Source organism: Pseudomonas sp. YuFO20 (genome assembly GCF_035064975.1).
GTDB classification, from domain to species: domain Bacteria; phylum Pseudomonadota; class Gammaproteobacteria; order Pseudomonadales; family Pseudomonadaceae; genus Aquipseudomonas; species Aquipseudomonas putida_AE.
This window is the reverse complement of the sequence record NZ_JAXDEO010000005.1, coordinates 57,672-164,350: the sequence shown is the minus strand read 5'-3', so window position 1 is coordinate 164,350 and position 106,679 is coordinate 57,672. Positions and strand designations below refer to the sequence as shown.

The 106,679-nt window shown below is 60.3% G+C and carries 93 protein-coding genes, 2 tRNA genes and 1 pseudogene (1 of these 96 only partly in view); 54 read left to right on the top strand and 42 right to left on the bottom strand.

Features of this window, described 5'->3' with window-relative positions:
- The coding region (locus SOP85_RS04745; RefSeq protein WP_323626226.1) for a 3-hydroxyacyl-CoA dehydrogenase at window positions 1-1,080 on the top strand (1,080 nt) is incomplete at its 5' end.
- A gap of 147 nt (window positions 1,081-1,227) precedes the next feature.
- A complete protein-coding gene (locus SOP85_RS04740; RefSeq protein WP_323606541.1) occupies window positions 1,228-1,647 on the top strand; it encodes an acyl-CoA thioesterase in 420 nt (139 codons plus the stop codon).
- Between the two features lie 70 nt (window positions 1,648-1,717).
- Here the strand turns inward: SOP85_RS04740 and SOP85_RS04735 are convergent, their stop codons facing one another.
- From SOP85_RS04735 to SOP85_RS04720, 4 genes are all read right to left on the bottom strand, one after another.
- Entirely contained in the window at window positions 1,718-2,215 is a 498-nt protein-coding gene (locus tag SOP85_RS04735) for a glycine zipper domain-containing protein (RefSeq protein WP_274075098.1), read from the bottom strand.
- Window positions 2,216-2,570: 355 nt separating this feature from the next.
- Window positions 2,571-4,919 carry an FdhF/YdeP family oxidoreductase gene (locus SOP85_RS04730; RefSeq protein ID WP_323626225.1) on the bottom strand — a complete coding sequence of 783 codons (2,349 nt, stop codon included), beginning with the start codon at window positions 4,917-4,919 and terminating at the stop codon, window positions 2,571-2,573.
- The gene (gene fdhD, locus SOP85_RS04725; protein ID WP_274075100.1) at window positions 4,916-5,755 is read right to left on the bottom strand and encodes a formate dehydrogenase accessory sulfurtransferase FdhD; all 840 of its coding nucleotides are present in this window, start codon (window positions 5,753-5,755) and stop codon (window positions 4,916-4,918) included. The genes SOP85_RS04730 and fdhD overlap by 4 nt, the downstream gene beginning before the upstream one ends.
- Before the next feature lie 92 nt (window positions 5,756-5,847).
- Window positions 5,848-6,735 carry a LysR family transcriptional regulator gene (locus SOP85_RS04720; RefSeq protein ID WP_323626224.1) on the bottom strand — a complete coding sequence of 296 codons (888 nt, stop codon included), beginning with the start codon at window positions 6,733-6,735 and terminating at the stop codon, window positions 5,848-5,850.
- A gap of 128 nt (window positions 6,736-6,863) precedes the next feature.
- Here SOP85_RS04720 and lysM point away from each other — a divergent pair, with 128 nt between their 5' ends.
- A complete protein-coding gene (lysM, locus tag SOP85_RS04715) occupies window positions 6,864-7,313 on the top strand; it encodes a peptidoglycan-binding protein LysM (protein WP_274075102.1) in 450 nt (149 codons plus the stop codon).
- Window positions 7,314-7,413: 100 nt separating this feature from the next.
- On the opposite strand, the gene yrfG is transcribed toward lysM, so the two are convergent.
- The gene (gene yrfG, locus SOP85_RS04710; RefSeq protein ID WP_274075103.1) at window positions 7,414-8,076 is read right to left on the bottom strand and encodes a GMP/IMP nucleotidase; all 663 of its coding nucleotides are present in this window, start codon (window positions 8,074-8,076) and stop codon (window positions 7,414-7,416) included.
- A gap of 90 nt (window positions 8,077-8,166) precedes the next feature.
- On the opposite strand from yrfG, the gene nudE reads away from it, so the two are divergent.
- Window positions 8,167-8,733 (top strand): ADP compounds hydrolase NudE, encoded by a 567-nt coding sequence (gene nudE, locus SOP85_RS04705; RefSeq protein WP_274075104.1) that lies wholly within the window; start codon window positions 8,167-8,169, stop codon window positions 8,731-8,733.
- Window positions 8,730-9,557 (top strand): 3'(2'),5'-bisphosphate nucleotidase CysQ, encoded by an 828-nt coding sequence (gene cysQ / locus SOP85_RS04700; protein WP_323626223.1) that lies wholly within the window; start codon window positions 8,730-8,732, stop codon window positions 9,555-9,557. Before nudE ends, cysQ begins: the two co-directional genes overlap by 4 nt.
- Before the next feature lie 67 nt (window positions 9,558-9,624).
- On the opposite strand, the gene SOP85_RS04695 is transcribed toward cysQ, so the two are convergent.
- From SOP85_RS04695 to rfbC, 4 genes are all read right to left on the bottom strand, one after another.
- Window positions 9,625-10,080, bottom strand: a complete 456-nt coding sequence (locus SOP85_RS04695) for a YiiD C-terminal domain-containing protein (protein ID WP_274075106.1) — start codon at window positions 10,078-10,080, stop codon at window positions 9,625-9,627.
- Window positions 10,081-10,120: 40 nt separating this feature from the next.
- Window positions 10,121-11,515 carry a sigma-54-dependent transcriptional regulator gene (locus tag SOP85_RS04690; protein ID WP_323626222.1) on the bottom strand — a complete coding sequence of 465 codons (1,395 nt, stop codon included), beginning with the start codon at window positions 11,513-11,515 and terminating at the stop codon, window positions 10,121-10,123.
- The gene (locus SOP85_RS04685; protein ID WP_323626221.1) at window positions 11,512-13,320 is read right to left on the bottom strand and encodes a sensor histidine kinase; all 1,809 of its coding nucleotides are present in this window, start codon (window positions 13,318-13,320) and stop codon (window positions 11,512-11,514) included. The genes SOP85_RS04690 and SOP85_RS04685 overlap by 4 nt, the downstream gene beginning before the upstream one ends.
- An 82-nt stretch (window positions 13,321-13,402) precedes the next feature.
- On the bottom strand, window positions 13,403-13,951 hold the full coding sequence (gene rfbC, locus SOP85_RS04680; protein ID WP_274075109.1) for a dTDP-4-dehydrorhamnose 3,5-epimerase: 549 nt from the start codon (window positions 13,949-13,951) through the stop codon (window positions 13,403-13,405).
- A 186-nt stretch (window positions 13,952-14,137) separates the two neighbouring features.
- On the opposite strand from rfbC, the gene SOP85_RS04675 reads away from it, so the two are divergent.
- From SOP85_RS04675 to SOP85_RS04660, 4 genes are all read left to right on the top strand, one after another.
- A complete protein-coding gene (locus SOP85_RS04675; RefSeq protein WP_323626220.1) occupies window positions 14,138-17,050 on the top strand; it encodes an aminotransferase in 2,913 nt (970 codons plus the stop codon).
- Between the two features lie 265 nt (window positions 17,051-17,315).
- Window positions 17,316-18,194 (top strand): N-carbamoylputrescine amidase, encoded by an 879-nt coding sequence (gene aguB / locus SOP85_RS04670; RefSeq protein ID WP_046815314.1) that lies wholly within the window; start codon window positions 17,316-17,318, stop codon window positions 18,192-18,194.
- A gap of 5 nt (window positions 18,195-18,199) precedes the next feature.
- Window positions 18,200-19,306, top strand: coding sequence for an agmatine deiminase (gene aguA / locus SOP85_RS04665; RefSeq protein ID WP_323626219.1), 1,107 nt, complete (start codon window positions 18,200-18,202; stop codon window positions 19,304-19,306).
- A 244-nt stretch (window positions 19,307-19,550) separates the two neighbouring features.
- Window positions 19,551-19,763, top strand: a complete 213-nt coding sequence (locus tag SOP85_RS04660; RefSeq protein ID WP_274075112.1) for a hypothetical protein — start codon at window positions 19,551-19,553, stop codon at window positions 19,761-19,763.
- A 193-nt stretch (window positions 19,764-19,956) separates the two neighbouring features.
- Here SOP85_RS04660 and SOP85_RS04655 read toward each other — a convergent pair whose 3' ends face one another.
- Window positions 19,957-22,050 (bottom strand): TonB-dependent receptor, encoded by a 2,094-nt coding sequence (locus SOP85_RS04655; RefSeq protein WP_323626218.1) that lies wholly within the window; start codon window positions 22,048-22,050, stop codon window positions 19,957-19,959.
- A gap of 443 nt (window positions 22,051-22,493) precedes the next feature.
- On the opposite strand from SOP85_RS04655, the gene SOP85_RS04650 reads away from it, so the two are divergent.
- The 4 genes from SOP85_RS04650 to SOP85_RS04635 all read left to right on the top strand — a co-directional run bounded on the left by SOP85_RS04650 (window position 22,494) and on the right by SOP85_RS04635 (window position 25,716).
- Window positions 22,494-23,780, top strand: coding sequence for an OprD family porin (locus tag SOP85_RS04650; protein ID WP_323626217.1), 1,287 nt, complete (start codon window positions 22,494-22,496; stop codon window positions 23,778-23,780).
- Window positions 23,781-24,103: 323 nt separating this feature from the next.
- Entirely contained in the window at window positions 24,104-24,322 is a 219-nt protein-coding gene (locus SOP85_RS04645; RefSeq protein WP_175376510.1) for a tautomerase family protein, read from the top strand.
- A complete protein-coding gene (locus SOP85_RS04640; protein ID WP_323626216.1) occupies window positions 24,319-24,963 on the top strand; it encodes a DsbA family oxidoreductase in 645 nt (214 codons plus the stop codon). Before SOP85_RS04645 ends, SOP85_RS04640 begins: the two co-directional genes overlap by 4 nt.
- A gap of 42 nt (window positions 24,964-25,005) precedes the next feature.
- A complete protein-coding gene (locus tag SOP85_RS04635) occupies window positions 25,006-25,716 on the top strand; it encodes an SDR family NAD(P)-dependent oxidoreductase (RefSeq protein ID WP_323626215.1) in 711 nt (236 codons plus the stop codon).
- 65 nt (window positions 25,717-25,781) lie between these two features.
- On the opposite strand, the gene SOP85_RS04630 is transcribed toward SOP85_RS04635, so the two are convergent.
- The 6 genes from SOP85_RS04630 to SOP85_RS04605 all read right to left on the bottom strand — a co-directional run bounded on the left by SOP85_RS04630 (window position 25,782) and on the right by SOP85_RS04605 (window position 30,450).
- Window positions 25,782-25,857, bottom strand: a tRNA-Thr gene (locus SOP85_RS04630).
- 395 nt (window positions 25,858-26,252) lie between these two features.
- Window positions 26,253-27,482 (bottom strand): methyltransferase, encoded by a 1,230-nt coding sequence (locus SOP85_RS04625; protein ID WP_323626214.1) that lies wholly within the window; start codon window positions 27,480-27,482, stop codon window positions 26,253-26,255.
- Window positions 27,463-28,152 carry an ABC transporter permease gene (locus SOP85_RS04620; protein WP_274075128.1) on the bottom strand — a complete coding sequence of 230 codons (690 nt, stop codon included), beginning with the start codon at window positions 28,150-28,152 and terminating at the stop codon, window positions 27,463-27,465. Before SOP85_RS04620 ends, SOP85_RS04625 begins: the two co-directional genes overlap by 20 nt.
- Window positions 28,149-28,844 carry an ABC transporter permease gene (locus tag SOP85_RS04615; protein ID WP_046815302.1) on the bottom strand — a complete coding sequence of 232 codons (696 nt, stop codon included), beginning with the start codon at window positions 28,842-28,844 and terminating at the stop codon, window positions 28,149-28,151. The genes SOP85_RS04620 and SOP85_RS04615 overlap by 4 nt, the downstream gene beginning before the upstream one ends.
- Window positions 28,845-28,916: 72 nt before the next feature.
- On the bottom strand, window positions 28,917-29,663 hold the full coding sequence (locus SOP85_RS04610; RefSeq protein ID WP_274075129.1) for an ABC transporter substrate-binding protein: 747 nt from the start codon (window positions 29,661-29,663) through the stop codon (window positions 28,917-28,919).
- Between the two features lie 13 nt (window positions 29,664-29,676).
- The gene (locus SOP85_RS04605) at window positions 29,677-30,450 is read right to left on the bottom strand and encodes an ABC transporter ATP-binding protein (RefSeq protein ID WP_007972784.1); all 774 of its coding nucleotides are present in this window, start codon (window positions 30,448-30,450) and stop codon (window positions 29,677-29,679) included.
- Between the two features lie 563 nt (window positions 30,451-31,013).
- Here SOP85_RS04605 and gabP point away from each other — a divergent pair.
- Complete coding sequence (gene gabP, locus SOP85_RS04600; protein WP_274075130.1) at window positions 31,014-32,405, top strand: GABA permease; 1,392 nt, start codon at window positions 31,014-31,016, stop codon at window positions 32,403-32,405.
- Window positions 32,406-32,482: 77 nt separating this feature from the next.
- Here gabP and vapC read toward each other — a convergent pair whose 3' ends face one another.
- The 6 genes from vapC to SOP85_RS04570 form a co-directional block, all read right to left on the bottom strand.
- Window positions 32,483-32,890: a type II toxin-antitoxin system tRNA(fMet)-specific endonuclease VapC gene (vapC, locus tag SOP85_RS04595; RefSeq protein WP_274075131.1), complete on the bottom strand. Its 408-nt coding sequence runs from the start codon at window positions 32,888-32,890 to the stop codon at window positions 32,483-32,485.
- On the bottom strand, window positions 32,890-33,120 hold the full coding sequence (gene vapB, locus SOP85_RS04590; protein ID WP_274075132.1) for a type II toxin-antitoxin system VapB family antitoxin: 231 nt from the start codon (window positions 33,118-33,120) through the stop codon (window positions 32,890-32,892). Before vapB ends, vapC begins: the two co-directional genes overlap by 1 nt.
- Before the next feature lie 169 nt (window positions 33,121-33,289).
- Window positions 33,290-33,742, bottom strand: coding sequence for a hypothetical protein (locus tag SOP85_RS04585; RefSeq protein WP_274075133.1), 453 nt, complete (start codon window positions 33,740-33,742; stop codon window positions 33,290-33,292).
- A gap of 6 nt (window positions 33,743-33,748) precedes the next feature.
- Window positions 33,749-34,165 (bottom strand): hypothetical protein, encoded by a 417-nt coding sequence (locus SOP85_RS04580; RefSeq protein WP_274075134.1) that lies wholly within the window; start codon window positions 34,163-34,165, stop codon window positions 33,749-33,751.
- A gap of 38 nt (window positions 34,166-34,203) precedes the next feature.
- Window positions 34,204-35,166 (bottom strand): alpha/beta hydrolase family protein, encoded by a 963-nt coding sequence (locus tag SOP85_RS04575; RefSeq protein ID WP_323626213.1) that lies wholly within the window; start codon window positions 35,164-35,166, stop codon window positions 34,204-34,206.
- A 62-nt stretch (window positions 35,167-35,228) separates the two neighbouring features.
- The gene (locus tag SOP85_RS04570; protein WP_323626211.1) at window positions 35,229-36,281 is read right to left on the bottom strand and encodes a PDDEXK nuclease domain-containing protein; all 1,053 of its coding nucleotides are present in this window, start codon (window positions 36,279-36,281) and stop codon (window positions 35,229-35,231) included.
- 239 nt (window positions 36,282-36,520) lie between these two features.
- Here SOP85_RS04570 and SOP85_RS04565 point away from each other — a divergent pair, with 239 nt between their 5' ends.
- Entirely contained in the window at window positions 36,521-36,970 is a 450-nt protein-coding gene (locus tag SOP85_RS04565; protein WP_323606519.1) for a carboxypeptidase regulatory-like domain-containing protein, read from the top strand.
- Window positions 36,971-37,115: 145 nt separating this feature from the next.
- On the opposite strand, the gene SOP85_RS04560 is transcribed toward SOP85_RS04565, so the two are convergent.
- Both SOP85_RS04560 and SOP85_RS04555 read right to left on the bottom strand, forming a co-directional pair.
- Window positions 37,116-37,586 (bottom strand): hypothetical protein, encoded by a 471-nt coding sequence (locus tag SOP85_RS04560; RefSeq protein WP_323626210.1) that lies wholly within the window; start codon window positions 37,584-37,586, stop codon window positions 37,116-37,118.
- 217 nt (window positions 37,587-37,803) lie between these two features.
- A complete protein-coding gene (locus SOP85_RS04555; RefSeq protein ID WP_323626208.1) occupies window positions 37,804-38,595 on the bottom strand; it encodes a TSUP family transporter in 792 nt (263 codons plus the stop codon).
- Window positions 38,596-39,018: 423 nt separating this feature from the next.
- Between SOP85_RS04555 and SOP85_RS04550 the strand changes: the two genes are divergently transcribed.
- The 4 genes from SOP85_RS04550 (at window position 39,019) to SOP85_RS04535 (ending at window position 44,559) form a co-directional block, all read left to right on the top strand.
- Window positions 39,019-40,509, top strand: a complete 1,491-nt coding sequence (locus tag SOP85_RS04550) for an aldehyde dehydrogenase (protein ID WP_323626206.1) — start codon at window positions 39,019-39,021, stop codon at window positions 40,507-40,509.
- Between the two features lie 268 nt (window positions 40,510-40,777).
- Window positions 40,778-41,575: a helix-turn-helix transcriptional regulator gene (locus SOP85_RS04545; protein WP_274075141.1), complete on the top strand. Its 798-nt coding sequence runs from the start codon at window positions 40,778-40,780 to the stop codon at window positions 41,573-41,575.
- A 48-nt stretch (window positions 41,576-41,623) separates the two neighbouring features.
- Window positions 41,624-43,006, top strand: coding sequence for an aspartate aminotransferase family protein (locus SOP85_RS04540; RefSeq protein WP_323626204.1), 1,383 nt, complete (start codon window positions 41,624-41,626; stop codon window positions 43,004-43,006).
- A gap of 173 nt (window positions 43,007-43,179) precedes the next feature.
- Entirely contained in the window at window positions 43,180-44,559 is a 1,380-nt protein-coding gene (locus SOP85_RS04535) for an APC family permease (protein ID WP_323606516.1), read from the top strand.
- 162 nt (window positions 44,560-44,721) lie between these two features.
- Here SOP85_RS04535 and SOP85_RS04530 read toward each other — a convergent pair.
- The 4 genes from SOP85_RS04530 to SOP85_RS04515 form a co-directional block, all read right to left on the bottom strand.
- Window positions 44,722-44,797 (bottom strand) — tRNA-Phe (locus SOP85_RS04530).
- A 103-nt stretch (window positions 44,798-44,900) separates the two neighbouring features.
- Window positions 44,901-45,173 carry an oxidative damage protection protein gene (locus SOP85_RS04525; protein ID WP_008024947.1) on the bottom strand — a complete coding sequence of 91 codons (273 nt, stop codon included), beginning with the start codon at window positions 45,171-45,173 and terminating at the stop codon, window positions 44,901-44,903.
- Entirely contained in the window at window positions 45,170-46,237 is a 1,068-nt protein-coding gene (gene mutY / locus SOP85_RS04520) for an A/G-specific adenine glycosylase (protein ID WP_323626202.1), read from the bottom strand. Before mutY ends, SOP85_RS04525 begins: the two co-directional genes overlap by 4 nt.
- Window positions 46,234-48,459 carry an AsmA family protein gene (locus tag SOP85_RS04515; protein WP_323606515.1) on the bottom strand — a complete coding sequence of 742 codons (2,226 nt, stop codon included), beginning with the start codon at window positions 48,457-48,459 and terminating at the stop codon, window positions 46,234-46,236. The genes mutY and SOP85_RS04515 overlap by 4 nt, the downstream gene beginning before the upstream one ends.
- A gap of 401 nt (window positions 48,460-48,860) precedes the next feature.
- On the opposite strand from SOP85_RS04515, the gene SOP85_RS04510 reads away from it, so the two are divergent.
- From SOP85_RS04510 to SOP85_RS04480, 7 genes are all read left to right on the top strand, one after another.
- Window positions 48,861-50,525, top strand: a complete 1,665-nt coding sequence (locus tag SOP85_RS04510; RefSeq protein WP_323626200.1) for an OFA family MFS transporter — start codon at window positions 48,861-48,863, stop codon at window positions 50,523-50,525.
- A gap of 269 nt (window positions 50,526-50,794) precedes the next feature.
- Window positions 50,795-51,388, top strand: coding sequence for an imidazoleglycerol-phosphate dehydratase HisB (gene hisB, locus SOP85_RS04505; protein WP_007939452.1), 594 nt, complete (start codon window positions 50,795-50,797; stop codon window positions 51,386-51,388).
- The gene (hisH, locus tag SOP85_RS04500; RefSeq protein ID WP_077186145.1) at window positions 51,388-52,026 is read left to right on the top strand and encodes an imidazole glycerol phosphate synthase subunit HisH; all 639 of its coding nucleotides are present in this window, start codon (window positions 51,388-51,390) and stop codon (window positions 52,024-52,026) included. The genes hisB and hisH overlap by 1 nt, the downstream gene beginning before the upstream one ends.
- On the top strand, window positions 52,027-52,284 hold the full coding sequence (locus tag SOP85_RS04495) for a DUF2164 domain-containing protein (protein ID WP_095077943.1): 258 nt from the start codon (window positions 52,027-52,029) through the stop codon (window positions 52,282-52,284). It abuts the gene before it with no gap.
- 42 nt (window positions 52,285-52,326) lie between these two features.
- Window positions 52,327-53,064, top strand: coding sequence for a 1-(5-phosphoribosyl)-5-[(5-phosphoribosylamino)methylideneamino]imidazole-4-carboxamide isomerase (gene hisA / locus SOP85_RS04490; protein ID WP_027617356.1), 738 nt, complete (start codon window positions 52,327-52,329; stop codon window positions 53,062-53,064).
- A 9-nt stretch (window positions 53,065-53,073) separates the two neighbouring features.
- On the top strand, window positions 53,074-53,844 hold the full coding sequence (hisF, locus tag SOP85_RS04485; RefSeq protein ID WP_007897430.1) for an imidazole glycerol phosphate synthase subunit HisF: 771 nt from the start codon (window positions 53,074-53,076) through the stop codon (window positions 53,842-53,844).
- A gap of 78 nt (window positions 53,845-53,922) precedes the next feature.
- Window positions 53,923-54,678, top strand: a complete 756-nt coding sequence (locus SOP85_RS04480) for a substrate-binding periplasmic protein (RefSeq protein WP_274075149.1) — start codon at window positions 53,923-53,925, stop codon at window positions 54,676-54,678.
- Window positions 54,679-54,729: 51 nt separating this feature from the next.
- On the opposite strand, the gene SOP85_RS04475 is transcribed toward SOP85_RS04480, so the two are convergent.
- From SOP85_RS04475 to gpmI, 4 genes are all read right to left on the bottom strand, one after another.
- Entirely contained in the window at window positions 54,730-55,497 is a 768-nt protein-coding gene (locus SOP85_RS04475) for a divergent polysaccharide deacetylase family protein (RefSeq protein WP_274075150.1), read from the bottom strand.
- 1 nt (window position 55,498) lies between these two features.
- Window positions 55,499-56,818, bottom strand: coding sequence for a S41 family peptidase (locus SOP85_RS04470; protein ID WP_274075151.1), 1,320 nt, complete (start codon window positions 56,816-56,818; stop codon window positions 55,499-55,501).
- Between the two features lie 34 nt (window positions 56,819-56,852).
- Window positions 56,853-58,148 carry a murein hydrolase activator EnvC family protein gene (locus tag SOP85_RS04465; protein WP_323606511.1) on the bottom strand — a complete coding sequence of 432 codons (1,296 nt, stop codon included), beginning with the start codon at window positions 58,146-58,148 and terminating at the stop codon, window positions 56,853-56,855.
- Window positions 58,149-58,379: 231 nt separating this feature from the next.
- Complete coding sequence (gene gpmI / locus SOP85_RS04460) at window positions 58,380-59,909, bottom strand: 2,3-bisphosphoglycerate-independent phosphoglycerate mutase (protein WP_323626197.1); 1,530 nt, start codon at window positions 59,907-59,909, stop codon at window positions 58,380-58,382.
- A 153-nt stretch (window positions 59,910-60,062) separates the two neighbouring features.
- Here gpmI and SOP85_RS04455 point away from each other — a divergent pair, with 153 nt between their 5' ends.
- From SOP85_RS04455 to secB, 3 genes are read left to right on the top strand one after another with little or no spacing between them, the layout of a single operon-like run.
- The gene (locus SOP85_RS04455) at window positions 60,063-60,476 is read left to right on the top strand and encodes a rhodanese-like domain-containing protein (RefSeq protein WP_274075154.1); all 414 of its coding nucleotides are present in this window, start codon (window positions 60,063-60,065) and stop codon (window positions 60,474-60,476) included.
- 1 nt (window position 60,477) lies between these two features.
- On the top strand, window positions 60,478-60,732 hold the full coding sequence (gene grxC, locus SOP85_RS04450) for a glutaredoxin 3 (RefSeq protein WP_008058538.1): 255 nt from the start codon (window positions 60,478-60,480) through the stop codon (window positions 60,730-60,732).
- 43 nt (window positions 60,733-60,775) lie between these two features.
- Window positions 60,776-61,261, top strand: a complete 486-nt coding sequence (gene secB / locus SOP85_RS04445) for a protein-export chaperone SecB (RefSeq protein WP_274075155.1) — start codon at window positions 60,776-60,778, stop codon at window positions 61,259-61,261.
- Window positions 61,262-61,392: 131 nt separating this feature from the next.
- Here secB and trmL read toward each other — a convergent pair whose 3' ends face one another.
- Window positions 61,393-61,848 (bottom strand): tRNA (uridine(34)/cytosine(34)/5-carboxymethylaminomethyluridine(34)-2'-O)-methyltransferase TrmL, encoded by a 456-nt coding sequence (gene trmL / locus SOP85_RS04440; protein ID WP_323626196.1) that lies wholly within the window; start codon window positions 61,846-61,848, stop codon window positions 61,393-61,395.
- On the opposite strand from trmL, the gene SOP85_RS04435 reads away from it, so the two are divergent.
- Window positions 61,847-62,287 (top strand): hypothetical protein, encoded by a 441-nt coding sequence (locus SOP85_RS04435; RefSeq protein ID WP_323626195.1) that lies wholly within the window; start codon window positions 61,847-61,849, stop codon window positions 62,285-62,287. The genes trmL and SOP85_RS04435 overlap by 2 nt on opposite strands.
- Window positions 62,288-62,825: 538 nt before the next feature.
- Here the strand turns inward: SOP85_RS04435 and ntrC are convergent.
- From ntrC to glnA, 4 genes are all read right to left on the bottom strand, one after another.
- Complete coding sequence (gene ntrC, locus SOP85_RS04430) at window positions 62,826-64,262, bottom strand: nitrogen regulation protein NR(I) (RefSeq protein WP_274075158.1); 1,437 nt, start codon at window positions 64,260-64,262, stop codon at window positions 62,826-62,828.
- Window positions 64,259-65,344, bottom strand: coding sequence for a nitrogen regulation protein NR(II) (glnL, locus tag SOP85_RS04425; RefSeq protein WP_274075159.1), 1,086 nt, complete (start codon window positions 65,342-65,344; stop codon window positions 64,259-64,261). The genes ntrC and glnL overlap by 4 nt, the downstream gene beginning before the upstream one ends.
- A gap of 242 nt (window positions 65,345-65,586) precedes the next feature.
- Window positions 65,587-66,096, bottom strand: coding sequence for a DUF4124 domain-containing protein (locus SOP85_RS04420; protein WP_323626194.1), 510 nt, complete (start codon window positions 66,094-66,096; stop codon window positions 65,587-65,589).
- Window positions 66,097-66,317: 221 nt separating this feature from the next.
- The gene (glnA, locus tag SOP85_RS04415) at window positions 66,318-67,724 is read right to left on the bottom strand and encodes a glutamate--ammonia ligase (protein ID WP_274075161.1); all 1,407 of its coding nucleotides are present in this window, start codon (window positions 67,722-67,724) and stop codon (window positions 66,318-66,320) included.
- Window positions 67,725-68,052: 328 nt separating this feature from the next.
- On the opposite strand from glnA, the gene thiI reads away from it, so the two are divergent.
- A complete protein-coding gene (gene thiI, locus SOP85_RS04410; protein ID WP_274075162.1) occupies window positions 68,053-69,507 on the top strand; it encodes a tRNA uracil 4-sulfurtransferase ThiI in 1,455 nt (484 codons plus the stop codon).
- Between the two features lie 139 nt (window positions 69,508-69,646).
- Entirely contained in the window at window positions 69,647-71,467 is a 1,821-nt protein-coding gene (gene typA, locus SOP85_RS04405; RefSeq protein WP_274075163.1) for a translational GTPase TypA, read from the top strand.
- Window positions 71,468-71,662: 195 nt separating this feature from the next.
- Here typA and SOP85_RS04400 read toward each other — a convergent pair whose 3' ends face one another.
- On the bottom strand, window positions 71,663-72,100 hold the full coding sequence (locus SOP85_RS04400; RefSeq protein ID WP_323606506.1) for a YkgJ family cysteine cluster protein: 438 nt from the start codon (window positions 72,098-72,100) through the stop codon (window positions 71,663-71,665).
- Window positions 72,101-72,356: 256 nt separating this feature from the next.
- Here SOP85_RS04400 and SOP85_RS04395 point away from each other — a divergent pair, with 256 nt between their 5' ends.
- The 5 genes from SOP85_RS04395 (at window position 72,357) to SOP85_RS04375 (ending at window position 81,393) form a co-directional block, all read left to right on the top strand.
- Window positions 72,357-74,807 (top strand): glycogen/starch/alpha-glucan phosphorylase, encoded by a 2,451-nt coding sequence (locus tag SOP85_RS04395; protein WP_274075165.1) that lies wholly within the window; start codon window positions 72,357-72,359, stop codon window positions 74,805-74,807.
- Window positions 74,808-74,949: 142 nt separating this feature from the next.
- Window positions 74,950-78,111 (top strand): DUF2339 domain-containing protein, encoded by a 3,162-nt coding sequence (locus SOP85_RS04390; protein ID WP_323626193.1) that lies wholly within the window; start codon window positions 74,950-74,952, stop codon window positions 78,109-78,111.
- Window positions 78,108-79,469, top strand: coding sequence for a DUF3999 domain-containing protein (locus tag SOP85_RS04385; protein WP_323626192.1), 1,362 nt, complete (start codon window positions 78,108-78,110; stop codon window positions 79,467-79,469). The genes SOP85_RS04390 and SOP85_RS04385 overlap by 4 nt, the downstream gene beginning before the upstream one ends.
- Window positions 79,470-79,776: 307 nt before the next feature.
- Complete coding sequence (locus SOP85_RS04380; RefSeq protein WP_015093094.1) at window positions 79,777-80,787, top strand: class 1 fructose-bisphosphatase; 1,011 nt, start codon at window positions 79,777-79,779, stop codon at window positions 80,785-80,787.
- Between the two features lie 3 nt (window positions 80,788-80,790).
- A complete protein-coding gene (locus tag SOP85_RS04375) occupies window positions 80,791-81,393 on the top strand; it encodes a DUF924 family protein (protein WP_323626191.1) in 603 nt (200 codons plus the stop codon).
- 7 nt (window positions 81,394-81,400) lie between these two features.
- Here the strand turns inward: SOP85_RS04375 and SOP85_RS04370 are convergent.
- Window positions 81,401-81,577 (bottom strand): annotated as a pseudogene (locus tag SOP85_RS04370) (type II toxin-antitoxin system RelE/ParE family toxin); the annotation flags it as partial.
- A gap of 100 nt (window positions 81,578-81,677) precedes the next feature.
- Entirely contained in the window at window positions 81,678-83,570 is a 1,893-nt protein-coding gene (locus tag SOP85_RS04365) for a methyl-accepting chemotaxis protein (RefSeq protein WP_323626189.1), read from the bottom strand.
- A 280-nt stretch (window positions 83,571-83,850) separates the two neighbouring features.
- Here SOP85_RS04365 and SOP85_RS04360 point away from each other — a divergent pair, with 280 nt between their 5' ends.
- Together SOP85_RS04360 and SOP85_RS04355 are read left to right on the top strand one after the other, a co-directional pair.
- Window positions 83,851-84,105: a lipoprotein gene (locus SOP85_RS04360; RefSeq protein ID WP_046815262.1), complete on the top strand. Its 255-nt coding sequence runs from the start codon at window positions 83,851-83,853 to the stop codon at window positions 84,103-84,105.
- Between the two features lie 31 nt (window positions 84,106-84,136).
- A complete protein-coding gene (locus SOP85_RS04355) occupies window positions 84,137-84,706 on the top strand; it encodes a lipocalin family protein (RefSeq protein ID WP_274075170.1) in 570 nt (189 codons plus the stop codon).
- Between the two features lie 120 nt (window positions 84,707-84,826).
- On the opposite strand, the gene SOP85_RS04350 is transcribed toward SOP85_RS04355, so the two are convergent.
- On the bottom strand, window positions 84,827-86,191 hold the full coding sequence (locus tag SOP85_RS04350) for a formimidoylglutamate deiminase (protein ID WP_323626187.1): 1,365 nt from the start codon (window positions 86,189-86,191) through the stop codon (window positions 84,827-84,829).
- Between the two features lie 146 nt (window positions 86,192-86,337).
- On the opposite strand from SOP85_RS04350, the gene hutC reads away from it, so the two are divergent.
- The 15 genes from hutC to mdoH all read left to right on the top strand — a co-directional run bounded on the left by hutC (window position 86,338) and on the right by mdoH (window position 105,910).
- Window positions 86,338-87,048: a histidine utilization repressor gene (gene hutC / locus SOP85_RS04345; RefSeq protein ID WP_170948611.1), complete on the top strand. Its 711-nt coding sequence runs from the start codon at window positions 86,338-86,340 to the stop codon at window positions 87,046-87,048.
- Window positions 87,045-87,614, top strand: a complete 570-nt coding sequence (locus SOP85_RS04340) for a HutD/Ves family protein (RefSeq protein ID WP_323626185.1) — start codon at window positions 87,045-87,047, stop codon at window positions 87,612-87,614. The genes hutC and SOP85_RS04340 overlap by 4 nt, the downstream gene beginning before the upstream one ends.
- Window positions 87,615-88,109: 495 nt before the next feature.
- Complete coding sequence (gene hutU / locus SOP85_RS04335) at window positions 88,110-89,777, top strand: urocanate hydratase (protein ID WP_323626184.1); 1,668 nt, start codon at window positions 88,110-88,112, stop codon at window positions 89,775-89,777.
- Between the two features lie 147 nt (window positions 89,778-89,924).
- A complete protein-coding gene (locus SOP85_RS04330) occupies window positions 89,925-91,394 on the top strand; it encodes a purine-cytosine permease family protein (protein WP_323626183.1) in 1,470 nt (489 codons plus the stop codon).
- Window positions 91,395-91,463: 69 nt separating this feature from the next.
- The gene (locus tag SOP85_RS04325) at window positions 91,464-92,432 is read left to right on the top strand and encodes an ABC transporter substrate-binding protein (RefSeq protein WP_274076129.1); all 969 of its coding nucleotides are present in this window, start codon (window positions 91,464-91,466) and stop codon (window positions 92,430-92,432) included.
- 70 nt (window positions 92,433-92,502) lie between these two features.
- Entirely contained in the window at window positions 92,503-93,354 is an 852-nt protein-coding gene (locus SOP85_RS04320; RefSeq protein WP_007989253.1) for an ABC transporter permease, read from the top strand.
- Complete coding sequence (locus tag SOP85_RS04315) at window positions 93,351-94,181, top strand: quaternary amine ABC transporter ATP-binding protein (RefSeq protein ID WP_052760638.1); 831 nt, start codon at window positions 93,351-93,353, stop codon at window positions 94,179-94,181. The genes SOP85_RS04320 and SOP85_RS04315 overlap by 4 nt, the downstream gene beginning before the upstream one ends.
- A gap of 132 nt (window positions 94,182-94,313) precedes the next feature.
- Window positions 94,314-95,837 (top strand): histidine ammonia-lyase, encoded by a 1,524-nt coding sequence (gene hutH, locus SOP85_RS04310; protein ID WP_274076128.1) that lies wholly within the window; start codon window positions 94,314-94,316, stop codon window positions 95,835-95,837.
- Window positions 95,838-95,948: 111 nt separating this feature from the next.
- Window positions 95,949-97,487: a histidine ammonia-lyase gene (gene hutH / locus SOP85_RS04305; protein WP_323626181.1), complete on the top strand. Its 1,539-nt coding sequence runs from the start codon at window positions 95,949-95,951 to the stop codon at window positions 97,485-97,487.
- Window positions 97,488-97,586: 99 nt separating this feature from the next.
- Window positions 97,587-98,792, top strand: a complete 1,206-nt coding sequence (hutI, locus tag SOP85_RS04300; protein ID WP_274076126.1) for an imidazolonepropionase — start codon at window positions 97,587-97,589, stop codon at window positions 98,790-98,792.
- A 10-nt stretch (window positions 98,793-98,802) separates the two neighbouring features.
- On the top strand, window positions 98,803-99,606 hold the full coding sequence (gene hutG / locus SOP85_RS04295; protein WP_274076125.1) for an N-formylglutamate deformylase: 804 nt from the start codon (window positions 98,803-98,805) through the stop codon (window positions 99,604-99,606).
- A 197-nt stretch (window positions 99,607-99,803) separates the two neighbouring features.
- Complete coding sequence (gene pip / locus SOP85_RS04290) at window positions 99,804-100,775, top strand: prolyl aminopeptidase (RefSeq protein ID WP_274076124.1); 972 nt, start codon at window positions 99,804-99,806, stop codon at window positions 100,773-100,775.
- Entirely contained in the window at window positions 100,772-101,209 is a 438-nt protein-coding gene (gene dtd / locus SOP85_RS04285) for a D-aminoacyl-tRNA deacylase (RefSeq protein ID WP_323626179.1), read from the top strand. The genes pip and dtd overlap by 4 nt, the downstream gene beginning before the upstream one ends.
- 320 nt (window positions 101,210-101,529) lie before the next feature.
- Entirely contained in the window at window positions 101,530-103,347 is a 1,818-nt protein-coding gene (locus SOP85_RS04280) for a glucan biosynthesis protein G (RefSeq protein ID WP_323606497.1), read from the top strand.
- Window positions 103,340-105,910 carry a glucans biosynthesis glucosyltransferase MdoH gene (gene mdoH / locus SOP85_RS04275; RefSeq protein WP_323626178.1) on the top strand — a complete coding sequence of 857 codons (2,571 nt, stop codon included), beginning with the start codon at window positions 103,340-103,342 and terminating at the stop codon, window positions 105,908-105,910. Before SOP85_RS04280 ends, mdoH begins: the two co-directional genes overlap by 8 nt.
- 161 nt (window positions 105,911-106,071) lie before the next feature.
- Here mdoH and SOP85_RS31335 read toward each other — a convergent pair whose 3' ends face one another.
- Window positions 106,072-106,679 carry the 3' portion of a methyl-accepting chemotaxis protein gene (locus SOP85_RS31335; protein WP_414920731.1) on the bottom strand. It continues 106 nt past the right edge of the window, so the window shows 608 of its 714 coding nt (coding positions 107-714); its start codon lies off the right edge, out of view; the stop codon is at window positions 106,072-106,074.

Sequence of the window (106,679 nt, the reverse complement as noted above, 5' to 3'; positions counted from 1 at the left end):
ACCGTGGCGGACACCTACGCCCATAGTGTTCGGCAAGAACGCATCGATCAGGCCGAGGCCGATGCCCGTATCGCCCGGGTCACGGCAGCGGCCAATTATGCGGCCATCCGTGACGTCGACCTGGTGATCGAAGCCGTTTACGAAAACCTCGAGCTCAAGCAGTCAATCTTCCGCGAACTGGATGGCCTGCTCAAACCTGAAGCCATTCTGGCGAGCAATACTTCAGCACTGGACATTGATGCCATCGCTGCCGTTACACGCCGTCCGCAACAAGTTCTGGGCCTGCACTTTTTCAGTCCGGCGCACATCATGAAGCTGCTGGAAATTGTCCGTGGTACCCAGACTGCACCAGCGGTGCTTGAGGCCGCACTGGCGTTGGGCAAGCGCATGGGCAAGGTCAGCGTGGTGTCGGGCAATTGCGACGGCTTCATCGGCAATCGCATGCTCAATACCTACGTGCTGGAGGCGCGCAAAATGCTGCTGGAGGGTGCTTACCCTTACCAGGTGGATGCGGCGCTGCAAGGTTTCGGTTTCGCCATGGGGCCATTCCGCATGTTCGACGTGGTTGGCGTCGATTTGCAATGGCGTGCCCGGCAACTGTCCGGCGTTGGGCAGGATGCGCCAGAGGTGCAGGTGGATAACCGTCTGTGTGAATTGGGCCGTTTTGGCCAGAAGAGCGGCGATGGCTTCTACCACTATGAACCGGGTAGTCGTCAGGCTGAGCACGACCCGCAGGTCGATGTGCTGGTACTGGAAGTCAGCGAAGGGCTGGGGTTCCATCGTCGCGAGATAAGCCAGGAAGAAATCCTGGAGCGCTGCCTGCTGGCGCTGGTCAATGAGGGCGCGAAGATTCTTCAGGAAGGCATCGCCGGATCGGCCCATGACATCGATCTGGTTTATCTCAACGGATACGGGTTCCCGGCGGACAAGGGTGGGCCGATGGCCTGGGCAGATCAGCAGGGGTTGGCGGATATTCATCAGCGGCTGTTGGCACTGGAGACCCGCCAGGGCGATCACTGGAGCCCGGCGCGGTTGATTGGTGAGTTGGCGGCGGCGCGGAAAGGGTTTGCCGACAAGTAATTGATGTGGAGCCTGTTCCGGCGCCTTCGCGAGCAAGCCCGCTCCCACAGTTGAAGGCGTTCCACTGTGGGAGCGGGCTTGCTCGCGAAGAACGATAACGCGGTTTTTCGCCTTAAATTGGTCATCCAACCCCAGGAATCAACGCTGATGCCCCAACGCTCCGACTACCCGCACTTGCAACCCATCACCACCCGTTGGCACGATAACGATGCCTACGGTCACGTCAACAACGTCACCTACTACAGCTACTTCGACACGGCGGTGAACACCTACCTTATCGAAGTCGGTGGGCTGGACATCCACGATGGCGAGGTGGTGGGTTTCGTGGTGAGTTCGGCCTGTGATTACTTTGCTTCCATCGCCTTCCCGGATCGGATCGAGATCGGCTTGCGGGTCGGCAAGTTGGGCAGCAGCTCGGTGCAGTACGAATTGGCGGTGTTCAAGCAAGGGGAAGACGAGGCCTGTGCGGCGGGGCGCTTCGTGCATGTGTTCGTCGACCGGGCATCGAATCAGCCGGTGGCTATTCCGCTCGCATTGCGCAGTGCGATGGAGCGCCTGGTAGTTTAAAACGGGCAAAAAAAATCGCAGCCCTTGGGCTGCGATTTTATCTATCAGTGAACCGCCTGGTATTCCGGGATCAGTCACGATGGCGATAGTACTTGTGATGCTTGCGGTGGCCATACGCATGACCGCGACCTGGGTGGCCGTCACGGTAGTAACGACGATCATCATGACCGCGATATCGACGACCGTCATGATCATCGTCATCATCATCGGCTTTGTTGCCCATATAGTTACCCAGCGCGCCACCGGCACCGCCGCCTGCTGCGGAGCCGATCAGGCTGCCGGTGGTGCCGCCAACGCTGCGGCCAACCACGTTACCGCCTGCTGCGCCCAACGCACCGCCAATGGCGGCTTCGCCACGGCTGCGTTTGTCTGCGCCGACTGCGCTACCACCCGCGCCGCCCAGGGCCGCGCCGATGGTGGAACCTGTATTGCCGCCCAGCGATTGGCCGACGACCGAGCCCAAAACCCCGCCCAATGCGCCGCCCACACCTGCTTCGGTGGTGCCGCCAGCAGAGGCCATGCCACTGACCAGGCCAAGGGACAACAAGAGAATCGAGGAGAACTTCATGGAGGAACCTCAAGGGGATGACGACGCGATCCTGAGGCTGTGTCATGGGCGTGACAATCGAAATCCGACGAGTAACACGACTTGAGCACATTTCTATAAGTTGCTGTTTTTTGGGCGGAACTTAATGGTTTTTCGCCGGTCTTTAGTTACTTCGGATAGGCCGTTTTTGTGAAAAAACGGCCTTTTTTGTGGGCGTTTGGAAACTGTTTCATCCGGATTATTCGTTGGATGATCCACCGCTTTCGCGAGCAAGCCCGCTCCCACATTGAATACCAGGCGTACATAAAATCCGTGTTCGCTGAAGATCAAATGTGGGAGCGGGCTTGCTCGCGAAGACGCCAGTCCAGGCGCCGAATCAGGCCGACCTGGCCATGATCAACCCAGTCTCACTCGCCGCTTCCAACCGGATCGCCACGAACTTCGACGTTGGTGTATGGCTGCCATCCCCGGTGCTCTCCAGCGGCACCAGCGGATTCACTTCCGGATAGTACGCCGCCGCTTGTCCTGCAGGAATATCAAATGCCAGCAGCGTGAAGCCCTTCACCCGTCGTACAACGCCATCATCCCAGATCGACACGATGTCCGCCTTCTGCCCCGGCTTGAAGCCCAGGCGAATGATGTCAGCTTCGTTGACGAACAGCACATCACGTTGGCCTTTAACCCCGCGGTAACGGTCATTGAGACCATAGATCGTGGTGTTGTACTGATCGTGGGAGCGCATCGATTGCATGATCAGGTCCGGCAACACACCGGTGGCTCGGGTACGTTCGTGAACCAGATCCCTGGGTAGCGCGTTCGGGCGGAAGTTGGCCCGGCCGGATGCGGTATTCCACTTGCGCGCGCCGGCGCTGTTGCCCAGGTAGAAGCCGCCTGGGTGCTTGACCCTTTCGTTGAAATCCTTGAAGCCTGGGATGGTATCGGCAATCAAGTCGCGGATGCGCCTGTAGTCGGCCACCAGCCAGTTCCAGTCGACCGGATGGCTGCCCAAGGTCGCGGCGGCGATGCCGGCCAGGATCGCCGGTTCCGAGCGCATCTGGTTCGACAGTGGCTGCAACTGTCCGTTGGAGGCGTGGACCATGCTGAACGAATCTTCGACAGTCACCGCTTGCGCGCCTTCAGTCTGGATGTCGATGTCGGTACGGCCCAGGCACGGCAGGATCAGGGCGTCTTTGCCGTGAGTCAGATGGCTGCGGTTAAGCTTGGTGCTGATCTGCACGGTCAGGTCGCAGTTGCGCAGGGCCTGGAAGGTGCGCGGGCTGTCCGGGGTGGCTTGAGCGAAGTTGCCACCCAGGCCGATGAAGACTTTGGCCCGGCCTTCGGCCATGGCATGAATCGCCTCGACCACGTTGTGGCCGTTTTCCCGCGGAACCTTGATCTGGAAGCGACGCTCCAGGGCATCAAGGAACGCCACGGGTGGCCGTTCGTTGATGCCCATGGTCCGGTCGCCCTGCACGTTGCTGTGGCCACGCACCGGGCACAGGCCGGCGCCTGGCCGTCCGATGTTGCCGCGCAGCAACATCAGGTTGGCGATTTCCTGGATGGTCGCGACCGAATGGCGATGCTGGGTGATGCCCATGGCCCAGCACATGATGACGTTCTTGCCCTTGGCGTATATGCGCGCCGCTCGCTCGATTTCCACCAGGGGCAGGCCGGACTGCTCGACGATCTGCTCCCATGGGGTTTCGTCGATGGCGGCCAGGTAGTCCAGTACATTGACGCTGTGTTCATTGAGGAAGGCGTGATCGAACACCGCAGGCTCGCCCGCATTCTGTGCATCACGCTCCCATTGCAGCAGGAATTTCGCCATACCCCGCATGATCGCCATGTCGCCGCCCAGCGCCGGACGGAAGTACGCGGTGTTGGTCGGTTTGTCGCCATTTGTGAGCATTTCGATCGGGTGTTGCGGGTGCTGGAAGCGCTCCAGGCCACGCTCTTTAAGTGGGTTGATGCACACCACTTGCGCGCCGCGTTTGACCGCTTCACGCAACGGTTCGAGCATCCGAGGATGGTTGGTGCCGGGGTTCTGGCCCCAGACGAAAATCGCATCGGCGTGTTCGAAGTCGTCGAAGGTCACGGTGCCTTTGCCGACGCCGACACTTTGTGACAACGCAACGCCGCTGGCTTCGTGGCACATGTTCGAACAGTCGGGGAAGTTGTTGGTGCCATAGGCGCGCACGAACAGTTGGTACAAGAAAGCCGCTTCGTTACTGGCCCGGCCGGAAGTATAGAACTCGGCCTGGTCCGGGCTCGCCAAGCCGTTCAGGTGTTTGGCGATCAGCGCAAAGGCAGCGTCCCAACTGATCGGCTTGTAGCGATCGGTCTCGGCGTCATAGCTCATCGGCTCGGTCAGCCGGCCCTGATATTCAAGCCAGTAGTCGCTTTGCTCCCGCAGCGAAGTGACGCTGTGTTTGGCGAAAAAACTGGCGTCGACGCGGCGTTTGGTCGCTTCCCAGTTCACCGCCTTGGCGCCGTTCTCACAGAACATCACCATGCCGGCTTCGTTGGAGTCACCCCAGGCGCAGCCGGGACAGTCGAAGCCGCCGTTCTTGTTGGTCTTGAGCATCATGCGCAGGTTTTTCAGCGCGTTGTCGCTGGTCAACCAGGCTTGGGCGACGCTGATCAGTGCGCCCCAACCTCCGGCCGGGCCTGTGTAGGGTTTGTAGCGAGGGACAGGTTTCTGGTCGGCTTGACGGTGTTGACTCACGCTTGGTTCTCCAACGCTGGGCTGTAGACCCGCGGCGCATTCTTTTGTGGCAGATGGATGAGATTGAGGTTGTGGCGACGGGCCCATTGCACGGCGAGCCCTGTCGGAGATGACAGGCTGACCAGGGTCTGGATGCCGGCGCGCAAGACTTTCTGGATCAATTCGAGGCTGCAGCGACTGGTGACGATCGCCAGCCCGCCCGCCGTCGGAATATTTTGCCGGATCAAGCCACCGATCAATTTGTCGAGGGCGTTGTGCCGGCCGATATCTTCACGGCCCAGCAACAGTTGGCCCTGGTCGTTCATGAACACGGCCGCGTGCACCGCCCCACAGTGCTGGCCAAGCGGCTGGAACGCGCCAATGCGCTGGCGCAGGCCATCGAGCCATTCAATGGGTGGCAGCGGGGCGCCGGGCAATACCTGAAGGTCCGGCAATGCCTGCTCGACCGCTTCCACGCCGCACAGCCCGCAACCGCTGGTACCGGCCAGTTGCCGACGCTGTTGCTTGAGGTTCCAGAACGCGCGATTGGCGATGGTCACTTGCGCGTACTGCGCCGAGCCCGAGCCGCTGAGTTGCAGGTCATAGATGTCCGTGGCGTCCTGGATGATGCCGCTGCCCAGGCTGAAGCCGACGATGAAGTCTTCAAGGTCCGTGGGCGTTACCAGCATCACCGCCTGGCTGATGCCGTTATAGGCAATCGCCAGTGCGACTTCCTCGGCCAGCGCGGTGCTGGCCGACTCCGAATGTTCGAGGTTGCTGTAGCTGTACGTTTGGCTGGCGTCGGGCGCGGGCGTTTCGAGGGCAGGCGCCGCGCAGGCTGGGCGCTTGGCGTTCATGGCATCACCGAGGGTTTGATCAGCTTTAAGACTAGGCGCGGCAACTTGTCACGTCTAATCGCTATTACTGATCTGCCGATAGATGCCGTCGATCAAGCGCCGATCAACGATTGCTGATAAAGCGCAAAACAGGCCTCCGCCAGAGCCGAGCGTGGCGCGCTGCGACGCATGATCAGCCCCAGCCGGCCTAGGGTCTGGGCGTTTTCGATCGGTTGCAGGCGCAAATGATCGGTCAGTCCTTCCAGGCCTCCGTCCAACGGCATCACCGCGCAGCACAAGCCACCGTGCACAGCTTGTAACAGTTGATGGACGGCATCGGTTTGCAACAAAGGCTGCGGGTTGAGCCCTCGACTATGGAAGTTGTGGTCGATGGACTGGCGAAAGTGCATGCCGCTGGTGAGCATGCCCAGCGGCAATTCGATCAGCGACTCCCAACTCAGCGGTGCATCGCCAAAGGTAAAGAAACGCTGATCGTAGAGCAGGCCCATGCGGGTTTCATTGAAGGTCAGGGAATCGAAACGCTCGGCATCCAGGCGTTCGAGGTAGGACACGCCGAGGTCCAGGCGATTGTTCGCCAGTTGTTCGAGGATCTGCTCGGAACTCAGGGCCGAGAGTTCGAAGCGCAGGTTCGGGTGTTCCGTGTGCAGGCGTTGCAGCAGCGGCAGGGGATCGAAGCTCGACAGCGGCACCACGCCCAGGCGCAGGGTGCCGACCAGGTTACCGCGACAGGCGGCCGCCTCGGCGTACAGGCCATCATAGGCCGCCAGAACGGTGCGCGCCCAAGCCAGCACCCGCTCGCCAGGTGCAGTGAAGCCTTCGAAGCGCTGGCCGCGATTGACCAGCGGCAGGTCGAGTTCTTCTTCGAGGCTGCGCAGGCGCATGGACAGGGTCGGCTGGGTAATGTGGCAGCGCGCGGCGGCCTGGCCGAAATGGCGGGTTTCGTCCAGAGCGATGAGGAATTTCAGCTGCTTGATGTCCATCTTCGTTCCTGGAGGCGGGAAGGGGCGATTCTATCGCAAGCGGCGTCATTGGTCGGTTTGGATTGGCAAATGACTGCCGTGGTCTAGGCTTTTGCGTCTGGAACCCGAAACCCAAGGAGAGCGAAACAATGAGCCTGTTCAGTTTTCTAAAAGAAGCCGGTGAAAAAATCCTCGATGCGTTGACGCCGGACAAAGCCGAAGCCAACAGCGAGGCGTTGACCAAGCATGTGCAGAGTGCGTTGACGGGGATCGACACTTCCAAGATTCAGGTCAAGGTCGAGGGCGATAAGGTCATCGCCAGCGGCGAAGCGAATACGCAGGAAGAGAAGGAGAAAATCCTCCTGGCCCTGGGCAATGTGGCAGGTGTCAGCGGTGTTGAAGATGAGATCACTGTTACTGGACCTGTGGTCGTGGCGGCGAAGTTTGTTGTGGTCGAGAAGGGCGACACCCTGAGTGCCATTTCCTTGCGCGTGTATGGCAATGCCAACCTGTACAACAAAATCTTCGAGGCCAACAAACCCATGCTCAAGGATGTGAACAAGATCTATCCGGGGCAATCGTTGCGGATTCCCGAATAATGTGAGGCTCTGTAGGAGCTGCCGCAGGCTGCGATCTTTTGATCTTGTTTTTAAAGATCACAGTCAAAAGATCGCAGCCTTCGGCAGCTCCTACAGGGAATCAAAGGCCGGTTATCAAATCCCGATAATCACCCACTGCGGCAAATTCAGCGGTGTCCTTGGGCCCCTTTTGGCTGTCCGGCTCTTTCACGGCCAGCAAATGCCCCACACCAAAATCCCGCGCACTGCGCAGGATCGGCAAGGTATCGTCGATAAACAGGCTGCGCGCCGGGTCGAAGTCGATGTCGGCCTGCAAGGCATCCCAGAACTGCGGGTTTTCCTTGGGGAAACCGTAATCGTGGGAGCTGATCAGGCGCTCGAAATAGGGTGCCAGTTCGATTCTTTCCAGCTTCAAGGACAGCGAATCGCGGTGCGCGTTGGTGATCAGCACCACGCGTTTGCCTGCACGCTTGATCGCGGCCAGGAAGGTGTCCGCATCCGGGCGCAGGGCGATCAGATGAGCGGTTTCCAGTTTCAGCTCGCGCACCGGCAGCTTCAGTTCGGCACTCCAGAAATCCAGGCAGTACCACTGCAGCTGGCCAGCATTGCGTTCAAACAGGGGCTGCAGTTCCATATCGGCCATGGCCCGACTCACTCCGTGCCATTCGGCATAGCGCTTTGGCAGGTGCTCCAGCCAGAAATGGTTGTCGAAGTGCAGGTCCAGCAGCGTGCCGTCCATGTCCAGCAGAACGGTATCGATGTCGCGCCAGGGCAGCAGGGACATAAAAACTTCTCCAGCGGTAAAAAAAGGTATCCGGGGACAACAATCAGGATAGGCCGGGTATAGTAACCCGCTATCGCCCAGGAGCCGCTCATGCGCCAGAAACCCACCATCCTCGCCCGCGAGATTGTCGCCACCAGCCGTTTGTTCTGTGTCGAGGAACTGAAGCTGCGTTTTTCCAATGGCGTGGAGCGCACCTATGAGCGGCTGGTCGGCAAGGGTGCAGGTTATGGCGCCGTGATGATCGTGGCGATGCTCGATGCGGACCATGCCGTCCTGGTCGAGGAATACTGCGGCGGTACCGATGAATACGAATTCTCGCTGCCCAAAGGCTTGATCGAGCCAGGTGAGGACGTTCTGGCGGCAGCCGAGCGCGAGCTCAAGGAAGAAGCCGGTTTTGGCGCGCGACAGCTTGAGCATTTGACCGAGCTGTCGCTGTCCCCCGGTTACATGAGCCAGAAAATCCAGGTGGTCTTGGCCACTGACCTGTACGAAGAACGCCTGGAAGGTGACGAACCTGAGCCGATGGGCGTGGACAAGGTCAACCTGCGCGAGTTGTCGGCGCTGGCGCAGAACCCGAAGTTCACCGAAGGCCGGGCCTTGGCAGCCTTGTACCTGGCCCGTGACCTGTTGACCCAGCGCGGGGTGTTCCAGCCATGAATTTTCCCCACCCATTGATGGCGCCGGTGGTCGAGCTGGCGTTGCAGGCCGGCGATGCGATCCTGCCATTTTGGCGCACCGGCACGCAGGTGACCGCCAAGGCGGATGATTCACCCGTGACGGCCGCAGACCTGGCCGCTCACCATCTGATCCTGGCCGGGCTGACGGCACTCGATCCGAGCATCCCGGTGCTGTCCGAGGAAGACGCCAACATCCCTCAGAGCGTACGCGCCGGATGGCAGCGCTGGTGGCTGGTGGACCCGCTGGACGGCACCAAGGAATTCATTTCCGGCAGTGAAGAGTTCACCGTCAACATCGCGTTGATCGAGCAGGGTCGCGTGGTATTTGGCGTGGTGTCGATGCCGACCAACGGGCGTTTTTATGTCGGTGGTGCCGGGTTCGGCGCGTGGCGTGGCGATCAAGGTGGCACGCCCGTGGCGATTGCGGTGCGTGATGTTCCGGCCCCCGGCCAAGCGTTCACCGTGGTTGCCAGTCGTCGTCATTCCAGTCCAGAGCAGGAGCGCTTATTGGCCGGGTTGAGCGCCAGCCTGGGGGAACTGGAACTGGCCAATATCGGCAGTTCTCTGAAGTTCTGCCTGTTGGCCGAGGGGGCGGCGGATTGTTATCCACGCCTGGCGCCGACTTCGCAGTGGGATACAGCAGCGGCTCAAGGCGTGCTGGAAGGGGCGGGTGGCGAGGTGCTCGATTTGAAGGGGGCGCCGTTCTGTTATCCGGCGCGAGAATCGCTGCTGAACGAATTTTTCCTGGCACTGCCGGCCAAGGCAGCGTGGCGGGAACAATTGTTGGCGCTGGCCAACCTGTAGGAGCCGGCTTGCTGGCGATCCATGCAACGCGGTGTGTCTGACTCACCGCATTGCATCGATCGGCGCATCAACGGTGCAAAACGTACTGCCCGACAAACTTCACCGCATCCTCATCGCTACCCGCATTCACCACTCGCGTATGCAGGCTCAATCGCGCCCGTCCGTACCGCTGATACATCGCCAGGAATTTCTTCCACACCTGCGCACTCGGCGCCTGGCAAATGGCGTGTGCATCGCCTGTCACTGGCAGCGGGTAGTTGATCTGCCCTTCCTGAATAACGATGTGCCCGTCGCTTATCCCTTCTTCTTTCAGGCGTAAATGCAGCCAGCCCCAACCGGCCAGTACCGCGCCGCAATACAGGCTGCCGCCGAACATGGTGCTCTTGTGGTTGACGTTGGCGTCCAGCGGCAAGTACAGGCGCAGTTGCTGATCGTGCCAGTCGAGCACCTTGAGGCCCATGTCCCGGGTGAGGGGAATGTCGTGGTGGAGGACGGATTCCAGTTGACGACTGTCGCGGCTCATTCAGGGGCCTCTTGTTTGTAGTGGATGAGTAGGCGGCGGCTCAATCGAGGTCGTCGCCGGGGGTGGAGGTGCCGCTGTCGGCAAAGCTCAGGCCGTGCTTGCGCAATTTGTCATGCAAGGTCTTGCGTGGAATGCCAAGCGCCTCGGCGACGCTGCGTACCGAGCTGTGCGAGCGCGCCAGTTCCGCGGCAATCAGGGTTTTTTCGAAGTTTTCCACCTGCTCGCTCAACCCGCCGCTGACCATGTCTACCGTCGTGCCAACCGAGCCTTGCACCTCGTTGTTATCCAGCGCCAGTTCCAGGCCCAGGGCGAAGCGTTCGGCCGCATTTTGCAGTTCGCGCACGTTGCCAGGCCAGGTGTGGCGCAACAGCAGGGCGCGTTGCCCGGGTTGCAGTTCATGCGGCGGCAAGCCGTGGCGGGCGCTGGCTTCATCGGCGAAATGCTGGAACAGCATCAGCGCATCTTCACCGCGTTCGCGCAGTGGCGGAATGCGCAGGGGCGCGACGTTCAGGCGATAGTACAGGTCGGCGCGGAAGCGCCCCTGATCGGCGGCCTGACGCAGGTCTTCCTTGGTGGCGGCGATGATGCGGATGTCCAGCGGGATCAGTTGATTGCCGCCCAGACGTTCGACCACCCGCTCCTGCAGCAAGCGCAGCAATTTCACCTGGACGTCCAGGCTCATGCTTTCGATCTCATCGAGAAACAGCGTGCCGCCGTTGGCAAACTCGAACTTGCCGATGCGGCGTTTCTGCGCACCGGTGAAAGCGCCTGGCTCGTGGCCGAACAACTCGCTTTCGACCACCGACTCGGCCAGCGCCCCGGCGTTGATCGCCACGAACGGACCATTGCGCCGATTCGACAGGTCATGCAGCGCGCGGGCCACCACTTCTTTGCCGGCCCCGGTCTCACCGAGGATCAACACGTCTGCCCGGGTCGCCGCCAAGGCGCCGATTTGCTCGCGCAGGCGCAGCATCGAGGGCGAGTGTCCGACCAGGCGTGTGCTCAATTCATTGCGATCGCTCAGGGCCAGGCGCAGGCTGCGGTTGTCCAGCACCAGTCGGCGCAGGGCCAGGGCGCGGCGAACGCTGTCGAGCAGGGCGTCGCTGGCGAAGGGTTTTTCCAGAAAGTCATAAGCCCCGGCGCGCATGGCTTGCACCGCCAGCGGCACATCGCCGTGGCCGGTGATCAGCAGCACCGGCAGTTCCGGGTCCTGGGCGTGGAGTTCGGTCAGCAGTTCGATGCCGTCCATGCCCGGCATGCGGATATCGCTGACGACCACGCCCGGCCAGTCGCGCTCCAGTTGCGCGGCCAGGCCCTTGGCTTCTGCCAGCGGCAGAATCTTCAGGCCGGCCAGGTCCAGGGTCTGGCTCAAGGCCTGGCGCAGATGGGGATCGTCGTCGATCAACACGACCTGGATGCGGTTGTCGATGGTCATGCACTTCGGTCCTCGGACGGTTGCAGGCTCACACCCGGTGCGCCTGCGCGCAGTTTAAGGGTAATCAGGGCGCCGCCTTCCTTGTGGTTGGCGAACGACAGTTCGCCGCCGAAGGCGCGCATCAGGGTCTCGCAGATCGCCAACCCCAATCCAAGGCCCTGGGTGCGGGTCTTGGTGGTGTAGAAGGGCTCGCTGGCGCGGCCGAGAGCCTCCAGGCAGAACCCGGGGCCGTTGTCGCGAATGTACAGGTTGACGCCTTCGGCCGTGGATTGGGCACTCAACCAGAGTTTTCGCGGCGGGCCTTTTTCCGTCAGGGCATCCAGGGCGTTGGCCAGCAGGTTGCCCAGCACTTGGCGCAGGCGGGTTTCTCCGGCCTCTACCCACAACGTGGCGGCGGGCAAGTCGCGGATCAGTTCGACTTCCATGCTGCGCCGACGCTTGGCCAGCAAGGCCAGGGCATCGTCCAGCGCCGGTTGCAGGGCGACGCTCTCCGGGGCATGGCGATCGCGCCGGGCAAAGGCGCGCAGGTGAGCAATGATCGACGCCATGCGTCCGGTCAATTCGCTGATCAGCTTGAGATTGCCGCGGGCATCGTCGGTGCGCTGGTGGTCGAGCAGCACTTCGGCGTTTTCCGCGTAGCTGCGGATGGCCGCCAAGGGTTGGTTGAGTTCGTGGCTGATGCTTGCCGACATCGTGCCCAGGGCCGACAGCTTGCCGGCCTGCACCAGGTCATCCTGGGCGCGAACCAGTTCTTGCTGGGCTTGTTCGCGTTCCAGCACTTCCTGTTTGAGTCGACGGTTGAGGCCCTCAAGATCACTGGTGCGCTCGGCCACCCGGCCTTCCAGTTCGCGCCGGGCCTTGGCTTCGAAGGCGATCCGTTCCAGGTAGTGGCGGCGGCGTTGCATCATCAGGCCGAGCAACAGCATCAACACCAGCAGCGTCGCGCCACCGATGGCGAGCACCGTGCGCACCGGGCGATCTATCAGGGTGCGCGGGGCGAGGATGCTGACGTTCCAGCCGGTTTCCGCGATCGCCTGGGTCTGGGTCAACCAGGCGTTGGGATTGAGCTTCAGCGGCTTGGGTTCGCGGGTGGGGTAGGGCTGGATTGCGGTGATTGCCTTGCGCTCTTCTTCGCTCAACTCACGGGTCGAACGAAAGCGCCATTCGGGCCGCGAGGTGAGGATGACCACGCCGTTGTGATCGGTCAGCAGCAGTTGCTCCGGGGTTTTGCCCCACAGGCTTTCGGTGTGGTCGAGGTCGACCTTGACCACCAGCACGCCGGTGATTTTCTCGCCCTCGCGCACGGCAGCGGCGAAGAAGTAGCCACGTTTGGCGGACGTGGTGCCCAGGCCGAAAAAACGTCCGAGTCGACCGGCCATGGCTTCGCTGAAGTACGGCCGGAAGGCAAAGTTACGACCGACGAAGCTGTCGTGCTTGTCCCAGTTGGAGGCGGCCAGGGTCTTGCCCGTGGTGTCCATCAGGTACATGACTTCGGCGCCGGTCTGGGTGCTGATGTTTTTCAGCAGACGGTTGGCGTTGCCCTGGGTGACGCCATCGTCCGGCGCGCCAAGCACGGCGCGCAGGGCTGGCAGGTCGCCGAGGATCTGCGGCAATACTTCATAACGATGCAGGGTGCCCAGCAGGTTGGCGACGTAGAGATCGAGGGTCTGGCGATTCTGCCCGGCCAGTTCGCTGCGGTAATAGCGCTCGGCCAGATGCTCCAGCGGCCACAGCAAGGGCGCCAGGCACAACGCGAGCAGGGCCAGGCTGCGCCAGCGGGGTCTGCGGGGAAGGGTCGGAGTCATGAGCATCGAGCGCCTGTGGGTACAGGTGCATTATGCCTAGGCTTGCCGACGCAGTCTGCGCGCTGAAACGGGCGCCGCCGTTTCAGTCGAAGACGTCGGCGTCCTTGAAGAATGCGGCGGCCTGATCCCTGGCCGACAGTTGCGGCGCTGTATCCAGCGGCGGCCACTCGATGGCCAGGTCCGGATCATCCCAACGAATGCTGCGCTCGGCCACCGGGTTGTAGTACTCGGTGGTTTTGTAGAGAACCTCGGCGAAATCACTCAACACCAGGAAACCGTGGGCGAAACCCTTGGGGATCCACAGCTGGCGATTGTTCTGCGCAGAAAGGCGTACGGCCACCCATTTGCCGAAATGCGGCGAGCTGCGCCGCACGTCGACGGCGACATCAAGAATTTCCCCGGCGCAGGCCCGAACCAGCTTGTCCTGGGTGTTCTCCAGTTGGTAATGCAGCCCGCGCAGCACGCCTTGTTGCGAGCGCGAATGGTTGTCCTGAATGAATTGCGTATTCAGGCCAGTGGCTTCCTTGAAAGCCTTGGCGTTGAAACTTTCGTAGAAAAACCCCCGTTCGTCACCGAAAACCTTGGGCTCGATGATCAAAACACCGGGCAGGTCGGTGGTCACAACATTCATGGGTTTCTCCAACGATGGGCATTGATGGTCGCCATTCTTGCCTAGAGTGCCTGCAAGGGCGAGTGTCATGTGGTTTTTTTCTTGGTAGTTGACCGATCCAGCCGCTTGCCAGCCGTTTCAAGGGGGTTGCGTATCGCCTTGAGCAGTGGCGATATAGGCGCCTAATAAAATTTCAGGGGTCGTTGTATGCCGCTCGCCACGTTGATTCATCGCGCCAGTTTGCCCAGCCCGCAAGTGTCAGCGGAGCAAGCGCTAGAGCTGCTGCAGGCGCATTACGGGCTTAGCGCAAGATTACAGCCCCTGGGCAGCCAGCAGGATCTGAATTTTCGCGTCGACAGCGATCAGGGGCGGTTTGTCCTGAAAATCTGCCGGGGCGACTATTCGGCGCTCGAGCTGCAAGCCCAGCATGCCGGGCTCAAGCACCTGGCTGAGCATCCTGACGTCCATGTGCCGCGGGTGATTGCGGCGAAAAACGGTGCGGACCTGTTGTCCCTGGAGGTCGCAGGCCAAGCGGTGCATGTGCGTCTGCTGGATTACATCGAAGGACAATCGCTGACGCACCTCGAACATTTCAATCGCACGGTGGTGGCCGGTTTCGGGCGGCTGTGCGGTGAAATGGACCTCGCACTGGCGGATTTTGACCATCCGGGGCTGGTGCGCACCCTGCAGTGGGACGCGCGCCACGCCCATGCGCTGATCGCCCATTTGCTGCCGGTGATCAAGGATGAAACCCAGCGCCGCCTGATCGTTGAAGCGTGCGAACAGGCAGAGCGCCATTTGTTGCCACTGCAAGACAAGTTGCCCGTGCAAGCCATTCACATGGACATCACCGACGACAACGTGGTCTGGCAGCGGGATGCGCAACGCCATTGGCAGTTGCAAGGCGTGATCGATTTCGGTGACCTGATCCGCACCTGGCGCATTACCGACCTGTCGGTGACCTGTGCCGCGTTGCTGCATCATGGCGGAGGCGATCCCTTCTGCATTTTGCCGGCGGTGCAGGCCTATCACGCGGTCAATCCGCTGCAACACGAAGAACTGCTGGCGCTGTGGCCGCTGATCGTCGCCCGCGCGGCAGTACTGGTGCTCAGTGGCGAACAGCAGGTCAGCATCGATCCGGGCAATGCCTATAGCCGCGACAACCTGGTCCACGAGTGGGAAATTTTCCGTGTGGCCACCTCGGTGCCGTTGGCGCTGATGGAAGCGGCCATCCTGTCGGCCGTCGGACAGCGCCTGCCGGACATTGGCAGCGAAGGTTTCGCACCGCTGCTGCCGAGTCTGGTGGGGCGCGAGTTTGCGTTGATCGACCTGGGCGTGCTCAGCCCGCATTTCGAGGCCGGTAACTGGGAGCAGGAAGGCATCGATCAGCGCCTGTTGGACGAAGCCTCCGCTGCCCACGGCCTGGCGGCCAGTCGTTATGGGCAATATCGGTTGTCGCGCACGCGCCCGGACACTGCCGGCGAACCGGACACTTGTCCCTTGCACGTCGAGTTGCGCGTGCCCCATGGCACGGCAGTCGAAGCGCCGTTTGCCGGGGTGGTGCACCAGCCGATGGCCGGGGTGCTGCAACTGGATGGTCCGCAACTGAGTGTTCGGTTGTGGGGCGTAACGCCATCGCTGCACAGCGGTGCGGCGCTGGTAAAAGGCCAGGTGCTGGGCTCGGTCAGCGGGCCGTTGATCGTGCAGTTGTGCCGAGGTGCGTCGATCAGTGCGCCACTGTTCTGCACACCTTCGCGCGCCGCCGCCTGGCAAGCGCTTTGCCCGTCGCCGGCGACGCTGCTGGGGCTGGCTTGCGATGCGCAGGAAGAACTCGATTCGCAGACCTTGCTGGCTCGGCGCGACGCCAGTTTCGCCCGTACGCAAAAACACTATTACGTCGACCCGCCGCGTATCGAACGCGGCTGGCGCAACCACCTGATCGACATGCAGGGCCGCTCCTACCTCGACATGCTCAACAACGTCGCGGTACTCGGCCACGGCCACCCGCGCATGGCGGCGGTTGCCAGCCGTCAGTGGTCGTTGCTCAACACCAACTCGCGGTTCAACTATGCGGCGGTGGCCGAATTCTCCGAGCGTTTGCTGAAACTGTCGCCAGAGGGCATGGATAGGGTGTTCCTGGTCAACAGCGGCAGCGAGGCCAACGACCTGGCCATTCGCCTGGCGTGGGCCTACAGCGGCGGGCGCGACATGCTCAGCGTGCTGGAGGCCTATCACGGCTGGACGGTAGGCGCGGATGCGGTCTCGACTTCGATCGCCGACAACCCCAAGGCCTTGAGCAGCCGTCCGGACTGGGTGCACCCGGTGATCGCGCCGAATACCTATCGCGGTGAATTCCGCGGCCCTGACAGCACGCCGGACTACGTGCGCAGCGTCGAACACAACCTGGCGAAAATCGCCGAGCAAAAGCGTCAACTGGCCGGTTTCATTTGCGAGCCTGTGTACGGCAATGCCGGTGGTATTTCACTGCCGCCGGGGTACTTGCAGCAGGTTTACGCAATGGTCCGCGCCCAAGGCGGCGTGTGCATCGCCGACGAAGTGCAAGTGGGTTACGGGCGCATGGGCGATTTCTTCTGGGGGTTCGAAGAGCAGGGCGTGGTGCCGGACATCATCACCATGGCCAAGGGCATGGGTAACGGCCAGCCCCTGGGTGCAGTGATCACCCGCCGGGAAATTGCCGAAGCGCTGGAGGCCGAGGGCTATTTCTTCTCGTCTGCCGGTGGCAGCCCGGTCAGTTGCCAGATCGGCATGGCGGTGCTGGATGTGATGGAAGAGGAAAAGCTCTGGGAAAACGCCCAGGTGGTCGGCGGGTACTTCAAGGAGCGTCTTGAAGCGCTGATCGATATTCATCCGTTGGTCGGCGCGGTGCATGGTTCCGGGTTTTATCTGGGGGTGGAGTTGATCCGCAACCGTGAAACCCTGGAGCCGGCCACCGAGGAAACCACGGCGTTGTGCGATCGCTTGCGCGAGCTGGGGATCTTCATGCAACCGACTGGCGATTTCCTGAACGTGCTGAAGATCAAGCCACCGATGGTCACTACGCGCCAGAGCGTGGATTTCTTCGTGGATATGCTCTCGAAGGTGCTCGCGGAGGGTCTGTAAACACATACTCACTGTAGGAGCGAGCTTGCTCGCGAAGAGGCCGTGTCAGCCACGAATTCTTGTCTGAATGACCGCTTTCGCGAGCAAGCTCGCTCCTACAGGGAGTGGTGGTGTTAATTCGATTGTTATCGGGTTTAAGTGTGAAATTTTAGACGCATGGCTTATCTGTCGCTTCTAAAGCCGATATTTATCGGCTATAAAGTCGCCAATGCCAGGGTGTGGATCAACCATGCCCGACCGTCACGCACTTGCCCGGAGATGATTCATGAGCCGTAACGTTACCGTCGCCGCCACCCAGATGGCCTGTTCCTGGGACCTTGAAGGCAATATCGAGGTCGCAGAAAGGCTGGTCCGCGAAGCCGCCGCCAAGGGCGCGCAGATCATCCTGATCCAGGAACTGTTCGAAGCGCCGTACTTCTGCCAGAAGCCGAACCCGGATTACCTGCAGCTGGCGACGACGGTCGAAGACAACGTCGCCATCAAGCACTTCCAGAAAGTCGCCAGGGAACTGCAAGTAGTGCTGCCGATCAGCTTCTACGAACTGGCAGGCCGTGCGCGTTTCAACAGCATCGCGATCATCGACGCCGACGGCAGCAATCTCGGGATTTATCGTAAAAGCCACATTCCAGATGGCCCTGGCTACCACGAGAAGTACTACTTCAACCCGGGCGATACCGGCTTCAAGGTGTGGAACACCCGCTACGCGAAAATCGGCGTGGGCATCTGCTGGGACCAGTGGTTCCCGGAGGCTGCGCGCAGCATGGCGTTGCAAGGCGCGGAGATTCTGTTCTACCCGACCGCCATCGGCAGCGAGCCGCACGACAAGACCATTTCGTCCCGTGATCACTGGCAACGCGTGCAACAGGGCCACGCCGGCGCTAACCTGATGCCGCTGATCGCCAGTAACCGCATCGGCAACGAAGAACAAGACGGCTACGACATTACCTTCTATGGTTCGTCGTTCATCGCCAACCAGTTCGGCGAGAAGGTGCAGGAACTCAACGAAACCGAAGAAGGCATTCTGGTTCACACCTTCGACCTCGACCAACTGGAACACATCCGTAGCGCGTGGGGCTCGTTCCGTGACCGTCGTCCGAACCTGTACAGCGCGCTGAAAACCCTCGACGGTTCCCTGGAGTCCTGACCGACATGACCACTTTGAGCAGCACCCCTCGCGCAGACGGCTTCTACATGCCGGCCGAGTGGGCACCACAAACCCAGACCTGGATGATCTGGCCCGAGCGTCCGGACAACTGGCGCCTGGGCGGCAAGCCGGCACAAGCCGCGCACGTGGCGGTGGCCAAGGCCATCGCCCGTTTCGAACCGGTCACCGTGGCGGTGTCCGCCGGCCAGTACGAAAACGCCCGTGCCCGCCTGGACGTACCCAATATCCGCGTGGTCGAGATGTCCAGCGACGATGCCTGGGTCCGGGACACAGGACCGACGTTCGTCATCAACAACAACGGCGAAGTCCGCGGCGTGAACTGGGACTTCAACTCGTGGGGCGGTTTTGACGGTGGCCTGTATTCGCCGTGGAACCGCGACTCGCAGGTGGGCGGCAAGATCCTCGAGATCGAGCGCAGCCAACGCTACCGCACCGAGGGCTTCGTGCTTGAAGGCGGCTCGATCCATGTCGATGGCGAAGGCACGCTGATCACCACCGAAGAGTGCCTGCTCAACCGCAATCGCAACCCGCACCTGAACCGTGCGGAAATCGAAGCGGTGCTCAGCGCGCATCTGGCTGTGGATAAGATCATCTGGCTGCCGGACGGCTTGTTCAACGACGAAACCGACGGCCATGTGGATAACTTCTGCTGCTACGTGCGTCCGGGAGAGGTGCTGCTGGCCTGGACCGACGATCCACAGGACCCGAACTACCCACGCTGCCAGGCCGCGATGAAAGTGCTGCAAAACAGCACCGACGCCAAAGGTCGCCCATTTACGGTGCACAAGATGCCAATTCCAGGGCCGCTGTATGCGACCGAGGAAGAATGCGCAGGTGTCGACCCGGTGCATGGCACCCAGGAACGCAATCCGAGCGTGCGTCTGGCCGGTTCGTATGTGAACTTCCTGATCGTCAACGGCGGCATCATCGCCCCGAGTTTCGACGACCCGCTCGATGGTCCTGCAAAAGAAATTTTGCAGAACCTGTTCCCCCAGCATGAAGTGGTCATGGTGCCTGGCCGTGAACTGTTACTGGGAGGCGGCAACATTCACTGCCTTACCCAACAACAGCCAGCACCGCACAAAGAGTGAGTGCAGTTGTAACAGCTTGAGTTTGTAGCGAAATCAGAGAGGCAAACGTTTTCGCGCGCAACTTTGTGGGAAGCCCGCAGCCCTTAAGGACTGCGGGCTTTTTTGTATCCGCTTGTCGACAGCGCGCACGCCTTGGCATAGCTCTTGTATCTGCGAAGGTGTAATGCCGGGAGGGGAGAACTTAGTTGTTCTGTCATAAACCTTGGATAAGTTAGCCGCTCAAAAACCGGGAGAGAGCGTTGAAATGAACGCCGAAGTGAATGTGGCAAGTGAGCGGGCGTTGCATCCCCTGGCAGTCAATGGCGAGTCGCTGCAGATCCTGGCGCACTGGTTAAAGTCCAATGGAACGCGTCAGATCACACAAAGTGATCCGCGCCGGACGATGATCGAGCGCTACCCCGCTGGCTTGTTCAGCGAAGCGGAACTGGATGCGTTGTGGGATGTGATGGAAGGATAAGAAGAAAAACAACGGATTGAACAAACAAAAGCGCTGCCGGGATGGCAGCGCTTTTTTATGGGCGACAAGTTGTAGCAAATTACCCCTCCCCCTGTAGGAGCTGGCTTGCCAGCGATAGCGGTAGGTCATTCAACATCAATGTTGAACGTGATGGCCCCATCGCTGGCAAGCCAGCTCCTACAGGGTGATGGTGTTAGAAACTGTAAGTCCCGGTCACCACAACGCTGCGCGGCTCACCCGGCTGAATCTGCGCCGCACTGGTGGCCGACGAGTAATACGTCTTGTCACTGATGTTGTTCAGCGCCGCGCGCAGATCCCAATCCTTCTGCCTGAACCCGGCCAACGCATCCCAGCGGCCATAACCCGGCAGCACGGTGGTGTTTAGGTTGTCGGCATAACGATCGCCAACCAGGGTCAACCCGGTTTCGGCATACCAGCCCATTTCAGGTTTCCAGGTCACGAACAGGCTGCCGTTACGCTTGGCCACGTTGCTGATGCGATTTCCTTCAAAGCCATTGTTGTCTTCCTCGATGGTCGCGTCCTGAAGACCTACGCCACCGCGCACATACCAGTTGCCGGTGATCTTGCCGGTGGCGGTCAGCTCTATCCCACGCGAACGTTGTTTGCCGGTCAGCAAGGTAATGGTCGGGTTGTTCGGATCACTGGTGCGGCGGTTGTAGAGTTCCAGTTCGTAGATCGCCAGCGTGGTGCTCAGGCGATCGTCGAGCCAGTCGCTTTTCACGCCGATTTCTTTCTGCCTGGTCAGCTCCGGGCTCAGGTCGTTGGCATTGCCGGCCGCACCCGGAGTGATGCCGATCAAACCACCGCCGACCGGCGAAAACGACTTCGACCAGGAGGCATAGAAGGAATGATTCTGCAGCGGCGTCCACACCAGCCCTACGCGAGGGCTGGTGCTGTGGCTGTCACGGTCTTCGGAAATGTCCCGCAGCTTGTTGGTCGACTCGATGTCGAACGTGTCGTAACGCAAGCCGGCGAGCAGTTGCCATTGATCGTTCAGTTGCAGCTGATCCTGCACATACACCGCACGGCTTTCGACCTCGGTGTGCGAGCTGCTGGAGACCTGCATGCGACCGGTGTGGCGTAAATCCCGATTGGGGTTGTTCAGGTCCAGCGGCGGCACCGGTGAACTGCCCGGGCCTGAGGTGGCGGCGGTGTACAAGGTCGGATCGCGGCGCTGGCTGCCGATCTCGATGCCGGTCAGCAGGCGATGTTCCAGGCTGAAAGTATCGAACCCGCCTTCCAGTTCAACGTTGTTGTAGACGTTGCGGGTGGTCAGGTCCTGTTGCCAGTGCTGGCGCGTGACCTGGTTGGTGGTCGGGTTGTAGCCGGTCAGGTAGGTGTTGTCGAAATCGCTGTTGAGCTTGAACACGCCCAGGGTCTGGCGCAGTTGCCAGTTGTCGCTGAGCTCGTAGGTGAGCTTGGAGCGCAGCGATTGCGACTTGTCGTCGATGAAATCGTGCTCGCTGCCGTAGGTCGTGTCGCGTCCGACGTCTGCCGGGCGGCCGTTGACCCCGGGGACACCGCGATCCGGCGTACGGTTGTAACGGCTGTATTCGTACTGCACCAGCCAGTTCAGGTCCGGCGTCAGCTGCCAGCTCATCGAGGGTGCAAACAACTGGCGATTAGCACTCACGCCATCGCGGAAACTGTTCTGGTCCATGTTGCCCATATTCAGGCGCAGGCTGATGTTCTCGGAAGGATCGCTGCTGAGGTCGGCATACAGGCTGCGAAGATCATCGCTGCCGCCCTGGGCTTCGAGGGTCGAGCGGCGGCTGAACTCCGGAAGTTTGCTCACCCGGTTGACGATCCCGCCCTGGCTGCCGCGGCCGTACAACACGGCGGCCGGACCTTTGAGCACGTCGATGCGTTCGATGTTGTGCAGGTCGCGCACGTATTGGCTGTCGTCACGGATACCATCGAGATAGAAGTCGTTGCTGGCGTCAAAACCACGGATGCGCAGGCTGTCGAAGCGGGTGTCGGCGCCGCTGCTGACGTTGGGGATGCCACTGAGTGCGGTGCCCAGGTCGTTGGTGCCGTAATCGACAACGTTGGCGGTCTTGATCGAGTCGATGGCTTGAGGCACGTAGCGCACCGGCGTGTTGGTGCTGGTCGCCGTATTCGTTTCCTTGACGCGGGGGTCATCGGCCTCGGCTTCGGCGCTGATGGAGGTGGCAGGTAAGGTGGTAGGCGCAGCGTAGGAAAAACCGGCAGATATCAGAGCAGAAAGCCCAAGGCTGAAGGGCGTAAGGCGAAAAGGGGCAGGCATTGAAGAACGCATCCGTAGGATTTTTAGGGGTGTAACAAGAGCGGCGCGAATGATAATGCTTGCTATTTACTTGTGTTAATTATTCCTGAGAAGGTGTTCTGCTTGATTGTTTCCAATTGTGTCGCAATTGTTACTTTTGCCTTTTCAACGTTATTTGAAGTCGATAAGACTGCGCGTCCGTTGAGGTTTTCTGCCAAGCAAACTCATTTCTTAGAGGAATTTCGCCGGGTTATAGACGATTCATGAAATTGACACATCGTTAAGGCCGCGGCTACGATCCGGTCCAACGCCTGTGGCAGACCGCCATGACCGAAAAATAATTAAAAGGCCCGCCGCGAGAGATCGTGGGCGGGCCTTTTTGTTTGTGGGATGAAAAAAGAGCGCGATAGCGCCGTTTCGGCCGTTGAACACAGCGCGTTTCAACCCGTAATAAGGAAAACAACATGTTGAACAAGCGAATCAGCCTGATCGCTCTGGGGATTTTGAGCGCTACACAGGCCATGGCTAACGACCAGGCCGAATCCAAGGGATTTGTTGAAGACAGCAGCCTCAAAGTGCTGCTGCGCAATGCCTACATGAACCGTGACTACAAAGACGGCAACCCGGATAAATCCGAGTGGGGCCAAGCGGCCATCGGTACGTTCTCGTCGGGCTTCACCCAAGGCACCATCGGCGTGGGTGTGGATGCCTTTGGTCTGTACGCGCTCAACCTGGAGCGTAATGAAGACCGCAGCGGCGCCCAGGGCATCGACTTTTTCAAACAGGGTGCCAGCGGCGAACCGGCTGACGACCTGGCCAAAGCTGGCGCAGCCGTCAAATTCCGTCTGTCCAGCACAACGCTGACCTACGGCGACCAGATGCCGGTGCTGCCGGTACTGAGCTACGACAACGGTCGTCTGCTGCCGGAAAGCTACACCGGTACCCTGATCACCTCCAAGGAGATCAAGGGCCTGGAACTGAACGCCGGTCGCTTCACCGCCGAATCGCGCAAAAGCGCTGAAGGCCATGACAGCGGTGGCTTGAAGTCGATCAACGTGTTGGGCGGTAGCTACCAGTTCACCGAACAATTCAAGGCCGCGTTATATGCCTCCGACGTCGAAGACGTGCTGAAGAAGCAATACGTGAACGCCAACTACGTGTTCCCGTTCGACAAGGATCAATCCCTGACCCTGGACTTCAACGGCTACCGTACCAAACTGGACGACTCTTACGTCCGTGACAACGGTATTACCGGCGACGACAACAAGATCTGGAGCCTGGCAGCCACCTTCGCCACCGGCGCGCACTCGTTCACCCTCGCTCACCAGCGCAGCACCGGTGACAGTAACCTGGGCTACGCCTACGGCGGCTACCAGAAAGATCAAAACCGCGTCGGCGACGGTGGCAACACCATCTACCTGGCCAACTCCTACTGGTCCGACTTCAACGCCGAAGACGAACGCAGCTGGCAACTGGGCTACGGCCTGGACTTCAGCACCTTCGGTGTGCCGGGCCTGAGCTACAACTTCGCCTATGTACGCGGTGACAACATCACCACCTCCACCAGCGAAGGCGGCACCGAGCGCGAGATCTTCAACCAGTTCAAATACGTCGTACAAAGCGGCCCGGCCAAAGACCTGAGCGTGAAGCTGCGCAGCTCGATCCTGCGCGTGTCGCAGAAGTCGAGCGAGTACAACGTCAGCGGTAACGAAGTGCGTGTGTTCGTGGACTACCCGATCAACATTTTCTGATGATGGGTTGCGGTATCGAGGCCTAATGTAAGGCTGAGAAAAAGAAGAAGCCCCGACTGGTTCGGGGTTTTTTTGTGAGTGCTTGTTGGCTCATGTCGTCAAAAGGCGATATCGGGAACACGTCTTGAGAACGTCGTCCGCGGCGACATGTTCCGAGACTGGATAAACACCGCATCTCGATACGCTGAAGTTTGACTTGGCTTATTACCTCACGTAACTAATGATGTTCCCGCCCCCACCTTTATCCCCTCCAGCTAACTCCATACATTGAGCTCCAACGCCTCTCCCATCATTCCGACGGGAAGGTCACTGGAGTTTCCCTCATGCCTTTTGTAAGCGTACGCATCACCCGCGATGGCGTTACCACTGAGCAGAAAGCTCAGGTGATTGCCGAGATCACTGAAACACTGGAACGCGTCCTCAACAAACGCCCTGACTTGACCCACATCGTGATCGAGGAAGTCGACACCGATAACTGGGGCTATGCCGGTATCACCACCACCCAGTACCGCAAGCAACTGGCGGAGGAGGGGAAGTCATGACGGCGTCGGTGACCATCGATTTCGTCTCCGATGTGGTGTGCCCATGGTGCGCACTGGGGGCGACGGCGCTGGAACAGGCGATCGAGAACGTGGCGGGGGAGGTGGCGGTCGAGCTGACCTACAAGCCTTTCGAGCTGAACCCGGACATGCCGGTTGAAGGCGAGAAAGCCGTCGAGCACTTGATGCGCAAATACGGGCGCACCGCCGAGGACGTCGCCTCTGGCAAGGCGATGCAGATCGCTCGCGGCGAGGCCATCGGCTTCAAGTTCGATCTGGAAAAGCGCACGCACTTCTACAACACCTTCGACGCTCACCGGTTGTTGTTCTGGGCGCTGGAAGAAGGCCGCCAGGTGGCGCTGAAGAAGATCCTGCTGCGCGCTTACTTCAGCGAAGGCCAGAACCCGAGTGATCAGCAGACGCTGGTGCGCCTGGCGGGTGAAGCCGGGTTGGACGAGGCCCGTGCACGCAAGGTGCTGGCGTCAGGCGCCTTTGCCGAAGAGGTGCGTGAGCTTGAAGCGTTTTATCGGCAGCACGGCATCAATTCGGTCCCGGCCCTGGTGCTCAACGGTCGTCACCTGGTGTCCGGCTCGCAATCGGTCGAGTACTACGAACAGATGTTGAGACAAATGGCACAGGCCTGATTACCAAATTTTTAAATCATCATTTATCAGTAGAGGTTCATCATGAGCAATTCGAAAAAAGTCGTTGTCATCACTGGCGCATCCCAAGGTCTCGGCGACGGCATGGTCAAGGCCTTCCGCGAGCTCGGTTACCAGATCGTCGCCACCTCGCGCTCGATCAAGCCATCCACCGATCCGGACATCCTCACCGTGGCCGGTGACATCGGCGAGCCACAAACTGCACAGCGCGTGATTCGTGAAGCGATCGCCCGTTTCGGCCGTGTCGATACCCTGGTCAACAACGCCGGAATCTTCATCGCCAAGCCGTTCACCGCGTACACCGCTGAAGATTACGCCAATGTTTTGTCGGTGAACGTCAACGGCTTCTTCTACATCACCCAACTGGCCATCGCCGAGATGGAAAAACAGGGCAGCGGCCACGTGGTCAACATCACCACCAGCCTGGTCGACCACGCCATCGACGGCGTGCCATCGGTACTGGCCTCGCTGACCAAAGGCGGCCTGAACGCGGCAACCCGTTCCCTGGCCATAGAATACGCCAAGCGCGGCATTCGGGTGAACGCGGTATCGCCTGGCATCATCAAGACCCCGATGCACGGCGAAGAAACCCACGCCGCACTGGGCGCACTGCACCCGGTCGGGCACATGGGCGAGATCGATGATATTGCGCAGGCAGTGGTGTATCTGGACGGCGCCAAGTTTGTTACTGGCGAGATCCTGCATGTTGATGGTGGGCAGAGCGCGGGTCACTAAGACCTGGGTTTCCAGACGGCAGAAACAACAAAGCCCTCGTATTTCTACGAGGGCTTTGTTTTGTATGGTGCCGGCACCAGGAATCGAACCCGGGACCTACTGATTACAAGTCAGTTGCTCTACCATCTGAGCTATACCGGCATGTCAGGGCGACGATTATAGCGATTGGGAAGGTTCTGTAAACCCCTGAATTCAGACTATTTTTGCGCGGTGCTTGATCGAGTGTTTCCAATGCTTGCCGAGCGTCATCACGGGGTGCAAAACGATGTGCCAGAGCCGCTGTTTCATGCGTGTGCTGTTGCCCATCCGTCGATGGGTTATGTCTTTTGTTCGAATGCTTATGCACAACGGGATTTGCGGTTCACCCGGTTAACAGTGTTTTTGTGGATCCGTTCTCATTAGCTCGCAAATGCCTGTTTTTCTGGTTTTTTATTCATTGTATGAAATCTGAACAGTGCCGTATCAGGGCTGAAACAGCTGTAAAGATTGGATCCATGAATATTTCATCAACAGAGTTATCCACAGGCTGTGTGGCGTTAAGAACGTTCCGCCAGCAGAAGAATGTTGCGCGGTGTGAGCGAGGTTTCGCAGAAGGTGCCGAGGCGAACGGTGTAACCCTGCTCTTGTAGGAATAATGCCCGATCCAGCACCAGCCAAAGCTCCAGCGGACGTCGGAAAAGCCCGCGCAGAAGCTCTAGATTGCGGACCTGGGCCAGGCGCTGCCAACCGGCGGCTTCGAGTGTCGGCCAGTCCTGGATGCCGACTGTGGATAACTCCTTGAGATCGGCCAGGTGTTGGCAGTATTCGGCAAAGGGTTTTTCCAGCCAGGTGCTGGCCAGGGATGGGGTCGGCAGGTACTCGTCAACGCCTCTCAGCTGTTTTTGCAGCAAGTCGAAACCCAGGCGTCGGGCCATCGAGGTGTCGCGTTGGCGTCTTACGCGAGCGCCGGCGGTGACGGTTTCACTCATCGGCAGCCCCAGATCGTCGAGGGACAGTTGTAGATCAGAGCGTTCGGCGGCTGAGGACATCGATGAGTACCGGCCAAGGCTGGTCCGGTTGTAGCAACAAGGGGCGATGGCGAGTTGCTTGCAACCGGCTGCACTGGCGAGCCGGATCAGTCGCACATGCAAATCGCCGCAGGCGTGCAGAGCGACGGGTGTGTGCTGATCTTCCAACAGCAACGCCGCATCGGCCGCCAGTACGTCCTGTTCGACATGCAACGCGTGCAGTCGATGCCGCAGGCTGAGGGCCTGACCGCTGGTTACCAGCGCCGGATCGTATTCCAGGCAGGTCAGTTGCTGTCCAGTTTGCAGAAGGCGTCGACCCAGGTGTCCCTTGCCCGAGCACCAGTCCAGCCAGTGCGTGGCGGTATCGTCAAAGTGCAGTCGGCTGGCAAAGGCTTCGATTTGCTGCCACTTGCGCCCCGGCACATCCACATTCAGTCGATGAGCTGGCGCTTCGAGCGCATAAGCAGGCAATTCATCCACCGCACTCAGCGCCAGTGACATGGCCGCCAACGAAGCAAAAGGCTGCGGCGCATCCACAAGGGCAGGGTGGTTGTGAGCGCCTTCCGCCTCGTCCAGCGACCGCCCGCGTAGCCAGGTGGCCAGTTCGGGGTAGGAGGTTTCCCATGGCAGCTGCAGATGAGTGAACGGCCGTGGTTTCCACAGCGCCTGATGCGCTGTCAGAAAAGTGTCCAGCGCAGTGAAACGGGCGAGCAGTTCCTCGCCCGTCAGCACCTGGGGATCAACGCCCTTGGCAGGCATCGACGCGCAACCAGCGCTCCAGCAGCTTGAAGCCGCGTACCAGCACGTAGGCCATCAACAGATAGAACATGCCGGCGGCGAAGAAGATCTCCACCGGCAGGTAGGTTCGGGCGATGATGGTGCGGGCCATGCCCGTCAGTTCCAGTAGGGTCACGGTGCTGGCCAGGGCGCTGGCCTTGAGCATCAGGATCACTTCGTTGCTGTAGGCCGGCAGGCCGATGCGCGCGGCACGGGGCAGCATGATGAAGATCAGCGCCTTGGTTTTGGACATGCCCAGGGCGCGCGCCGCTTCGATCTCGCCCGGTGGAATCGCCTGGATGGCCCCGCGCAGGATCTCGGCGATGTAGGCCGCGGTGTGCAGGGTCATGGTCGCCGTGGCGCACCAGAACGGATCGCGCAAGTAAGGCCACATGGCGCTGGTACGGATCGCGTCGAACTGCGCCAGCCCGTAATAGACCAGGAACAGTTGCACCAGCAACGGCGTACCACGGAAAAAGAAGATGTAGCCGTAGGGAAACGCCCGCACCCACCACAGGCGCGAGGAACGCGCGATACCCAGGGGAATCGCCAGCAGCAGGCCGGCGATGACGGCAATGGCCACCAGTTCCAGGGTCAGGGTTGCGCCCTGAGCCAGTTTCGGCAGCCACTTGATGATGACTTCCCAGTTCATTGAGTGCTCCTCGCGAAGCCGCGAGCGGCGCGTTTTTCCAGGAAGTGCATGCCGGTCATGGCCAGGATGGTCAGGCTCAGGTACATGAACGCAGCAACCATATAGAAGGTGAACGGTTGCTTGGACACGGTCACGCCGATTTGCGCGTGACGCATGATTTCTTCCAGGCCGATCACCGAGACCAGCGCGGTGTCCTTCATCAGGATCATGAACAGGTTGCCCAGGCCCGGAAGGGCGATGCGCCACATCTGCGGCATGATCAACTTGGTGAAGATGCGAAATTTCGACAGGCCCAGGGCCACACCGGCTTCACGGTGGCCTTTGGGGATGGCAAGGATCGCGCCGCGAAACACTTCCGTGGCGTAGGCGCCAAAGCACAGGCCCAGTGCGATCACGCCGGCAGCGAAGGCATTGAGCTCAAGGTCAGGGTTGCCGAAAAACTCGCCCAGGGCGCGCATCAGGTTGACCGTGCCGAAGTAGATCAACAGTACCCAGAGCAGTTCCGGGATGCCGCGAACCAGTGTCGAATAGGTGCCGCCAAGCCATTGCAACGGCTTGTACGGGGAAGTCTTGGCCAAGGCGCCGAGCAGACCGAGCACCAGCCCCAGGCACAGGGCCGAGAGTGCCAGTTTCACAGTCATCAGCGCGCCAGCGGCAAGCGCCGGGCCGAATCCGTAGAGGTCGATAATCATGGATTTCTTTTCAAATCGCGGCAGGCAATACCGTGAGCCGGCGCCATCAGGCGCCGGTCAGGCAGGTCAGGATCAATAGATGCTGAACGGGAAGTACTTGTCGTTGATCTTCTTGTAGGTGCCGTCAGCAACGATTTCTTTCAGTGCGAGGTTCAGCTTCGCGCGGATCGGGTCGTTCTTGCGGACAGCAATACCGATCTTGTCGCTTTCTTCCACCGGGTCGCCTTTGAACTCGTAGGATTTGCCGGCGTCGCTCTTGAGCCACTCGTAGTTGACATATTTGTCGGCCAGGATGCCGTCCAGACGACCGGAAGTCAGGTCCAGGTAAGCGTTTTCCTGGGTGTCGTAGAGTTTGACTTCAACGCCTTCCATGTTGTCTTCCAGCCAGGTACCCGCCAGCGTCGCGCGCTGTGCGCCGATCACTTTGCCTTTCAGCGAGTCCTTGTCGGTCTTGAAGTCGACGCTTTTAGGCGCGATGAATTGCAGTTTGTTGGAGTAGTACGGGTCGGTGAAGTCCACCGCTTGCTTGCGCTCGTCGGTGATCGACATCGAAGAGATCAGGAAGTCGAACTTCTTGGCGTTCAGGGCCGGGATGATGCCGTCCCAGTCGGAGGTCACGACGGTGCACTCGACTTTCATCTTGGCGCACAGGGCGTCGCCGATTTCCTTGTCGAAGCCGACGACATTGCCGCTGGCATCTTTGTTGTTGAACGGCGGGTAGGCCGCTTCGATGCCCATCTTCAGGGTTTCAGCCATGGCACCGGCGCTGAACGCCAGGGTAACGGCGGCGGCCAGGAAGACCTTCTTGAAATTCTGCATGCGGTTAGCTCCGTTAGCGGTTGCTGGACATGAATTGTTTGCAGCGCGCCGAAAGCGGGTTTTCAAATACCTGCTGTGGCGATCCTTGCTCTTCTACCAGGCCCTGGTGGAGGAACACCACTTCGCTGGAGACCTGACGGGCAAAGCCCATCTCATGGGTGACCAGCAGCATGGTGCGGCCTTCTTCGGCCAGTGCGCGGATGACATTAAGTACTTCCTGGACCATTTCCGGGTCAAGCGCGGAGGTGGGCTCGTCGAACAGGATGACCTTGGGCTGCATGGCCAGGGTGCGGGCGATGGCCGCGCGTTGTTGCTGGCCGCCGGACAATTGCGCCGGGTAGGCGTGGCGCTTGTCGGCGATGCCGACCTTGGCCAGCAGGGCTTCGGCGACTTCGATGGCTTCGGCCTTGCTCTGGCCGAGCACGCGGCGCGGGGCCTCGATGATGTTGTCGAGCACGCTCATGTGCGGCCACAGGTTAAAGTTTTGAAACACAAAACCGATTTCGCTGCGCAGGCGATTGATCTGCTTGCCGTCGGCAGCGACCAGTTCGCCGTTCTTCGCGGCCTTGAGCTTGAGTTCTTCGCCGGCCACCAGGATCTGGCCCTGGTGCGGGTTTTCCAGCAGGTTGATGCAGCGCAGGAACGTGGACTTGCCGGAGCCGGAGGAGCCGAGGATCGAGATCACGTCGCCGTCGCGGGCGGTCAGCGAGATGCCCTTGAGCACCTCCAGCGAGCCGTAGCGTTTGTGCAAGTTGCGGATTTCAAGCGCGGGCGTGGCCTCAGCCATGTGCGTTCCTCATTGTGTATTCGCTCCTGCTGTTGGTCGCCTTCCTGGCGAGGCGGCCAAGCTAGCATAGCGTTTCAAAGGCAGCCAACAGCGCTACGGGCAGTAAACGGGTGGCATGTGGCAGGTTGTCGCATCGGCGCAGCAGACTGTCGCCCCATCAACAACCGAACAGCCGTTTGAACCCTGCTTTCAGATAAAAGCGTGGTGGCTGTCGCGTAAAAAAGGGCGCGATGTTGCCAGCTTTGGCGGGGGGTTGGAAGCGCTAACCGGCCAAAGGTGGCGGATCTGCCCTTTTATTGTGCGTCGAGGGATTTTGGGGTGTGTTTCCGGTGCGCTGGTTCGTCCATAAAGTGAGTCGCAGGGTAACGTTCTGGCAAAGTGCCATTAATATCAATGGCTTGCGATGACTGTCCGGTCCGGGCGAAATTCCCGGGTTAGAAGGGTTTGAAACATTTTGGCGCAAATATTGCGTGCAGATTCCGGAACGCCCCGTTTGTTTCTTTTTACAAGAAGGAACACAAGCGGGATGCACGCATTCGCTTTTCCTTACAAAGGTAGTTTCAATGAGCAGTACCCAAAGCTCTAACGGCCTCGAACAGGGGCTCAAACCGCGGCATGTCACCATGCTGTCGATTGCCGGGGTTATCGGTGCCGGCCTGTTCGTTGGCTCGGGCCACGCCATCGCTGCAGCAGGCCCGGCCGTGCTCCTGGCTTACGCGGCCGCCGGCATGCTGGTGGTGTTGGTGATGCGCATGCTCGGTGAAATGGCTGTCGCCTCGCCGGACACGGGCTCCTTCTCGACATATGCCGATCGCGCGATCGGTCACTGGGCCGGCTTCACTATCGGCTGGCTGTACTGGTGGTTCTGGGTGCTCGTCATCCCGTTGGAAGCCAACGCCGCCGCCACCATCCTGCATGCCTGGTTCCCTGGCGTGGACATCTGGGCCTTCGCCCTGGTCATCACCATGCTGCTGACCGTGACCAACCTGTTCAGCGTGAAGAACTACGGCGAGTTCGAGTTCTGGTTCGCCCTGATCAAGGTCCTGGCGATCATCGGTTTTATTGTGCTCGGCGTCATGGCGATCTTCGGCTTTCTGCCAGGCAGCCAGGTTAGCGGCGTTTCCCACCTGTTCGATACCCAAGGCTTCCTGCCAAACGGCATGGGCGCGGTGTTGGGTGCCATTTTGACCACCATGTTCTCCTTCATGGGTACCGAGATCGTGACCATCGCGGCCGCGGAATCGAAGAACCCAGGCAAGCAAATCTCCAAGGCCACCAACTCGGTGATCTGGCGGATCGGCTTGTTCTACCTCGTCTCGATCTTCATCGTGGTGGCCCTGGTGCCATGGAACGACCCGGTCCTGGCCAGCCTCGGCTCCTACCAGACCGTGCTTGAGCGCATGGGCATTCCGAACGCCAAGATGATTGTCGACATCGTGGTATTGGTCGCCGTGACCAGCTGCCTGAACTCGGCGCTCTACACCTCGTCGCGCATGCTGTTCTCCCTGGGCAAGCGCGGTGATGCACCGGCCATGTCAACCCGCACCAACAAGAGCGGCACGCCATACTGGGCAGTCATGCTGTCTACTGGCGCAGCGTTCCTGGCCACGTTCGCCAACTACGTGGCTCCGGCTGCAGTGTTCGAATTCCTGCTGGCCAGCTCCGGCGCCATTGCGCTGCTGGTGTACCTGGTGATTGCGATCTCGCAACTGCGCATGCGCAAGCAGCGCATGGCTCGCGGTGAGAAAATCGTGTTCAGCATGTGGCTGTTCCCGGGCCTGACCTACGCGGTGATCGTGTTCATCGTCGCGGCCCTGACCATCATGCTGTTCCAGGAAGCTCACCGCGTGGAGATCCTCGCGACCGGCCTGCTGGCCGTTATGGTCGTCGCTGCCGGCTTGCTGGTAGCGCGTCGTCGCAAACTGGAGAAGCGTGGCGCGGTAGTGCTGAGCTGATTCGTACCGCGTAATGCAAAACGGCCGCTGTCAGTGATGACAAGCGGCCGTTTTTGTTTGTGTCGATTGCTTTGTGTTCATTTGGCATGAACCCAGTCTTCTACGCGTAACCCCGAAACGCGCTCAAACTCCCGCAAGTTGTTGGTGACCACGATAAACCCGCGCGAGCGTGCGTGCCCGGCAATCATCTGGTCGTACGGACCTATGGGTTTGCCGGCCTTTGCAAGTTCGGATCGAATCATTCCATTGTGTGCTGCTGCTTCCTTGTCGAAGGGAAGGACTTCAAGTCGGGCGGCGAATCCCTCGATGACCGCCAGGTTTCTTTCGGGGGCTGCCGATTTTTCCGCGCCGTAAATCAGCTCCATCAACGTGACCGCACTGATGCACAGTTGGCCGTGATGACGGTTGAACGCCTCCCGTACCATTTGTGGCTTGTTCTTGATGGTGAAGATGCAAATGTTGGTATCGAGCATGTACTTGATCATCAGAACGAATCACGCTCCTGATCGGCGGGTTGCTCGCGATCGGCCATGAAGTCTGCCGTAATGCTTTCGCCATCGAACCAACTGTCCCAGGTTTCACCAGCGGGCGTGATGATGCGGCTTCGACCGACGGCGACGACGTCGACTCGTTTCACGTCGTTCGGCATGGCTACAGCTTTCGGCAGGCGAACCGCCTGGCTTCGATTGCTCATGAAAAGAGTTGTCTGTTCCATCTGGGCCTCCTGCGCTTTTGCTGGCGCAATAAGTCCAAAGGATAGGTTTTGTTTTGGATATGTCAATGGGATATACATTGTGGCTGGCGGAAGGAGTGCGCTCGATTCAGGACCAAAAACGGCCGCTGTCAGTGATGACAAGCGCCCGTTTTTGTTTGAGTCGTAACCTTTATTCGGCTTTTTCTTCCGGCGCTTCCAGCGACTCGCGGTAGACATCCAGTGCAGCGCTGAAATCGGTGATGAACTGTGGCTCGCTCAACCATGCCTGGGCGGTCTCGCGGTCCATGCCGTCGGCCCACATGCGGTAGTCGATCAGCATGTCGGCGGCCAGATGGGTGGCGGCCATGCCTTCGTCGTCGGCGTTTTCCATGTCCAGCAGTTCTGGATGGTCGATGATGATAAAGGCCAGGTTCGTCAGCAACACCGAGAGCATTTCGCTGCGGCTGACGGCTTCCGCGTCGCGCATTTTGCTGAACATCGCCAGGGTGTATTCCGGGATCGGCTCGGCGAGGTGGCCAAGGTCATCGTCCAGCGCGGCGGGTTTGCGGCCGTGGATGTTGATCTGCTTGGCTTTGGCTTTTGCGCGCTTGGCGCGTTTCTGTTGCTTGTTCAGGGAGGCCATGGGAACTCAGTTCGGTTTCTGTTGGGTTTGCGCAGCAATGGCGTCGGACGCCGCCACGTAGTCAGCCTGGAAGGCTGGGGATTCGATCCACGCCAAAGCGCCGGCTTCGTCGGTTTCGGTGGACCATTGGCGATATTCGATCAGCGCGGCGAGGATGAAGTCCATCGCGCCTTCTTCACCTTCCTGCTCGTACACCAGCTCCAGCAGCGGGTCTTCGAGGAAAGCCGTGCACATGGCCTGCTGGCTGAGCTTCTCGGCGTCGATCATTTTCTTGAACAGTTCGGTCAGGTCCACCGACTCGAAGTCGATGCGATCGTCGTTCGGGTCCAGCTCGACCGGCGCAGCAGCTCGCTGGGTGCGGTTCTGCTTGGCCTTGGCCTTGGCGCGGGAGGCGCGTTTATGTTGCTTGTTGGCGGAGGCCATGGGCGTCGTTCCGTAATTCGATTAAAAGGGCAGGTGACTCAGCGGCGAGGCACTGTCCGCCCGGGTGTGTCGGGGGCCAGCTCGCCGTTTTGCAGCCAGGACAGTGCAATGGGCCATAGTGTGGCTTGGTATGCGCTGCGAAAAAAGGCGAAATGACCAACTTCCTGCTCGCCGATGTCTTCGGGGGTAATGCGCAGGTGAGTGTTGGTGCTGGCGGTGAAGTAGCCGAGCAGGCGTTCGATGGCCGGGATTGTGCCGTAGGGATCGTCGCTGAGGCTGATCGCCAGGTTTTTCGCGGTGACGGCAGCGAAGTGTCTGACATGAATGTCCTGGCCGCTGGGACGCTTCTCGTAACGCGCGGTGGGCGTGCTCCAGTCGCGCACTACACCGGCTGGCGTGTCTTCCAGCCAGCCGAGGCGTTTGCCGGGAAAGTAGCCGCAGAGCATCGTCACCAGCGGCATCACAACATGCCACTTGCCAAACATCCGCCAGCGATGAGCGGGTTCATAGTCGCGCCAGTAAGCGAATTGCGCGCCGACCGTCACCAGGCGACGGATTAGCTGTCCGGACGCTCCCAGCCCCGCTGCACAGCCACCAAAGCTGTGACCGACCACATCGATCGGCTGACCTGGAAACTCACGCTGTGCGCGCTTGAGCATCGCCTCGAAGTCCAGGGCGCCCCAGTCGGACCAGGACGCCTTCAGTCCTTTCATCGATGCGGGCCGTGATTCGCCGATGCCGCGGTAGTCGTAGGTGATGACATCGAAGCCGTTGGCAAACAGGTAATCGGCGAAGCGCGAGTAGTGTCGGCAGCGCACCGATGTGGCGGCGTTGATGATGACGACTGCCCGGAAAGCGTCCGGCTCCGCATGCCGCCAGGTGAAGCCGCCAAGGACGAAACCGTCGGCGGCGGGTTGCTTGAACGGTTCGCCCGAAGCGCCAGTTGTTAGCGGCAGCTCGATTTGAGTGGGGGCGAGGGATGCCATGTCCTGCACATTCATTGGCGTCGGACCTTTGCGGGTAGCTGACAACAATAGTCTTCACGCCGCGTATGAACAATCCATCACGGTTCCTGATGAAGTCGCTCTTCAAGCACTGCCCGCTCTCGATCCAGTTCCGCGCGTAACTCTTCCTCGCTCGGCAGTACCAGTTGGTATTTGCTGGCAAATAATTGTTCGTTGCCCTCCAGCACTGAGTAGCGCACTACGGACTCATCCTTTTGCGCGCAGAGAATGATGCCTACAGTGGGGCCGTCTTCTTCTCCCCGCTTGAGGTCGTCGTACATGCGCACGTACATGTCCATCTGGCCTACATCCTGATGGGTCAGTTCACCACGCTTGATATCGAAGATGACGAAGCACTTGAGCAGGTAGTTGTAAAAAACCAGATCGATGTAGAAGTCCTTGCTCTCGGTGCTGATGCGCTGTTGCCGGGCGATGAAAGCAAAGCCTTTGCCCAGTTCGAGCAGGAAATCCTGCAACTGTTCGATCAGAGCCTGTTCGATCTCGCTTTCCTGAAGCCTGCCGGCACTGGGCAGGCCAAGGAATTCCAGCACAACCGGATCGCGGATGAAGTCCCGAGGGCTGGCCTTCATTTGCTGAATATTGGTGGTTGCTTCCTGAATGACGGGGCAGCGATCGCGGCTCGCCAAAAGACGTTCGTAGTACAGGGTATTGATCTGGCGCTCCAGCGCTCGGCTTGACCAGTTTTGGGTGGCAGACTCGTTCATGTACCAGAGGCGGGCGTTTTCGTTGTCGACTCTTAGCAGCCTGCGATAGTGGGTCCAGCTCAATTCGTGACGCAGTGCGTCACAAATTGGGAACGCTTGGTAGAACAGGCGCATATACCGAAGGTTGGAGGCGTCGAAGCCCTTGCCGAATTCCGCTGTAAGTACCTTGGCCAAGGTCGAAAGCAATTGTTTTCCATACCCCGCCCGCCGGGCTCCTTCCTGCTCGAATTCGACAATATGCCGACCGATTTGCCAGCAGCTTTGCACTTGAATGGTATCGACCGCGCGCAATACCTTCTGTCGTGCCTGGCGGATCAGCTCACCAAGATTGCCGAGCAGTGAGGTGATTTTTGGGTCTTGTGTGTCATCGGGGACGAGGGCGCTCATGGAGTCTTCCGCAATAAGCTGAACAGGCAGAAGAGAATGGCAAGAGAGCATGGGTCGATGCTGCAGGGCGCAGCTGAAAAGACCGAAGGACCGGACTGATAGGCGTGAAGGGTGACGGAGCGATTCACGTAGTACGTTTCGTAGTGGCTCCAAGTACAAATCGTTCTAGAACACGACGACGGCGCCGGAAATCAAAATTGAGTAACGATTGGGTTCCATGGAGCCCGGGAGTCGTCATCATGAAATCTGTGAAGTCACTGTTCCTGCCCTTTGTCGCCATCGGTGTGTTGATGTTTCCGATTGCACCGCACGCTGCCAGCCTCGAGCCGATCGACAATTCGGGCGTGCAGGTTCAACGGCAGGAACAAAACGGAATTACCTACCTGTCTGGTGGTATCGGTGAGGATGAGGCGAAAGCGATCCAGCAAACCACCGGTTACAACCTGCATATGACGTTCTCTGTCGGCGTCGAGAACAAATATATTCCGGACGTCGATGTAGTCATTCATAACGCGCAGGGACAGAGCGTGTTGACCCTGACTCAAGCGGGTCCGCTGGTTTACGTCCAGCTGCCTCCTGGCAAGTACACGGTGGTTGCGACCCGTGCTGGTGAACAGCGGCGTGATACCACGGATGTTGGCACGGGAACCGCGCGCAATCTGGTATTTCACTGGAATGGTGATGTCTAGCCGAGTGTAGGCGTGAACGATTTCGTCAGCGTTCAAATCCGCAAACAGCAGCTTTCACTGCTGTTTGCGGAACATCGCGCGCTAGAGTTTTCGGTTTGCCAGCGTGCGATGGATGGTTTGCTGAACAAACACCTGGGGGATGGAGTTAGCGGATACTGCCGATGTTGCCTTTGTTGCCTTTTACGGTGACGGATACTTTCTTGAAGATGAAGTAGTTTTCTTCGTTCACTTCATAGCGAGGGGCGACGATCAGGTCGGCGCCGGAAGATTTGACCGCTTTGTAGGCCGCAGCAGATTTAACCGCGCTGACGGGATCCAGACCAAGGCCGCTCAAGGCGCCGCTCTGACCGCCATAGCTGACGCCGTCGGCAAATTGGGAATCGCCGCCGAATTTGAGGAAACCGAACAGAACGTTGACCGAAGACTGGCCGGAGATCGCGTCACCGACAGCGATGTCCGCTTTCAGGTCGGCTTTGACGGTGCTGTCGATTGGCGAGGACGGCTGGCTGTTGTTGTAGCTGACGCAGCCGCTGGCGGTGGCAATGATTGTCGATAGGGCGAGGAACTTCAAAAGCGTGTTCAATAGCTGCTTCCTTACGTTTAAACGTGAATGCATGCAGGCAAATTGGCTGCTGCAGTATTTTCACCGGGTAAGCGTGTGCCCTCTATGAGAGGGATCCTAGAGCGCTGTATGAAGAGTTGGCACAAATCTAGGGAAGGAGTGCCTTGTAGGCGTAGGAATTTTCGTTTGCGATGGATTTGGTTAAATCCCGGGCATAAAAAACCCTGAATCTCGCAATTCAGGGTTTCGTTCACTCAGTGACGGCTGGCGATCAGAGCGAGGCTACCAAGTGCGTGAAGGCAACTCGCAAGGGATTGGTTTCCACGCTCAGAAGCTTGATAGCCAGCGCACAGCAGACCACGATCAGCATGGGCTTGATTAGCCGTGGGCCGACCCGAACAGCGGCGCGCGCACCCAATTGCGCGCCGATAAAGGCCGCCAGGGCCATGGCGATTGCGATCGGCCAGATGATCACCCCTTTGGTAATGAACACCGACAGCGAACCCAAGTTGCAGGAGGCATTGGCAAGTTTGGTAAAGCTCATGGCTCGCATCATGCCCAAGCCGCAGAGAAGAACGAACCCGACGATAAAGAACGAGCCCACGCCGGGACCAAATATGCCGTCGTAAAAGCCCAGTATTGGCGCCACGGTAAACGAAAAAAGCAGAATGCCAATTCTCTTGCGTCGATCTTCGTTGGTCAGCTTTGGAGATAGCGCAAAATAGATGGCCACCAGAATCAGCATGATCGGTACGCAAACTTCCAGATAGCGCTTATCGATAGAGCTGACGAGCAAGGCACCACTGGCACCGCCAACGAATCCGCAGATAACCAGGAAGCGGCCCTCTCTCCATTCGATCATTCCCTTGCGGGCAAAGGTAACTGTTGCCGATATGGTCGCCGAAGCCGCCTGGAATTTGTTGGTGGCTATCGCACTGATGGGATCGACACTGGCTAAAAGCAAGGCAGGCAAAGTAATCAGCCCGCCACCACCGGCAATTGCATCAAAAAAGCCGGCGCAAAAAGCAACGAGCGCCAACATGCCAATTACATCCCAAGACATTACATTCCCTCCTTGGTGTTATTGCCCATTAATCCCATGACTGTTCGTTCAGGCAGCTCCGCTTCCGATTCTGCTCAGCTTCATGATCAGGGTATGTCGTCCATTTCCGTTAAATCGGACGGAGAGTTCAGACAGACTCGTGAGACTGGCAAAAATGGCCGATGACCGCACCTGAAACTTCTCGGCCTCGCAAGCGTTAAGGCGCTTGCTGGCGTGGCGATAGGGAGGTGGGGGGTTACTGACTTATGAGTTTCGTTCGGACGCTACGACGCGTGGCCTACTGCTCCACACCCCCCGGCACTACCGAGCTTTTTCTTGGGAACCGAGCATATTTTTACTATTTTTCCTCGCCGCCAGAGTCGAGCATGATCCAGCGAAACCAATAATAACTGACCGTTTCAGCGGTCGGCATGGGAGTAGCGTGTGCTCGATCTCAACTACTGGCAGCAGCGGGCTGCCCGGCAAACATTCATTTCAAATGCCTTGATCGCAGGGCAGCAGGTTGCGTGCGCTTCGGGTGCGACTTTCGAGGTGATCAACCCGGCGACCAACCAGCTGTTGGCCTGTGTCACCGCCTGCGGCGAGGACGAAGTGAACCTTGCCGTGCGCTCGGCTCGCCGGGCGTTCGAAGAGGGGCCGTGGGCCCGTATGGCCCCGGTGGAACGCAAGAAGATCCTGATCCGGCTCTCCGAACTGCTGCTGGCCAACCGCGAGGAGCTGGCACTGCTCGACTCGCTGAGCATGGGCAAGCCGGTCATGGATGCCTACAACATCGATGTACCTGGCGCGGCCCATGTGTTCGCCTGGTACGGTGAAGCCCTGGACAAGCTCTACGACCAGGTTGCGCCGACCGCGCGCAATGCCCTCGCCACCATCACTCGCGAGGCCCTGGGGGTGGTTGCTGCCGTGGTGCCATGGAATTTCCCGCTGGACATGGCGGCCTGGAAGCTCGCCCCGGCATTGGCCGCCGGTAATAGCGTGGTCCTCAAACCCGCCGAGCAGTCGCCATTCTCTGCCTTGCGACTGGGGCAGTTGGCGCTCGAGGCCGGCATACCGGAAGGGGTATTGAATGTTGTCCCGGGCCTGGGCGAAAGCGCCGGCAAGGCCCTGGGGCTGCATCCTGATGTGGACTGCCTGGTGTTCACCGGCTCGACCCAGGTCGGCAAGTACTTCATGCAGTACTCGGCGCAGTCCAACCTCAAGCAGGTCTGGCTGGAGTGCGGCGGCAAGAGCCCGAACCTGGTCTTCGAAGACTGCCAGGACCTGGATCTGGCCGCGGAAAAAGCCGCGTTCGGCATTTTCTTCAATCAGGGCGAAGTCTGCTCGGCCAACTCCCGGCTTTACGTGCAACGCTCTATCTACGATGAGTTCGTCGAGCGCCTGATCGCCAAGGCTCGGACCTGGATGCCCGGTGATCCGTTGGACTCACAAAGCAGGGCAGGTGCGATCGTCGATAGCGAGCAAGCCACCCGCATCATGAAGGCGATCGAGCAGGCACGGGGTGAAGGCGCGAAGCTCCTGGCAGGCGGCGATCGCCTGACGATCAATGGGTCTTCGAACTTCATCCAGCCGACGATCTTCGCTGACGTGGGTAGAAACATGAGCCTGGCGCGTGATGAAGTGTTCGGTCCGGTGCTGGCCATCAGTGCCTTCGACTCCGAAGAAGAGGCGATTGAGTTGGCCAACGACAGCATCTACGGGCTGGCCGCTTCAGTCTGGAGCGATGACCTGAACCGCGCTCATCGGGTGGCCCGGGCATTGAAGGCCGGGACTGTTTCGGTCAACACCATGGATGCACTGGATGTCGCCATTCCTTTTGGTGGCGGCAAGCAGTCCGGTTTCGGGCGCGATCTTTCCCTCCATTCGTTCGACAAGTACACGCAACTCAAAACCACCTGGTTCCAGCTTCGTTGAGACCGACCACGTCGCAAGGCGTGGCAGGGAAAACCCATCTGCACGCACCCCTCGGGGTGGCGTGCTTTTCCTGCTTGCGGGGCTGCTGGAGCGGTCATTCAGCACCCATTGGTCGACTCACCCTAACGGGTGATATCGGCAGTTTTGCGAGCGTGGGAACATCATTTCAACCCCGGCACCAGTCACCTCGTGTCGCTCCCAACCGTACTTTCGGCGAGTCTTTGAAGTGGAAAACGATCGGTTTTTTTCTGCGCAATGGTTCGAACAGATGGCCAAGGTGACCGAGAGTATCGGCCAACCGGGATTCGCCGCGACGCTGTTCGAAACCCTGGGCTGTATCTGGCCCATTCAGGCGACGACGCTGTACCTGTATCCCCATGGCGGTATGCCCAGCGCGCTGTTCGAACTGGACGGTCCCTGGCTGCCGCAAGGCAATGTGCGCCAGTACCTGTCCGGATTCTATCTGCTTGATCCGTTCTACGGTGCCTGTGTGGAAGGCGTCAGCTCCGGTTGCTACGACCTCGCTGACGTCGCTCCCGACCACTTCGAACTCAGCGAGTACTACCAGTCGTTCTATCGGCACTCGCACCTGCAGGATGAGTTGAACTACATCCTGCAGTCTGCTCCCGGGCTGAGCCTGGCTGTCTCACTGGCGTTCACGGAAAAGCTCGACGCGGCTACGACGCAGCAGTTCAAGTGCATTACGCCCTGGATCCTGACCTTGCTGGGCAAGCATTTTGTCGGCCTGGACACGCGCGGCGCTCGATTTGAAAACCAATTGGAGCAGCGCATCCACTCGGCACTGAACAACTTCGGTTCGTCGATCCTGACCGAGCGCGAATGCCGAATCGCCCAACTGATCCTGCGTGGCCATTCGACCCGCTCCCTGGCCGAGCGCCTCGGGGTGTCGGAGGACACCATCAAGTCTCATCGCAAGAACGTCTACTGCAAGCTCGACATCGGCACGCAATCGGAGCTGTTTTCACTGTTTATCGATTCGTTGGCCGAAGCTCAGGGCGTGCTCAGCAAAGACCCTCTTGAAAGCTACATGAGCAAGACCCGCTGAGCGGACTTGCTACCCCTCGCGTGACTACCAACAAAAGAGAAAAAAGCCATGAATGCACCCTTCGAACCGAAACGGCAGACTGAGGATTACCAGAAGTCCGATGCCGCCCACCACATCCATGCGTTTGTGGATCAAAAGGCGCTCAATGCCGAAGGTCCTCGGGTGATGGTCCGCGGCGAGGGCCTGTATCTCTGGGACAACGACGACAAGCGTTACCTGGACGGCATGTCGGGCCTGTGGTGCACCCAGCTCGGTTATGGTCGCAAGGACCTGAGCGCTGCGGCGGCTGCGCAGATGAACCAGTTGCCGTACTACAACATGTTCTTCCACACCACCCACCCAGCGGTGATCGAACTCTCCGAGCTGCTGTTCAGCCTCCTGCCGGGCCACTACAGCCACGTCATCTACACCAACTCCGGCTCCGAAGCGAACGAGGTGCTGATCCGTACCGTTCGCCGTTACTGGCAGGTTGTCGGCAAGCCGCAGAAGAAGATCATGATCGGCCGCTGGAACGGTTATCACGGCTCGACCCTGGCGGCCACTGCGCTGGGCGGGATGAAGTTCATGCACGAGATGGGCGGCCTGATTCCGGACATCGCGCACATCGATGAGCCTTACTGGTACGCCCAGGGCGGCGAGCTGACCCCGACCGAGTTCGGTCGTCGCTGCGCCTTGCAACTGGAAGAGAAAATTCTTGAGCTGGGCGCCGAAAATGTCGCGGGCTTTATCGCCGAACCCTTCCAAGGCGCTGGCGGCATGATCTTCCCTCCCGAGAGCTACTGGCCGGAAATCCAGCGCATCTGCCGTCAATACGATGTGCTGCTGTGTGCCGATGAAGTGATTGGTGGCTTTGGTCGCACGGGCGAGTGGTTCGCCCACGAGCACTTCGGTTTCGAGCCGGACACCCTGTCGATCGCCAAGGGCCTGACCTCCGGCTACGTGCCGATGGGTGGCCTGGTGCTGGGCAAGCGCATTGCCGACGCGCTGGTGGAGCAGGGCGGTGTCTTCGCCCACGGCCTGACCTATTCCGGACACCCGGTCGCGGCCGCGGTGGCGCTCGCCAACCTCAAGGCACTGCGTGATGAAGGCATCGTTCGCCAGGTGAAGGAAGACACCGGGCCGTACCTGCAGCAGATTCTGCGCGAGGTGTTTGGCAACCACCCGATGATCGGCGAGATCCAGGGCGCGGGCCTCGTCGCGGCCTTGCAGTTCGCCGAGGACAAGGCGACACGCAAGCGCTTCGCCAACGAAAACGACCTGGCCTGGCAATGTCGCACCTTTGGTTTTGAAGAGGGCGTGATCATTCGCTCGACGCTTGGCCGCATGATCATGGCGCCGGCACTCGTGGCAACGCGCACAGAGCTGGACGAGCTGGTGGAAAAGACCCGCATCGCGGTAGACCGCACCGCACGGATCGCGGGAAAGCTCTGAAGTCATCTGTGAGCGGGTTGGTGATCGACAGCGTTACATCAGCCTGCGTGCCTATCGATTGAACAAGAGGCTGCCCGACATTGGGCAGCCCGCCCTTCAGCAGATCAATTCACTCACGGTATCCGTTCTTCGGATACCGCAGCGTCCTGCATTCAAATTTTCAGGAGTCAGCAATGAATACAATAACAAGCGTGGCCGATACTCCTTCCCATCATTCCCCGTCGGAATCGGTTTCGCCCGGCAGGTTTCGACAATCCCTCGGTCTTACCGCCCTGGTCCTCTTCGGCCTGGCGTACATGGTCCCGCTGGCGGTGTTCACCACCTATGGCCTGGTGACCCAGATGACCAAGGGCCACTTGCCCACCGCCTACCTGCTGACCCTCGCCGCCATGCTGCTGACCGCCTACAGCTACGGACGCATGGTGCAGGCGCATCCGTATTCGGGGTCCGTGTACTCCTATACGCGCAAGGCGTTCGGCAGCTACTTTGGCTTCATGGCCGGCTGGACCTTGTTGCTGGACTACATCTTCCTGCCGTTGCTCAGTTATCTGCTGATCGGCATCTACATGTCCGAATACTTCCCCGCGGTTCCCGCTGCGGTGTGGGTGCTCGGCTCCATTGCCCTGGTGACCTTCCTCAACCTGATCGGCATCGAATCCATCACCCGGGTCAACCTGTTGCTCGTGGTTGTCCAGTTGGTCTTCATCGTGGTGTTCGTTGCGTTGTCGATCCACAACCTGGGGGATCAAACAGAGCCGGTTTCGCTGCTCGCACCCTTCCATCATGAAGGCTTCAGCGTTCCGTTGATCATGACCGGCGCAGCGGTCCTGTGCCTGTCCTTTCTCGGCTTCGACGCCGTGTCCACAATGGCCGAGGAGACACCCAACCCACGGCGCCTGATCCCCCTCGCGATCATGGTGGTGAGCCTGCTCGGTGGCCTGCTGTTTGTCCTGGTTTCGTATTTCGCGCAAATGGTCTATCCGCAATGGAACACCTTTGCCGACCCGGACTCGGCGTCGCTGGACGTCATGCGCCGCGTGGGTGGAGAACTGCTGGTGACCGCCTTTACCGCCACCTATGTGGCCGGCTGTTTTGCCTCGGCGATGGTCTCCCAGGCCAGCGTCTCCCGGGTGCTGTTCGCCATGGGCCGCGATGGCGCGCTGCCTCGGGTGTTCGGCAGGCTGGTCTCGAAGAAGCGCGTGCCGGCCACCGCGATCATGCTGGTCAGCCTGTTCTCCCTGATTGCCCTGTTCATCACCCTCGATACCGTGGCCAACATGATCAGCTTCGGCGCGCTCTTCGCGTTCTCGGCGGTGAACCTGGCGGTCATCAAGCATTATCTGGTCGACCAGAAGCTGCGCGGCGCCAGGAACTGTCTGATATACGGCGTGGTGCCGGCCCTGGGGTTCCTAAGCACTATTTGGCTGTGGACCAGCCTGTCCAGCATGTCGTTCGTGATTGGGCTGTGCTGGATGGGGTTGGGGCTGCTTTGTTTGCTGGGCGTAACGCGTGGGTTCCGGGTGAAGCTGCCGGAGTTGCAGATGGCGGAGTGATCGGAGCGCAGAGGCCGGACTGCGCCCGCCGTCCCTCGTGATCGCCGACCAGGCTTTCACGGGGGGCTTACAGGGGAGCAAACCATAGAAAGCAAAAAACCCGCACCAGGCGGGTTTTTTGTGTGCTTTCAGGTGTGCTTGGCATCACCTGAAAACGGAAGGTGGTGCCCAGAGACGGAATCGAACCGCCGACACGGGGATTTTCAATCCCCTGCTCTACCGACTGAGCTATCTGGGCAACGGGGCGCATTAAACTGGTTTTTCAGGGGGTCGTCAAGCAAGTTATCAAAAAATATTTAATTATTACCGTCGCTTACGATCCGACCCCCGATTTCAAGGGCTTACTCCGCAGGCGGAACGTAGCCTTCGGCCTTGGCGTATTCCTCGCCGGAGAAGTACTTGTCCATCTCGCCCTGAAGATATTTGCGGTCTTCGGCGTTCATCATGTTGAGGCGCTTTTCGTTGATCAGCAGGGTCTGGTGTTTTTGCCAGTCGGCCCAGGCCTTGGCCGAGACGTGGTCAAAAATGTCCTGGCCTTTGGCACCCGGGAATGGAGCACGCTCCAGGGCGGGCAATTCTTCTTTGTACTTGCGGCACATGATGGTGCGGGTCATGACGACTCTCCTGCGTTCAATACGACGGCCGCGCGTTCGAGCAAGGTCTTGACCGGGGCGGCAAGGCCCAGGCGCGGCGGGGTGGCGAGGTTATACCAGAGCCAGTCGGCCTCGGCCACGTGAAGGCCGGCCTCCTGGACCTGAACCAGCCAGGGTTCGATGGATAACTGGAAATGGCTGAAGGTGTGCACCAGGTTCGGCAGTGCCTGCTGGTTGCCCAGCGCCAGCGAGTGCTGCGTGGCGAGGTGTTGCAGGTCGTCGAGGTCATCGAGTTCCGGCAAGCTCCATAAACCGCCCCACAGGCCCGTGGAGGGGCGACGGTAAAGCAGGATCGCACCTTCGGCATTGGCGAGCATCGGCATCAGCGTGCGTTTCTGCGGGATGGCTTTGCGTGGTTTGGGAATCGGGTAGCGGGTTTCCAGGCCGAGCATGTGCGCTTCACAACCCTTTTCCAGCGGGCAGAGCAGGCAGCTCGGCTTGCTGCGAGTGCAGAGCGTGGCGCCCAGGTCCATCATCGCCTGGGTGTAGGCGTTGACCCGATCGTGCGGCGTAAAGCGCTCAGCGTTTGCCCAGAGCTGTTTGGCCACCTTGGGCTCGCCCGGGTAGCCCTCTTGTGCGGTAAAGCGTGCCAGCACGCGCTTGACGTTGCCGTCGAGGATGGGTGCGCGCAGGCCCATGCTGATGCTGGCGATCGCGCCGGCCGTAGACAGGCCGATGCCGGGCAGGTCGGTGAGTTTTTCAACATCACGTGGAAACTCACCGCCGTACTGCTCGACGACGATCTTCGCGGTCTTCTGCAGATTGCGCGCGCGGGTGTAATAACCAAGACCCGTCCACAGGTGCAGCACTTCGTCCTCGGGCGCCGCGGCCAAGGCCTCGACCGTCGGCAGCGACGCCATGAACCGGTCGAAGTAATTCAGCACGGTGCTGACCTGGGTTTGCTGCAACATGATTTCCGAGACCCACACCCGATACGGGGTGATGCCCTGTTGCCAGGGCAAGTCGTGACGGCCGTGGCGGTCGAACCATTCCAGTACCGCCGATGAAAACTGCTCGGCTCTCATCGCTTGAACAGCCCCTTGAGTGCGTCCTTGAGTTCCGGGCTGACCTTGTCGCCCAGTTTCTCGTCGATTTTTTCGCCGATGCGCTCGCCCGCCAGTTTGCTCGCGACCTGACCCATGCGTTCGTTGTCCAGGCGGCAGGCCTTGGCGCCAAGCTCCAGCGGGCCGCGGCAACGCAGCGGCCACTGGATGCCGACAAATTTCTCGTTCACCTGGCAAGCCGGGTCCGGCATGTCGCTCTTGTCGCCTTCGACGATGATGCCCACGCGGTAATCCATGCCCAGGACGCGCAGGTCGACGTCGCCGTCGCCGTTGACGGTCATGCCCGGGATGCGCACTTTCAGGTCCGGGTTGCTGGCGACGCCGTTACGGAAGGTCAGGTTGCCCTTGAGCTCCTGGAACGGTGTGTCCTTGCCCCGCGGCTCGCCGCTAAGGGACTTGCGGTTGAGTGTGGCGATGCCTTTGCACAACTGCTGTTCGAGGTTGGCATTGAGCAGCACGCCGTTGTTGATGACGAAACTGGCGTTGCCGTTGAGGGTCTCGATCAGCGCTTTCTGGCTGTTGCCGCTACCGGTGAGGGTGCTGTTGAGCGTTACCAGGCCCTTGACCGGTGGTTCCTTGCCCTGGCTTTCGAGGATTTTTTCCGCGGGCACCCGGCTGATCTGCGTCTGCATGTTCAACACAGGTGCCTGCTGGCGCACATCGAGGGTGCCTTTGGCATCGAAGTTGCCCTCGTACAGGTCACCGCGCAGGCTCGTCAGGGTCAACAGTCCGTCCTGGCCGTTGGCCTTGAGTACGGCGTTTTTGATCGGCAGCTTTTCCAGTGTCAACTGGCCGAAGGTCAGGTCGGCGTCTACATCCAGCTTGGCCAGGCGTTCCACCGGCAACAGGCGTTCGTTACTCCATGCTTCCTTGGTCGGGGATTGCGGCAGCGGTGTGCTGCCGGCCCCGGCCATGGCATCGGCTTCGGTGCTCGCGACTTCGGCCTGGCGCACTTGCTTGGCGCTGTTGGCCTCGGCCGATTTCGGCGGCAGGTAACGGTCGACGTTGAAGGTGTCGGCCTTGAGGGTTGCGCGCAGGGATTGCTTGGCAAAGTCCTCGACGGCGATGCGACCAGTGAAGGTGCTGTCGTCGACTTTCAGGTTGAGGTCATCCAGCGTGAGGCTGGAAGGCGTGCCGGCCAGGCGCGTGGCCACTTCGACCTTGCTCAGGCTGCCTTCGGCCATGGCCGGGAGTTTCTGGCCGATGCTGTCGACGAATTTCGCCAGGTCGAACTGGGCAATCGACAGCCCGCCGCTGACCTGTGGGGTCTTGTCCAGGTCATTGACCTTCAGCTCACCCAGCGCTCGGAGTTGGTTGGCGGAGACCTTGATCCCGGTCCATTCGGCGACGTTGGCGGCCTTGTCCAGCAGCAACTGACCCTGGGCGGCGAAGGTCATGGTCTTGCCTTGCAGCGGATCGCCGGCGACTTCGCCGGACAGCTTCATGTCTTCGAGCTTGTAGCGCTGTAGCGCACGCTCGAAACGCAGTTCGCCGGCGAGCTCGGTGCGCACCCGCAGAACCGGCTGGTTGGTGCCCAGGAATGCTGTGAGCTTGACCGGTATATTGGTGGAATCGTGCACCGGGCCGGTACTGAGCTGGATGCTTTCGGCGCTGAATTGCTTGCCGGTTTTCTCGTCGCTGTATTCAACGCGGGCGTTGTTGACGGTCAGGCTGTCGATGTCCAGGCGAATCGGCTGGGCCGGTTTTTCCACCTGGGCGGTGGTAGGCGATTCAGGTTCGCCGGTGGTCTCGGCAGGTGTGCCCGTGGTTGCAGGCTTGGGCACCTTGCCGATGTCTTCCCAGTTGCCGTGGCCATCCTTGTCGCGGTTCAGGCGCAGGTTCAAGCCTTCAACGCGCACGTCGCTCATCTGCACCTCACGGCGCAGCAACGGCAGCACACGGACCGACAGGCCGAGCATCTGCAAGTCGGCGAACGGATCGGCGGGCTTGGCCAGGGTGGCGACCGCCGCATCGTGCAGCTCCAGGCCCAGCCACGGGAACAGGCTCCAGCCGATATCGCCATTGAGCGTCAGCTCGATGTGGGCCTTGTCGCGGGCTATCTGGCGTATCTCGTCTTTGTAGTCGTTGGGATCGAAGAGGTGGGTCAGGGCGAAGCCCAGCGCCACTACGATCAGCAACAGCCCGAGAAGTACCAGACCCAGGATTTTGCCGAACGCTTTCATGGGCGAGTCCTTGTAGTTAGTCGAATTCGAAATTTAGCCGGGGAGTATAGCGCTCCGCCGCAAGCGACCGGGCAGATCACGAGACAGAGTGTCGAGCATCCAGGCAAAAAGTAATTTTTTCCTACAAATTCGGCGAGTACCGAAGAAGTTGTTCAGCCGTTCGACAATGCCCGGAAGGGAGGTTCCTTCAGTGGCAGGAAAACAGACAACATAGAAATCATGATGTCAGTTTGGTTTTTCGCTCGCTGGCAAATGCTACTCTTCACCCGTTCGTCCGTCCCTGCGCGGCATGATGTCGCACAAAAAAACAGCTTTTCCCTGAAAAACGGTCATGTCTGCGTGCATTGAGGCTGAGGGAGAAGAGTGGCTGGCGAACCTGAATAATAATTGGGGGATACACAATGACCACGAGCATCACGGCGGACGGCCTTCAAGTCGGCCAGCCCGCGTTCCTGTCCAAGGAACGCATCATCGCCAGGCCCGGTTTCAACCGGTGGCTGGTGCCACCGGCCGCGCTGGCCATCCACCTGTGCATCGGCATGGCCTATGGCTTCTCGGTGTTCTGGTTGCCGCTGTCCAAGGCGCTGGGCATCACCGCGCCAGTGGCTTGTGCACCGGACATGGGCTTCATCGCCCAGGTCTTTTCTTCGCAATGCGACTGGCCGATTTCGATGCTCGGCTGGATCTACACCCTGTTCTTCATCTTCCTGGGCTGCTCGGCAGCCATCTGGGGTGGCTGGCTGGAACACGCCGGGCCACGCAAGGCGGGTGTTGTCTCGGCGCTGTGCTGGTGCGGCGGTCTGCTGATTTCCGCGCTGGGGGTCTATACCCACCAGATCTGGCTGATGTGGATCGGCTCGGGGGTCATTGGCGGTATCGGCCTGGGCCTGGGTTACATCTCGCCGGTGTCGACCCTGATCAAGTGGTTCCCGGACAAACGCGGCATGGCGACCGGCATGGCGATCATGGGCTTCGGCGGGGGCGCGATGGTCGGTGCCCCCCTGGCGGCGGCGTTGATGAGCCATTTCGCTTCACCGACCAGTGTCGGCGTGTGGCAGAGCTTCCTGGTCATGGCCGCGATCTATTTCGTGTTCATGATCGGCGGTGCGCTGTCCTATCGTGTACCGCCTACCGGCTGGAAACCTGAAGGCTGGACGGCACCTGCGAAAAAAGCCTCGAACGCGATGATCACCCACCGTCATGTGCATGTGAATGTGGCGTGGAAAACGCCACAATTCCGCCTGGTATGGCTGGTGCTGTGCCTGAACGTATCGGCGGGTATCGGCATCCTCGGCATGGCTTCGCCACTGTTGCAGGAGGTGTTCGCCGGCAAGTTGCTGGGCAACGGCCTGGCATTTGGCCAGCTGGATGTCTCGCAACTGGCCTCGATTGCGGCGATCGCCGCCGGTTTCACCGGTTTGCTGAGCCTGTTCAACATCGGTGGCCGGTTCTTCTGGGCATCGTTCTCGGATTACCTGGGCCGTAAAAACACCTATTTCGTGTTCTTTGCCCTGGGCTTCGGGCTGTATGCATTGATCCCGAACCTCGGTCATCTGGGCAACGTTGCGCTGTTCGTGGCGGCGTTCTGCATCATCCTGTCGATGTACGGCGGTGGTTTCGCGACTGTCCCGGCGTACCTCGCGGACCTGTTCGGTACGCAAATGGTCGGCGCGATCCATGGTCGTCTGCTGACGGCCTGGGCTGCTGCCGGCGTGCTGGGTCCGGTGCTGGTGAACTACCTGCGTGAGTATCAGCTGAGCATCGGCGTTGAACGGGCCGCGGCTTACGACATCACCCTGTACATCCTCGCGGGCCTGCTGGTGTTGGGCTTCCTGTGTAACCTGCTGGTTCGTCCGGTGGCCGACAAGTACTTCATGACCGACGCCGAACTGGCTGCCGAACAGGCGCTGGGTCACGACAAAGGGGCTGACAGCAGCACGTCGCTGGAGTGGAAAGCGACGGCGGGTACCAAGCCTCTGGCGCTTGCCGCGTGGTTGGTGGTGGGCATTCCGTTGGCGTGGGGTGTTTGGGTGACGCTGCAGAAGACGGCGGTACTCTTCCACTAACACCCAACCATGTGGGAGCGGGCTTGCTCGCGAAAGCGGTGTGTCAGTCAACATTCATGTGTCTGAAAATCCGCTTTCGCGAGCAAGCCCGCTCCCACATTTGATCCCCACTGGACGCAAATACTGCGTTTCGACTGCTTGTACTGACATGTACACCATTGGCCGTAGTGGATTCACTCCGTCAGCGATATCACCTCCCGTGTTTCTGTTTCGCGCCCGCGCCCCTATAATGGTTGCCTTTTTCGCCCAATGATTTTGCGGAGCTGGTGATGGCCGAACGTATGGCGTCAGTCGAGCGCGACACTCTGGAAACCCAGATCAAAGCCTCGATCAACCTGGATGGCACCGGAAAGGCCCGATTTGATATCGGTGTCCCTTTTCTTGAGCACATGCTGGACCAGATCGCCCGTCACGGGCTGATCGACCTGGATATCGTCAGCAAAGGCGACCTGCATATCGATGACCACCACACCGTGGAAGACGTCGGTATCACCCTGGGCCAGGCATTCACCAAAGCCATCGGCGACAAGAAAGGCATCCGTCGCTACGGCCACGCCTACGTGCCGCTCGATGAAGCGCTGTCGCGCGTGGTGATCGACTTCTCCGGCCGCCCAGGCCTGCAGATGCATGTTCCGTACACCCGTGCCACCGTCGGCGGCTTCGACGTTGACCTGTTCCAGGAATTCTTCCAGGGCTTCGTCAACCACGCCAACGTCACCCTGCACATCGACAACCTGCGTGGCCACAACACCCACCACCAGATCGAAACCGTGTTCAAGGCTTTCGGCCGCGCGCTGCGCATGGCTGTGGAGCTCGATGACCGCATGGCCGGGCAAATGCCTTCGACCAAGGGCGTCCTGTAATGCAGACAGTCGCGGTTATCGATTACGGCATGGGCAACCTGCACTCGGTGGCCAAGGCCCTCGAGCACGTCGGTGCCGGCAAGGTCCTGATCACCAGCGATGCCAACGTGATTCGCGAAGCCGACCGGGTGGTTTTCCCCGGCGTTGGCGCGATTCGCGACTGCATGGCGGAGATCCGTCGCCTGGGTTTCGATTCGCTGGTGCGTGAAGTCAGCCAGGACCGTCCGTTCCTCGGCATCTGCGTGGGCATGCAAGCCTTGCTCGAGCGCAGTGAAGAGAACGACGGCGTCGACTGCATCGGCCTGTTCCCGGGCCAGGTGAAGTTCTTCGGCAAGGATCTGGTCGAGGATGGCGAGCACCTGAAAGTCCCGCACATGGGCTGGAACGAAGTGAAGCAGAAGGTCAGTCATCCGCTGTGGCATGACATTCCGGACCTGGCGCGTTTCTACTTCGTGCACAGCTACTACATCGCCGCCGGCAATGCCCGGCAGGTGGTGGGTGGCGGTCACTACGGGGTCGATTTTGCCGCAGCGCTGGCCGAAGGCTCGCGATTCGCCGTGCAGTTCCACCCGGAGAAAAGCCATACCCATGGCCTGCAGTTGCTGCAGAACTTCGCCGCGTGGGACGGTCGCTGGTAAATGGCCGTCAAGAAGAAGCCGCCGATCCTGACCCTCACTCCCGAGCAGGAGAGCGAGGCCAATCGCAAGATCAAGCGTTTCATGGAAGATCGCTTCGAGCTCGACCTCGGTTCGTTCGAGGCGGCCGAGATTCTTGAGCTGTTTACCCGTGAAATTGCTCCGCACTATTACAACAGGGCGATTTTCGATGTGCAGACGCACCTCAAAGAGAGGTTCGAAAGCATCGAAAGCGACCTGTGGGCGCTCGAGAAAAACTGATTTCCGAGCCAAGCTGAACATTCGAATTTGAAGGTTTGCCAGATGCTGATTATTCCCGCTATCGATCTCAAAGACGGTGCCTGTGTTCGTCTGCGCCAGGGCCGCATGGAAGATTCCACGGTGTTCTCCGATGACCCGGTGAGCATGGCTGCCAAGTGGGTGGAGGGCGGTTGCCGTCGTCTGCATCTGGTCGACCTGAACGGCGCGTTCGAAGGCCAGCCGGTCAACGGCGAAGTGGTCACGGCGATTGCCAAGCGCTACCCGAACCTGCCGATCCAGATCGGCGGCGGTATCCGCTCCCTGGAAACCATCGAGCACTACGTAAAAGCGGGCGTGAGCTACGTGATCATCGGCACCAAAGCCGTGAAGGATCCGGCCTTCGTTGCCGAAGCCTGCCGTGCGTTCCCGGGCAAAATCATCGTGGGTCTGGATGCCAAGGACGGTTTCGTCGCCACTGACGGCTGGGCCGAAATCAGCACCATCCAGGTGATCGATCTGGCCAAGCAGTTCGAAGCCGACGGCGTGTCCTCGATCGTTTATACCGACATCGCCAAAGACGGCATGATGCAGGGTTGCAACGTGCCGTTCACCGCCGCGCTGGCCGCTGCCACGAAGATTCCGGTGATCGCTTCCGGCGGCATCCACAACCTGGGTGACATCAAGACCCTGCTCGACGCCAAGGCGCCAGGCATCATCGGCGCGATCACCGGCCGCGCGATCTACGAAGGCACCCTCGACGTCGCTGAAGCGCAAGCTTTCTGCGATTCGTACAAAGGCTGAGGACTGACCATGGCGCTGGCCAAACGCATCATCCCTTGCCTGGACGTGGACAACGGCCGGGTCGTCAAAGGTGTGAAGTTCGAGAACATCCGCGATGCCGGTGACCCGGTGGAAATCGCCCGTCGCTATGACGAGCAGGGTGCCGACGAGATTACCTTTCTCGACATCACCGCCAGCGTTGACGGTCGAGACACCACGCTGCATACCGTCGAGCGCATGGCCAGCCAGGTGTTCATTCCGCTGACCGTGGGCGGTGGCGTGCGCACCGTGCAGGACATTCGCAACCTGCTCAATGCCGGTGCGGACAAGGTCTCGATCAACACCGCAGCCGTTTTCAACCCGGAATTCGTCGGCGAAGCGGCGCAGCATTTTGGTTCGCAATGCATCGTGGTCGCGATCGATGCGAAGAAGGTCTCGGGACCTGGCGAAACCCCGCGCTGGGAAATCTTCACCCATGGCGGTCGCAAGCCAACCGGCCTCGACGCCGTTGAGTGGGCGAAGAAGATGGAAGGCCTGGGGGCCGGTGAGATCCTGCTGACCAGCATGGACCAGGACGGTATGAAAAATGGCTTCGATCTGGGCGTCACCCGCGCCATCAGCGATGCGTTGGGCATTCCGGTGATCGCTTCCGGTGGCGTCGGCAACCTGCAGCACCTGGCCGACGGCATTCTCGAAGGCCACGCCAGCGCAGTATTGGCAGCGAGCATTTTCCACTTCGGTGAATACACCGTTCAGGAAGCCAAGGCATACATGGCCCACCGCGGGATTGTGATGCGCTGAACAAACCGCTGCAGGCCAGTGGACATCATGGCGGGCTCAGGGCACTCTTGGGCACGCCATGGATTTCGGTAGCCAGACATGTTTAAAACCATTCTTCTTGTCCTCGCCAGCGCTTCCTTGTTGCTCCTAGGTAGTGCGCGCGCGGCAGACAGCTCCGCCACAGAGCTGGTGTTGCTGACGGAAAACTTCCCGCCCTACAACATGGCCAGGAACGGCAAAAACTTCGCTCAGGACGAGAACATCAATGGCATCGCCGTGGACATCGTCCGTGAGATTTTCAAGCGCGCCGATATCAGCTATAGCCTGACCCTGCGTTTTCCGTGGGAGCGGGTCTACAAGCTGGCACTGGAAAATCCCGGCTACGGTGCATTCGTGATGGCGCGTTTGCCGGACCGCGAGCGGCTCTTCAAGTGGGTCGGGCCGATCGGTCCGGATGACTGGATCATGCTGGCCAAGGCCGACAGCAAAATCTCCCTCGAAACGCTGGAAGACGCGCGCAAGTACAGGATTGGCGCGTACAAGGGCGACGCCATTGCCATGACGCTGGCCAAGCAAGGCTTGAAACCGGTGGTGGTGCTGCGCGACCAGGACAACGCGAAGAAACTGGTCAACGGCCAGATCGACCTGTGGGCCACCGGTGATCCGGCCGGACGCTACCTGGCGCGTCTGGAAGGCGTGAGCGGGCTAAAGACAGTGCTGCGCTTCAACAGCGCCGAGCTCTATCTGGCGTTGAACAAGGACGTGCCGGACGATACGGTGGCCAAACTGCAGGCGGCGCTGGATCAGATGCGCAAGGAAGGCAAGGTGGACGAGATCATGGCGCAGTATCTGTAAGGTAGATCAAAAGATCGCCGCCTGTTGTAGCTGCGGCAGGCTGCGATCTTTTCAGCGGTAAACCCCATCCTTTCCATGCGCAGCCGTCGCGCGATTACCGCGCACGCTGATCATCTGCTTGATATCAATCCACTCGATCCCTTGAGCTTTCAGCTTCGGCAACTCGCGCTCCAGCACCGCCAGGGTCTGCGGATACGGATGCCCGATCATCACCGCTGATCCCTGCTTGTGAGCCAGGCTGATCGCTGTCTGCAACTGGGTGAAAATTGCCGCTTCAGTGCGCTCATCATCCAGGAACACATCACGCGAAACGCTCGCCAATCCAATCTTCTGCGCCTCGGCGGCGGCCACCGTCTGTGCGCTGGTGCGGCTATCCAGGAATAGCTTGTGTCGACGCTGCAAGTCAGCCATCAACCAGGCCATGGCCGGTCGTTGGGCGGTCATGCGGCTGCCCATATGGTTATTGATGCCGGCGGTGTAGGGCACCACCTCAAGGGCGGCGTTCAGGCGTTTCTCAAGCTCGTCGATGGGCAAGTCAGGACGCCAGGCGAACGGCCCGGTGGCCGGGTCCATGGGCATGTGCAGGATGACGATCTTGCCGGCGCGATGGGCTTCGCGGGCGAATTCGGTGGCGTGGGGAGTGTCAGGCATGATCGCCGCGGTTACAGGCCCCGGCAGGGCCAGCACCTGGCGATCCCGGGGCAGGCTCTGCCCCAGGTCATCGATGATCAGCGTGATATAGGCCTTTTGCGGGGCGGGCGCTGCGTGAGCAACACTCGCCAGGCAACACAACAGCCCCAAGGCTAACCGCAATAGCATCTCAGCGGCCGGACGTGATGCTCAGCCCTTTGAGCAGGCTCAGGGCCTGGGCCAGTTGGTAATCGTCGTCCTGCGGCATCGGCTTGGCCTTGCCGCCGGAACTGCTCGGCTTGTCGGCGCCGCCGTTGCCATTGCCCAGGTGACCCTGCAGATCGGCTTCCTTGAAGTAGTCGCCGTCTTGCTCGTTGGTGATCTTGGCCCTGCGCACTTCGATGTCCGGGATGATGCCCTGGGCCTGGATCGAGCGACCGTTGGGCGTGTAGTACAGCGCCGTGGTGATCTTCAGGGCGCGCTCGTTGTTCAGAGGCAGCACGGTTTGCACCGAGCCTTTGCCGAAACTCGGCGTACCCATGACCACCGCACGTTTCTGGTCCTGCAGGGCGCCGGCGACGATTTCCGAGGCCGAGGCGCTGCCGCCGTTGATCAGCGTGACCATCGGCACGGCTTCGCTTTCGTCCTTGCCGGTGGCGGAGAAGCGCAGTTCGGAGTTGGCGATGCGGCCCTTGGTGTAGACGATCAGGCCCTTGGTGATGAAGTGGTCGACCACTTCCACCGCCGCTTGCAGCACGCCGCCCGGGTTGTTGCGCAGGTCGAGGATGATGCCGTTGAGTTTCTTGCCGTTGTCTTTGCGCAGCTTGGCCAGGGCCTTGGACACTTCTTCGCCGGTCTTGACCTGGAACTGGGTGATGCGGATGTAGCCATAGCCCGACTCGAGCAATTGGCTCTTCACGCTCTTCACCTGAATGATGGCGCGGGCCAGGGTCACATCGAACGGGGTGCCGCCGTCGCGGACCAGGGTCAGGGTGATTTTCTGGCCGATCTTGCCGCGCATCTTGTCCACGGCTTCGGTCATGGTCTGGCCGCGAGTGGGCTGGCCGTTGATCTTGACGATGAAGTCGCCCGCCTGGATGCCAGCCTTGGAGGCCGGCGTGTCATCGATCGGCGACACCACCTTGATGAAGCCGTCCTCGGCGCCGACTTCGATGCCCAGGCCGCCAAACTCGCCGCTGGTGCTTTCCTGCAGTTCAGCGAAGTCTTCAGGGCCCAGGTAGGCGGAGTGCGGATCAAGGTTGCTGAGCATGCCCTTGATAGCGTTTTCCAGCAGGGTCTTGTCGTCTACCGGTTCGACATACGCGGCCTTGATCCGATCCATGACCTCGGCAAAGGTGCGCAACTCTTCCAGCGGCAATGGCGCCTTGGTGGTCGCGGCAGTGCCCGCGGGCGCGACTGCCGGGGCCGGCTGAGCGGCGAACGCCAGAGGCGCGCCGATCACCAGGGCGATCGTCAGGGCCAGCGAGGTAAGGCGGGACAAATACAGCATGTCGAACGAACTCCTAATGTAGGTGACTCAGCGCCTATCCTTGCGCGCGGCACCATTGCGCCGGATCACTCGGGTGACCCTGCTGACGAATCGCAAAATACAACGCTGGTGTGTCCTGCCCGCCACTGTTACCGACAGTGGAGATGGATTCACCGGCTTTTACCACGTCACCCGCAGACTTGAGCAGTGTCTGGTTGTGACCATAAAGACTCAAAAAACCGTTACCGTGGTCGAGAATCACCAGCAGCCCGGCACCGCGCAACCAGTCGGCGAACACCACGCGACCGCCATGCACCGCGTGCACGGTGCTGCCGGCAGAAGCGCCGATCATCACGCCGTCCCACTTGGTCCGGGTATCGTCGCCACGGCTTTCACCGAAGCGTGCCAACAGTCGACCATCAACCGGCCACGGAAGTTTGCCGCGGGTAGACGCAAATGCACCGCCAAAAGTTTCGCCTGAGCTTGAAACCAATGCGCCGGGTGTTGATTTAACGGGTTTGCGTGGGGCGTCATCGCTGGCATCTGCCTGCGCCTGGGCCTCACGTAAACGCTTTTTTTCGGCTTCCTGCTGGGCAATCAGCGCTTTCTGTCGCGCCTCTTCTGCCTCACGAGCCTGGCGGGCCAGGGTTTCTTCAATGGTTTTAAGGACTTTAGACAGGTCTGCCTGATCCTGCTCACGGGCTGCCAGTTTCTGGTCGCGAGCTTTCACGTCTTCGTTGAGCTTGGCCAGGACTTGCTGGCGCTCCTGGCGAACCTTCTCGAGTTCGCCACGCTGGGTTTCGAGGCTGCTCTGCTGCACCAGCAATTGCGCTTGCTGCAGACCGATGTCTTTTTCGACATTGGCCAGCTGGCGCAGGGTTTCGTTGAAATTCTTCAGCTGCTCCAGGCGGGCCTGGCTCAGGTAGTCGTAATAAGTGAGCGTGCGGGCGAACTTCTCGGGGTTCTGCTGGTTGAGCAGCAGTTTCAAGTACTCCTGGCGGCCGTTCTGATAAGCCGCGCGGGCCTGGATGGCGATCAGTCGCTGCTGTTCAGTGCGCGCGCTCTGGAGTTTTTTTTTCTCCGCATCGAGTCGCTGCAACTCGGATTCGCTTTTCTGCAGCTCTTTTTGCAGGGCTTCGACCTGCTTTTCGAGCTTGCCCATCTCGGTTTCGGTGCCCTTGAGGTCTTTTTGCACGCCGGACTTTTCTTGCTGCAGCTTGCCCAGCAGTTTTTTCAGCTCGGCAATGTCCTGACGCGTGGCGTCCAACTGTTGCTGGGTTTGCGCGCGCTCGTCGGCGAAGGCCGGTTGGAGCAGGCAAGTCAGGGCAAGGGCTATCAGGACGCGGAGCATAGAGGCGGGCGACACCAGGGAAAGGGACGTCCTAGTATGCCCGCCAAGCGCAGCAAAAAAAATGCCCATTTCTGACTGTGTGATGACTGGACCCAAAAACACCCTAAAACCAATGTGGGAGCGGGCTTGCTCGCGAATGCGATGGGTCAGGCGACGACGATGTCGACTGATACTGCGCATTCGCGAGCAAGCCCGCTCCCACAGGGTTTTATGGTGTTCGGGAAATCCTGGTCAGACCAGAATCGAAGTCCCGGTCATTTCCGCCGGTTGTTCCAGGCCCAGCAGTTTCAGCATGGTCGGTGCCACGTCCGCCAGCACGCCGCCTTCGCGGACTTTCAGGTCGCGCTTTCCGACATAGATGAAGGGCACCGGCTCGGTGGTGTGCGCGGTATGGGCCTGGCCGGTGGCCTCGTCGGACATTTGCTCGACGTTGCCATGGTCGGCGGTGATCAGGGCTTCGCCGCCGACTTTATCCAGCGCTTCGACGATGCGGCCGACGCAAAGGTCCAGGCACTCGACCGCCTTGACCGCCGCTTCGAACACGCCGCTGTGGCCAACCATGTCGCCGTTGGCGTAGTTGACCACGATCACGTCGTAACGCTGGTTTTCGATGGCGTCGACGATGCGGTCGGTGACTTCCGGTGCGCTCATCTCCGGCTGCAGGTCGTAGGTGGCGACTTTCGGCGACGGGATCAGGATGCGCTCTTCGCCCGGGAAAGGTTCTTCACGACCGCCGGAGAAGAAGAAGGTCACGTGGGCGTATTTTTCGGTTTCGGCGATGCGCAGCTGGGTCTTGCCGTTTTTCGCCAGGTAGTCGCCCAGCACGTTTTCCAGGCTGCCGGCAGCGAAGGCCGAAGGTGCAGGAATGCTGGCGGCGTACTGGGTCAGCATGACGAAGCCGGCCAGTTTTGGCTGACGGGCACGCTCGAATTCCTTGAAATCGTCTTCGACGAACACGCGGGTCAGTTCTCGGGCGCGGTCGGCGCGGAAGTTCATGAACACCACGGCGTCGCCGTCTTCGACCTTCACCGGCTCACCGATGGAGGTGGCTTTGACGAACTCGTCGCTCTCGCCACGCGCGTACGCGGCCTGCAGGCCTTCCTGGGCGGTGGCGGCGTTGAATTCGCCATTGCCGTCGACGATCAGGTTGTAGGCCTGGGATACACGGTCCCAGCGGTTGTCGCGATCCATGGCGAAATAACGGCCGATGAGGCTGGCGATGCGGCCTTTGCCCAGGGCCTGGAAGGTGGCGTCCAGCAGTTCGATCGACGATTGCGCGCTTTTCGGCGGGGTATCGCGGCCGTCGAGGAAGGCGTGCAGGTAGATTTTTTCAGCGCCGCGCTTGGCGGCCAGTTCGGCCATGGCGACCAGGTGATCCTGGTGGCTGTGCACGCCGCCATCGGACAGCAGGCCCATGAAGTGCACGGCTTTACCGGCGGCGACGGCTTTGTCCACGGCGGCGCAGATGGTCGGGTTCTCGAAGAACTCGCCGTCGCGGATCGATTTGGTCACGCGGGTGAAGTCCTGGTACACCACGCGGCCGGCGCCGAGGTTCATGTGGCCAACTTCGGAGTTGCCCATCTGGCCGTCCGGCAGGCCAACGTCCATGCCGCTGCCGGAAATCAGGCCGTTGGGCACGGTGGCCCACAAACGATCCAGTACCGGCTTCTTCGCCGCAAAGATGGCGTTGGATTCAGGGCTCTCACTGTGACCGAAGCCGTCGAGAATAATCAGGACCAAAGGTTTAGGCGTGGTAGTCATGGAGTCCGCTCGTGGCTGAATTAAAAGAGGGCGATGGAAAAGGGAGTGGCAGTTTAAAGCGAAGTTCCGGCCACGTCACCGCCGGACGGGGTTTGGCCCACCATAGTGGCTGTGTATACTGGCCGACATTTTAACGCCCTGGAACCTCCTTCGATGGTTGCTCACCTGATTGAATTTGCCACTAACCACTACATCCTCGTCGGTATCTTCGTCGTACTGCTGGCGTTGCTGATCGCCTATCAGATGCAGGGCGGCGGCCGTAGCCTGAGCACTGGCGAACTGACTGGCCTTGTCAACAAGGATGCGGGCGTGGTGATCGACATTCGTCCGACCAAGGACTTCGCCGCCGGTCATATTGTAGGCGCGCTGAGCATTCCTCACGACAAACTGGCTGCACGCGTCGGCGAGCTGGAAAAACACAAGGCCAAGACCATCATCCTGGTCGACGCCATGGGCCAGACGGCCGGTACCCACGCCCGCGAGCTGGTGAAGGCAGGTTTCACCGCCGCCAAGCTGTCCGGTGGTGTGTCCAGCTGGAAAGCCGACAATCTGCCGCTGGTGAAGTGATATGAGCAACGTCGTCGTCTATTCCAGCGATTACTGCCCTTATTGCTCCCGAGCCAAGTACCTGCTCGAGAACAAAGGCGTGGCCTTCGAAGAGATCAAGGTCGATGGCAAGCCGCAGGTGCGCGCCGCGATGGCTCAGAAAGCCGGACGCACGTCCGTGCCGCAGATCTGGATCGGCAGCACCCACGTTGGCGGTTGTGATGATTTGTTTGCCCTGGAGCGCGCCGGCAAGCTCGACGCGCTGCTCAAGGCCTGAAATTCCATACCCTATAAAAGCCCAAGATCAGAAAGGATCTGAGATGACTGACCAACAGAACACTGCAGCCAGCGAAGAAGAAACCGCACCGCAATTCTCCTTGCAGCGCATCTACGTACGTGACTTGTCCTTCGAAGCCCCGAAAAGCCCGGCGATCTTCCGCCAGCAGTGGGAGCCGAGTGTCGGTCTGGATCTCAATACCCGTCAAAAGGCTCTGGAAGGCGACTTCCACGAGGTCGTGCTGACCCTGTCGGTCACCGTGAAGAACGGTGACGAAGTGGCATTCATCGCCGAAGTGCAACAGGCCGGTATCTTCCTGATCAAGAACCTGGACGACGCTTCGATGAGCCACACCCTGGGTGCATTCTGCCCGAACATCCTGTTCCCGTACGCTCGCGAAGCGCTGGACAGCCTGGTGACCCGTGGTTCGTTCCCGGCCCTGATGCTGGCTCCGGTGAACTTCGACGCGCTGTACGCGCAAGAACTGCAACGCATGCAGGCAGCGGGCGAGACGCCGACCGTCCAATAAGCGTTCCTGAGGTCGAAGCAAGTCCAATGTGGGAGCGGGCTTGCTCGCGAAAGCGGTCTATCAGTCGACATTGATGTTGAATCTGACGGCCCCTTCGCGAGCAAGCCCGCTCCCACATTTGTTTCGGGGTGTTATTTGAAATCGTTCTGGCGCCAGGCCTCGTACACGGCCACCGCGACAGTGTTGGACAGGTTCAGGCTGCGGCAGCCTTCACGCATCGGCAGACGCAAGCGTTGTTCTGCGGGCAGGGCATCCAGCACCTCGGCGGGTAAACCACGGCTTTCCGGGCCGAACAGGAACGCATCGCCCGGTTCGAAGCTGGCGTCGTGGAACGGTCGCGAGCCCTTGGTGGTGAAGGCAAACACCCGCGGATGACCGAGGCTTTCCAGGCAGCTGGCCAAGTCCGCGTGGCGTTGCAGGGTGGCATACTCGTGGTAATCGAGGCCGGCCCGGCGCAGGCGCTTGTCGTCCATCTCGAAGCCCAGCGGTTCGATCAAATGCAGGTGGCAGCCACTGTTGGCGCACAGCCTGATAACGTTGCCGGTGTTCGGCGGAATTTCTGGTTGGAAAAGGATGACGTGAAACATGCACGGCTCCGAAGGTAAAGATGAGCGGCATTCTACGCCGCAAGCCGACCCTCGTTCGAAACTATTCCCGCGTGTGATGGCTTCACTGGCAATCGTCGGGGTCATGGTGGGGCTGATGATCGGTCGCCTGACCACTCCCGATCCCAGTCAATTGCAGCAGGTCGAGGTCACCGGTGACGGGCTGGTGGTGTGGTTCAACAACGAACCCAAGACCCACGGCGAAATAGTCGATGGTAGCGTTGCTTTGCTGTTCGAGGCCGATGGCACCGCGCAGAAAGGCCAGCTCAAGCTCCATGACAAGGACGTGAACTGGCGCGTGCGTAAAAGTGATGGGGGATTGTTGCTGACGCTGGTGGCGGCCCGGCCCCTGCAGGGGGAGTGGACCGGTAGCGAGGTCGATGACCGCTGGCGGCTGGAGATCCATCTCCGTGAGCAATAAAAGAGGGGAATCCCCGGCCTGCCTGTACCAAGGTCCCCAAAACGGGAGGGTTCGCGCATCGCGCCTGAACCCGGTGTAAAGAGGGAATCCCCGGCCTGCCTGTACCAAGGACCCCAAAACTGGGGGGCTCGTCGCTTGTGCGGTGTGAGCCCGGTGTAAAGAGGGGAATCCCCGGCCTGCCTGTACCAAGGTCCCCGAAACTGGGTAGTGATCTGAATCACTGATGAGACTATTGCAGGGGGCGTGCCAGCTTTTAACAAGTTGAAACAGAAAGTTGCCCGCAAGCGTCGAAAGCCCCGCAATCCGGGGCTTTCGTGTTTTTTCGATAGGGGTTCGATTGCGAACGCAGGCGTGATTTCAGATCAGTTGCCGTGCGCGATTGCGGGTCACTGTGCATTCAGTCGGTGCGCGCGGATCTGAATGTGGGAGCGGGCTTGCTCGCGAAAGCGGTGTGTCAGTCCACATTGATGTTGAATCTGATGGCCCCTTCGCGAGCAAGCCCGCTCCCACATTGTTCGGTGTAAACCATCGGCCCTGCTTAACCCTCATCCCCCTCATCATCATCCCCACCATCAACCTTCATCCCCAGCTCCTTGATCTTGCGAGTCAGGGTGTTGCGCCCCCAGCCCAGCAGCACGGCGGCATCCCGGCGGCGGCCGGCGGTGTGCTTGAGGGCGGTTTCGATCATGATCCGCTCGAAGGTCGGCACCGCACTGTCCAGCAGGCTGGACTGACCGCGAGCCAGGGCCTGGTCGGCCCATTGGCGCAGCGCCTGTTCCCAGTTGGTCACCGGCGCCGAATCCTGCGGAAGGCTCAGCAGCTCCGGTGGCAGGTCGCCGATGTGCACTTCGCGACCCGAAGCCATCACGGTGATCCAGCGGCAGGTGTTCTCCAGCTGGCGCACGTTGCCCGGCCATGGCAGGTTCTTCAGGTATTCCTCGGTTTCGCTCTTCAGCAGTTTCGGCTCGACGGCCAGTTCCTGCGCGGCGCGGCTGAGGAAATGCTTGGCCAGAGTCGGGATGTCTTCGCGACGGTCCGACAGGCGCGGTATGTGGATGCGGATCACGTTGAGGCGGTGGAACAGGTCTTCACGGAATTTCCCGGCATGCACCAGGGTTTCCAGGTTCTGGTGCGTCGCGGCGATGATCCGCACATCGACTTTGACCGGGACGTGACCCCCGACACGGTAGAACTCGCCGTCGGCCAGTACGCGCAGCAAACGGGTCTGGGTGTCGGCCGGCATGTCGCCGATTTCATCAAGAAACAGCGTACCGCCATCGGCCTGCTCGAAACGCCCGCGACGCAGGTTGGCCGCGCCAGTGAAGGCGCCTTTCTCATGGCCGAACAGCTCGGATTCCATCAGGTCTTTTGGGATCGCCGCCATGTTCAGTGCAATGAACGGCGAAGCCGCGCGTGGGCTGTGGCGGTGCAGGGCGTGGGCCACCAGTTCTTTACCGGTACCCGATTCGCCGTTGATCAGCACGGTGATGTTGGAATGGCTCAGGCGCCCGATGGCGCGAAACACTTCCTGCATCGCCGGCGCTTCGCCGATGATTTCCGGGGTGCGGGTCAATGCGACCGGGACTTCCAGTCCTTGCTGTTCCTGGGCGTGCTGGTTGGCGCGCTTGACCAGCGAGACCGCCTCGTCGACATCGAACGGCTTGGGCAGGTATTCGAATGCGCCGCCCTGATAGGACGCGACAGCGCTGTCCAGATCGGAGTGCGCGGTCATGATGATCACTGGCAGCCGTGGGTGTTGCTCGCGAATCCGCGCCAGGAGGTCCAGGCCGCTGGCACCGGGCATGCGGATGTCGGAGATGATCACGTCCGGCTGCTGGCGCGCCAGGCGGCTCATCACGCCATCGGCGCTGTCGAAGCTTTGCGTGGTCATGCCTTCCTGCTGCAAGGCTTTTTCCAGGACCCAACGGATAGAACGGTCGTCATCGACGATCCACACGGTTTCACTACGGCTCATGTCGATGTGGCTCCTTGTTCCAGTGGCAGAAAGATCGAGAACGTGGTGTGGCCGGGGTGGCTGTCACATTCGATCAAGCCCTGGTGCTGGCTGATGATGTTCTGGGTAATGGCCAGGCCCAGCCCGGTACCGTCCGGACGGCCGCTGACCATGGGGAAGAAGATGGTTTCCTGAAGATCCGCAGGAATGCCCGGACCGTTGTCGATGATTTCGATCTTGGTCACCAGGCGGTGGCGCACATGACCAATGGTGAACTGGCGCATGGCCCGGGTGCGCAGGGTGATGCGGCCCAGGCGCAACTCGTTCTGGCTGCTGATGGCCTGCATCGCATTGCGCACGATATTCAGCACGGCCTGGATCATCTGTTCACGATCGATCAGGACGTCAGGAATGCTCGGGTCGTAGTCGCGCACCAGCGTGATGCAGCCCTGGCTTTCGGCCTCGACCAGATGGCAGACGCGCTCCAGCACTTCGTGAATGTTGCACATGGCCAGCGATGGCAATTTGTTCGAGCCGAGCATGCGATCGACCAGGTTGCGTAGGCGATCGGCCTCTTCAATGATGACATTGGTGTAGTCGCGCAGGCTTTCTTCCGGCAGCTCGCGGGCCAGCAGCTGCGCCGCGCCGCGGATACCACCCAGCGGATTCTTGATTTCATGGGCCAGGCCGCGCACCAGCATCTTGCTGGTTTCCTGCTTCGACAGCTGGGCCTCTTCCTTGGTGATGCGCAGCAAGCGGTCGCGGGGATGGACTTCGAGCAGGAGCAGGGTATCGCCATTGCTCAGGATCGGCGTTACCGCGTAATCGACCGTCAGGGTCTGGCCGGTGAGGGCGGTGAGCATGGCTTCGCGCTTGGTGAACGGATGCGCCTGCTGCACCGCCTGGCGCAATGAATTGAGCGCCTCGGTGGATTCGGTGAACAGCTCGCTGATGAACTGCCCATGGCTGCGCTGGCCGCTGATGGCCAGGAGCATTTCCGCCGCGGGGTTCATGTACTCAAGGCGCAGTTCGGCGTTGAGCAGAATGGTGGCGGTGGTCAGGTTGTCGAGAAGCAAGCGATGCAGTGCGTCACTGATGGTCATTCAGGACCTCTTTTGGAGCAGGGCGCGCGCATGAATAAAGCGCTGATACGAGGAAAATGCAAAAACCAAACCAAGGCTCCGAAAAGAAGCGTTTAACCCCTGAAACGGGTGTTTAACGCTCGATTGCGTGGCGTTCTGCCAGCTTCAGCGGGTAATTTCGAACCAAAATGGGCTGCAATGTGCGCGGGGTGCAACCATTCGCACCAATATAGTGCGCAAGCCGGGACAAGGTAAGAAGTCCTTCAGCGCTTGTGCACCCGCTGCACGGTGAAGGTGACGGTAGGGCTTTGCTGCACGATGGTTTCGCCGCTGACAACCTGCACGGCGAGGCTGTGCAGGCCACGGTCGATGTTCACCAGTTGCAGGCTCGGTACGTTGCTGGGTTGGCCATAAGGCTGGTCATCCAGCAACAGCTGCAGTAGATGCGGGCCTTGCAGGCGCGGTTCGATCAGCACGTTGATGGTGAAGGTGCCGTTGTTGGCGCGCAGGGCTTCGGTGGTGGGCAGGCCCGTGAGTTCCAGTACGTTGTAGGCGATCCTGGGCTGATCTTGCGACTGGGTGGGGGTGGGAGGTGCTTGCGTGGGCTGGGGCTGAGCACGATTGAGCGGTGGCAGTTCGACCGGCTGCGCGTTGACGCCATCGGGTGGTTGATTGCTATACGCCGTGTTGCCCTGGGCGTCGGTGTACTTGTAGATCTGCGCTGTGGCGGGCAGGGCGATCAGCAGCAGGATGAGGAGAAAGCCACGAGGCATGAAATCGACCGGAAGCGAAAGCGTTGGAGTGCAGCATAGGTCAGGGGGGTGGTTGTCCCAAGTGAATCAAGATCAAAAGATCGCAGCCTTCGGCAGCTCCTACTATGGGAATGGCGTGCACCCTGTAGGAGCTGCCGCAGGCTGCGATCTTTTGACTCATAAAAAAGGCCTCCCGAAGGAGGCCTCTTTTTTGTCACGCCGCGTGTCGCAGCGCTACCGGATCAGCAGCTGTAGTACAGCTCGTATTCCAGTGGGTGTACGAAGGTACGTACCTTGATTTCTTCTTCGCTTTTCAGGGCGATGTAAGCGTCGATGAAGTCGTCGCTGAAAACGCCGCCTTTGGTCAGGAACGCACGACCTTTGTCCAGCTCTTCCAGGGCTTCTTTCAGGCTGCCGCAAACTTGTGGGATCTCTTTCGCCTCTTCAGGCGGCAGGTCATACAGGTTTTTGTCAGCTGCATCGCCAGGGTGGATCTTGTTCTGGATGCCGTCCAGGCCGGCCATCAGCAGTGCGGCGAAGCACAGGTACGGGTTGGCAGCCGGATCCGGGAAGCGAGCTTCGATACGGCGGGCTTTCGGGCTCGACACGTAAGGAATACGGATCGAAGCGGAACGGTTGCGAGCCGAGTAGGCCAGCATTACCGGTGCTTCGAAGCCTGGAACCAGACGCTTGTAGGAGTTGGTAGCCGGGTTGGTGAAGCCGTTCAGGGCCTTACCGTGTTTGATGATGCCGCCAATGAAGTACAGGGCGGTATCGGACAGGCCGGCATAACCTTCGCCAGCGAAAGTGTTCTTGCCTTCTTTCCAGATGGACATGTGCACGTGCATGCCCGAGCCGTTGTCGCCGTACAGCGGCTTAGGCATGAAGGTAGCGGTGCGACCGTAGGCGTCGGCAACGTTGTGCACGACGTACTTCAGGGTTTGGGTTTCGTCGGCTTTCTTCACCAGGGTGTTGAATTTGACGCCGATTTCGTTCTGGCCGGCAGTTGCCACTTCGTGGTGGTGAACTTCGACGGTCAGGCCCATTTCTTCCAGTGCGTTGCACATGGAGGTACGGATTTCGTGGTCGTGGTCGAACGGTGGAACCGGGAAGTAGCCGCCTTTGACGCCTGGACGGTGGCCCTTGTTGCCGCCTTCGATGTCCTGGTCGGACATCCAGGAACCTTGTTCGGAGTAGATCTTGAACATGGAGCCGGAAATGTCGGACTTGAACTTCACCTGGTCAAAGATGAAGAACTCTGGCTCTGGACCGGCGAATACGGTGTCACCGATACCGGTGGATTTCAGGTGCTCTTCGGCGCGCTTGGCGATCGCGCGTGGGTCGCGGTCGTAGCCTTGCATGCTCGAAGGCTCGATGATGTCGCAGACCAGGATCAGGGTCGGCTCTTCGGTGAACGGGTCCAGGACAGCGGTGGAGTCGTCTGGCATAAGGATCATGTCGGAGGCTTCGATGCCTTTCCAGCCAGCGATGGACGAACCGTCGAACATCTTGCCGACTTCGAAGAAGTCATCATCCAGCGCGTCGCGAGCCGGCATGGTCACGTGGTGCTGAGTGCCTTTGGTGTCCGTGAAGCGCAGATCAATCCACTTGACGTCATGATCTTTAATGAGTTGAACCGACTTCGACATAGTGTCCTCCGGGTGGCTTAGGGCTGGTAGTGGATGCCCTTAATAGTTGGTGATGCCGGCGCGAATACTCTGCCAAGGCAACCTGCCTCACAAGGGAGCAAATTGCATGCCAGTGCCCCACCATGGGTTTTTTGCCCCAAATTCACGCCTGTCAGGCGGAAAAGCACATTAAAGCGGAATAATGCGCCCTACAATGTGGCGTTCATTTCAATAAATGACCTGTTTTGGTGCGCTAAAAACCTTCTGCACATTAACTGGTTAAACCTTGAGCAATTTCCGCTATAATCCGCGCCCCCCTTTTTCGGCAGGCCCTGCGCGCGCTGTTTCCATGAAATTAATCGTAAAAGTCTTTCCCGAGATCACCATCAAGAGCCGCCCGGTACGGATGCGTTTCATCCGTCAGTTGGCCAAGAACATCCGTGCCGTGCTCCGTGACCTGGACCCGGCTGTGGTGGTGAACGGTGTGTGGGACAATCTCGAGCTGGAAACCCGCGTCAGCGAGCCCAAGGCCCTGAAGGAGATGGGCGAGCGCCTGAGCTGCATGCCGGGCATCGCGCATTTCCTGCAGATCGACGAGTACCCGCTGGGTGACTTCGATGACATCGTCGAGAAGTGCAAGCAGCACTACGGCGATGCACTGGCTGGCAAGATTTTTTCGGTACGTTGCAAGCGCGCCGGCAAGCATCCATTCAGCTCGATCGATATCGAGAAATATGTCGGCAGCCAGTTACGCCGCCAGTGCGGTGCCGCCGGAATCGACCTGAAAAAGCCTGAAATCGAAGTTCGTATCGAAGTTCGCGACCAACGGTTGTTCGTGATCCACAGCCAGCACAACGGCATCGGCGGTTATCCGCTGGGTGCGCTGGAGCAGACGCTGGTGCTGATGTCCGGTGGTTTCGACTCCACCGTCGCGGCCTACCAGATCATGCGCCGCGGCCTGATGGCGCATTTCTGCTTCTTCAACCTGGGTGGACGTGCCCACGAATTGGGCGTCATGGAAGTCGCGCATTTCATCTGGAAGAAGTACGGCAGCTCGCAACGCGTGTTATTTGTCAGTGTGCCGTTCGAGGAAGTGCTGGGAGAAATTCTCGGAAAAGTCGATAACAGTCATATGGGCGTAGTATTGAAGCGTATGATGTTGCGCGCTTCCTCGCAGATTGCCGACCGACTGCACATCGAGGCACTGGTCACCGGTGAGGCGATCTCCCAGGTATCGAGCCAGACGCTGCCGAACCTGTCCGTGATCGACTGCGTAACCGACAAGCTGGTCTTGCGTCCGCTGATCGCCAGTCACAAGCAGGACATCATCGACCTGGCCAACGAAATCGGCACTGCCGACTTCGCCAGGCACATGCCGGAGTACTGCGGGGTCATCTCGGTGAACCCCAAGACCGCTGCCAAACGCTATCGCGTGGAGCACGAAGAGAAAGAGTTCGACATGGCAGTCCTCGAGCGTGCACTCGAGAACGCCAAACTGGTACCGATCGATCGCGTGATCGACGAATTGGGCCAGGATCTGCAAATTGAAGAAGTCAGCGAAGCGCTGGCCGGTCAGATCGTCATCGATATCCGTCACCCGGATGCCGCTGAAGACGACCCGCTGGACCTCGCTGGCATCGAGGTACAAACGATGCCGTTTTATGCACTGAACGCTCGTTTCAAGGAACTGGACCCTACTCGCCAGTACCTGCTTTATTGCGACAAAGGCGTGATGAGTCGCCTGCATGCCCACCATTTGCTCAGTGAGGGGCATGCCAATGTGCGCGTTTATCGACCGAGCTAAGTGCCCGGGGCTGTTTGCCTGTGGCTTGCGTCACCGGCCCCCCGACGCCGCCGTCAAGCTGTAACGGCAAGGCCTGACTCTACTGTAAATCGCTGCCAAGACTTGTCAGCGCACCGAATCCTCTGATCGAGATACACAAGTGATCGAAAATCTACGCAACATCGCCATCATTGCTCACGTTGACCATGGTAAAACCACCCTGGTAGACAAACTCCTGCGTCAATCCGGCACCCTGGAGCGCAACGAGCTCAACGACGAGCGCGTGATGGACTCCAACGACCAGGAAAAAGAGCGCGGTATTACCATTCTGGCGAAAAACACCGCCATCAACTGGAACGGCTACCACATCAACATCGTGGACACCCCGGGCCACGCCGACTTCGGCGGCGAAGTTGAACGCGTAATGTCGATGGTCGACTCCGTTCTGCTGCTGGTTGACGCTCAAGACGGCCCTATGCCGCAAACCCGTTTCGTGACCAAGAAGGCTTTCGAAGCCGGCCTGCGTCCAATCGTGGTCATCAACAAGGTTGACCGTCCAGGCGCGCGTCCGGACTGGGTTCTGGACCAGATCTTCGACCTGTTCGACAACCTGGGTGCCACCGAAGAACAGCTTGACTTCCAAGTCGTCTACGCATCGGCCCTGAACGGTATTGCCGGTCTGGACCACACCGCAATGGCTGAAGACATGACCCCGCTGTACCAAGCGGTCGTCGACCACGTTCCGCCGCCGAAAGTCGACCGTGACGGTCCGTTCCAGATGCAGATCTCCGCACTGGACTACAACAGCTTCCTGGGTGTTATCGGTGTTGGCCGTATCGCTCGTGGTCGCGTCAAGCCGAACACCCCGGTTGTCGCTATCAGCGCCGACGGCAAGAAGCGTAACGGTCGCATCCTGAAGCTGATGGGTCACCACGGTTTGCACCGTATCGACGTTGAAGAAGCGGCTGCCGGCGACATCGTGTGCATCAGCGGCATGGACGAGTTGTTCATCTCCGACACCCTGTGCCAGCTGGACACCCCAGAAGCGATGAAGCCTCTGACCGTTGACGAGCCAACCGTTTCCATGACCTTCCAGGTAAACGACTCGCCATTCTGCGGTAAAGAAGGCAAGTTCGTGACTTCCCGTAACATCAAGGATCGTCTGGACAAAGAGCTGCTGTACAACGTTGCCCTGAAAGTTGAAGAAGGCGACACCGCTGACAAGTTCAAGGTTTCCGGCCGTGGTGAGCTGCACCTCTCGGTACTGATCGAAACCATGCGTCGCGAAGGCTTCGAGCTGGCCCTGGGCCGTCCGGAAGTGATCATCCGTGAAGTCGACGGCGTGAAGCAGGAACCGTTCGAAAACGTGACCATCGACATCCCTGAAGAATCCCAGGGCAAGGTCATGGAAGAGATGGGTCTGCGTAAGGGTGACCTGAGCAACATGGTGCCGGATGGCAAAGGCCGTGTTCGCCTGGAATACAACATCCCTGCTCGTGGTCTGATCGGTTTCCGTAACCAGTTCCTGACCCTGACCAACGGTGCCGGCATCCTGACCTCGATCTTCGATCGCTACGACACCGTCAAGTCGGGCCACATGTCCGGCCGTCAGAACGGCGTTCTGGTTTCGGTTGAAACCGGCAAGGCACTGACCTACTCGCTGGAAACCCTGCAGGCTCGTGGCAAGCTGTTCGTAGAACACGGCCAGGAGATCTACAACGGTCAAATCGTTGGTCAGAACAGCCGCGACAACGACCTGGGTGTAAACCCAACCAAAGGCAAGAAGCTCGACAACATGCGTGCTTCGGGTAAAGACGAAACCATCGCTCTGGTTCCACCTGTTCGCTTCACCCTGGAACAGGCTCTGGAATACATCCAGGAAGACGAGCTGTGCGAAGTAACGCCTAAGTCCATCCGTCTTCGCAAGAAGATCCTGGACGAAAGCGAGCGTACCCGCGCTGCCAAGAAAGCCAAGGCATAAGATTTAGCCCCGGCTGAACGAAAACGCCCCCGGTCGAGAGATCGGGGGCGTTTTTATTTGTCTGCAATTTAGGGGGTGTTTGTGCTGACCCCTTCGCTGGCAAGCCAGCTCCTACAGGGTTTCGTGTCGTACGCTTTGTAGGAGCTGGCTTGCCAGCGAAGGCGGCCGATCAGCCACCGCCAAAATCAGAGATGATCAGAACCGCTCAATCGACCGCGAACTGGTTTCACGCACCACTTCTTTCGGCTTGTAAGCGCAATACCCCGGCCGCGGGCCGATTTTCGGGTGGTTACGGCAAGTATCCGGGCGCTTATCATAAATAGTGCACAGACGACTCTTACGATCCAGGTACAGGCAATCGTTGTTGCTCATGCGCTGGAGGGTGAAGATTCCTGACTTCTGATTGAAGCGCTCGACCAGACCTTCCTTTTGCAGGCGTTTGGCGATGTTCTTCGGTGGATCACCCAGCTCGAACTCATCGACCACGCCGATGCGGATCAGATCCTTGATCTTGACCTCGACGGGCAGGGTGCAGCAGCTGGACATGCACGAGCCGCACATCGGGGCAGAGTACTTGGCCCAGGTATCGAGTCGGTCGATCTCCGCGGCGGCGATCAGGTTGGGCTTCATCATCGGTTGTTACCAGCGTGTGCATCAGGGCGCGCGATCATACCGGGACTGGTGGATTTTTGAACAACCTTTCGCCAGTTTTTTTCGCGAGCATCCAGTTGCACCGTTAATCCGGCACGGCCCCTGCATTGATTCAGGCACATGACAATGTATTGCCGGCTTGACGCGCATTAACAGGAAAAACTGCCGAACCAGAGTCTATACCGTCTGTCAGACCGTCTAGTCTCAGACAATTCCAAGCTCGCTCGAGGTCCTATCGATGACTCAAGAACCACTTGTTCGCGAAGCAGAGGTGGCCGCATTCCGCGACGCCGTCTTGACCAAACTCACCTACGCGGTGGGCAAAGACCCGGATCACGCCTTCGACCATGACTGGTTCGAAGCCATTGCCCTGGCAGCGCGTGATCACATGGTCGAGCACTGGATGGACCACACTCGGCAGATCTACCGCAAAGGACAGAAGCGGGTTTATTACCTCTCCCTGGAATTCCTCATCGGCCGACTGCTCTACGACAGCCTGAGCAATCTCGGCCTGCTCGACGTGGCGCGTGAAGCCCTGACCGAACTCGGCGTCGACCTTGAACGCATTCGCTTGCTGGAGCCCGATGCGGCTTTGGGTAACGGTGGCCTCGGGCGACTGGCAGCGTGCTTCATGGAAAGCATGTCGACCCTGGGCATCGCCGGTCACGGTTACGGCATTCGTTACGAACACGGCTTGTTCCGTCAGGCCGTCGTCGACGGCTGGCAACAGGAGCAGACCGAACACTGGCTGGATTTCGGCAACCCCTGGGAGTTCGAGCGGCCGGAAGTGGTTTACACGATCGGCTTTGGCGGCGGTGTCGAGACCGTGACCGATGAAGCCGGCAAGTCCAAGCAGGTCTGGCACCCGGCGGAAACCGTGCGAGCCATTGCCTATGACACGCCGGTGGTCGGTTGGCGCGGGGCGAGCGTGAACACGTTGCGGCTGTGGCGTGCACGGGCCATGGAGGATTTGCACCTGGAACGCTTCAATGCCGGTGACCACCTGGGTGCGGTGGCCGAAGTGGCCCGGGCCGAAAGTATCTCGCGGGTACTCTACCCGGCGGACAGCACCGAGGCCGGGCAGGAACTGCGGTTGCGCCAGGAATACTTCTTCGTCGCCGCATCCCTGCAGGATTTGCTGCGTCGCCATCGCAACATGCACACCTCGGTGCTGACCCTGGGCGATCACGCGGCGATCCAGCTCAACGACACCCACCCCTCGATCGCCGTGGCCGAGTTGATGCGCCAATTGGTCGATGTCTACGACGTGGCATGGGATGCGGCGTGGCAGGTCACGGTCGACACGCTGTCCTACACCAACCACACCTTGCTGCCCGAAGCGCTGGAAACCTGGCCGGTGGGTTTGATGGAGCGCATGCTGCCACGGCACATGCAGATCATTTACCTGATCAACGCCCAGCATATCGACTCGTTGCGGGCCAAGGGCATCCACGATTTCGACGTGCTGCGCGCGGTGAGTCTGATCGAGGAAGACAATGGCCGCCGCGTGCGCATGGGCAACCTGGCGTTCCTCGGCTCCCACAGTGTCAACGGCGTATCGGCCTTGCACACGCAACTGATGCGCAAGACGGTGTTCTCCGAGCTGCACAAGCTCTATCCGCAGCGGATCAACAACAAGACCAACGGCATCACGTTCCGCCGCTGGCTGTACCAGGCCAACCCGGAACTGACCTCGATGCTGGTCGATGCCCTCGGCCCGGACCTGCTGGACAATCCCGAGGAGCGCTTGCTCGAGCTGCAGCCGTTCGCCGACAAGCCGGCGTTCCGCAAGGCGTTTGCCGAACAGCGCTTGCACAGCAAAAAGGCCCTGGCCTACCTGATTCATGAACGCTTGGGGGTGGCGGTCAACCCGGCGGCGATGTTCGACGTGCAGGTCAAGCGGATCCACGAATACAAGCGCCAGCTGCTCAACCTGATGCACACCGTGGCGTTGTACCAGGCGATCCGTGCGGAACCGGAAATCGACTGGGTACCGCGGGTGAAGATCTTCGCCGGTAAAGCGGCGGCCAGTTATCACCAGGCCAAGCTGATCATCAAGCTGACCAACGACATCGCCCGGGTGGTGAACAACGACCCGACCGTACGCGGGTTGCTCAAGGTCGTGTTCCTGCCCAACTACAACGTCAGCCTGGCGGAGAGCATCATTCCGGCCGCTGACCTGTCCGAGCAGATATCTACCGCCGGCTTTGAGGCCTCGGGCACCAGCAACATGAAATTCGGCCTCAACGGTGCATTGACCATCGGCACGCTGGACGGTGCCAACGTGGAGATGTCCGAGCGTATCGGCGTCGAGAACATGTTCATCTTTGGTCTCAGCGCCCAGCAGGTTGAAGCGCGCAAGCAGAACCACGAATTCAGCGCGGTGCCGGACATTGCCGGGTCCCATCGACTCAACGATGTGCTGCAAGCCATTCGCGGCGGGGTGTTCTCGCCGGACGATCTGTCCCGTTACACCGGGTTGATCGATTCGCTGGTTGAGTATGACCGCTTCCTGGTCTGTGCCGATTTCGATTCCTACTGGAATGCGCAAATGCGCGTCGAAGCCCTTTGGCACGATTCCCAGGAATGGTGGCGCTCGGCGGTGTTGAACACCTCGCGCATGGGCTGGTTTTCGTCCGACCGGACGATTCGCGAGTACGCCACGGAAATCTGGAAGGCCTTGGAGTAACGCTGCCAGCGGTTCGATATACTGACGGCTGCAAAAGATCGCAGCCTTCGGCAGCTCCTACAGCTAGGGGTTGCCGGGGGCTGCGATCTTTTTTGGAGCTGGCTGCGCTAATCTTCCTGGATTGCGCTTAGGGATATCGACCATGCAATGGATGTTCATGCTTGTGGGCCTGGTGCTCGGCTGGATACTCGACGAGTCGTTCAGCGATGCGTTGCTGGGCGCGCTGCTCGGGCTGGGTATCGGCCAGGCCGTTCACATCGGCAGGCTGGGATCTCAGGCCAACGAGCAACGCCGTCTGTTTGAGCAGGCGCAACTTGCACTGCAGGCGGTCGAGCAACGCTTGGCCATGCTGGAATCCACTGGGGTCAAGGCGCCTGAATCCAGCGCAGCCGTTCCAGCTCCCGACATTGTTGTCGCTCAAGCCCCCGCCGAAACCCCGGAGCTGATCTGGGAGCTGCCGCCTGACCTTGAACCGGTCGCGACAGCGCAGCCCTTCGACGCCTGGAAATCAGCGCCCGCCAAGCCCTCTGAACCCAACCTCATCGAGCGCGCCATCAACGCTACACGTGCGTGGCTGTTGGGCGGCAATACCGTGCTGCGGGTCGGCGTGCTGCTGTTGTTCCTCGGCCTGGCCTTCCTGCTGCGCTACGCCACCGAGGGCATCGTGGTACCGATTGAGTTGCGTTATGCCGGTGTGGCGGCGGCTGCCTTGGGCCTGCTCGGCCTCGGCTGGTGGCTGCGAACGCGTAACAGCGCTTACGCCCTGGTGCTGCAAGGCGCCGGCATCGCCGTGCTGTACCTGACAGTATTTGCCGCCATGCGCCTGCATCCGTTGCTCGACCCCTCGGCAGCGTTCGGCCTGTTGGTGGCGGTGACGGTGTTTTCGGCGATTCTCGCCATTACCCAGGATGCCCTGGGCCTGGCTGCCGCCGCGGCGCTGGGTGGATTCGCCGCGCCCCTGCTGGTGTCCACGGGTGCCGGTAGCCACGTCGCGCTGTTCAGCTATTTCGCCTTGCTCAACGCCGGCATCCTCGTCATCGCCTGGTTCAAGGCCTGGCGCTTGCTGAATGTCATCGGCTTCACCGGCACCTTCAGTATCGGGGTCGCCTGGGGCTTGCGCTCTTATACGCCAGAGTTGCTGTGGAGCACCGAGCCGTTCCTGATTCTGTTCTTCGTGATGTACCTGGCCATCGGCTTGTTGTTCACCCGGCGAAAACTGCTGCAAATGAGCGACGCGCCCGAGGATGACGGCCGTGAAGCGCTGTTGCTCTGGTCCGCACGCAAGGGTGACTACGTCGACGGCACACTGCTGTTCGGTCCGCCGTTGGTGGGCTTTGGGCTGCAGTTCGCCCTGGTTCAGCATCTGGAATTCGCCGCCGCGTTCAGCGCCTTGGCCTTGGGCATGATCTATATGGGCCTGGCACGACTGCTGATGCCTGGTCGAGCGTTGCTGCTGGGGGAAACCTGTCTGGCCCTGGGCGTGATTTTCACCAGCCTGGCGATTCCGTTGGGGCTCGATGCGCGCTGGACCACAGCCGCGTGGGCGGTGGAAGGCGCGGGCATCTGCTGGCTCGGCCTGCGTCAGCAACGGCCAGTGGCCCGGGCCTTTGCCTTGCTGCTGCAACTGGGTGCGGCGCTGGCATTTCTAAGCGAGTTGGGTCGCGCAGAAACCAGTCTGATCAGCGGCGTGCCTTTGGGCGCGTTGTTGCTCGGCGGCGCGCTGCTGTTCAGTTTCTACCAGTTGCGCAAAGCGTCGCCCGAGCAAACGCAGGCGTGGGAGCGCAAGGGCTTGCCGGTGCTCGCCTGTCTCGGCCTGACGTTCCTGTATCTGCTGGCGCCGCTGTTCTTCTTCAGTCATGGCACGACGATCAGTTGGGCATTGGCCGGATTGGTGACGTTGTGGGTCGGCCTGCGCCTGCCATCACGCACGTTCCTGTTCACCGCGGTTGCCGTACAGCTGCTGGCAGGTGGGTTATTCCTGTTGGCCGGGCCACCTCTTAGTGATGAGCTGCGGCCGTTGGCCCATGGCGGATTCTGGGCGCCGCTGGTGTTGGGGCTGTCTGCGTTGGTCGGGGCCTGGCGATTACAGCTCGGTAACTCCACCAAGGCGCCAGATGGATTGAACGTGCAGCGTTTGTCCCAGGTCGGGCTAGCGTGGGGCGCGGGTTGGTGGGCGCTGGCGTGGCTCAGCGAAGTACTGCGCTTTGCACCCTTGCCGCTGCAAGCGACATTACTGCTGGCTGTCGCGGCCACGAGTGTTGCGTTGTGGGCGGTGTTGGCATTGCGCCTGAAATGGCCGTCGCTCGGGCTGCTCTGCACCTTGCTGATGCCCGCTGCCGCGCTGGTGTTGCTGGCGGCCTGGCACTCGCGGTATCACCCGGCGGCCCATTTCGGTTGGCTGGTGTGGCCGACGGTGTTCGTGGTGCATTTCATTTCCCTGCGGCGCCTGGCGCCGATGCTGCCGGCGCTCGCGCTGGGTGCCGCGCATGTAGTCGGTTGCTGGTTGCTGATCGGTGTGCTGGCCCTGGAGTTGCGTTACGGCCTGCTGCTGTTGTCCGAGCAGTACAACGCCTGGCGCTGGTTGGGTTGGGCGATTCTGCCGGGCTTGTATCTGTTGTTGATGGCGTCCCCGCGTGCCTGGCCTTGGCCGTTATCGGCTTATCCGCGCGAGTACCGCGTGTATGCCGCTGCACCGTTGGCACTGTTGATGCTCGGCTGGTTCTGGCTGGCTAACAGCGTCAGTGACGGCACCGCCGAGCCGCTGCCTTACGTGCCGCTGATCAACCCTCTGGAGTTGGGTTTGTTGTTCGCACTGTTCGGCGTTTACGTGTGGTCGCGTAGCGCCTTGACGCAACTGGCGATTCCCAAGGCCTACGCCGCATACGCCATGCAAGTGGTCACTGGCGTGTCCCTGTTCGCATTTTTCACCGCACTGGTGATGCGCGCGGCGCACCATTGGGGCGGTGTGCCATTTGAGCTCGACGCGTTGCTCGAGTCCATGTTGGTCCAGGCCGGCCTGTCCATCGTCTGGACCCTGATGGCGCTGGGTTTGATGATCGGCGGCCATTTGCGTCATCGCCGTGAAGTCTGGTTGATCGGTGCGGCACTGATCGGCGTGGTGGTGGCGAAACTGTTCTTTGTGGAATTGAGCAACCGTGGCGGGCTGGCGCGGATCGTGTCGTTTATCGGCGTTGGCGTGTTGCTACTGGTGGTGGGCTATTTCGCCCCGTTGCCGCCCAGGCGCGTCGAAACCGTGGCGGACACCGAGAAACCGGCACCGCAAACCGAAGGAGTGTCGTCTTGAGTCAGAAGTTGAGCCTGGTCTGGTTGGGCGTCGTTGCAATGGGCGTGGTACTGACGGCTACTGCTCAGGAAACACCGGCGGACTTCGCCACGCAAGTGCCGTTGTCCGTGAGTGGTGAAGGTCCATGGTATCGCCTTGAGCTGCCCCTGGCCGTGCAACTGAGCGCTCGGCAGACCGACCTCAGTGATGTGCGCGTGTTCAACGCCGCTGGCGAACCGCAAGCCTATGCCCTGTCACGGGCAACCGCGCAAGCTGACGACGATCCCATGCTGACCGACGTCAAATGGTTCCCGCTGTACGACTCGGCGGACGCCACCGGGCATGCCCCGAGCGTTAAGGTGCAATCGAGCGCCAATGGCACTTTGGTCCAGGTGCAGCCCTCCACTGAGCTGGAGGTGGGCGAAGAAGCTTTGCGTGGCTGGCTTCTGGACGCCAGCGCCATCAAGGCCCCGTTGCAGCAGCTGATTCTCGACTGGACCAGTGAGCGTGATGGCTTCCAGCGGTTCAGCATCGAAGCCAGCGACGATTTGCAGCATTGGCAGTCGTGGGGCGAGGGGCAACTGGCGCGATTGACGTTTGCCGATGAGCGGGTCGAGCAGCATGAGGTCAGCCTCCCGGGGCAGTCGGCACGCTATCTGCGTTTGCTGTGGGATATGCCGCAATCGGCGCCGATACTGACATCGGCGCAACTGCAAAGTGTGCGCAACTTGCCGCTGCCGTTGGTCTGGTCATACGCGTTGGCCGGCAGCAGCGTGAAAGCGGGCGAATACACCTGGCAACTGCCGAGGGTGCTGAACGTCGAGCGTTTGCAGATCGAACTGAGCCAACCCAACAGCCTGGCGCCGGTCATCCTTTCCGGGCGTCGCGACAGCACCTTGCCGTGGCAACCGTTGAGCAGTGGCCTGCTTTATCGCCTGAACCAGAGTGGCGAGGACGTGGTGCAAAACGAATTGCAGTTGCCGGGGCAGGCCGTGCAGCTGTTGAAACTGACGGTGGACGAGCGCGGCGGTGGCCTCGGCGCGCAGGCGCCAACGGTGAAGTTCGCCGTGCGCGCGACGCAATTGGTGTTTCTGGCGCGCGGACCTGGGCCCTATACGCTGGTGCTGGGCAATGCGACGGTGAAGGCGGCGAGTCTGCCGTTGTCGACGTTGATCCCCGATTACAGCCCGGCAAAGCTGGCGACGTTGGGCCGGGCGTCGGTGGATGGCGGGGTGTCGGTTACCCCGGTGTCTACAGGGCCGGTATCGACGGGCTCCGACTGGAAGAAATTCGGCCTGTGGGCGGTGCTGCTGCTCAGTGTTTTGTTTCTGGCGACGATGGCCTTCAGTCTGCTGCGCAAGCCGCCCGCCAATCCCTGAGAATGGCTGGCGCTGCGCGCCAGTTCGCGAGCAAGCCCGCTCCCACACGGGATCTGCTTCATGACATGGATTATGTGTGCGCTACAGATCAAATGTGGGAGCGGGCTTGCTCGCGAATGCGGTCTGCCGGCAGCCAAAAAATAGCGAAACCTGTGACCCATCAAAGGCTCACATTCATCCCATTTCCTACTACGCTGAACCCCGCGCATGAACTCTCTTCGGTCGATCACGTCTGATAGGAGGAAATGCGCCCCGACTCGCGTTAAACTGCGCGGGTTTTTAGTCCCCCATTCCACCGGAGCCTTCCATGTCCCGCGTTACCTTGAGTCGCTATTTGATTGAGCAGACCCGCAGCAACAACACTCCTGCCGATCTGCGCTTCCTGATCGAAGTGGTGGCGCGTGCCTGCAAGGAGATCAACCACGCCGTATCCAAAGGCGCCCTGGGTGGCGTTCTGGGCAGCATGGGCACCGAAAACGTCCAGGGCGAAGTGCAGAAGAAGCTCGACGTGATCTCTAACGAGATCCTGCTCGAAGCCAACGAATGGGGCGGTCACCTGGCCGGCATGGCGTCCGAAGAAATGGACAATGCCTACCAGATCCCGGGCAAATACCCGAAAGGCGCCTACCTGCTGGTATTCGACCCGCTGGACGGTTCGTCGAATATCGACATCAACGCCCCGGTCGGCACCATCTTCTCGGTACTGCGTTGCCCGAACGAATACCTGAGCCAGAACGAGCCCTTGAATGAAAAGGCTTTCCTGCAGCCAGGCACCCAGCAAGTGGCCGCCGGTTACGCGATCTACGGTCCACAGACCATGTTGATCCTGACCCTGGGCGACGGCGTGAAAGGTTTCACCCTGGACCGTGAAATGGGCAGTTTCGTCCTGACCCACGAGAACATCACCATTCCTGAAGCCACCCAGGAATTCGCCATCAACGCCTCCAACCAGCGTCACTGGGAAGCCCCGGTACAGCGCTATGTCGGCGAATTGCTGGCAGGCGATGAAGGCCCGCTGAAAAAGAACTACAACATGCGCTGGGTCGCCGCGATGGTTGCGGACGTGCACCGCATCCTGACCCGTGGCGGTCTGTTCATGTACCCACGCGACAGCCGCGAGCCCTCCAAGCCGGGCAAACTGCGCCTGATGTACGAGGCCAACCCGATGTCGTTCCTGGTGGAACAAGCGGGCGGCGCGTCCACCGACGGCCACCAGCGCATTCTCGACATCCAGCCTGAAGGCCTGCACCAGCGCGTAGCGGTGTTCCTTGGCTCGAAAGAAGAAGTCGCACGCGTGACGGCCTACCACAAGGAATAAACCATGGGCGCGCCCTGGCAGCCGTTGCTCGATTGGTGGTTCGGTTCAGCCGAAACAGCCAGGGCAATCGCGGCTGACAAGGGCAAGTTGTGGTTCGGCAAGCGTGACAGCCAGGACCTCGAGGCGCGTGAGCGTTTCGGGGCCCAGGTCGAGCAGGCACTGACCGGCGGATTGACCGAGTGGATGCAACGTCCTGAAGGTTGGCTGGCACTGGTGCTGTTGCTCGATCAACTCCCGCGCATGATCTTTCGCGACTCTCCCAAAGCCTTTTCCGGTGACCTGCGGGCCCAGAAACTGGTCGCCCAAGGCATTGCCGCGGATTTTGATCGGCAGTTAACACCCATTCAGCGAGTGTTCATCTACCTGGTGTTCGAACACAGCGAGAACCTCGCGGTGCAGAACGAAGGCGTCTCGCGCTACATCGACCTGGTGGCGCAGCAGCCGGAGACTGATCGGGCCTTGTTTGCCGATTACCTGGATTTTGCCGAGCGGCATCAGAAGGTGATTGCGCAGTTTGGACGGTTTCCCCATCGCAATGCGGTGTTGGGGCGCGAGAGTACGGCTGAGGAATTGGTGTTTCTTTCGAAACCCGGGTCGCGCTTCTAAACGCTGCCTACGGATTGTCTTGAAGCAGCCGCTTCATCAGTAATGCTGACAGACTTTTTCGCCTATCGGCAATGATATGGACGAAGACTGTCTGTTCGCGAACCTCATAAATGACTCTTTTCATTCCTGAGAGGATCTGTCAATACTGGCTGAGATTCAGCTTCTCGATTTCTTCCGGTATCGACTGTTGCCTTCGCTGGCAAGCCAGCTCCTACAGGGATCTTTGTCGCACCGCCGATCACTGTAGGAGCTGGCTTGCCAGCGAAGGGGCCGGAAATTGCGACTTAGATCCTGAAACTACCTACCAACTGCTTTAACCGGGCCGCCTGCTGCTCAAGATCGGCACACGCGCGCAAGGTCGACTGCAGGTTCTCCACGCCTTCCTGGTTCAGCGTATTGATCTCGGTAATGTCGACGTTGATCGACTCCACCACGGCCGTCTGCTCTTCCGTCGCCGTTGCCACGGATTGGTTCATGCCATCGATCTCGCCGATGCGCTGGGTCACGCTGCCCAGGCGCTCGCCAGCCTGGTTGGCGATACCGACGCTGCTTTCGCTCTGGCGCTGGCTGTCGGTCATGATGATGACCGCTTCCCGGGCGCCGACTTGCAGTTCCTCGATCATCTTCTGCACTTGCTGTGCCGAGTCCTGGGTGCGGTGGGCGAGGTTGCGCACTTCGTCGGCAACTACCGCAAATCCACGTCCGGCCTCACCGGCACGAGCGGCTTCGATCGCCGCATTGAGCGCCAGCAGGTTGGTCTGCTGGGAGATGCTGGTGATTACTTCCAGAATCTGCCCGATGTTGACGGTGTTGCTGTTGAGCGTCTCGATGTTGCCGCACGAGTCGCTGATCTTGGCCGACAGCTGGTGCATGGCCGAAATGGTTTTATCCACAACCTGCTGACCCTCTTCGGCCAACGCGCGCGCATCGCTCGAATGCTGCGAGGCGAGGGCGGCGTTCTGGGCGATTTCCTGGGCGGCGGCACCGAGCTCGTTGATCGCCGCAGCCACACTACTGGTGCGCGAGGCTTGCTGGTCGGAGTTGAACATCGACGAGTTGGAGGCGGCGACAACGCGCAGGGCCACTTCGTTGACTTGGCCCGTGGCCGAAGACACTTCGCTGATCGAGGTGTGGATGCGTTCGACGAAACGGTTGAACGACAGCCCCAGTGCGCCGAATTCGTCATGGCCATGGATGGCCAGGCGTTTGGTCAGGTCGCCTTCGCCTTCGGCGATGTCGTGCATGGCACGGCCCATGGTCAGCAGCGGCTGCATCAGGAAGCTGATCAGCATGCCCAGCAAGGTGATGATGATCAGCACTGCAATCACCATGGCGATGATCGCCGAGGTGCGGAATTCGCTCAGCATCGAGAACGCGGTGTCCTGATCCAGCACCAGTGCCACGTACCAGTCTGCCGACGGCACACCGTTGACGTGGGTGAAGGAGATGAACTGGCTTTTGCCGTCGATCTCGACTTCTTTCATGCCCGGGCTGACTTTCGGCGCACCGTTGGGGTAAGCATCGCTCAGGTTCTTGAGCACCCATTTGCTGTCCGGGTGAATCAGGATCTTGCCGTCGGCGCCCACGATGAAGGCATGGCCGTGGCCGCCGAAGTTCAGCGAGTTGATGATTGCACTGACGCTGGACAGGTCGATGTCGGCGCCAGCAACGCCAATCATCTGGCCCTGGCGCTGGACCGGCGTTGCCACCGTGATCACCAGTTTGCCGGAGGAGGCGGCGATGTAGGGTTCAGTGACGATAGTCTGTTGCGCGGTGTTGGCCGCTTTGTACCAGCCGCGGGTGCGCGGGTCGTAGTCTGACGCGCGATTGCCCGCAGGGACGGAGAACATCACGCCATCGGTGCCACCGAAGTAACTCAGCTGGAAGTTGCCGGTGTAGGCGGGCAGGTCGATGACCCGTTTCAGGCTGGCGGGGGCATTGCCGTCGGCGCTGACCTGCTGGGCCATTGATTGCAGCAACTGCATGCGGCTTTCCAGCCAGGTCTGGATGTTGCTGGTGGTCAGGCTGCCCAGTTCCTGCATCGAAGCTTCGGTGCTGCTACGCAAGGTCTGGCGCTGGCGATAGTCGTTGAACAGGATGAAACAAGCGAATGCGACGGCCACCACGAGGGCGGCAGCCAACAGGATCTTGTGGCTGAATTTCATGTTTCTGGTCATGGGATGGGCTACCGCAGGAGATCGGGTCGACAAAAGGGGGGGCAAAGGCCACGGACGTGGCTTTGCGTTGCTTGTATGTCGACTGAGCGGCGCCAAAGATTAGGCACTTTGAGCAAAAAACGACGAAATACCCGACAGCCATACGAAGCGGCTGATAATTCGCGCAAAGGTAGACGAGTGGCCTGACAAATAGCCCGTCGGGCAGGGAACCAGACAGGGGTTTTCTCTTCTAAGGTTCAGCTTGGCAGTCATGCCAATCCCTTCGTCCGTGGAGTTTTACATGTCGCTGCGATCCATCGCCCTGCTGTCGTTTTGCGTGTTGCTGGCTGCGTGCAGCAAGGTCAACCAGGAAAACTACTCGAAGCTGTCGTCAGGAATGGCCAAGGCCGAGGTTGAGTCCCTGTTGGGCAAACCCGCCGATTGCTCAGGCGCGCTCGGCATGTCCAGTTGCACATGGGGCGACAAGAATAGCTTTATCAGCGTGCAGTTCGCCGGTGACAAAGTGTTGATGTTTTCCGGCCAAGGCCTGAAGTAAACCGGGGCCACGCGCCCACGGGAGAAAAACAATGAAGCGGTTATTGATCATGCTTTTTGCCGGCCTGGTGTTGGCCGGCTGTGCCAGCTCTGGCCAGGATCCGTTGGCGCCCAAGACCGTCAACAGCGTCAATCTCAAGCGCTACCAGGGTACCTGGTACGAGCTGGCGCGAATGCCGATGTACTTCCAGCGCGATTGCGCGCAATCCGAAGCCCATTACACGCTCAAGCCTGACGGTAACGTCGCGGTGTTGAATCGCTGCCTGACGGCGCAGTGGCAATGGGAAGAGGTCAAGGGCACGGCGTACCCGCAAGTACCAGGCAAGAGCGACAAGTTGTGGGTCGAGTTCGATACCTGGTTTTCCAGGCTGATTCCGGGCGTGGCGAAGGGTCAATACTGGGTGTTGTACGTCAGCGATGACTACAAGACCGCCATCGTCGGCGACCCGAGCCGTCGTTACCTGTGGCTGTTGTCGCGCACCCCGACCGTCAATGGCGTAGTGCGTGAAGAATTGCTGAGCAAGGCGCGTCAGCAGGGTTATGACACCACGCGGCTGATCTGGCGGGCGTCGGATACGCAGATGGCGAAGACCTCGAATTAACCACTAGCGCCTAACCAATGTGGGAGCGGGCTTGCTCGCGAAAGCGGTGTATCAGTCAACAAATCTATCGACTGACACGCCCTTTTCGCGAGCAAGCCCGCTCCCACATTTTGTTTTGCGTTAGTTCAGGAGATCGCGCAGGACCTGGGTGAAGGCGCGATTGCTTTCCTCTTCCCCGGCATGCCGCCCGTCACGCACGACCCACTGGCCATTGACCAGCACATCGCGCACCTGGCGATCGCCACCGGCAAACAACCAACGATTGAGAATCCCGTCGCCACTGGCGGTCGCCAGGTACGGATCGTTGCCGTCCAGCACCAGCCAATCGGCACGCTTGCCGACTTCCAGTGCGCCGATCGGTTGCCCGAGTGCCTGGGCGCCGCCGTCCAGCGCCGCATCAAACAGCGTGCGGCCGACCATCGGCTGGTCCGCGCCATACAGGCGGTTGCGCCGTTGATCACGCAGGCGCTGACCGTATTCCAGCCAGCGCAACTCTTCCACCACGCTCAATGACACATGGCTGTCGGAACCGATGCCCATGCGCCCGCCCTGGGCGAGAAAATCCACTGCCGGGAAAATCCCGTCGCCGAGGTTGGCTTCGGTGGTCAGGCACAGGCCGGCGATGGCGCGACTCTTGGCCATCGACGTGACCTCTTCCGGGTTGGCGTGGGTGGCGTGCACCAGGCACCAGCGCTGGTCGACTTCGACGTTTTCGTACAGCCATTGCAGTGGACGACGGCCGCTCCAGCTCAGGCAGTCGTCGACTTCTTTCTGCTGCTCGGCAATGTGGATGTGCACCGGGCATTGCTTGTCGCTGGCCGCCAGCACTTCGCTGATCTGTTGTGGCGTGACCGCGCGCAATGAGTGGAAACACAAACCCAGGGACTGAGCCGGTTGCTGCGCCAGCAACGGTTGCAGGCGCGATTGCAGTTTGAGGTAGTTTTCAGTGCTGTTGATAAAACGGCGCTGGCCGTCATTTGGCGTTTGACCGCCGAAACCGGCGTGGCTGTAGAGCACGGGAAGCAGGGTCAAACCGATACCCGCAGAACTGGCCGCCTGGCTGATCCGCAGGGCCAGTTCGGCTGGATCTGCGTAAGGCTGGCCATCGATGTCGTGATGCACATAGTGAAATTCCGCCACCGAGGTGTAACCGGCCTTGAGCATTTCGATGTACAGCTGGCGGGCAATGACGCCCAATTGCTCCGGGCTGATTTTTCCGACGAGGCGATACATCAAGTCGCGCCAGGTCCAGAAGCTGTCGTTCGGATTGCCTGCCACTTCCGCCAGCCCGGCCATGGCCCGCTGGAACGCGTGGGAGTGCAGATTCGGCATGCCCGGCAGCAGCGGACCGCTCAACCGTTCGGCGTCATCTGCATGAGAATCGGCCTGGATATGGGTCAAGACGCCGTCGGCGCTGACCTCGAGACGTACATTGTTGGCCCATCCGTTAGGCAGCAGCGCGCGTTCGGCAAAGAAGGCGGACATGGTTCAGCACCCCATCGTGTGTTATTTGTATATACATATACAGACGTTTGCCTGCCCGGTAAACTCCGGCAAGCTAGCGACATCAACCAAACGACCAAGGATTAACCGTGCCGACTCCGCCTCCAGTCTCTCCGTTGGCCGCGAACATGGGCGACAGTCCGGCGCCCCTGTACGCTCGCGTCAAACAGATGATCACCCAGCAAATCGACAGCGGTAACTGGCCGCCGCACTACCGCGTTCCGTCGGAAAGCGAGCTGGTCAGCCAGCTGGGTTTCAGCCGCATGACCATCAACCGCGCCTTGCGCGAAATGACCGCCGACGGTCTGTTGGTGCGCATGCAGGGTGTCGGCACCTTCGTTGCCGAGCCGAAGAGCCAGTCCGCCCTGTTCGAAGTGCACAACATCGCCGACGAAATCGCCTCCCGTGGCCATCGCCACACCTGCAAGGTGATCACCCTTGAAGAGGAAGCTGCGGGCTCCGAACGCGCCCTGGCGCTGGACATGCGCGAAGGCCAGAAGGTTTTCCACTCGCTGATCGTGCATTTCGAAAACGACATTCCGGTGCAAATCGAAGATCGTTTCGTCAACGCGCTGGTGGCGCCTGAGTACCTCAAGCAGGATTTCACCCTGCAAACGCCCTACGCCTACCTGAACCAGGTCGCGCCGCTGACCGAAGGCGAGCACGTGGTCGAGGCGATCCTGGCCGAGCCGTCCGAATGCAAGTTGCTGCAGATTGAAAAAGGCGAGCCGTGCCTGCTGATCCGTCGCCGCACCTGGTCTGGTCGTCAGCCGGTGACCGCCGCTCGCTTGATCCACCCTGGTTCCCGTCATCGTCTGGAAGGTCGGTTCCACAAATGAATGATCTGAAAGTTTTACGCGCCGAAGATTACCCGCGCATGCCGTGGAAGAACGGCGGCGGCAGCACCGAAGAAATTACCCGCGATGCCGGTACCGGCCTGGATGGGTTCGGCTGGCGCTTGTCGATTGCCGATATCGGGGACTCGGGCGGGTTTTCCACCTTTGCCGGTTACGAGCGGGTGATCACCGTTTTGCAGGGTGACGGCATGACCCTGACGGTGGATGGCCAGGACGCTCGGCCACTGTTACCGCTGGACCCGTTTGCCTTCAGTGGTGAAAGCAAGGTGTCCTGCACATTGCTGGGTGGGCCAATTCGCGATTTCAACCTCATTTATGCCCCGCAACGTTACGCGGCGCGGTTGCAGTGGTTGAGCGGTGAGCAGCGGTTTTTCAGCGAGGCTGGGACTGTGCTGGTGTTCAGTGTCAGTGATGCGCTGGAAGTGAAGACCGGTAACACCGTCTCGCAGCTTGGTCGGCATGATTGTCTGCAGCTCGACGGTAACGCCGGGCTGCTGGAAGTATCCAGCAATAGCGCCTGCTGCGTGATCGAACTGACAACGCGCTGATCCCCTTGCAGGAGCGAGCTTGCTCGCGAAAAACCCAAGGACGCCGCGGAGCATCTGGTTTTACGCGTTATCGTTCAAGACCATCGCGAGCAAGCTCGCTCCTACAGGGGGGAGAGCTTGCTCGCGATGTCGTTTCCCCTCTCGGATTACGTTTCCCACAGCGCACCACTTTGTTACCGAACGCCCCAGCGTGGCGCAAAACCTCGCCTAAGTAACAAAATCCTCTCGCCACAAAAATCCCCCCAGAAAAATTTCATCCACGCCAGAACCCTTATTCCAGGCGCTCTCCAGCCCTTTCAGAATTTTTCTTGAATGCTCATCCAACAAGTTGGCCGCTTGATTGCATATGCTTGTATGTACAAGTAAAGACGTATGCGTATGAGTCACGAGGACTCAACCATCGTCCACTGATTTGCCGGTGTGCACTGATGCCCATTGGCTTGCTCGCCCACTGCCTGGGTTGGTTTTTGGATTGATTGCTGAGGAGTTCTTTTCGTGACTAAATTTCGTGACGTTGAAATCCGCGCTGCCCGCGGTAACAAGCTGACCGCCAAGAGCTGGCTGACCGAAGCGCCGCTGCGCATGCTGATGAACAACCTCGACCCTGAAGTCGCCGAGAACCCTAAAGAACTGGTGGTTTACGGTGGTATCGGTCGTGCGGCACGTAACTGGGAGTGCTACGACAAGATCGTCGAAAGCCTGACCAACCTGAACGACGACGAAACCCTGCTGGTGCAATCCGGCAAGCCGGTCGGCGTGTTCAAGACCCACGCCAACGCCCCGCGTGTACTGATCGCCAACTCCAACCTGGTACCGCACTGGGCGAGCTGGGAGCACTTCAACGAACTCGACGCCAAGGGCCTGGCCATGTACGGCCAGATGACCGCCGGCAGCTGGATCTACATCGGCAGCCAGGGCATCGTCCAGGGCACCTACGAAACCTTCGTCGAAGCCGGTCGCCAGCACTACAACGATGACCTCAAAGGCAAGTGGGTACTGACCGCAGGCCTGGGTGGCATGGGCGGTGCCCAGCCTCTGGCAGCAACCCTGGCCGGTGCCTGCTCGCTGAACATCGAATGCCAGCAGGTCAGCATCGATTTCCGCCTGAAAAGCCGCTATGTCGACGAGCAAGCCAAAGACCTCGACGACGCGCTGGCCCGCATCGCCAAATACACCAAAGAAGGCAAGGCGATCTCTATCGCACTGCTGGGTAACGCCGCTGAAATCCTGCCGGAACTGGTCAAGCGCGGTGTGCGCCCGGACATGGTTACCGACCAGACCAGCGCCCACGACCCGCTCAACGGCTACCTGCCAGCCGGCTGGACCTGGGAGCAGTACCGCGCTCGTGCCCAGACCGAACCTGCTGCTGTGATCAAAGCCGCCAAGCAATCGATGGCCGTACACGTCAAGGCGATGTTGGACTTCCAGAAAATGGGCGTACCGACCTTCGACTACGGCAACAACATCCGCCAGATGGCGCAAGAAGAAGGCGTGGAAAACGCCTTCGACTTCCCGGGCTTCGTACCGGCCTACATCCGCCCACTGTTCTGCCGTGGCATCGGCCCGTTCCGCTGGGCGGCGCTGTCGGGCAACGCCGAAGACATCTACAAGACCGACGCCAAGGTCAAGGAACTGATCCCGGACGACGCCCACCTGCACAACTGGCTGGACATGGCCCGCGAGCGCATCAGCTTCCAGGGTCTGCCGGCACGTATCTGCTGGGTAGGCCTGGGCCTGCGCGCCAAGCTGGGCCTGGCGTTCAACGAAATGGTGCGCAGCGGTGAGCTGTCCGCGCCAATCGTGATCGGTCGCGACCACCTGGACTCCGGTTCCGTAGCGAGCCCGAACCGCGAAACCGAAGCGATGCAGGACGGTTCCGATGCCGTGTCCGACTGGCCACTGCTCAACGCCCTGCTCAACACCGCGAGCGGCGCGACCTGGGTGTCCCTGCACCACGGCGGCGGCGTCGGCATGGGCTTCTCCCAGCACTCGGGCATGGTGATTGTCTGCGACGGTACCGATGAAGCGGCCGAGCGTATCGCTCGCGTGTTGCACAACGACCCGGCGACCGGCGTGATGCGCCATGCCGATGCCGGTTACCAGATCGCGATCGACTGCGCCAAGGAGCAAGGGCTGAACCTGCCGATGATTACCGGTAAATAAAAAACCGGCCTTGGCCGACGCAAACCTGTAGGAGCTGGCTTGCCAGCGAATGACGCACCCAGGTGTGTCAGGAAAGATGCCTTCGCGAGCAAGCTCGCTCCTACAGGGGATCACCAACCCAGAATAACAATCCACAGAGGTTGAATCATGGCTGTCAGCAGCGAACGTGCAGGCAACAAACCGTTGATCGAGAAGCGCTCGATCGACTACATCCCGGAGGCGGAAAGACACGGTCGTCTGTTTAGCCAGTTCACCCTGTGGATGGGTGCCAACCTGCAAATCACCGCGATTGTCACCGGGGCCCTGGCCGTGGTGCTCGGCGGTGATGTGTTCTGGTCGTTGATCGGTCTGTTGATCGGCCAACTGATCGGTGGCGGCGTCATGGCGCTGCATGCGGCGCAAGGGCCCAAGCTGGGCCTGCCGCAGATGATCTCCAGCCGTGTGCAGTTCGGCGTGTATGGCGCGGCGATCCCGATCGTGCTGGTGTGCCTGATGTACCTGGGCTTCACCGCAACGGGGACCGTGCTTTCCGGCCAGGCGCTGGGCCAGTTGTTTGGCGTCAGCGACACCGTCGGTATCCTTCTTTTCGCCAGTGTCATCGTGCTGGTCACGGTGCTCGGTTACCGGGTGATCCATTGGATCGGCCGTGTTGCCAGTGTCGTTGGCGTGATTGCCTTTGTGTATCTGTTCAGCCGTCTGATCAGCCAGGTTGATGTTGGCGCGCTGTTGCAGATCCGCCACTTCAGCTGGAGCAGTTTCCTGCTCGCGGTGTCGCTCGCGGCATCCTGGCAGATCGCCTTCGGCCCTTATGTGGCTGACTACTCTCGCTACCTGCCGAGCAAGGTTTCCTCGGTGAAAACCTTTTTCGCCGCAGGCGCAGGTTCGGTGATTGGTGCGCAGGTGGCGATGGTCCTCGGCGTGTTCGCTGCCGCTTCGGCCAACGGCCAATTCGCCGGCCACGAAGTGGCCTACATCGTTGGCCTGGGTGGTACCGGTGCCACCGCTGCGCTGCTGTACTTCAGCATCGCGTTCGGCAAGGTCACCATTTCCACGCTGAACTCCTACGGCAGCTTCATGTGCATTGCGACCATCATCAGCGGCTTCCAAGGTGACCTGAAAGTATCGCGCTTGCAGCGCCTACTCTTCGTGCTGGTCATCGTCGGTGCTGCGACCCTGATGGCGTTGCTTGGCCAGCACTCGTTCCTCGGTGCGTTCAAGTCCTTCATCCTGTTCCTGCTGGCGTTCTTTACGCCATGGAGCGCGATCAACCTGGTGGACTACTACTGCATCACCCGCGAGCGCTATGACGTGCCGGCGCTGTCCGATCCGAACGGTCGCTATGGCCGTTGGAACGCCCTCGGTATCAGCGTCTATGTTTTCGGTGTGCTGGTGCAGCTGCCGTTCATCTCCACCAAGTTCTACACCGGTCCGCTGGTGGCGGCCCTGGGCGATGTGGATATTTCCTGGATCATCGGCCTGGTGGTTCCCGCAGCCCTGTATTACCTGTGTGCGAAAAAATGGCACGGCTCAGTGCCCGATCATTTGATCCTGCCGGTCGAGCAGGACGTGGTCACAGAACAAAAGCAGACTGTCGGTCGCGCTGCGGCGCAGGCCTGATTGGACGTGGACAGGGCTGGATGCCTCTTGACTGCCGTAAGCCAATTCATGATTAGGAGCGTCACTACAATGAAATCGAACAAGACCCTGCTGACCACATTGCTATCCATGGGCCTGCTGGCCAGCGCCGGCGCCTCTCAGGCAGCGGGCTGGTGCGAGTCTGGCAAACCGGTGAAATTCGCCGGCCTGAACTGGGAAAGCGCCATGTTGCTGACCGACGTGATGCAACTGGTTCTGGAAAAAGGCTACGACTGCAAGACCGACAGCCTGCCAGGCAACTCCATCACCATGGAAAACGCCCTGGGCAGCAACGACATCCAGGTGTTTGCCGAAGAGTGGGTGGGCCGCAGCGAGGTCTGGAACAAGGCCGAGAAGGCCGGCAAGGTCGTCGGTGTCGGTGCTCCGGTCGTCGGCGCGGTCGAAGGCTGGTACGTGCCGCGCTATGTGATCGAAGGCGATGCCAAGCGTAAGCTGGAAGCCAAGACCCCGGACCTGAAGAATATTGCCGACCTGGGCAAATATGCGGCGGTGTTCAAGGACGCCGAAGAACCCTCCAAAGGGCGTTTCTACAACTGCCCGGCCGGCTGGACCTGTGAGCTGGACAACAGCGAAATGCTGAAAAGCTACGGCCTGGAAAGCACCTACACCAACTTCCGCCCAGGCACCGGCCCGGCACTCGATGCCGCCGTGCTGTCGAGCTACAAGCGTGGCGAGCCGATCCTGTTCTACTACTGGTCGCCGACGCCGCTGATGGGCCAGGTCGACGTGGTGAAGCTGGAAGAGAAACCAGGCGTGAACAAGACCGTGACCATCAAGGTCGGCCTGTCCAAGACCTTCCACGACGAAGCGCCGGAACTGGTGGCCGTGCTGGAAAAGGTCAACGTGCCAATCGACCTGCTGAACCAGAACCTGGCCCGCATGACCAAAGAGCGGATCGAGTCGCCAAAACTGGCCAAGATCTTCTTGAAGGAACATCCTGAAGTCTGGCACGCATGGGTGAGCGAAGACGCAGCCAAGAAAATCGACGCGGCCTTGTAGGTTGGGCTTCTCCGGCTGCCGACGACGGCAGTCGGATGCTTGATCGCAACCCCTTGATTGAGAGTCTCTTATGTTTCCCGAAAGCTTTACCTTTTCCATCGCCGACTGGGTCAACGGTTGGGTCGATTCGCTGGTCACCAACTACGGCGACGTGTTCCGGCACATCTCCGACACCCTGTTGTGGGCCATCGTCAATCTCGAAAGCCTGCTGCGCGCAGCGCCCTGGTGGCTGATGCTGGCCATCGTGGCGGGCGTGGCCTGGCACGCGACCCGCAAGGTCGTGACCACCGCCGTGATCGTCGGCCTGCTGTTCCTGGTGGGCGCGGTCGGTCTCTGGGACAAGCTGATGCAGACCCTGGCGCTGATGATGGTGGCCACGGTCATCTCGGTGCTGATCGGCGTGCCGCTGGGCATTCTCTCGGCCCGCAGCAATCGCCTGCGTTCGGTGCTGATGCCGTTGCTGGACATCATGCAGACCATGCCGAGCTTCGTGTACCTGATCCCGGTACTGATGCTGTTCGGCCTGGGCAAGGTCCCGGCGATTTTCGCCACCGTGATCTACGCGGCGCCGCCGCTGATCCGTCTGACCGACCTGGGGATTCGCCAGGTTGACGGCGAGGTGATGGAAGCGATCAACGCCTTCGGTGCCAACCGTTGGCAGCAACTGTTCGGCGTGCAATTGCCGCTGGCCCTGCCTAGCATCATGGCCGGGATCAACCAGACCACCATGATGGCCCTGTCGATGGTGGTGATCGCCTCGATGATCGGTGCCCGTGGCCTGGGCGAAGACGTGCTGGTGGGGATTCAGACCCTCAACGTCGGACGCGGCCTCGAAGCCGGTCTGGCGATCGTGATTCTGGCCGTCGTGATCGACCGCATTACACAGGCGTACGGTCGTGCACGGCATGAGGTGAGCAAATGAACAACGCAACCGTGAGCAAGATCGAAGTCAAGAACGTCTTCAAGATTTTCGGCAACCGTTCCAAGGAAGCGCTGGCCATGGTCGGCCAGGGCAAGACCAAGGATCAGGTGCTGGCCGAAACCGGCTGCGTGGTCGGCGTGAACGATCTGTCCCTGAGCATCGGCAGCGGCGAGATCTTCGTGATCATGGGCCTGTCGGGTTCCGGCAAATCCACTCTGGTGCGCCACTTCAACCGCCTGATCGACCCGACCAGCGGCGCGATCCTGGTGGACGGCGTGGACATCCTGCAATACGACATGGAAGCCCTGCGCGAATTTCGTCGTCGCAAGATCAGCATGGTGTTCCAGAGCTTCGGCCTGTTGCCGCACAAGAGCGTGCTGGACAACGTCGCCTACGGCTTGAAGATCCGCGGCGAGAGCAAACAGATGTGCGCCGAGCGCGCGCTGCACTGGATCAACACCGTGGGCCTCAAGGGCTACGAAAACAAATACCCGCACCAGCTTTCCGGCGGCATGCGCCAGCGTGTGGGCCTGGCCCGTGCGTTGGCGGCGGACACCGACATCATCCTGATGGACGAAGCCTTCAGTGCCCTCGACCCGCTGATCCGCGCCGAGATGCAGGACCAGTTGCTGGAACTGCAAAAGACCCTGCACAAGACCATCGTCTTCATCACCCACGACCTCGACGAGGCCGTGCGCATCGGCAACCGCATCGCGATTCTCAAGGATGGCCGCCTGATCCAGGTCGGCACGCCGAAAGAGATCCTGCATTCGCCGGCGGATGAGTATGTCGACCGCTTTGTGCAGCGTCGGGCAGCGGTGGTTTAAAGATTTGCGGTGAATGTGCTGGCCTCTTCGCTGGCAAGCCAGCTCCTACAAGGTGTACGCAATCCCCTGTAGCAGCTGGCTTGCCAGCGAAGGCGGCGGTGAAGCTGCATCAATATTTGGATGAGGTTGAAGATGTCCCAGGCTGAAAAAATCGTTATCACCGAGAAGCAGGTCACCTGGCAGGACGTGGTCGCCGTCGCCCGTCATGGCGCGCAACTCGAGCTGTCGGCGCCGATCTGGGCGCGGATTGAAAACGCCCAGGCCATCGTCCAGCGCATCGTCAGCAGCGGCGAGCGCGCCTACGGCATCAACACCGGGCTGGGCGCACTGTGCAACGTTTCGCTGCAGGACGAACAGCTCAGCCAGTTGTCGCGCAACACCTTGCTCAGCCACGCCTGTGGCGTCGGCGCGCCGCTGAGCAACGAGCAGACCCGCTCGATCATGTGCGCCGCCGTCGTCAACTACAGCCACGGCAAATCCGGCCTGCACCGCCAGGTGGTCGAAGCGCTGCTGGCGTTGCTCAACCGTGGCATCACCCCGCAAGTGCCATCCCAGGGCTCCGTAGGCTACCTGACCCACATGGCCCACATCGGTATCGCATTGCTGGGTGTCGGCAATGTCAGCTATCGCGGGCAGATCGTTTGCGCGCAGCAGGCCCTGGCCGAAGAAGGGCTGCAACCGGTCAAGCTGGGTGCCAAGGATGGTCTGTGCCTGGTCAACGGTACGCCCTGCATGACCGGCCTGAGTTGCCTGGCCATTGCCGATGCCACGCACCTGCTGGAATGGGCCGATGTGATCGGTGCCATGAGCTTCGAGGCCCAGCGCGGGCAGATCGACGCGTTCGATGCCGAAATCATCGCGCTCAAGCCGCACCCGGGCATGCAGCAGGTCGGCATCAACCTGCGTGCGTTGCTCGACGGCAGCGAAGTGATTGCCCAGAGCAAGGGCATTCGCACGCAGGATGCCTTGAGCATTCGATCGATTCCGCAGGTGCACGGTGCTGCTCGCGACCAGTTGCTGCACGCGACCCGGCAGATCGAAACCGAACTCAACAGCGCCACCGACAACCCGCTGGTGCTGGGCACCGCGGACAACTACCGCGTCGTTTCCCAGGCTAACCCGCACGGCCAGTCCGTGGCGCTGGCGGCAGACCTGCTGGCCATCGCCATGGCCGAAATCGGCTCCATCGCCGAGCGTCGTCTCGACCGTTTGATCAACCCGCATGTCAGCGGTCTGCCGGCGTTTCTGGTGGCCAACCCGGGCGTGAACTCCGGGATGATGATCGTGCAATACGTCGCTGCCTCGCTGTGTGCAGAAAACCGCCAATTGGCGCAACCGGCGGTACTCGACAACTACGTCACCTCCGGCCTGCAGGAAGATCACCTGAGCCTGGGCACCAACGCCGCGCTGAAGCTGCATCGTGCCCTGGAAAACTGCACACAGATCCTCGCCATCGAGTACCTGCTGGCAGCCCAGGCGTTCGAGTTCCTGAAAGAACAGCGTTTCGGCGCTGGCACAGATGCGGCGTGGCGTCTGCTGCGTCAGCGCGTCCCGGCTTACGATCAGGACCGTTGGCTGGCGCCGGACATCGCTGCCGCTGCTGGGGTTTTGAAAGAACCGAATTTGCTGCGCAAGGCTTTGCCGAACCTGAACTGATTTCTAAATAAGCCAGCGTGCCAAGGCGCCAGCCCCCCAAAAGGTGGGAAGCGACGGACAACGGACATCTCCGGAGCGTCTGGTTAGTTAATAAAAACTCTCAAAAGGAGAATGAATGTGACTGCGCTTAATTTGATCCCTGGCCAACTGACCCTCGCCCAACTGCGTGACGTGTATCTGCAACCGGTGAAACTGACCCTCGACAACAGCGCCGCGGCCCAGATCGAAGCCAGCGTTGCCTGCGTGGAACAGATTCTCGCCGAGAACCGTACCGCCTACGGCATCAACACCGGTTTCGGTCTGCTGGCCTCGACCCGCATCGCCAGCGAAGATCTGGAAAACCTGCAACGCTCGCTGGTGCTGTCCCACGCGGCCGGTGTCGGCCAGCCGATCAGCGACGACCTGGTGCGCCTGATCATGGTGCTCAAGGTCAACAGCCTGAGCCGTGGTTTCTCCGGTATCCGCCGGGTAGTCATCGATGCGCTGATCGCCCTGATCAACGCCGAGGTTTATCCGCACATCCCGCTGAAAGGTTCGGTGGGTGCCTCCGGTGACCTGGCCCCTCTGGCCCACATGTCGCTGGTGCTGCTGGGTGAAGGCAAGGCTCGCTACAAAGGCGAGTGGATGGAAGCCACCGAAGCGCTGAAAGTTGCTGGTCTGACCCCGCTGACCCTGGCGGCGAAAGAAGGCCTGGCGCTGCTCAACGGCACTCAGGTTTCCACCGCGTTTGCCCTGCGTGGCCTGTTCGAAGGCGAAGACCTGTTCGCCGGTGCCTTGGCACTGGGTGGCCTGACCGTTGAAGCGGTGTTGGGCTCGCGCTCGCCGTTCGACGCACGTATCCATGCTGCCCGTGGCCAGAAAGGCCAGATCGACGCCGCTGCCGCTTACCGCGACCTGCTGGGTGAGCGCAGTGAAGTCTCCGACTCTCATGAAAACTGCGATAAGGTCCAGGACCCGTACTCCCTGCGCTGCCAGCCGCAAGTCATGGGCGCGTGCCTGACCCAGTTCCGTCAGGCCGCCGAAGTGCTGGCCATCGAAGCCAACGCCGTATCGGACAACCCGCTGGTCTTCGCCTCTGAAGGCGACGTGATTTCCGGCGGTAACTTCCACGCCGAACCGGTGGCCATGGCTGCTGACAACATGGCCCTGGCCATCGCTGAAATCGGCTCCCTGAGCGAGCGCCGTATCTCGCTGATGATGGACAAGCACATGTCGCAACTGCCGCCGTTCCTGGTGGCTAACGGTGGCGTGAACTCCGGCTTCATGATCGCCCAGGTGACCGCCGCGGCACTGGCCAGCGAAAACAAGGCGCTGTCCCATCCGCATTCGGTGGACAGCCTGCCGACTTCCGCCAACCAGGAAGACCACGTATCGATGGCTCCTGCGGCTGGCAAGCGTCTGTGGGAAATGGCCGAAAACACCCGTGGGATTCTCGCCGTTGAATGGCTGGCGGCAGTGCAGGGCCTGGATTTGCGCAACGGCCTGAAGAGCTCGCCGAAACTGGAAAAGGCCCGGGCGATTCTGCGTAACGAAGTGCCGTTCTATGAGAAGGACCGTTTCTTTGCGCCGGACATCAACGCTGCGAGCGAGTTGCTGGCTTCGCGTTGCTTGAACGAGCTGGTATCGGCGAAGTTGCTTCCTAGCCTGTAAGGGCCTCTTCGCGAGCAAGCCCGCTCCCACAGGAGAACGCATTCCAATGTGGGAGCGGGCTTGCTCGCGAATCGATTTTGAATAACACGAGGATTTGGGATGAAAACCCTCTGGCAACACTGCCACGTCGCAACCATGGCGCAAGGCGTCTACTCGATCATCGAGGACGCGGCCATCGTGACGTCCGGTGCGCTCATCGAGTGGGTCGGCCCGCGCGCTGAACTGCCGGCGGGCGAATACCCGGCGGTCAATGATTTGAATGGGGCCTGGGTCACGCCAGGCCTGATCGACTGCCACACCCACACGGTGTTCGGCGGTAACCGCAGCGGTGAATTCGAGCAGCGCCTGCAAGGCGTCAGCTACGCGGAAATCGCCGCCAGCGGCGGCGGCATCGCCAGCACCGTGCGTGCCACTCGCGCGGCCAGCGAAGACGAGCTGTTCGCCAGCGCCGCCAAGCGTCTGAAAAGCCTGATGCGCGATGGCGTCACCAGCATCGAGATCAAATCCGGATACGGCCTCGACCTCGCCAACGAACGCAAGATGCTGCGTGTAGCGCGTCGCCTTGGCGCCGAACTGCCGGTCAGCGTGCGCAGCACCTGCCTGGCGGCTCACGCCTTGCCACCGGAATATGCCGATCGCGCCGACGATTACATCGATCACATCTGCAGCGACATGCTCCCGGCCCTGGCCGCCGAAGGGCTGGTGGACGCGGTGGATGCGTTCTGTGAATACCTGGCGTTTTCACCTGCCCAGGTCGAGCGCGTATTCATCACCGCCCAGGAACTGGGCCTGCCGGTGAAGCTGCACGCCGAGCAACTTTCGTCCCTGCACGGTTCGAGCCTGGCGGCGCGTTACCACGCACTGTCGGCCGATCATCTGGAATTCATGACCGAAGACGACGCCATCGCCATGGCCAAGTCCGGCACAGTGGCGGTGTTGCTGCCCGGCGCCTTCTACTTCCTGCGCGAGACCCAGTTGCCGCCGATGGAGGCCTTGCGCAAGCACGGCGTGAAAATCGCCATCGCCACCGACCTCAACCCCGGCACCTCGCCGGCGCTGTCGTTGCGCCTGATGCTGAACATGGCCTGTACCTGTTTCCGCATGACCCCGGAAGAGGCCCTGGCTGGCGCGACCCTCCATGCCGCGACCGCGTTGGGCATGGCTGACACCCACGGTTCGCTTGAGGCCGGCAAGGTTGCGGATTTCGTTGCCTGGCACATCGATCGCCCGGCCGACCTGTGCTACTGGCTGGGCGGAGACCTGGAAAAACGCGTCGTGCGCCACGGCGTCGAATCAAGTCTGTAGGAGATCTGTTGTGGATAAGGTTCTGAACTTCAAACAAGGCCGCGTGCCGCTGCTGATCAGCATGCCCCACGCCGGCGTGCGCCTGACCCCGGCGGTCGAAGCGGGATTGATCCCCGACGCGAAAAGCCTGCCGGACACCGACTGGCACATCCCGAAGCTTTACGATTTCGCCGCCGAGCTGGGTGCCAGCACCCTGGCCGCCGAGTATTCGCGATTCGTCATCGACCTGAACCGGCCGTCCGACGACAAGCCTTTGTATGTCGGCGCCACCACCGGTCTGTACCCGGCGACACTGTTCGACGGCATCCCGTTGTTCCGCGAAGGCCTTGAGCCCTCTGCCGATGAACGTGCAACCTACCTGGAGCAGATCTGGACGCCGTACCACAGCACCTTGCAGAACGAGCTGGCGCGACTGAAAGCCGAGTTCGGCTACGCGCTGTTGTTCGATGCGCACTCGATCCGCTCGATCATCCCGCACCTGTTCGACGGCAAGCTGCCGGACTTCAACCTCGGTACCTTCAATGGCGCCAGTTGCGATCCGCAGCTGGCCTCGCAGCTGGAAGCCATCTGCGCCGGTCATCCGGATTACAGCCATGTGTTGAACGGACGCTTCAAAGGCGGCCACATCACCCGGCATTACGGTAATCCGGCAGAAAACATTCACGCCGTGCAACTGGAGCTGGGGCAGTGCACGTACATGGAAGAGTTCGAGCCGTTCCGTTATCGGCCGGACCTGGCGGAGCCGACGCGGGTGGTATTGAAAGAGTTGTTACAAGGTTTGCTCGCGTGGGGTAAGGAACGCTACAAACGCTGAATGCCAACGCAATTCCCCCGGTAGGAGCTGCCGCAGGCTGCGATCTTTTGATCTTGAAAAATCAGAATCAAAAGATCGCAGCCTGCGGCAGCTCCTACAGGGGGCATGCTCATTGACGTAATTCGGGTTTATGATGCCCAACGGCAGAATAATAGAAGTCCCCCCAGGGATGACCTCGACCCCTTACGGAGCGCGCAATGCAGACTTTGTACCCACAGATCAAACCCCACGCCCGGCACGATCTGGCCGTCGACGAGACCCACACGCTGTATGTCGACGAAAGCGGTTCGCCGAAAGGTTTGCCGGTGGTGTTCATTCACGGCGGCCCCGGTGCCGGTTGCGATGCCGCGAGTCGCTGTTACTTCGATCCCAACCTGTACCGCATTGTCACCTTCGACCAGCGCGGTTGCGGTCGTTCCACCCCCCACGCGAGTCTGGAAAACAACACCACCTGGGACCTGGTCGCCGACCTCGAGCGGATCCGCCAGCACCTGGGCATCGACAAGTGGGTGCTGTTCGGCGGTTCCTGGGGTTCGACCCTGGCGCTGGCCTACGCGCAAACCCATCCGGAGCGCGTACACGGGCTGATCCTGCGCGGGATTTTTCTCTGCCGCCCGCAGGAAATCGAATGGTTCTATCAAGCGGGCGCCAGTCGCCTGTTCCCGGATTACTGGCAGGACTACATTGCGCCGATCCCGGCGGACGAGCGCCATGACCTGCTCAACGCCTTCCACAAACGCCTGACCGGCAACGACCAGATCGCCCAGATGCACGCGGCCAAGGCCTGGTCCACCTGGGAAGGTCGCACCGCCACCCTGCGTCCGAACCCGATGGTCGTCGATCGTTTCTCCGAGCCGCAGCGTGCGTTGTCCATCGCCCGTATCGAATGCCACTATTTCACCAACAATGCCTTCCTTGAACCGAACCAGCTGATTCGCGACATGGGCAAGATCGCTCATTTGCCAGGAGTGATCGTCCACGGTCGCTATGACGTGATCTGCCCGCTGGATAACGCCTGGGAACTGCACCAGGCCTGGCCCAATAGCGAACTGCAAATCATCCGTGACGCGGGCCATGCCGCTGCCGAACCGGGCATTACCGATGCATTGGTGCGTGCTGCCGATAAAATGGCGCGGCGCTTGCTCGACCTCGCCCCCGAAGAAGCATGAAAGGTCTGCTGCAACGCGTGCGCGGCGCGCGAGTCGAGGTGGCGGGGGAGGTGGTCGGCACGGTCGACCAGGGTTTGCTGGTGCTGGTAGCCGTCGAGCCGGACGACACGCGGGCCAGCGCCGACAAACTTCTCAATAAGCTGCTTAACTATCGAGTGTTCAGCGACGCTGAGGGCAAGATGAACCTGTCCCTGGCGGATGTGGGTGGGGGGTTGCTGCTGGTCTCGCAGTTCACCCTGGCCGCCGACACCAAGAGCGGGCTGCGTCCGAGTTTTTCGACCGCGGCCCCTCCGGCCTTGGGCGAGGAGCTGTTCGACTATCTATTATGCAAAGCGAAACAGGTGCATGGCACTGTGGCATCAGGTAGATTCGGCGCGGATATGCAGGTGCACCTGGTCAATGACGGCCCGGTCACCTTCCTGTTACAGACCTGAAAGCGTTTGAAACATCTTTTTAAGCGCTTTTCGACTGAAAACAGGCGTTTTCCCCGATAAATACTTTGTTACCCCTGATGCGTTGTAACGCGGCCTACTAGATAATCGCGCGCTACGGGGATCAGCGTTCGTTGGTCCATTTTGACTTAGGTAGAGACTTGTCCGGATCCGATTGGGGAATCATTTTGCCCCAGCGGAGTCGGAACAATGCTCGCCAACTTGGCAAGAGTGGTCTGCAGGACCGGTTTTTTCCCACCGGATGCCTACAGGCCCTTTAACTGGCCGTTGGTTTTTTGATCTGTTTTCGGCGAGGGTTGCTCGTGATTGTTAGTCCCTGTAACGCACCAAAATTGACTGCCAAACGGTTTCGTAGCGCATTGGTAGCGGGCTCGGCACTCCTGTGCCTGCTCAGCGCCGGCCAGCTTTGGGCATTCAATCTGGATGATGTATCGGTAAAGGCAAAAGAGCTGGCCGGGCAAAAGTACGAAGCGCCGCGCAGCAACCTGCCGAACGAATTTCGCGAGATGAAATTCGCCGACTATCAGAAAATTCGCTTCCTGACTGAAAAAGCCGAATGGGCCGATCAGAAGACCCCGTTCAAGCTTTCGTTCTATCACCAGGGCATGCATTTCGATACGCCGGTGAAAATCAACGAAATCACGGCGAACAGCGTCGAAGAGATCAAGTACGACCCAAGTCGTTTCGATTTCGGCGACGTCAAGTTCGATCCCAAGGCCACCGAACAACTCGGTTATGCCGGTTTCCGTGTGCTGTACCCGGTCAACAAGGCTGACAAGCAAGACGAAATAATGACCATGCTTGGCGCGAGCTACTTCCGCGTTGTTGGCAAGGGTCACGTCTACGGTTTGTCCGCTCGCGGCATGGCGATCGATACCGCCTTGCCGTCCGGCGAAGAATTCCCGCGTTTTCGCGAGTTCTGGATTCAACAGCCAAAACCGGGCGACAAGCACCTGGTGATCTTCGCCCTGCTGGATTCGCCACGGGCCACCGGTGCCTATCGCCTGACCCTGCGTCCGGGCAGCGACACCATTGTCGACGTCAAGGCGCAGATGTTCCTGCGTGACAAGGTCGGCAAACTGGGCATCGCACCACTGACCAGCATGTTCCTGTTCGGCGCCAACCAGCCGTCGAAAGTGCTCAACTATCGCCGTGAATTGCACGATTCCAGCGGCCTCGCAATCCATGCCGGCAACGGCGAGTGGATCTGGCGTCCGCTGAACAACCCGAAACACCTGGCAGTGAGCAACTTCTCGGTCGAGAACCCGCGCGGCTTTGGCTTGCTGCAACGTGGCCGTGACTTCAGCCACTACGAAGACCTCGACGACCGCTACGACAAGCGCCCAAGCGCCTGGATCGAACCGAAGGGCGACTGGGGCAAGGGCTCCGTCGATCTGGTAGAGATTCCGACCGCCGACGAAACCAACGACAATATCGTGGCTTTCTGGAGCCCGGAGAAGATGCCGGAGCCAGGCCAGCCGCTGGACTTCGCCTATCGCATGCACTGGACCATGGACGAAGCGGCGCTGCACGCACCGGACAGTGCCTGGGTCAGCCAGACCCTGAAATCCACCGGTGACGTCAAGCAGTCGAACCTGATTCGTCAGCCGGACGGCAGCGTTGCCTATCTGGTGGACTTTGAAGGTCCTTCCCTGGCGGCACTGGCACCGGATACCGATGTGCGCAGCCAGGTCAGCGTCGGCGAAAACGCCGAACTGGTCGAGAACAGCGTGCGCTACAACCCTGAAACCAAGGGCTGGCGCCTGACCCTGCGCATGAAGATCAAGGACCCGAGCAAGTCCACCGAGATGCGTGCTGCACTGGTGCAGAACATCGTGCCAGCCGATCTGGCCAAGACTTCGCTTCCAGTGTCTAACTCTTCCGTTGCCAAGGCAGACAAGGTTGCTGCCAAGCAAGCGGAGAAAGCCGACAAGGAAGCGAAGGCCGCCGAAGCCAAGCAGGCCGAAGCCAAGCCAGTTGCAGATGCCAAGGATGCGGCGAACAACAAAGACGCCAAGCAGCCTGCTGCTGCTGACGCGGCCCAAGCCACACCGGAATCGGCATCGACTGAAGAAGTCCTGACCGAGACCTGGAGCTATCAGTTGCCTGCCGATGAGTAATTCTCAAGTACAGCCAGAGACGCTTTCCGAGTATCTGGCACATCTGCCAATGACCGACCAGCAGCGCGCGGAACTCGCGGGCTGCCGGTCCTTCAGCGAATTGCACGAGCGTCTGTCGTCTTCCACATTCGACGCTCCGGCCGAGGCCGCCCAGGCATCGGTCGGCAAGCGCCTGACCCTGAGCACCGCCGAAGAATTGCAGGACGCCGAAATGCTGGCGCTCGACGTCAGTGGTCGGGTCGTCCTCAAGGCGACCCCGCCAATTCGCCGGACCAAGGTCGTGCCGGAACCGTGGCGGACCAATATCCTGGTGCGAGGCTGGCGACGCCTGACCGGCCGCACCAACCCGCCGAAGCCGCCGAAGGATGAGAACGTATTGCCGGCAGCGCGCTGGCGCACGGTCGGTTCGATCCGTCGCTACATCCTGTTGGTACTGATGCTCGGCCAGACCATCGTCGCCGGCTGGTTCATGAAAGGCCTCATGCCGTACCAGGGCTGGTCGTTCGTCGACCTCGAAGAAGTCCTGCACCAACCGTTGCTGCAAACCGCCACGCAAGTGCTGCCGTATGCGTTGCAGACCAGCATCCTGATCCTGTTCGGGATTCTGTTCTGCTGGGTCTCGGCCGGTTTCTGGACCGCGCTGATGGGCTTCCTCGAGTTGCTCACCGGTCACGATAAATACCGTATCTCCGGTAAAAGTGCCGGCAACGAGCCGATTCCGAAGGACGCGCGCACCGCACTGGTGATGCCGATCTGCAATGAAGACGTGCCTCGGGTATTCGCCGGCCTGCGTGCAACGTTCGAGTCGGTAGCCGCCACGGGTGACCTGGATCGCTTTGACTTCTTTGTCCTCAGCGACAGTAACGACGCCGACATCTGCGTCGCCGAACAGCAGGCCTGGCTGGACGTCTGCCGCGAAGCCAAGGGCTTCGGCAAGATCTTCTATCGCCGTCGCCGTCGCCGTGTGAAGCGTAAGAGCGGCAACCTCGACGACTTCTGCCGTCGCTGGGGTGGTGACTACAAGTACATGGTCGTGCTCGACGCCGACTCGGTGATGAGCGGCGAGTGCCTGACCAGTCTGGTACGCCTGATGGAAGCCACGCCGGACGCCGGGATCATCCAGACCGCGCCACGTGCGTCGGGCATGGACACCCTGTATGCACGCATGCAGCAGTTCGCCACTCGTGTGTACGGTCCGCTGTTCACCGCCGGCCTGCACTTCTGGCAGTTGGGCGAATCCCACTACTGGGGTCACAACGCGATCATCCGCATGAAGCCGTTCATCGAGCACTGCGCCCTGGCGCCGTTGCCGGGCAAAGGCGCGTTCGCCGGTGCGATCCTGTCCCACGACTTCGTCGAAGCTGCGCTGATGCGCCGTGCCGGCTGGGGCGTGTGGATTGCCTATGACTTGCCGGGCAGCTACGAAGAGCTGCCGCCGAACCTGCTGGACGAACTCAAGCGCGACCGTCGCTGGTGCCACGGCAACCTGATGAACTTCCGCCTGTTCCTGGTCAAGGGCATGCACCCGGTGCACCGTGCGGTGTTCCTCACCGGCGTGATGTCCTACCTGTCCGCGCCGTTGTGGTTCTTCTTCCTGGTGCTGTCCACCGCGCTATTGGCAGTCAACACGCTGATGGAGCCGCAGTACTTCCTCGAACCTCGCCAGCTTTATCCGCTGTGGCCACAATGGCACCCGGACAAGGCGATCGCGCTGTTCTCGACCACAGTCGTGCTGCTGTTCCTGCCGAAGCTGTTGAGCATCATCCTGATCTGGGCCAAGGGCGCAAAAGAGTTCGGCGGCAAGTTCAAGGTGACGCTGTCGATGTTCCTGGAAATGCTGTTCTCCATGCTGCTGGCGCCGGTGCGGATGATTTTCCACACCCGCTTCGTGCTCGCCGCGTTCCTCGGCTGGGCCGCGACCTGGAACTCGCCGCAACGTGACGACGACTCCACGCCGTGGAGCGAAGCGGTCAAGCGTCACGGGCCGCAGACCTTGCTGGGCTTTTTCTGGGCGTTGCTGGTGATCTGGTTGAACCCGAGCTTCCTGTGGTGGCTGGTGCCGATCGTCGGATCGTTGATGCTGTCGATCCCGGTGTCGGTGATTTCCAGCCGTGTCGGCCTGGGCCTCAAGTCCCGTGACGAGAACCTGTTCCTGATTCCTGAGGAATACAATCCACCGCAGGCACTGCTGGCCACCGACCAGTACACCCACGAAAACCGCTGGCATGCGTTGAACGACGGCTTTGTCCGTGCGGTGGTCGATCCACAGCAGAACGCCCTGGCGTGCTCGCTGGCGACCTCGCGTCACCGTGAGGCCGAGCCGATCGAATGGCTGCGGGTCGAGCGTGTCCGCCACGCCATGAAAGTCGGGCCTGAAGGCCTGACCAACAATGAGCGTGTACAGCTGCTGAGCGACCCGGTGGCATTGGCTCGCTTGCATGAGCAGGTCTGGAGCGAAGGTCATCCGGAGTGGCTGGGCGCATGGCGCAAATCGGTCCAGGCCGATCCGCATGCACCGCTGTTGCCGCTGCAGCCTTTGAGTGTGCAGGCACAGGTGGCCTGATGAAAAGCCCCGCTTGATGGCGGGGCTTGATGAGAGGGTCAGCCTGACCGAAAAGCCCTGCAGGTTTACGCTTGAAGGGCTTTTCTCGTTTCAGGTGGAGCAGCGGCCTTGGGGGCCGCTAATCGCCTCGGTCCATAGCGAACCGAGGCATATGAATCACCTCAAACCTTGAACCTGCCCACCAGCATCTGCAAATGCGTCCCTAGCCGCGCCAGCTCAATGCTGGACGCCGCCGTCTCTTCACTTGCTGCGGACGTCTGATCCGACACATCACGCACGTTCAGCACGCTGCGGTTGATCTCTTCGGCCACGGCGCTCTGCTGTTCCGCGGCGGCGGCAATCTGCTGGTTCATTGCCTGGATCGCTGACACCGTGCGGGTGATGTTCTCCAGTGAGCCGCCGGCGCGACGGGTCAGTTCCACGCTGCTGTCGGTCAGGGCGCGACTGTTGTCCATGATTGTCGCCACTTGCTGGGTGCCGTTTTGCAGGCCGACGATCAGCTCTTCGATCTCCTCGGTGGATTTCTGTGTGCGTTGCGCCAGGCTGCGCACTTCATCGGCGACCACGGCAAAACCTCGCCCGGCTTCGCCGGCACGGGCCGCTTCGATGGCCGCGTTGAGCGCCAGCAGGTTGGTTTGCTGGGCGACGGACTTGATCACGTCGAGCACGCTGCCGATCTTGTCGCTTTCGCGCTTGAGCTCGCCCATGGCTTCGGTGGAGTGACCCACTTCCTTGGCCAGGCGCTCGATCTGTGCGATGGCTTCACCCA

What these genes read in the sequence shown, in the direction of transcription:
- SOP85_RS04740 (WP_323606541.1), top strand. Translation starts at nt 1,228, where the DNA reads ATGCCCCAACGCTCCGACTACCCGCACTTGCAACCCATCACCACCCGT.
- SOP85_RS04735 (WP_274075098.1), bottom strand. Translation starts at nt 2,215, where the DNA reads ATGAAGTTCTCCTCGATTCTCTTGTTGTCCCTTGGCCTGGTCAGTGGC.
- fdhD (WP_274075100.1), bottom strand. Translation starts at nt 5,755, where the DNA reads ATGAACGCCAAGCGCCCAGCCTGCGCGGCGCCTGCCCTCGAAACGCCC.
- SOP85_RS04720 (WP_323626224.1), bottom strand. Translation starts at nt 6,735, where the DNA reads ATGGACATCAAGCAGCTGAAATTCCTCATCGCTCTGGACGAAACCCGC.
- lysM (WP_274075102.1), top strand. Translation starts at nt 6,864, where the DNA reads ATGAGCCTGTTCAGTTTTCTAAAAGAAGCCGGTGAAAAAATCCTCGAT.
- yrfG (WP_274075103.1), bottom strand. Translation starts at nt 8,076, where the DNA reads ATGTCCCTGCTGCCCTGGCGCGACATCGATACCGTTCTGCTGGACATG.
- nudE (WP_274075104.1), top strand. Translation starts at nt 8,167, where the DNA reads ATGCGCCAGAAACCCACCATCCTCGCCCGCGAGATTGTCGCCACCAGC.
- cysQ (WP_323626223.1), top strand. Translation starts at nt 8,730, where the DNA reads ATGAATTTTCCCCACCCATTGATGGCGCCGGTGGTCGAGCTGGCGTTG.
- SOP85_RS04695 (WP_274075106.1), bottom strand. Translation starts at nt 10,080, where the DNA reads ATGAGCCGCGACAGTCGTCAACTGGAATCCGTCCTCCACCACGACATT.
- SOP85_RS04690 (WP_323626222.1), bottom strand. Translation starts at nt 11,515, where the DNA reads ATGACCATCGACAACCGCATCCAGGTCGTGTTGATCGACGACGATCCC.
- SOP85_RS04685 (WP_323626221.1), bottom strand. Translation starts at nt 13,320, where the DNA reads ATGACTCCGACCCTTCCCCGCAGACCCCGCTGGCGCAGCCTGGCCCTG.
- rfbC (WP_274075109.1), bottom strand. Translation starts at nt 13,951, where the DNA reads ATGAATGTTGTGACCACCGACCTGCCCGGTGTTTTGATCATCGAGCCC.
- SOP85_RS04675 (WP_323626220.1), top strand. Translation starts at nt 14,138, where the DNA reads ATGCCGCTCGCCACGTTGATTCATCGCGCCAGTTTGCCCAGCCCGCAA.
- aguB (WP_046815314.1), top strand. Translation starts at nt 17,316, where the DNA reads ATGAGCCGTAACGTTACCGTCGCCGCCACCCAGATGGCCTGTTCCTGG.
- aguA (WP_323626219.1), top strand. Translation starts at nt 18,200, where the DNA reads ATGACCACTTTGAGCAGCACCCCTCGCGCAGACGGCTTCTACATGCCG.
- SOP85_RS04660 (WP_274075112.1), top strand. Translation starts at nt 19,551, where the DNA reads ATGAACGCCGAAGTGAATGTGGCAAGTGAGCGGGCGTTGCATCCCCTG.
- SOP85_RS04655 (WP_323626218.1), bottom strand. Translation starts at nt 22,050, where the DNA reads ATGCCTGCCCCTTTTCGCCTTACGCCCTTCAGCCTTGGGCTTTCTGCT.
- SOP85_RS04650 (WP_323626217.1), top strand. Translation starts at nt 22,494, where the DNA reads ATGTTGAACAAGCGAATCAGCCTGATCGCTCTGGGGATTTTGAGCGCT.
- SOP85_RS04645 (WP_175376510.1), top strand. Translation starts at nt 24,104, where the DNA reads ATGCCTTTTGTAAGCGTACGCATCACCCGCGATGGCGTTACCACTGAG.
- SOP85_RS04640 (WP_323626216.1), top strand. Translation starts at nt 24,319, where the DNA reads ATGACGGCGTCGGTGACCATCGATTTCGTCTCCGATGTGGTGTGCCCA.
- SOP85_RS04635 (WP_323626215.1), top strand. Translation starts at nt 25,006, where the DNA reads ATGAGCAATTCGAAAAAAGTCGTTGTCATCACTGGCGCATCCCAAGGT.
- SOP85_RS04625 (WP_323626214.1), bottom strand. Translation starts at nt 27,482, where the DNA reads ATGCCTGCCAAGGGCGTTGATCCCCAGGTGCTGACGGGCGAGGAACTG.
- SOP85_RS04620 (WP_274075128.1), bottom strand. Translation starts at nt 28,152, where the DNA reads ATGAACTGGGAAGTCATCATCAAGTGGCTGCCGAAACTGGCTCAGGGC.
- SOP85_RS04615 (WP_046815302.1), bottom strand. Translation starts at nt 28,844, where the DNA reads ATGATTATCGACCTCTACGGATTCGGCCCGGCGCTTGCCGCTGGCGCG.
- SOP85_RS04610 (WP_274075129.1), bottom strand. Translation starts at nt 29,663, where the DNA reads ATGCAGAATTTCAAGAAGGTCTTCCTGGCCGCCGCCGTTACCCTGGCG.
- SOP85_RS04605 (WP_007972784.1), bottom strand. Translation starts at nt 30,450, where the DNA reads ATGGCTGAGGCCACGCCCGCGCTTGAAATCCGCAACTTGCACAAACGC.
- gabP (WP_274075130.1), top strand. Translation starts at nt 31,014, where the DNA reads ATGAGCAGTACCCAAAGCTCTAACGGCCTCGAACAGGGGCTCAAACCG.
- vapC (WP_274075131.1), bottom strand. Translation starts at nt 32,890, where the DNA reads ATGATCAAGTACATGCTCGATACCAACATTTGCATCTTCACCATCAAG.
- vapB (WP_274075132.1), bottom strand. Translation starts at nt 33,120, where the DNA reads ATGGAACAGACAACTCTTTTCATGAGCAATCGAAGCCAGGCGGTTCGC.
- SOP85_RS04585 (WP_274075133.1), bottom strand. Translation starts at nt 33,742, where the DNA reads ATGGCCTCCCTGAACAAGCAACAGAAACGCGCCAAGCGCGCAAAAGCC.
- SOP85_RS04580 (WP_274075134.1), bottom strand. Translation starts at nt 34,165, where the DNA reads ATGGCCTCCGCCAACAAGCAACATAAACGCGCCTCCCGCGCCAAGGCC.
- SOP85_RS04575 (WP_323626213.1), bottom strand. Translation starts at nt 35,166, where the DNA reads ATGAATGTGCAGGACATGGCATCCCTCGCCCCCACTCAAATCGAGCTG.
- SOP85_RS04570 (WP_323626211.1), bottom strand. Translation starts at nt 36,281, where the DNA reads ATGAGCGCCCTCGTCCCCGATGACACACAAGACCCAAAAATCACCTCA.
- SOP85_RS04565 (WP_323606519.1), top strand. Translation starts at nt 36,521, where the DNA reads ATGAAATCTGTGAAGTCACTGTTCCTGCCCTTTGTCGCCATCGGTGTG.
- SOP85_RS04560 (WP_323626210.1), bottom strand. Translation starts at nt 37,586, where the DNA reads ATGCATTCACGTTTAAACGTAAGGAAGCAGCTATTGAACACGCTTTTG.
- SOP85_RS04555 (WP_323626208.1), bottom strand. Translation starts at nt 38,595, where the DNA reads ATGTCTTGGGATGTAATTGGCATGTTGGCGCTCGTTGCTTTTTGCGCC.
- SOP85_RS04545 (WP_274075141.1), top strand. Translation starts at nt 40,778, where the DNA reads ATGGCCAAGGTGACCGAGAGTATCGGCCAACCGGGATTCGCCGCGACG.
- SOP85_RS04540 (WP_323626204.1), top strand. Translation starts at nt 41,624, where the DNA reads ATGAATGCACCCTTCGAACCGAAACGGCAGACTGAGGATTACCAGAAG.
- SOP85_RS04535 (WP_323606516.1), top strand. Translation starts at nt 43,180, where the DNA reads ATGAATACAATAACAAGCGTGGCCGATACTCCTTCCCATCATTCCCCG.
- SOP85_RS04525 (WP_008024947.1), bottom strand. Translation starts at nt 45,173, where the DNA reads ATGACCCGCACCATCATGTGCCGCAAGTACAAAGAAGAATTGCCCGCC.
- mutY (WP_323626202.1), bottom strand. Translation starts at nt 46,237, where the DNA reads ATGAGAGCCGAGCAGTTTTCATCGGCGGTACTGGAATGGTTCGACCGC.
- SOP85_RS04515 (WP_323606515.1), bottom strand. Translation starts at nt 48,459, where the DNA reads ATGAAAGCGTTCGGCAAAATCCTGGGTCTGGTACTTCTCGGGCTGTTG.
- SOP85_RS04510 (WP_323626200.1), top strand. Translation starts at nt 48,861, where the DNA reads ATGACCACGAGCATCACGGCGGACGGCCTTCAAGTCGGCCAGCCCGCG.
- hisB (WP_007939452.1), top strand. Translation starts at nt 50,795, where the DNA reads ATGGCCGAACGTATGGCGTCAGTCGAGCGCGACACTCTGGAAACCCAG.
- hisH (WP_077186145.1), top strand. Translation starts at nt 51,388, where the DNA reads ATGCAGACAGTCGCGGTTATCGATTACGGCATGGGCAACCTGCACTCG.
- SOP85_RS04495 (WP_095077943.1), top strand. Translation starts at nt 52,027, where the DNA reads ATGGCCGTCAAGAAGAAGCCGCCGATCCTGACCCTCACTCCCGAGCAG.
- hisA (WP_027617356.1), top strand. Translation starts at nt 52,327, where the DNA reads ATGCTGATTATTCCCGCTATCGATCTCAAAGACGGTGCCTGTGTTCGT.
- hisF (WP_007897430.1), top strand. Translation starts at nt 53,074, where the DNA reads ATGGCGCTGGCCAAACGCATCATCCCTTGCCTGGACGTGGACAACGGC.
- SOP85_RS04480 (WP_274075149.1), top strand. Translation starts at nt 53,923, where the DNA reads ATGTTTAAAACCATTCTTCTTGTCCTCGCCAGCGCTTCCTTGTTGCTC.
- SOP85_RS04475 (WP_274075150.1), bottom strand. Translation starts at nt 55,497, where the DNA reads ATGCTATTGCGGTTAGCCTTGGGGCTGTTGTGTTGCCTGGCGAGTGTT.
- SOP85_RS04470 (WP_274075151.1), bottom strand. Translation starts at nt 56,818, where the DNA reads ATGCTGTATTTGTCCCGCCTTACCTCGCTGGCCCTGACGATCGCCCTG.
- SOP85_RS04465 (WP_323606511.1), bottom strand. Translation starts at nt 58,148, where the DNA reads ATGCTCCGCGTCCTGATAGCCCTTGCCCTGACTTGCCTGCTCCAACCG.
- gpmI (WP_323626197.1), bottom strand. Translation starts at nt 59,909, where the DNA reads ATGACTACCACGCCTAAACCTTTGGTCCTGATTATTCTCGACGGCTTC.
- SOP85_RS04455 (WP_274075154.1), top strand. Translation starts at nt 60,063, where the DNA reads ATGGTTGCTCACCTGATTGAATTTGCCACTAACCACTACATCCTCGTC.
- grxC (WP_008058538.1), top strand. Translation starts at nt 60,478, where the DNA reads ATGAGCAACGTCGTCGTCTATTCCAGCGATTACTGCCCTTATTGCTCC.
- secB (WP_274075155.1), top strand. Translation starts at nt 60,776, where the DNA reads ATGACTGACCAACAGAACACTGCAGCCAGCGAAGAAGAAACCGCACCG.
- SOP85_RS04435 (WP_323626195.1), top strand. Translation starts at nt 61,847, where the DNA reads ATGCACGGCTCCGAAGGTAAAGATGAGCGGCATTCTACGCCGCAAGCC.
- trmL (WP_323626196.1), bottom strand. Translation starts at nt 61,848, where the DNA reads ATGTTTCACGTCATCCTTTTCCAACCAGAAATTCCGCCGAACACCGGC.
- ntrC (WP_274075158.1), bottom strand. Translation starts at nt 64,262, where the DNA reads ATGAGCCGTAGTGAAACCGTGTGGATCGTCGATGACGACCGTTCTATC.
- glnL (WP_274075159.1), bottom strand. Translation starts at nt 65,344, where the DNA reads ATGACCATCAGTGACGCACTGCATCGCTTGCTTCTCGACAACCTGACC.
- SOP85_RS04420 (WP_323626194.1), bottom strand. Translation starts at nt 66,096, where the DNA reads ATGCCTCGTGGCTTTCTCCTCATCCTGCTGCTGATCGCCCTGCCCGCC.
- glnA (WP_274075161.1), bottom strand. Translation starts at nt 67,724, where the DNA reads ATGTCGAAGTCGGTTCAACTCATTAAAGATCATGACGTCAAGTGGATT.
- thiI (WP_274075162.1), top strand. Translation starts at nt 68,053, where the DNA reads ATGAAATTAATCGTAAAAGTCTTTCCCGAGATCACCATCAAGAGCCGC.
- SOP85_RS04400 (WP_323606506.1), bottom strand. Translation starts at nt 72,100, where the DNA reads ATGATGAAGCCCAACCTGATCGCCGCCGCGGAGATCGACCGACTCGAT.
- SOP85_RS04395 (WP_274075165.1), top strand. Translation starts at nt 72,357, where the DNA reads ATGACTCAAGAACCACTTGTTCGCGAAGCAGAGGTGGCCGCATTCCGC.
- SOP85_RS04390 (WP_323626193.1), top strand. Translation starts at nt 74,950, where the DNA reads ATGCAATGGATGTTCATGCTTGTGGGCCTGGTGCTCGGCTGGATACTC.
- SOP85_RS04380 (WP_015093094.1), top strand. Translation starts at nt 79,777, where the DNA reads ATGTCCCGCGTTACCTTGAGTCGCTATTTGATTGAGCAGACCCGCAGC.
- SOP85_RS04375 (WP_323626191.1), top strand. Translation starts at nt 80,791, where the DNA reads ATGGGCGCGCCCTGGCAGCCGTTGCTCGATTGGTGGTTCGGTTCAGCC.
- SOP85_RS04365 (WP_323626189.1), bottom strand. Translation starts at nt 83,570, where the DNA reads ATGACCAGAAACATGAAATTCAGCCACAAGATCCTGTTGGCTGCCGCC.
- SOP85_RS04360 (WP_046815262.1), top strand. Translation starts at nt 83,851, where the DNA reads ATGTCGCTGCGATCCATCGCCCTGCTGTCGTTTTGCGTGTTGCTGGCT.
- SOP85_RS04355 (WP_274075170.1), top strand. Translation starts at nt 84,137, where the DNA reads ATGAAGCGGTTATTGATCATGCTTTTTGCCGGCCTGGTGTTGGCCGGC.
- SOP85_RS04350 (WP_323626187.1), bottom strand. Translation starts at nt 86,191, where the DNA reads ATGTCCGCCTTCTTTGCCGAACGCGCGCTGCTGCCTAACGGATGGGCC.
- hutC (WP_170948611.1), top strand. Translation starts at nt 86,338, where the DNA reads ATGGGCGACAGTCCGGCGCCCCTGTACGCTCGCGTCAAACAGATGATC.
- SOP85_RS04340 (WP_323626185.1), top strand. Translation starts at nt 87,045, where the DNA reads ATGAATGATCTGAAAGTTTTACGCGCCGAAGATTACCCGCGCATGCCG.
- SOP85_RS04330 (WP_323626183.1), top strand. Translation starts at nt 89,925, where the DNA reads ATGGCTGTCAGCAGCGAACGTGCAGGCAACAAACCGTTGATCGAGAAG.
- SOP85_RS04325 (WP_274076129.1), top strand. Translation starts at nt 91,464, where the DNA reads ATGAAATCGAACAAGACCCTGCTGACCACATTGCTATCCATGGGCCTG.
- SOP85_RS04320 (WP_007989253.1), top strand. Translation starts at nt 92,503, where the DNA reads ATGTTTCCCGAAAGCTTTACCTTTTCCATCGCCGACTGGGTCAACGGT.
- SOP85_RS04315 (WP_052760638.1), top strand. Translation starts at nt 93,351, where the DNA reads ATGAACAACGCAACCGTGAGCAAGATCGAAGTCAAGAACGTCTTCAAG.
- hutH (WP_274076128.1), top strand. Translation starts at nt 94,314, where the DNA reads ATGTCCCAGGCTGAAAAAATCGTTATCACCGAGAAGCAGGTCACCTGG.
- hutH (WP_323626181.1), top strand. Translation starts at nt 95,949, where the DNA reads ATGAATGTGACTGCGCTTAATTTGATCCCTGGCCAACTGACCCTCGCC.
- hutI (WP_274076126.1), top strand. Translation starts at nt 97,587, where the DNA reads ATGAAAACCCTCTGGCAACACTGCCACGTCGCAACCATGGCGCAAGGC.
- pip (WP_274076124.1), top strand. Translation starts at nt 99,804, where the DNA reads ATGCAGACTTTGTACCCACAGATCAAACCCCACGCCCGGCACGATCTG.
- dtd (WP_323626179.1), top strand. Translation starts at nt 100,772, where the DNA reads ATGAAAGGTCTGCTGCAACGCGTGCGCGGCGCGCGAGTCGAGGTGGCG.
- mdoH (WP_323626178.1), top strand. Translation starts at nt 103,340, where the DNA reads ATGAGTAATTCTCAAGTACAGCCAGAGACGCTTTCCGAGTATCTGGCA.